Genomic DNA, 103,996 nt, shown 5'->3' with positions numbered 1-103,996 from the left:
ACCGATCCGCAGGGCGGTGCCCAATTGACGCGGCTCGCAGACCGACAGCTCCGTCCCACCGACCCGCAGGGCCGTGCGCAAATGACGCGGCTCGCAGACCGACAGCTCCGTCCCACCGATCCGCACGGCGGTGCCCAATTGACGCGGCTCGCAGACCGACAGCTCCGTCCCACCGACCCGCAGGGCCGTGCGCAAATGACGCGGCTCGCAGAGCAACAGCTCCGTCTCACCGATCTGCAGGGCGGTGCGCGATGACGTGGCTCGCGTGGCGGCAGCTGCGTGCGCAGCTGCTGGTGACGGGGGGTGCGGTCGCAGTGCTCGCCGTGTATCTGATCGTGCTCGGGGTGCAGATCCGCGACGGGCATCACGACGCTGTCGCGGGGTGCGGGGATGCGTGTGGATCGGCGTTGCGGGAGTTTCAGTCGCGGTTCGAGGGGCGGCTGTATCTCGTGGACGCGTTGCTGGTCGTGACGCCTGCGTTGCTCGGCATGTTCTGGGGGGCGCCGCTCGTCGCCCGGGAATTGGAGTCGGGCACGCATCGGCTCGTCTGGAACCAGAGTGTGACCCGTCGCCGTTGGCTGGTCGTGCGCCTGGGCGTGGTGTGCGTCGCGGCGGCGGCAGTGACCGGGGTGTTCAGCCTGCTGTTGACGTGGGCGTCGAGTCCCTACGACGCGGTCGCCGCGGATCGGTTCGACGCGGTCATGTTCGGCACGCGCAACCTGGTGCCGGTAGCGTACACCTGCTGCGGCGTCGTGCTGGGTGCGCTGTGCGGGCTGTTACTGCGGCGCACGGTGCCGGCGATGGCGTTGACGGCGCTGCTGTTCGCGGCGGTGCAGATCGCGATGCCGATCGTGGCACGGCCGCACCTCGCGGCGCCGGTGCACGGGTCGCAGGTCATGTCCGCGGAGGCCATCCGAAACCTGAGCTTCCTCGGCAAGGATGCGGACGTCGAGGGGCTCAGCGTGCCGAACACCTGGATCGTGTCGAACAGCCGGCTGCTGACCGCGGACGGCGAGGTGGTCGGGCTCGATCGGTACAACGGCTGCCTGTCGGGGCAGTTCGACGTCATGGCGCAGTGCCTCGCCGCCCTGGACCTGCATGTCGAGGTCGCCTATCACCCTGGTGAACGCTACTGGCGCTTCCAGTGGCTGGAGTCGCTGCTGTACGTGACGGCGGCGCTCCTGCTCGCCGCGCTCGCGCTGTGGCGGATCAGGGTGGCGTGACGGCGACGTAGGCTGGCGCGATGGACTCCTACCTGCAGAGGATCGGCGTGGCACGGCCAGCCGTCGCCGACCTGGCCGCGCTGCGGGTGTTGCAGCGGGCGCACCTGATGGCGGTGCCGTTCGAGAACCTGAGCGTGCACCTCGGAGAAGAGATCGTGCTGGAGCCCGCCGCGCTCGTCGCGAAGGTCGTCGACCGGCGGCGCGGCGGGTTCTGCTACGAGCTCAACGGTGCGTTCGCGGCGTTGCTGGCGTCGCTCGGGTACGAGGTGACGTTGCACTCGTGCCGGGTGTGGACGGGTGAGCGGTTCGGGGTGCCGTTGGATCACATGGCGCTGCGGGTGCAGCTGGACGCGCCGTATCTGGTGGACGTCGGGTTCGGCAGGTTCGCCCAGCACCCGTTGCGAATGGACGTCGCCGGTCCGCAGGCCGACCCGGCGGGCGTCTTCGAGGTGCTGCCCGACGGGCCTGACCTGGCGGTCCGCGGTGACGGAGGGTGGGAGTACCTGCTGGATCAGCGGCCGTACGAGCTGAGCGACTTCACGCCGCTGAGCTGGTGGCACCGGACGTCGCCGGCGTCGCACTTCACGCGGCAGCTGACCTGCTCGGTCGTGACGGACACCGGCCGGGTCACGCTCAGTGGGCGCACCCTGATCACCACGACCGCTCCCGTCGGCGGGAATGGTGATTACGGTGGCGGTGGTGGACGGACGGAGCGCGTTCTGGAGGACGATGCCGAGGTGCTGGCGGTGTACCGCGACACGTTCGGCATCACGCTGGACACCGTGCCGGTGGTCAACGTGCGCGGCTGAGGCGGCAGGCAGGCTCAGCGGCGAGCCCGTTGCCACGAGCACCTGGTCTCCACTGTGGACAGTGGTGGGGTCGTGATCGATGTCGGCCCGGTCCCGCGACGAGGCGCCTGAATTGACTGCCCGCGGCAATGGCAGCGATTCGGACGGCGGGACCAGGGCGACAGCGGCCAGGGCGGCCGCAGCTAGGGCAGCCGCGGGCCGGGTCAGCGCACGGTGCGGAAGAAGGTGCGGACCTCGTCGACGAACAGGTCGGGCACTTCGAGGGCCGCGAAGTGGCCGCCGCGGTCGTACTCGGCCCAGTGGGTGATGTTGTTCAGCTGCGACGCGAACTGGCGGATCGCGATGTCCTCGGCGAAGTTCGCCACGCCGGTCGGCACGGTGGAAGGGGTCGGCCAGTTGTGGGTGTGCATCGACTCGTAGTACATCTGCGCCGACGACGCACCGGTGTTGGTGAGCCAGTAGAGGGTCGCGTGGGTCAGCACGTGCTCGGCGTCGATCGAGCCGGCCGGGTGGGCCCAGTCGTGGAACTTCTCGCCGATCCAGGCGAGCTGCCCGACGGGTGAGTCGGCGAGGCCGAAGCCGAGCGTGTGCGGCTTGCTGGCCTGGATCTGGAAGTAGCCGTTCCCGGAGTCGAGGAAGCGCTGCATCCGGTCGAGGCGCGCCTGCTCGGCGTCGGTGAGCACGGCGCCCTCGGGCAGGCCGCCGAACGGGATGAAGCCGGCCGTCGCGGCGTTGACGTGCACGCCGACGACGTGCTCGGGTGCGACGCGGCCGAGGTCGGGGGCGATGAACGCGCCGAAGTCGCCGCCCTGCGCGCCGTAACGGTCGTAGCCGAGCCGGGCCATCAGCTCCGAGTACGCGGTGGCGATCCGCCGGGCGTCCCAGCCGGCCCCGGCTGGCCCGGTGAAGCCGAAGTTGGGGTGCGACGGGATCACCAGGTGAAACGCGTCGGCCGGGTCGGCGGGGTTGGTCAGCGGCTCGATGACCTGGAGGAACTCGGCGAACGAACCGGGCCAGCCGTGCGCCAGCAGCACCGGCAGCGCGCCGTCGTGAGGGGACCTGACGTGCAGGAAGTGGATGTCCTGGTCGTCGATGCGGGTGGTGTACTGCGGGTGCCGGTTGATCTGCTCCTCGACCGCGCGCCAGTCGAACTTCGTCCACTGGTCCACGAGCTCCCGCAGGTGCTCGACCGGCACGCCCCGCTCCCAGCCCACCCCCGGCACCTGCGCCGGCAAGCGGACCCCGGCGAGCCGGCGGCCCAGGTCGTCCAGCTCCGCCTGGTCGACATGGATCCGGAACGGGGTGATCTCGTTGCCCATCGCACGCACTCCTCGGTCATCGGCTTCGGGCATCCCTGCCCGCTACGGCACAGCCTGCTCGCAGATACGGCCAGCTTCGGGCCTGATTTATCGGCGCCGAGGGCGAAGCTTCGGGGCCATCATCGCGACGCGGGTCTTCGAGCCGGCGACCGGACGTTCCGTGGTCGGCGACTGGTCGAGCCAGCCGCAGAGCAGGACGGTCAGGAGGAGGAACAGCACGAAGTCCATGACGCCGAGTCCGGTGCTCATGACCGCCGGCGTCCGGCTCGACGCGCCCGTGCAGTGCCGCCGCTGCCGCCCGCCGTCGCCGCGACGCTCGTGCTGTCGGTCGGCACGGTCCGTGACCTCCTGATGTCCGCCGGGACGAAGCTGCACGCGCGCAACCGCGTCGACGCGATCCGCATCGCGACCGAGACCGGCTGGATCTGAGGTCTGAAAGACTCTTTCACATTGCATCGACCTGTGGCATTCTGAAAGTCACTTTCAGAGTTGAAGGAGTTGGAGGACACGGTGGGCAGAGAAGCGCGACGGACGCTCAGCGAGCCGGAGGAGCTGCGGACCCTGGCCCACCCGGTGCGCTACGAGCTGCTGAGCCACCTCATCGCCACCGGTCCGGCGACGGCGTCGCAGTGCGCGCGGGCGGTCGGCGACACCCCGTCCAACTGCAGCTACCACCTGCGCGCCCTCGCCAAGGCGGGCCTCGTCGCGCCGGACGACACGAGCGAGCGGGACGGGCGCGAGCGGCCCTGGCGGGCCCTGGTCACCGGCTTCTCCGTGCAGCCGGACGCCGACGCGGACTCCCCGGAGGGCCGGCAGGCGGCCACCATCGCCGCCCTCAGCGTCCAGCGCGACCAGCGCCTCGTGCGCGACTGGCTGGCCCGCCGCGACAACGCCCCGGCACGGTGGCGGGACGCCGACCACTACGGGCTCTACACGCTGAAGGTCACCCCGGACGAGCTGCGGGTCCTCGGCGACCAGATCGACGCGCTGATCCGCCCGCTCATCGCCGCGACCCGCGACGACGCCCCGGACGGCGCCCAGATGGCCCACCTGGGCTTCCACGGCTTTCCGCTCATGCGCGACGACGAGGAGGGGCCCGATGCGGCCGCTGCGACACCGTGACTTCCGGCGACTCTGGCTCGCCGGCCTGATCTCCGACTCGGGCGACTGGCTGCTGCTGGTCGCGCTGCCGATTCTCGTGTACCAGCTGACCGGCTCGTCCCTGCAGACGTCGTTCGCGTTCCTGATCGAGCTGGCACCCGCGGTCCTGCTCGGCCCCGTCGCCGGGCACCTCGCCGACCGGTGGGACCGCCGCCGGCTGCTGGTCACGGTCGTGACGGTCCAGGCGGCCGCACTGCTGCCGCTCCTGTTCGTCCACGACCGGGGCGACCTGCCGATCCTCTACGCGGTGATCGCCGTCGAGGCGGCCGCGCTCGCGGTGTTCGGCCCGGCCAGGAACGCGCTGCTGCCGACCCTGATCCCCGCCGCGGAGCTGGTGCCGGCCAACGCCCTGCTCGGCTTCGGCCAGAACGCGGGCCGGCTGGTGGGCGGCCCGCTGGGCGGCCTGCTCCTGGCGGTCAGCGGATTGCCCGTGATCGTGGCGGTGGACCTGGTCACGTTCCTCGCGGCCGGCCTGCTGATCGCGGGCGTCGCCGGCGGGGCACGCGAGGCCGCGGATCCGCAAACCCCGGGTGGCGGCGGCCTCGGCGGGCGCCGGGTCTGGTCCGCGCTGGGGGTCGCCGCGCTCTGCGGCACCGCGCAGGGCGTCTTCGTCGTGCTGTTCGTCGTGTGGGTCGCCCGCGAGCTGGGCGGCGGCGCGGCCGAGACCGGCCTGCTGCGCGGAGTCCAGGCGATCGGCGCGATCACGCTGGGCCTGCTGCTCGCCGTGGCCCGCCGCTCGCCGGCGCCCGGCACGCTGATCGCCGTCGGCGCCGGCGCCTTCGGGCTGCTGTCGCTGGCGGTGTGGAACGGGCCGCTCGTGACGACGGCCCTTCCGGTGTACGTCGCGCTGTTCATCCTGGTCGGCGCGCCCGGCGTCGTCATGATCACCGGGCTGGTGAGCCTGTTGCAGCAGGAGACCGCCGACGGCGCCCGGGGCAAGGTGTTCGGGGTGTTCGGCGCGGTCTTCGAGGGCAGCAGCGGCGCCGGCATGCTCGCCGCCGGCCTGCTCGCCGACCGGCTCGGCGTCGTGCCGCTGCTGAACGGCCAGGCCCTGCTGTACCTCACCGCCGCCGCGACCGCGACAGCCCTCCTGCGCCCCGCGAAGCCGCACCCAGCGACCGCGACAGCCCTCCTACGTCCCGCGAAGCCGCACCCCGCGAACGCGACCCCCGACAAGCCGCACGCCGCGAACGCGACCCCCACCAAGCCGAATCCCGCGACCGCGACGGCCCCGCCGCGGCCCGCGGAGCCGCTCCCCGTCGCATCCGGCGACGCAGCTGGCGTGGCGGCAGCTCGTACATCTGCCGAAAACGCGAATTGGTCCGGACCTGTTATCCGGGAGCCCGCCTTGCGGGGGGACGCCGTTCATCCTGATTGATTTCGATGCGTTGCGACGCGACCCCGACTCGGAGGTTTTCGATGCAAAGATCGATCGTGGCCGGCGCCCTCGCCACCGGCCTGGCGCTCACCGGCGCCGCGCTCGTCACCACCGCAACGCCCGCGCACGCGGCCGCGCCCGTCAAGAAGCTGCTGGTGGTCGGCATGGACGGGCTCAACTGGGCGGCCGTCGTGGCCGCGAACGCGCCCAACCTCGACGCCCTCGCCGCCGGCGGCACCCTCGGCGAGAGCCTCGTGTACTGCCCGGGCGTCGCGGCCTCCTCCAGCGGGCCCGGCTGGTCGACGATCGCGACCGGCGTGTTCCCCGACAAGCACGGCGTGAAGGACAACACGTTCGCCGGCAAGCAGTACGGGACCTACCCGGACTTCCTCACCCGCCTGGAGAGCGCGAACCCGGCCTACCGCACCTACTCGGCGGTCGACTGGGCGGTGCTGCACACGCAGGGCACGTTCGGCACCGCGATCGACACCCGCGTCACGTTCGACGGCGACGCCGAGGGCTACGTCAGCGCCGACGCGAAGATCACCTCCGACGCGGTCAACCGGCTGCGCAGCGAGAACCCTGACGCGTCCTTCGTCTACCTGGGCAACACCGACGTCGTCGCGCACGCCAGCGGCACCGGCACCGCGTACCGGACCGCGATCGAGAAGCAGGACCAGCAGCTCGGCCAGCTGCTCGCGGCGATCGCGGCGCGCCCCACGTACAGCGGCGAGGACTGGTTGGTCGTCGTCACCACCGACCACGGCCACGCGAACCCCGGTGGCGGCCACGGCGGCTGCGGCATCGACGAGCGCCGCACGTTCGTCCTCGCCAAGGGCACCGGCGTCGCGGCCGGCGCGCGGCCGGTCGACACCCGCCTCGCCGACGTCGCCTCGACCGCGCTCGGCCACTTCGGCGTGAGCGCCGCCCTGGACGGCAAGCCCGTCTCCGTGCGGTCCACCGACGCGTTCGACACCCTCGCGCCGTCACTGCAGACGCGGGTCGACGAGACCGGCATCCCGGCCACGCTCAAGGGCTGGACGCCGACCGCGCCCACGGGCTGGTCGGTCGACCGCAGCCGCATGCCGTCCGGCGGGGTCACCGAGTGGCGCGGCTGGAGCTTCACCACCGACGAGTTCTGGAGCCGGGCGCAGAGCGGCCAGGAGCGGGAGAACGCGCTGCGCACCCGCGGCGTCTTCGCCGTCGCCGACTCCGACGAGTTCAACGACAAGGCCGGCGGCACCAGCTTCGACTCGACGCTGCTGTCCCCGTCCTACACCGTGACCGCCGGCAGCACGGTCCGGCTCAACTACGTGACGCACTACCGGCAGGAGGGCGCCCAGAAGGCCGACGTCCTCGTGTCGTTCAACGGCGGCGCCGACGTGCTCGTCAAACGCTACAGCGCCGACGCGCGGGCGAAGGTCGAGTCGCTGCCCGTGACGGTCCCGGCCGGGGCGACCCGGATGGTCGTCAAGTTCCGCTACTACGACGCCAACAACAACTGGTACTGGGCGATCGACGACCTGCGCATCGCGTAATCCCTGCCCGCGGGGCCCTCACGACGGCCGTGAGGGTCCCCTGCGCGCCTACCGGGGCGGTGGCACGTTCGTCGCCGCCCCGGAGCTGATCCAGCCGCTGGAGCTGGTGTCGTGCACCGAAGCGCTGCGCGACACGGGCAGCGGCCGGGCCGGCGGGTCGTCACCGCCGAGCGGATCCCCGGGGGCCGGATCGGCTTCGTCACCCGCCTGCGCGCCTCCTGAGCCTGCCGCCGGAGGTTTGAGGCGAGGCCGGCGGCGGGCACATCCGTTCCGGAGCGACGGGTTCGGAGCACAGGATGCACCAGGTGGCGGGGACCGTCTCGTGGCCCATCGCCGCGTAGACGATGGGGTCCGCGTGGTGCGCCAGGTGCGGCACCCGGCCGAAGTGCCGGACCGTCCACAGGTCCTGCCCGCCGCCCCAGGCGTGCAGGGTCGCCTCGACGGCGGTGTCGTCGTCGCGCCACCACAGGTCGGCCGGGCCGCTCGCCTCGGGCACCGCGGGCGGCAGCAGCCGCTCGTCCGCGACCGGTGCGACGAGTGGCGGTGTGCGGCAGGTGTACGTGCGGTGCGGCCATCCCTTGACCTCGACCAGCAGCGCGTGCTTCTCGATGCGCTGCTCGACGGAGCGGTCGATGACGCGGAACGGCCAGCTCCCCAGGTCCAGCGCGGTGCGGCCGTCGAGGAGCACGTCGACGGGCCAGGTCCAGGCGCCGTCCAGGATGCCGGTGAACGCGGGGCCCAGAGGTGTGTCGTGGACCTCGACCTCGCCGTCGAGGCCGTGCTCCATCGGGTTGCCGCCGATGACCCGGTACCACAGGCCGCCGTAGCTCGCCTCGAACCGCACGAGCGCCTCGACGGCGTCGCCGGGCAGGTCTCCCGCGGCGGCCCGGATCGCGGCTTCGGGCATCGGAGGGTGCCGGGTGGCGTGCTCGGCCAGGAACCGCTTGGCGCGGGCGGAGAGCATGTCAGCCCGACGCCAGGGCGGGCTCGGTGCGGCGGGACAGGGCCCAGCGCCAGGCGAGCTGCACCGCCAGGGTCGCGGCGAGCGCGACGGCGAACGTGGCCGGGGTGCCGAGGCGCTCGACGAGGACGGCGACGAGCAGGCAGAAGACGGCGAAGCCGAGCAGGCCGCGGGGGGCGCCGCGCAGGGTCTGGACCGCGCCGTCGGTGCCCTGCTGGGCGAGGACGAAGGCGGCGACGACGCTGGTGGCGATCGGGAACGGGGCGAGGACACCGGTGAACGACGGGCCGACCGTGTCGGCGGCGGTGGTGACGGTGACGACCAGGGCCGCGGTCGCGAAGGCCCGCCCCGGCAGGTCCCACCAGGGCCAGGACGGCGACTGCTCCGCGGACGAGGCCGGGGCCGCCGGGAAGACGCGGAGGGCGAGCCAGGCCGCCGCCAGCACGATGGCGAAACCCGCGAACGGAGGAACGGTCAGGCGGGCGAGGGCCAGGTCCAGGGCGAGCGTCGCGAGCCATGCGGCGGCGAGGGAGCCGACCCAGCCGGTCCGCCGCGAGCACCAGGCGAAGACGACCGTGAACGCCGCGAGGGACACCAGGCCGAGCAGCGCCGACGACGCGGTCCGGGCCCCGAACCGGGGGCCCTGCTCGAGGCAGGTGACGAGCAGGATCGGGCCGGCGACGATCGGCAGCGCGACCAGGGTGCCGGCGACGGGGGCGCCCCAGCGGCGGCCGGCGAGGGACGAGGCGACGACGAGGAGCGGGGCGAGCAGCAGCTTCAGCAGCAGGGTCACTGCTGCCGGTCGCCTTCCTGCTCCGCCTCGACCTGGGTGTTCCAGTCGCGCTTGGAGGCCTGCCAGCCGTCCTCGTCGTGGCCGAGGCGCCAGTACCCGGAGATCGACAGCCGCTCCATGGGCACCCGGCGGTCGAGGCGCAGGTAGCGGCGGAGCTCCTTGACGAAGCCGGCCTCGCCGTGGACGAACGCGTGCACGTCGTCGCCGCGCCACTCGGCGGCCGTGACGGCCTCGACGAGCGCCGCGCCGACGGGCCGGTCGCCGCGGCGCAGCCAGGTGACGCCGGGGATCTTCTGCTCCTCGCGGGCGTCGGCGACCTCGACGAACGCCTCCACGACGGCGTCCGGGGCAAGGCGCTCCAGGGCCGCGGCGATGGCCGGCAGGGCGCTCTCGTCGCCGGCGAGGAGGTGCCAGCCGGCGGCCGGGTCGGGCGCGTACTTGCCGCCGGGTCCGCCGAAGGACACCTCGTCGCCGGGGTGGGCGGCGACCGCCCACTGGGCGGCGAGACCGGTGTCGCCGTGGATGACGAAGTCCAGGGTCAGCTGGCGCGTCACCGGGTCCCAGTCGCGCACCGTGTACGTGCGGGTGACGGGCCACTGCTCGCGGGGCAGTTGCTCGCGGATCGCGGCGAGGTCGAACGGGCTCGGGTAGACGACGCCGGCGGGCGGGAACATCAGCTTCACGTAGTGGTCGGTGTACTGCCCGGCGTCGAACCTGTCGAGACCCTCGCCACCGAGCACGACGCGGTGCATATTCGGGGTGAGCCGCTCGGTGCGGACCACCCGGCCCGTGTGTGCCTGTGGTGCCCGCCGGGCGGGTCGCTCTGCCGTCACCCGTCCACGGTATACGCCCGGCGGATCTTCCCCGCAGGTCAGGTCGGGGTGACGGCGACGGCGCGGGCGACGGCGGTCCTGGGGCTGCTGAGCACCGGCAGGTCCGGCACGAGGTCGGCGGCCGGGGCCATGCTCGCCTGGGCGAGGACGACCACGTCGGCGGTCGCGGCGACGGCCCGGACGTGCCCGGCGACCCGCCGGACGTACGCGTCGAGGTCCCCCGACTCGAACAGCGCCCACGCGTCAAGGCACGGCGCCTCGACGATCTCGACCGTCACACCGGCCAGCGCCGCGCACTCGCGCAACAGGGCGGTCGTGGGCGCGAGGGTCGAGGCGAGCGCGGCGACGACCGCGACCCGGCCTCCCCCGGCGACCGCCGCCTCGGCCATCGGCCGGTCGACCCGCAGCACCGGCACGCCGGCGTCGACGGTCTCGGCGAGCCCGCCGATCGTGGAGCAGGTGCAGACGATGACGTCCGCGCCGTCCGCCGCGAGGCTCCGCAGGCGCGCCGCGACCCGCTCCCCGACGTCGGCACCGGCCCGCGCGTCCTCCAGCAGCGCCGCGTCCACGACGTGCAGCCCCCGCGCGTCGGGTGCGGCGCCGGCGAGGAGCGTGCGGAACGTCGCGACGTGGACGTCGGCCGTGTGCAGGAACCCGATGATCGGCACGCCCCCCAGCATTCCACGATTGCTGTCAAGCTGTGTGCAGCGGAGTCGCCGGAGTCATGCCCGTCTCCGGCGGCTCCGCGCCCGGCTTCCCGCTTGTCCGCGCTCGCCGGACCCGACGACGTAACGGACAGAGGGAGATTCCATGGGATACGGCGTGATGGCCTACCGGGTCGACATCGACAGGCTGGCCGCCCTGTGCGGCAGCGGCGACAACCAGGCACGGCGGGCGATCTGCGGCAGGTTCCGCACCGACATCGCCCGGCTCAACGACGACCTCGACTGCTCCAACGACCGCGGCGCGCCGTCGGTCTTCACCGCGATCGAGCACCTCGTCATGGGCGGCGACAAGACACTGCCCGGCCACCTGTACGGCTACGGCTTCAAGTACATGGTCGAGTTCTCCGGCCGGTTCCTGGACAACTCGCAGTTCTACCCGTGCCCGTCGTCCTATCTGGACAGTACGGTCGACCCGGCCATGAAGGCGACCGGCGCCGCGATCAGCATGTCGGACCTCATCTTCCGCGGCGCGCCGGTCAGCTTCCCGTCGCCGGACGACTTCCCGTCCATCGGCTACTGGACCGCCGCCGAGGTCGCCGCCGCCGCCGAGCCGCTGAAGTCCGGCACGACGGACGAGGTGCGCGCGGTCGCCGCCTGGACCGCCGGCGCCGCCGCCGAGCAGAAGGGCATCGTCGGCTTCTACCACTGATCGGCCCGTCCGTCGTTGAACCCGGCAGGGCGACAGTGACGGAGGGCCGGATGCGGCGACGGGTTGTGCTCGCCGGGGTGGCCGGGATCGGCGTCGCCGCGGCGGTGGCGGCCGGTGGGGTGCGGTTCGTCGACGTGCGGTCGGGTGGCGGGCTGCCGTCCGCGGCCCGCGTCGGGTTCGGTGACCTGGGGCGGCTGCTCGGAGCGGGCGGCGGGGACAAGCCGGTCGTGCCGGACGCGCCCGTCGGCGACGAGCGGCTGGAGCGGCGGGTGTCGGCCGCGCGGGGCAGGAGCGTCGACGTCTACACGTGCGTGCCCGCCGGGCACGGCGACGGGCGCGGGCTGCCCGTGTGCCTGGTCCTGCACGGCGGGTCGAAGACGGTCCGGGACTTCCCGGCCATGGGTCTCGGCCGGTTCCTGACCGCGGCCGTCGCAGGGGGCGCGCCGCCGTTCGTGCTGGCGGGCGCGACCGGTGACCGCCTCGGCTGGCGGCCTTCGGGGGGTGACGACCCGCAGCGGATGGTGCACGACGAGGTGCCGCGGTGGTGCGCCGAGCGGGGGTTCGACACGACGCGGATCGCGGTGTGGGGCTGGTCGATGGGCGGGGCCGGGGCGCTGCTGCTCGCCGAGGCGTTTCCCGGGTTCGTGCGCGCGGTCGCCGCGTTCTCGCCGGCCGTCGCGCCCGGGGACGCCGTGTTCGCCGGCCGCGACCGGTTGCGCGGGACGCCCGTCGGCCTCTGGTGCGGCCGCGACGACCCGCTCCACCCCGACGTCCGTGCGCTGCACCGGCAGCTGCCCGAGGCGCCCGTCGCCGGCTCGTACACCGGCGGCAGGCACAACTTCGGGTACTGGAGCACCGTCGTCCCGGCCGCGTTCGCCTTCGTCGCGGGCACGCTCACCTGACGTTGGTAGGGACAGCCCCACCACGGCGCCTGAGGGAGGCGGGACGCGGAATGAGGGGGTCGGCGGGCATGTGCGGGGCACCCCCGGATTGGGACCGTGGACGCATCATCAGCCCTCTTCGTGGAGTCCACCATGACCGGTCCGCAGCCCGTCCGATGGCACCGTCCGCTGCTGTGGTTCGCGGCGGCGATGGGTGTCCTCGCCCTCGTGTCCCTCGTCGGGATCTTCGTCGACGACCGGCTGGTCGTCGGCAGCCCCACCTGGCTCAAGCCGTTCAAGTTCGCCGTTTCCATGGGTGTGTACGCGGTGACCCTGGCGTGGCTGCTCCGGGCCGCCCGGCGTGGCCGGCGCACCGGCTGGTGGGCCGGGACGGTCGTCGCCGTCGCCGCCACCGTCGAGATGGCCCTGATCGTGCTGCAAGGGGTCCGGGGCCGGCCCAGCCACTTCAACAACTCCACCCCGTTCGACGAGACCGTGTGGTCGCTCATGGGCAACCTGGTCGTGGTGCTGTGGACGGCCAGCCTCGTCGTCGCGATCGTGGTCGCCTTCCAGCGCGGCGGCGACCCGGTGCTGAAGTCCGCGGCCCGGCTCGGTTTCACGCTGTCGCTCGCCGGGATGCTGGTCGCGTTCCTCATGACGCAGCCGACCGCCGAGCAGGACGCGGCCCTGGACCGGGGCGAGACGGTCGGCATCATCGGCGCGCACAGCGTCGGCGTCGCCGACGGCGGCCCGGCGATGCCCGTCACCGGCTGGTCGACGACCGGCGGCGACCTGCGCGTCGCGCACTTCGTCGGCATCCACGCCCTGCAGGCCCTGCCGCTGCTGGCGCTCCTGCTCGCCGCGGCCGCCCGGCGCCGGCCGTCGTCGGTGCCCGGCGAGCAGCAGGCCGCGCGGGGTCGGCTGTCCTCGGTGCTCGGGGAGCAGCGGGTCGCGCGGGGGCTCGTGCGGGCGGCGGCGCTCGGGTACGGCGGCCTCATCGCCCTGCTCACCTGGCAGGCGCTGCGCGGCCAGCCGCTGCTCGACCCGGACGGCAGGACGCTGCTCGCCGCCGGCGTCCTCGCGGTGACCGTGCTCTGCGCCGCCGGGATCGCCCTGCGCGGTCGCGGGAGGACGCCGATCGAGGAGAAGTCCCCGGCTATCGTCGGGGCGTGACGACAGACGATCTCGAACTGGCCATCGCCGCCGCCGAAGCGGGCGCGGCGGTGGTCCGTTCGCGCTTCGGGACCCGCCTGGACCGGTTCGCGAAGGGCGGCGGCGACTTCGCCACCGAGGCCGACATCGAGGCGGAGCGGGCGATCCTGGCGGTGCTGCGGGCCGCCCGGCCCGGCGACGCCGTGCACGGCGAGGAGTCCGGCCGCATCGGCGGCGGCGACCGTACGTGGCTCGTCGACCCCCTGTGCGGCACGCTCAACTACGCGGCCGGCGCGATGCTCGTGGCCGTCAACGTGGCGCTGCGCACGCCCGCGGGCACCACCGTGGCCGTGTCCGTGGACCCGTTCGCCCGGGAGACGTTCTCGGCGGCCGCCGGGGTGGCCCGGGTGCGCCGCGACGGGGTGGAGGCGGACCTCGTACCGACGCCGCGGTCCGCTCTTGTCGACGTGAACCTCGACCCGCCGTTCCCGAACGGTCCCGCCTTCCACCCGGCGCGGCTCCTCGCGGATCCGGGGTTCGGCGAGCTGTTCCGGCCGCGGGTCGTGTCGAGCACCCTCGCCGTCGCGTGGGTCGCCGCGGGCCGGCGGGCGGCGTACGTGACCGACGGCGACCTGCGCGACAGCGTCCACTTCGCGGCCGGGATCGCGCTGTGCGAGGCCGCCGGCTGCGTGGTGACCGGGCTGCGGGGGCAGCCGCTGCACACCGGGGCCGGCGGCCTCGTCGCCGCCGCGGATCAGCGGACCCACGCGGCGCTGCTCGACCTCATCGAGCGGCAGTTCCAGCGCTGACGAGCTCCGGCTCGACCGCCGGCGGCTCCTCGCCGTGCAGCCGGGTGCCCTCGACGTCGACGTCGGGCAGGAGGCGGTCGAGCCAGCGCGGCAGCGCCCAGGCGCGGCGGCCCAGGAGCGTCATGACCGCCGGGACGAGGGTCATCCGCACCACGAACGCGTCGAAGAGGATGGCCGCGGCGAGCGCGAACCCGATCGACTTGATCATGGCCTCGGGCGACAGGATGAAGCCGGAGAACACGCTGATCATGATGATCGCGGCGGCGGTGACGACCCGGGCGCCGTGGCTGAACCCGTTGACGACGGCGTCCTTGGGCGCGGCGCCGTGCACGTGCTCCTCCCGCATGCGGCTGACGAGGAACACCTCGTAGTCCATGGCGAGGCCGAACACGATCCCGATGAGGATGACGGGGAGCAGGCTGACGATCGGGCCGGTCTGCTCGACGCCGATGAGGTCGGCGAGCCAGCCCCACTGGAACACGGCGACGACGGCGCCGAACGTGGCGGCGACGCTCAGCAGGAACCCGACGATCGCCTTCAGCGGCACGAGCACCGAGCGGAACAGCAGCGTCAGCAGCAGGAACGCGAGCACCACGATCACCGCCAGGTACGGCCCGAGCGCCGACCCCATCTTCGCCGAGATGTCGATGTTGACGGCGGTGGTGCCGGTGACGGCGAGCGCGGCACCGCCGGACGGCGGCATCGCCCGGATGGCGTGCACGAGGTCGGTGGTCTGTGCCGCGTCGGGCGCGGTCGCGGGGATCACCTGCAGGATCGCCGTGTCGCCGGCCGGGTTGAGCGCCGGCGGGCTGACGGTGACGACGCCGGGCAGCTCCGCGATGCGCGCGGCGGCGGCGGTCGCGGCGGCCTGCGGGTCGGGGCTGGCGGCGGCGTCGACGACGACCAGCAGCGGGCCGTTGAAGCCAGGGCCGAAGCCCTCGGTGAGCAGGTCGTAGGCCTTGCGCTGGGTCGTGGTGGGGCCGGCCATGTTGTCGCCGGGCAGGCCGAGGCGCATGTCGAGGACGGGCATGGCGACGATCCCGAGGCCGAGGACCGCGGCGACGAGCGTCAGGACCGGCCGCCGGGTGACGAGTGCCGCCCAGCGGCGGCCCATGGTGCCGTTGCCGTGCCTGCGGGCGGCGACGCGGCCCTTGGCCACCCGGTCGCCCGCGAAGCCGAGCAGCGCCGGCAGCAGGGTGAGGGCGATGAGCACCGCGACGATGACCGCACCGGACGCGGCGAGCCCCATCTGGGTCAGGACCGGGATGTTCACGACGGCGAGGGCGGCCAGGGCGATGACGACCGTCAGCCCGGCGAACGTGACCGCGGACCCGGCCGTGCCCACGGCCCGCCCCGCCGCCTCGGCGGGCGACCGGCCGAGCGCGACCTCGTGGCGGAACCGCGAGACGATGAACAGCGCGTAGTCGATGGCGACCGCGATGCCGAGCATCAGCGCGAGGGTCGGCGTGGTGCTGCTGAGGTCCACGAAGCCGGTCACGATCTGGATGCCGGCCATCGCGGCGCCCACGCCGAGCAGCGCGGTCAGCAGCGGCAGGCCGGCCGCGACCAGCGACCCGAGGGTGACCAGCAGGACGAGCGCGGCGATGAGCAGGCCGATCACCTCGCCGATGCCCTGCTCCGCCGGCGCCTGCAGGGCGTCGCCGCCGATCTCGACGGTCAGGCCCGCGTCGCGCCCGGCGCGGGTCGCGTCCACGAGCGCCGCCCGGTCGGCGTCCGTCAGGCCGATCGGCTGCACGGTGTAGGTCACCTGCGCGTAGGCGACGGTCCCGGCCTGGTTGACGGTCCCTTGCAGCGGGTCGGAGACGCCGGCGACCCGCCCGCCGGCCTTCAGCGCGGTGACGGTCCGCTCGACGGCGGCGGCGTTGCCGGGGTCGGTGAGCTTCTGGCCGGCCGGCGCGGCGAACACCACCCGCGCCTGCGCGCCGCCCGCCCCGGCCTGCGGGAAGCGCTGCGCGAGCAGGTCCTGCGCCTCCTGCGCCTGCGTGCCCGGGATCTCGAACGAGCCGGCCGTCGGTCCCGACAGGGTCGCCGCGCCGGCGCCGAGGGCCGCGATCAGCGCCAGCCAGAGCACGAGGACGAGCTTCCGGCGGCGGAAGCTCAGCTTCCCGAGCCGGTACAGGTAGGTTGCCATGCCGACCACGGTCCCGGGCGGCGGCCCGGAAAGCGTCGTCCCGGCGCAGACACCGGGCTACCACGGGCGTGGTAGCCGCCCGGGTGGTGGCTACTGCGGCCAGACGACGCCGCCGTCGCGAAAGGCCGCGTACGGTGCAGAGCATGGACGCCAGCGAGACCGCGCTCACCAGGGTGTGGAGATACGCGGCGGGCAGGCCACTGCTGCTGGACATGCTGCTCGCCCTCGTGCTGGCGTTCGCCGTGCTGCGCGCCGCCGCCGACGACCGGGCCACCAACGGCGACGTGATCGTCGCGGGCGTGGCGTTCGTCGCCGTCCTCATCCGCCGGCTGCGGCCCCTGGCGGCACTCGGCATCGCCACGTCCGCGACCATCGGCGCGATCCTGCAGGGCGTCAGCAACCCGGGGCTGATCGTGGCGCTCGGCGTCATCACGTACTCGATCGCGGCGCACACCGACCGGCGCAAGGGCTGGGTGTGCGCGCTCGCCGCGTCCGGGTTCGTGTACCTGACGGGCCTCATCGTCGCCGCCGAGGACTGGTGGCGGGGCGAGACGCTCGGCATCTTCGCGTGGATCTTCATGGCGGCCGCGGTCGGCGACGCGGCGCGCACCCACCGCGCGTACGTAGCCGAGGTCGAGGAGCGCGCCCGCCGGGCGGAGCAGACCCGCGAGGACGAGGCCCGGCGCCGCGTCATGGACGAGCGGCTGCGGATCGCCAGGGAGCTGCACGACGTCGTCGCGCACCACATCGCGGTCATCAGCGTGCAGGCGGGCGCCGCCGCGCACGTCCTGCAGCGCCGGCCGGACCAGGTGGGCCCGGTCCTGAACCACATCCGCGAGGCGTCCGACACGGTGCTGAAGGAGATCCAGTCGGTGGTCGGGGTGCTGCGCGGCGCCGACGAGCGCGAGACCACCGAGCCCGCCCCCGGCCTCGCGCGGCTGCCGGAGCTGCTCGCCACGCTGGAGACGACCGGGTTCCCGGTGCGGCTCCGGCAGGTCGGGGAGGCGCGGGAGCTGCCCGCGATGGTGGACCTCGCGGCGTACCGCATCGTGCAGGAGGCCCTGACCAACGCCCACCGCTACGGCGACGGCTCGGCGCAGCTCCTCGTCGAGTACACCCCGGACGACGTGGTCCTCCAGGTCAGCAACCGGATGCGGGCGGCCACGCAGAAGGGCGCCGGCTACGGGCTGCTCGGCATGCGCGAGCGCGCCGCGGCCGCCGGTGGGAGCGTGACCGCGTGCCCGGTCGGCGCCTCGGTGTTCCGGGTCCACGCGGTCCTGCCGGCGGAGCACGCATGACGATGGTGTTCCGGATCCACGCGGTCCTGCCGGCGGAGCACGCGTGACGATCCGGGTGCTGCTCGCGGACGACCAGGCGCTGATCCGCGCCGGCTTCAAGATGATCATCGACTCGGAGCCCGGCTTCGAGGTCGTCGGCGAGGCGGCCGACGGGCGGGAGGCCGTGGACCTGGCCCGCACCGCCCGCGCCGACGTCGTCCTCATGGACATCCGCATGCCACGCATGGACGGCCTCGAGGCGACCCGCCGCATCGGCGCCGACGACAACCTGGCCGGCGTGCGGATCCTCGTGCTCACCACGTTCGAGACCGACGACAACGTGGTCCTCGCGCTGCAGGCGGGCGCCAGCGGGTTCCTCGGCAAGGGCGTCGCCCCCGCCGACCTGCTGCACGCGATCCGGGTGGTGGCGGGCGGCGAGCAGCTGCTGTCGCCGCGGGCGACCCGCGGGCTGGTGAGCCGCTTCCTGACCAGCCTCCGGCCGGACGCCGACGGGGCGCTGCCGGCGCTGGACCTGCTCACCGACCGGGAGCGCGAGGTCCTCGTCCTCGTCGCGCACGGCCTGTCCAACGACGACATCGCCGAGCGCCTCTTCGTGTCGCCGCTGACCGCCAAGACGCACGTCAACCGGGCGATGACGAAGCTGAACGTCCGGGACCGGGCGCAGCTGGTGGTCCTCGCGTACCAGAGCGGCCTGGTCCGCCAGGGCGACCCGCTGCCCGACCCGCCCAACCGCTGACGGCCGGGCCGGGTGTCACCAGCCGATGCGGGCGAGGGCGAGGGCCACGAAGCCGCGCAGCGCCCGGTCGTCCCAGCCGGGCACGTCGGGCGGGAGCGGCCCGTCCGGGTCGGCGGCGACGGCGAGCATCGTCAGGGCGGGCTCCGGGGTGGCGGCGCGGTGCCGGTACGCCAGCGCGATCGCCGCCGTCAACGCCACCTGCCGATCCGGATGGTCGAGCCGCCCCCGGAGGTGCGTGTCGACGGCCGGGTCGTCGACCGGCAGGTGGGCGAGGGTCAGGTTGGCCGCGGCGCTCGCCGTCCCCAGCAGCGCCGCCACCGCCGACGGGGTGGGCGGGAGCCACGCCAGGAGCCCGGCGGCCAGCTCCGCGACCGCCGGATCCGCGTCACCCACCCAGCCGGTGACGGTCCCGGCGTGGGCGGCGAGGGCGTCGTACGCGTCCCGGGCCCAGCGGTCGGCTCCCGCGTCGCCGGCCTCGTCGTCACCGGCCTCGTCGCCGGTGAGCCACAGGTTGAGCCGCAGCAGCTGCTCGTCGGTGACCGCGTCCGCCGCCGGGTAGGCGGCGCGCGCGTCGAACGGCAGGGCGTCGTCGCGGTGGTCGCCGATCGCCACCTTCCTGAGCATCCGCAGGAGGTCGGCCCGGTCCGGGGTCGCCGGGTCGTCGGCGAGCGCGACCAGGAACGGCACGACGACGGCGCTGGCCTGCCACCGGGTCCCCTGGTGGTACAGGTGCGCGGACAGCTCGTTCCGGGCCCGGGCACGGGTCTCCGGCTCGGCCGCCGTCAACGCCTCCAGCAGGTCGGGGACGTGCTCGGAGGTGCCGTCGCAGCCGTACACCCGCTCCCAGGCCACCCCGGTCACGCGGTGTAGTAGCCCTCGACGGCCGCCCGGGCCGCGTCGAGCAGGGCCGGCCCCTCCTGCGGGACCCGCGGGAAGCCGCCGGCGGGTTTCAGCGCGTCGAGCTGCCCGGCGGACAGGGCGTACACGACCCGGCCGAGGCCGGAGCGGTCGATGCCGCCGGTGCACATGCCGCAGGGCTGGCAGCTGGTGTACATCGTGGTGGCGGCGGCGTCCTCGGGGGTCAGGTGGCGCGCGGCCCAGCGGGCCAGCTTCAGCTCCGGGTGGGCGCTGATGTCGTCGTCGGACAGGACCGTGTTGTGCTCCTCGGCGAGGACCCGGCCGCCGGCGACGAGCAGCGACCCGAAGGGCGCCTCACCCGCCGCGCGGGCCTCGACGGCGATCGCGATCGCCCGGCGCAGGAACCGCTCGTCGTCCGGGGTCACGACGCCTCCGGCAGGGTCATGGTGCCGCGGGCGACGACCAGGCCGGAGCCGCTCACGCGCACCCGCGGACCGGCGACGGTCACGGTGATCCGGCTGGGCCGGCCCATCGAGTGCCCCTGCTCGACGATGACGGTGACCTCTCCCTGGCCGCCGGGCTCACCGGCCGCCAGCAGCGCGGCGAGGGGGCCGGCGGCGGTCCCGGTCGCCGGGTCCTCCGCGATGCCCATGGCCGGGTTGAAGAATCTCGCGTAGGCCGTGGCGTCCTTGTCGACGGTGTCGCCGGTGTACAGATAGCAGCCCTCACCCCCGACCTGCCGGAGCGCGGCGGTGAGCCGGGCGTCGTCGGGCGCGGCCCGGTCCACGGCGACGCGGTCGCGCACCGGCACGAGCAGGTGCCCCGCGCCGGTGGAGACCACCTGGGCGGGCCGGTCGGCGACGAGGTCCTCCTCGCGCAGCCCGAGCGCGGCGGCCAGCCCGGCCCGGTCGCTGACGACGGCGCCGAAGACGGGCGGCGACTGTTCCATGGTCACCACCACCCGCCCGTCGTCGTGCCGCACGTGGACGGGCAGCACGTCCTCGCCGATCTCCTGCGTGAAGTCGCCACCGCCGTCCAGGCCGCCCGGGCCGGCGAGCCACAGCCAGGCGCCGAGGGCGTTGTGGCCGGCGCCGTACACCTCCTCCCCAGTCGGCGTGAAGGACCGCAGCCGCCGCGTCGCCCCCGGCCGCGTGGGCGACTGGACGAACGTGGTCTCCGACTGGTTGAACTCGCGGGCGATCGCCCGCATCTGGGGGTCGGTGAGCCCGTCGGCGTCGGTCACGAGGGTGAGCGGCGCGCCGGTGAGCGGGGCCGAGGCGAACACGTCGACATAGACGAACGAGGTTTCAGGCACACCTCGACGCTACGGCCCGCCACCCACCGGGTGGAGGCCGTTTGTGCGGCATCGCGGGCGGTTCGCCGCAGGATCTGCGGTAGCCTGCCGCGATGACCGCACCCGGGCTCGACGAGGTGGACCGGCAGCTGCTCGCGGCGGTGCAGCGGGACGCCCGCGCGTCGCTGACGTCCCTCGCGGCCGCGATCCACCTGGGCGTGTCCGCGACGCGGGCCCGCCTGCGCGGCCTGGAGGAGCGGGGCGTCATCACCGGCTACACGGCCAGGGTCGACCCGGTCGCCTGCGGCCTGCCGCTGCGCGCGGTCGTGCGCATGAAGGTGCACGGCGCCCTGTACGACAAGGTCGCCGCCGTCCTGGACCGCGAGCCGCAGATCGTGCGCTGCGTCCGCGTGACCGGCGAGGCGTGCTACGTCGCCGAGATCGTCGCCGCCGACATGCCGGACCTCGCCCGCATCACCTCCGAGCTCGCCCGCGTCGGCTCCATCACCACCGACATGGTCTACGAGGTCGTCGCCGACCGCGCGATCCCCGCCCGGTAGACCTGGCTCAGTCGAGCCGGCGGCGGCCGGCGAAGCCGAGGTCGGCGCGGTGATACCAGGCGAGGTCGCGGTCGCCCTCCAGCCAGCACAGCAGCACCGGCATGCCGTCGAGCTCGGCCGGGAAGTCGAGCAGCAGCGGCGCCACGCCCTTGAGGTGCGCCCCGCTCTGCTGCACCTCGGTGACCAGCTCGTCGAACCTGGCGGACCTGGCCTTCCACTCCGGCAGCCCACCCAGCGCCGTCGCGGCGCCGCCGGGTGCGAGCGCCGCCGCCAGCTCCGCAGCGTCCGCCCGCACGGCGACGAGCTCGTCGAGCAGTGGCCGCAGCCGGCCGAGCGCCGCCCGCGCCTCCGCCACTGTGTACAGACCCATGCACCAAGTCTGGCACCCGTCCACCCGCACCGGGTGATCCGGACCGGGTCAGCCCGAAGCGGTCGTCCCCGGGGTGCCGGAATGGTCCCTGGCCCGGGCGCGGACCACGACGACCGGGCGGTCGGACTTGTGCACGAGGGTGTCGGAGGTGCTGCCCAGCAGCAGCTCGCTGAGCTTGCGGTGCCCGTGCGCGCCGACCACGATGCCGGGGCTGTCGTGCTCCCGGGCCACGCGCAGCAGGGTGTCGGCGGGGGTCAGGTCGTCGGCGACCGCGAGCGCGGTGGCGGTGGTGAAGCCGGCCTCCCGGGCGAGCTGCGCGCCCTGCCGGGCGGTCTGCTTCGCCGACTCGTACGCGGCCTCGTCCATCTCGGCGGCGCTGCGCAGGTCCAGTGCGGCCGGTGGGAGCTCGAAGCCCGGCACGGGCAGCGTCAGGGGTTCGAAGCGCCGCCCGGCCTCCCACACCGTGACGACGAGCGCCGGTTGCGGGCCGAGCAGGGCCGCCGCGTCGCGCACCGCCTGCCGTGCGGCCGCGGAGCCGTCGAAACCGAGGATCACCGGTCCTCCTGTGGTCACCGTTCCCACCGTACCGACGGATCCACCGGCTGCGGGGTGAGCGCAAGGTGGTCCGGCGCCCCGCCCGGGAGGGCTGGCAGAATGGCCGGATGGACTCGGAGCGGCGACACGCACACCGTCGCCGCGCCGCTCACCAGCCGCGACGGGGTGCCGCTGCCGCCGGAGCAGTACGTCGCCCTGGCGGCGGCGTTCGGCGCGAACCCGGCCGCCGCCGACGCGGTCGCATGGCTGCGACGGTCGGCGGCGGCCCGGGTCGCCGCGATCACCCCCGCACTGTCCTGACGGAGAGCTTCGGGTCGGCGGCGATCGACGCCTCCGAGTAGCGGCAGTCGCGCAGCTGCTTGTTGCGGAACAGCAGCGTCTGGTCGGCGTAGTTGGGCGAGCTCGGGTCGGTGGACTCGCTGTAGGTGAGGACGCAGCGCGCCGACGGGCCGGAGGACGTGTACGCGAGCGTCAGCAGGAAGCTGGTGCCGTAGTTCACGACGTACCCGCGGTCGGTGAGGTCGCTGCCCTCGGCGAACGTGCCCGGGTTCATGAACGGCTCACGGGACGAGCCCGGGAACGGTTCGTACTGCGCCATGTTGGCGATGCCGACGTTCTCCGTCGAGCCGGGCACCGGGATCCGCTGGCCGGCCTTCACGGTGTACTGGACGGACTGCAGCTGCACGTTCAGCGGCAGGCCGACGGCGCGCATCCGCAGCATCGCGCGGGCGAGCCCCGTCAGCAGCGGCGCCGGGTCGGCCGGTGCGCCGCGCGGGGTGCGGCCGGGGTCCGCGGGGTTGAACGCCACGCCGAACAGCGGACCCGCGGTCGTGAGCGCGTCGGGGTGCTCGGCGAGGACCGCGCCGATCGTCTCCCGCCACAGCACCGCGCCGCGGCTCGGCAGGTCGAACAGCCGGTCCCAGGCGGCGAGCGCGGCGCAACCGGCGCTGATGTCGACCGGCGTGCCGTCCACGTTCACAGGCCGGGTGCCCTGCGCGCGGCAGGACGCCACCGTATACCCGGCGAGCTCCGCGGCCGTCAGCGAGTCGCCGGAGAGGATGGCGGTGCCGAGGCCGGCGAGGTCGAAGCGGGCCGTGCCGTTGATGAGCCGCAGGTTCTGCCGCGACCGCGCCGACAGCGGCGTGCCCTCCGAGCCCTGCAACGGCGAGAAGCCGGTCAGGAAGGCGTTCTGGTTCGGCACCCAGTGGCTGTCGTTGGAGTTGAAGACGTAGTCGCGCCGCTGCAGCTGCGGCTGCTGGGCGAACGGGATCAGCCCCGGCGAGCGCGCCCCCGGCTGCACGACCCACGCGTTGGCGCTGTCGCTGCCGTTCAGCGCGCCGAGCGGGTGGTTCGCCATCTCCGTCAGCGACGCCACGGACAGGTTCGGCGTCGGCGACGAGTCGGTGTACCAGGCGTTGCCGGCAGAGTCGGTCGCGACCGTGTTCACCCACGGGATGCCCTGGTCGCGGCCGATCGACGCGCGCAGGCCGGCGACGTCGGTGGCGCGGGCCATGTTCATCCACACCCGCAGCAGCCGGTCGTTGTCGATGTTGGCGTCGCGGTACGTGTACGCCGTCGTCGCCGTCCACCCGAACGCGGGGTCGATCGCCGACAGGTCCAGCACCGGCCCGTACCGGGTGAACCACATGGTGCGGGTGACGGTCTGCAGCGCGCCGCCCTGGTTGACCCGGATCGTCACCTGCTTCGACGTCATCGCCTCGGGCCGCCCGTCCACGAGGTACGTGGTCGGCGAGCCGGGGACGAGGTCGACGGAGTAGAACGTGAAGCGCGACCCCTCCGCGACCGTGTGCGTCCACGCGACCTTGTCGGTGAAGCCGATCTGCACCCCGGGGATGCCGCCGAGGCTCGCGCCGTACACGTTGAGACTCCCGGGGACGGTCAGCTGCGACTCCCAGAACTTGAGCTCGCCCTCCCACGGGAAGTGCGGGTTGCCGACCAGCATGCCCCGCCCGGTCTGGGTCTTGTCCGCGCCCAGCGCCCAGCCGTTGCTGGACAGGGCCTTCTGCTGCCGCAGCGCGGCCAGCCCGTCGGTGGTGACCTCCGGCGCGATCGCGAGCGCGGCGCTCGCGCTGCCCGGCGGGGTGGCCGAGGCGATCGGGGCGAGCAGCGCGCCTCCGCTGGCCAGCAGCGCGATGTCGCGCTGGTACGCGAGGACGTCGACCGCGGAGATCGGCGCGATCCACGGCTGGCCGGCGCACCAGCCGGGCACCCTGGCGGGGCCGGCGGCGGCCAGGAACGCGTTGAAGCCGCGCACGTAGCCGTTGAGCACGTCGCGCTCCTCGGGCTGCAGCCTGGTGAGCTGCTCCCGGGCGCGGTCGACGAGGCCCAGCGACTGGTACGCGAAGTCGGTCGCCAGGTTGGCGCCGTCGGGCCCGGGGCCGAACCACCGCGACCGCTCGCTGCGGACCTTGACGACCTGGTCGGCGAGGTCGCAGAACCGGTCCTCGGCGTAGGCCCAGCCCTGCCCGAACGCGGCGCCGCCGACGCTGGTGGCCAGCACGTGCGGCACGCCGTAGCTCGTGCGCCTGATCACCGCGGTGTAGGCGCCGGAGGTGACGGTCTCCGCGGCGGCCGCGCCGGCGGGCACGCCGACGAATGCCGGCGCGAGCAGGCCTGCTGCCGATAACAATGTGAAGATCCGACGGACGCGGTGCACGGCTCCTCCGATGTGACGCAGCTGATTGACGGTGGCTCGAATCTGCGCTTTTCACCATGTGCAAGAAGACGCGTTTCAATGACGAATGCGGCGTTTTCCCCGGTCGCCGGGGTGCGCGACACGTCAGGCCACCATATTGCAATCAGTGACCTTTGTACTACCGTCAATGCCGGATCTATCGAGATTCGCTGATCAACTCGAAGATTGATCGAATTCGCCGGTCCGCCGGTTCATGCTGGGCGGGTGGCCTTGCCGTCCAGCCACAGGGTGTCGCTGCCGTCGCGGTGGGTGCCGGTCGTGCCCACGTGCTTGCCGGGGATCTTCGGGCCGTTCTTGATCACGTGGACGAGCGCCATCGCGTGGCCGCGCCCGAGGTCGAAGTCCGCCTTCAGCCAGTCGACGATCGCGCCGGCCTTGACCCCGGGCGTGTCCAGCCCCCGCGCCGCCGCAAGCCCGAGCAGCTCCCGCGGGGTCTTGCCGGTCTTGGTCTCGATGTTGTCGAGGTACGCCTGGAACGACATGTCGGTCTCCTCTGTCACCGGCACGCTCACCGTGCCGCTACAGACGCGTCGAACGGCTCGCCGCGCTTTCGACATCCGCCCCGGAACTTTTTCGCCCGGCCTTCAGTCGTCGAGGTCGACCCCCTTCGCCACGGCCAGGGCGACCGCCTTCCTGGCCTGCTCGACGTCCGTGACGACGGGGGTCAGCAGCTTCGACAGGGCCTCGAGCGCGCCCCGGTCGGTCCCGTACGCGCAAAACATGCCGGCCTCCGGGTCGTAGGAGAACCGCCGGCCCAGGTCCGGCTCCTCGACGCTCACCAGCAGCCGCGCGATCGCCTCCCAGAAGTAGCCGTGCGGTTCGTGCCCCAGGGACTCGACGGCGGTGTCGACCTGGGTGCTCCCGGCGTTCAGCAGCAGCGAGTACTTGCCCGGCGACGTCTCGATCAAGCGCAGAGGATTCATCCGCACATCCTGACAGGCGCCGCACACCGGGTCAGAAGAGCTCGGCGAGCAGGGCGGCGGCGCGGGCGGCGCCGTCGGCCGGCACGGCGCGGTAGGCGACCGGGCGGTCGATCTCCTCCGCGATCGCCGCCGCGAGCGAGTCGGGGGTGAGGGTGTCGTAGTCCATCCGCCGCCCGGCGCCGTGCCGGCGGAGCCGGTGCGTGACGTGGAACTGCTGCTCGAAGTGGTTGCGCAGCGGCACGTAGATGAACGGCCGCCCCGCCGCCGTCAGCTCCATGCACGTCGTGAGCCCGCCCTGCACCACCGCCAGGTCGCACGCGGCGAGGTGCCGGTCCAGCCCCGGCACGTACGGCAGGACGTCCAGCCCCGGCGGGGCCGCCACCGTGGCCGGGTCGATGCGGGGGCCGGCCACCAGGATCATCCGCAGGCCCGGCACCCGCCTGGCCGCCTCCGGGAACGCCGCGGCGACGAGCCGGAGCAGGTGCCCGCCGACCCCGGACCCGCCGACGGTGACCACGCAGACCCGCTCGCCGGGCCGGTACCCGAGCGACGCCCGCAACGCGCTCCGCTCCTCGTCGGTCGCCGTACCGGCGACGTAGCCGGCGAAGTCGTAGTGCTCCGTGGTCCAGTCCCTGATGCGGGGCAGCCCGGGCCCGAACGGCTCGTCGATGACGTCGTCGGGGTCGCCGACGAAGATGGACCGGTCGCGCAGGCGCGGGTACCGGTCGATGTGGCCGATCATCTCGGCGTTGTAGTCGGCGGCGACGAGGGCCTCGCGCTCGCCGCCGGACGGCATCGGCAGGAAGCCGACGAAGTCGGTGAGCCACGCGTACGCCGAACGCTTCAGCTCGGGGTTCTCGTGCAGGAAGTGGTCGACGTCCCACGCCTCGTCGCCGACGACGAGGTCGTAGCGCTCCGCCTCCAGCAGGTCGTGGAACACCATGAAGTTGGCGACGAGGATCTCGTCCATCCTGCGCAGCGCCTCGAAACAGTGCAGGTCGTGCTCGCCGGACTCGCTCTCCACGTGCGCGGACTCGTTGACCAGGAAGCGGCTCGCGGGGTGGACGCGCTCGCCCGCGTCGGCGAGCATCCGGGTCACGGGGTCCTGGGTGAGCCAGTCGATCTCGACGCCGGGCCGCAGCTCGCGCAGCTTCGCGGCGATGGCGAGGTCGCGCCGGGCGTGACCGAGACCGATCGGCGAGGACAGGTAGAGCACCCGCCGGGGCCGGGACTGCCAGCGGCCCCAGGCGCGGCGGACCGGCGCCGCCGGGCGGAACCGCTCGGCGAACCCGCGCACCAGCAGGTTGACCTGGACGGGGTCGCGGGCGAGCGGGATGTGGCCGCCGCCGTCGATGACCACCAGGTCGCCGCCGGTGAGCTCGGCGAGCGCCTCGCCGCGGGCCGGCGGGGCGACGCGATCGTCGCTGCCGTGCAGCACCAGCACCGGGCCGCGCAGCCGGCCGCACCAGTCCTCGATCTCCTCGCGCCCGGGCCGGTCGGCCTGGCTCTCGACGTCGAGCACGGCCCCGGTGGTTTCGAGGGCCCAGGCGACGCCGTCCTCGACCTGCTTCGTGGAGTGCGGCTCGCTGAAGCACTGCCCCATGAAGAACCAGGCGAAGTCCTCGTACCGCGACTGCCAGTACCGCCGGTTGTACTTGCGCCAGTGGTTCGCCGGGTCGGCGCCGAGCCGGGGCACCGCCGACGGTGGCAGGTCGGGCGAGGTACGGTCGTCCAGCCCGCCGGAGGCCGCGCGGGCCAGCGAGAGCGGCGTGAGCGCGATCGAGGCGCCGATCGCGACCGTGCCGTGCACCCGCCCGGGATGCTCGGCGGCGAGCTCCAGCGCCCAGTTGACCGCGCGGGACAGCCCGACGACGACGGCCTTGTCCGTGCCCGTCGCGTCGAGCACGGCGAGCGCGTAGGCGACCTGTGCCGCCTGCCCGTACGCCCGCGGGGTCACCGGCCGGTCGGACCGCCCGTTGCCGGGCCCGTCGTACGTGACGACGCGGAAGTGCCGGGCCAGATACGGCACCTGCAGCTTCCAGACCCGCTTGTGCACCAGCGTCCACGTCGGCAGCAGCAGGATCGTCGGGCCGCCGGCACCGTGCACCTCATAGTGCATCTTGACGCCGTCGTGCTCGACGAACCCCTCGGCGTCGGCCTGTCGCGCCCGCATCGCCCGTACCCTTCCCTCAGCGCACCGGACGGGGCACGAAGCGCGGCACCCGGCGCAGGTAGTCCTCGTAGGGTTCGCCGAGCCGGCCGCGCAGGTCGCGCTCCTCCAGGCGGACACCCACCATGATGTAGCCGGTCGACGCGAGGGCGAAGACCAGGCGCCCGACGCTCAGGTCCGGCGCCGCCCAGAACGCGATCAGGAAGCCGACCATGAGCGGGTGCCGGACGAGCCGGTAGACGAGCGGCTCGCGGAGGCCCGGCTCGGCGTAGTGCCGGTCACGGGCGCGGGCCAGCACCTGGCGCAGGCCGAAGAGGTCGAAGTGGCCGACGGCGAACGTGCTGAACACCAGGATCGCCCAGCCGAGCGCGTAGCCCGCCCAGAGGACGCCGCGGGCCCAGGCCGGGCCGACGGACCAGACGGTGGCGGGCAGCGGCTGCCACTGCCAGAACAGCAGGACCAGCACCGCGGTCGAGGCGAGGACGAAGGTGCTGCGCTCGATCGCGGCCGGGACGAAGCGGGTCCACCAGCGCTTGAACCACGGGCGGGCCATGACGCTGTGCTGGACGGCGAACAGCGTCAGCAGCGCCGAGTCGACGAGCAGCGCCCGCCAGGCCGGGCCGGCGGTGCCGTCGTCGATGCCCTTGGGCACGCCGACGCCGGCCAGGAACCCGATCGCGTAGAGCAGCGCGGCGACGAAGGCCAGGTAGGCCGCCGCGCCGTAGCCGACCACCGAGATCTTGCGAATCATGGTGCCACCTCCCTTGTTCGGTCGACCGACCGACAATCAGCAAGGTAGCATTCGGTCGACCGACCGAACAAGCACGCATCGATTGGGGACGGTTTGAACACGCAGGGCCGCATCATCGAGGCGGCGAGGACGTGCCTGCTCGCGGACGGATACGCCGCGCTGTCCACCCGCCGGGTCGCCGAGCGGGCGGGCGTGCCGCTCAGCCAGATCCACTACCACTTCGGCGGGAAGCAGGGCGTCATCCTCGCCCTGCTCGACCATGAGAATCAGCAGCTCGTGGCGCGCCAGGTCCGCATGTACGGCGCCGAGACCCCCCTCTGGAAGCGCTACGAGCAGGCGTGCGACTTCCTCGACGACGACCTCGCCTCCGGTTACGTGCGGGTGCTGCAGGAGATGATCGCGGCCGGCTGGTCCGACCCGCAGGTGGCGGCGCGGGTGACCGCGATGCTGGAGGCGTGGTTCGCCGTGCTGGTGCAGGTGTCGACGGAGGCCGAGCAGCGGTTCGGGTCGCTCGGGCCGATGCGCCCGGGCGACGTCGCCGGGCTCATCGGCCTGTCGTTCCTCGGCGGTGAGGCCGTCGTCCTGCTCGGCAGCGAGGACTGGAGCGGGCGCGTCCGCGGCTGGCTGCGCAGCGTCGGCGACCTGATCCGCCACTTCGAGGAGGGCGACGTCAGCGGGCCGTCCCGAAGTTGATGCTGAGGTTCGACGGGTCCGGGGCAGCGTTGTGCCGGGCGGGACGGTAGCCGCGCACGGCGCCCGAGAGGTAGACGAGGAGGGCGCCGACGAGCCACGGGTACAGGACCGAGACGAACATCAGCGGCAGCATCATCCCGGCGGGGAGCCAGACCATCAGGCCGGCCACCGCATAGACGGCCAGGCGCTTCAGGCCCCGGCTGAGCGGCTTGTCGCCCGGCGTGAGCCCCCTGAGCATGTCGATCAGCGACTTCACCAGCAGCACCAGGCCGACGAGGATCGCCAGCAGCGCGGCCTGGAAGGTGCGCGGGTCGAGGATGTCCACCCTCGCGTCGGACGCGTCGGCCTGGATCGCCTCGGCGAAGAGCGTGCGGGCGCCCCGCAGGTCCGCGCCGCCGAGGTCCGCCTGGGTCAGTGACGCGCCGGTGAAGTCGGCGCCGCGCAGGTCCGCCTTCGGCAGGTCGGCCTGGCCGAGGTCGGCGCCGGCGAACGACGCGTCACGGGCATCGACGAGATCCAGGTGCGCCTGGCCGAGGTCGGCGTCGTCGAACGACGCGTCACGGGCGTCGACGCGGTCCAGGTGCGCCTGGGTGAGGTCGGCGTCGTCGAACCGGGCGCCGCGCAGGTTGGCACCGGTCAGCGTGGCCTGCACCAGGTCCGTGCCGCGGAACGAGGCGCCGTGGGCGTCGATGCCGGACAGGTCCTCCTGGCCCAGGTCGAGGCCGTCGAGGACGGCGCCGTGCAGGTCGGCGCAGGTGAGGTCGGGCAGGCCCTCGGTGGTGGTGATGTGCTGCCCGGCGAGCTGCGCCCGGGTCTCGGGGCAGTCGGGCCCGGGAGCCGGCTCCGCGGCGGCGGGGGCGGCACCGACGAGCACGGCGATGATCAGCAGGGCGCCCGCGGCGCGGGCGAGGCGGATGGTTGGCACGCGCAACAGCATCGAGCGTCATGCACTCCCGCCGCCGCACTCCGTCTGGATCGCGACACGGTAGCGCCGGTCACGCCCGCCCGGGCGCCCTTACGACCATGTCAGGGATGCTCGGTGGGCCCAGTAGGCCGCGGGGGTCTCGGCGGGCGGGACTGGGCCGGGGTCGTCGACGTCCAGGGCGCGCAGGTTGGCGGCCAGCTGCGCGGTCGTGGCCGCGCCGGACAGCACCACACCCGCCCACGGCTGGTGCAGCGCCGCGGCGATGGCGGCCGCGTCGCAGCCGGCGAGCCGCCCGTTCGCCAGGGACTCCTTGACGATGACGGTGCGGCCGTCCGCGTGCGCCTCGGCGAGGGCCGGCCCGGCGGACGGCTCCAGCGGGTTCCACGTCGCCTGCACGGTGCGGAACAGCGGCTCGCCGCCCACCTCGACGCGCAGCGCGGCCCGGATCGCGTCGGCCTGGCACGGCCCGCTGGTGGACAGCCCGACGGTGATGCCGGTGGCGGCGAGGTCCGCGAGCCGCCGGTGCAGGGTGGCGTCGGTGAGCGCGGTGCTCTCCGGTGTCACGGAGTGGATCTGGTACAGGTCGAGCCGGTCCCCGAACAGGTCCAGGGTCTCGGCGACCTGCCGGTCGAACGTGGCGACGGAGTGGTCCTTCGCCTCGTGCACGGGCGCGTCGACCCGCCATCCGGCCGTGTACGTGTAGCCCCACTTCGACCCGGCGACGGCGCCCGCCTTCCCGGGCAGCCAGCCGGCGAGGAACTCCTCCGCCAGCCCGTAGGAGCGGGCCACGTCGAAATACCGGACCCCGGCGGCGTACGCGGCGTCGAGCAGCTCGTGGCTGCGGGCCCGCAGCGCCTCGACCGACCGGTCCGCGGGCAGATCCCGCTCCCGGCCGAGGTTGATGTACCCGGGCCGCCCCACGGCGGCGAGCCCGAGGCCGATGCGCATCGCGGGCGGTTCGAACGGCATGACCGATCCTATGCCAGTCCTACGCCGTGCGGCGGCGCCGGATGAGCATGACGACGCCCACCACGCCGGCGGTCAGCGCCACCGCGCCGACGGCGAGGATCGTGGGCCAGATCGAGTAGCCGCCGGTCTTTCCGGTCGCGGGCTGGGCGACCGCCGTCGCGGGCGCGGCGGACGGCGGGGCGGCGTGCAGCTTGGCCGCCTCCTCCGGGGTGACGAGGTGCCCGACGGACGTCCCGGTCGGCAGGGCGAACCCCCAGTCGAGCAGCATCGTGCCCTGCTTCCACGCGCGGGCGGGCACGATCTCGGCGCCCATGACGGTGACGACGAGCCGCCGCCCGTTGCGCTGGGCGGCGCCGACGTACGTGTGCCGGGCCTCGTCGGTGAAGCCGGTCTTGCCGCCGATCGCGCCCTGGTAGCTGGTGAGGAGCTTGTTCTCGTTCTGGATCTGGAAGCCCTTCGGGTCCTTCGGCGGCTGCGCGGGCCACTGGTAGGCGAGGGTGGTGTCGTACGTGATGAAGTCCGGCCGGGCGAAGTCGGCGCGGGCGATGAGGGCCAGGTCGTAGGCGCTGGTGAGCTGGTCGGGGGCGTCGAGCCCGGACGGGGTGACGGCGTGGGTGTCGTCGGCGCCGAGCCGGCGCGCCTCGGCGTTCATCGCGTCGATCGTGGCGGCCACCCCGCCCTCCCCGCCGGCGACGCGGGCGAGGGCGTTGGCGGTGTCGTTGCCGGACTGCAGCAGCAGCCCGAGCCACAGCGTCGACACCGGGTACTTCCCGCCGACGATCATGCCGACGGCGGAGCTGTCCTTGGGCAGGTCGAGGTCCTCGGCGGTCGCCTCGACGACCTGCGCGGGGTCCAGCTTCGGCAGGGCGGTCGCGGCGAGCAGCAGCTTCTGCACGCTCGCCGGCCGGCGGCGCAGGTGCGGCGCGCACGCGCCGAGGACCTCGCCGGTGTCGAGGTCGGCGACGATCCACGACATGGCCGACAGCGTCGGCGGCGCCGCCGTCCCGGCCGCCACGGCCAGCCCGGTCGTGCCGAGCTGGTCCCCGCCGACGGCCTGGGCCGCGGGGTCCAGCACGGGCGACGGCGGCGTCGGCGGGATGGTGGGGATCGAGGCGTACGGGCAGGGCACCACCGCGGGAGGCGCCGCACCGAGCACCGGAGCGGGCCACGCCAACAACCCCGCGCTCACCACGGCCGCCACCAGACCCGTCGCTCTCATGGCGGGCAGACTAACGCTCCGCGGCGAGGTACGCCCCCGCACCACCGCCAACCACGATCGACACCACCCCGGACACCAGCAGGCTGAAGGCCTGGCCGGTCCGGCGCGGCGCCAGGGCGAGCCAGGCGACGATCAGGTGGAGCCCCCATGGCCTGCCACCCATGAGCGATCCGTGTCCATGGCCGCGGCGTGGGCGGCAAGGGCGTCGACGGCGGCGGCGACGGCCGGGCGGGCGGCGGCGCTGTCCCGCCACAGGGCGAACACCCGCCTGGCCGGCTGGGGGTCGATCGGCACCAGCCGGACCCCCGCCGGCACGGGGTCGCGGCCGAGCCGCGGGATCACGGCCGCGCCGAGACCGGCGGCGACGAGCGCCAGCTGCGTCGAGTGCTCCGACGCGGTGTGCCGGATCCGGGCCTGGGCGCCGTGCCGGCGCAGGGTGGCGGCGAGCCAGTCATGGCAGATCTGGCCCGTGCTCCAGCCGATCCAGTCGTCGGCGGCCAGGTCGGTGACGGCGACCGCCGACCGCCCCGCGAGGGGGTGCCCGGCGGGCAGCGCCACGTCGAACGGGTCGTCCAGCAGATGCCGGCGGGACAGGCCGTCCGGGACGCCGAGGACGTCGTCGGACCAGTCCTGCACGACGGCGACGTCCAGGTGGCCGCGGCGCAGCGCGGCGACCGCCGCGTCGGGCTCCCGCTCCGACAGCGACACGTCCAGGTCGGGGAAGCGGCCGGTCAGCTCGGCCAGGACACCCGGCAGCAGCCCCCGGGCCGCGGTCGCGAACGCGGCGACGGCGAGCGGCCCGGCGACGACGCCGCGGTGCTCGGCGAGGCCCGCCTCGACCCGCTCGACCAGGTTGAGCACGTCGGCGGCGCTGCGGGCGAGGACGGCGCCGGCCTCGGTGACCCGGATGCCGCGGCCCTGCCGCTCGACGAGGCGCTGGCCGACCTCCCGCTCCAGCCGGGCCATCTGCTGCGACACGGCCGACGTGGTCACGTGCAGCGCGGCGGCGGCCCCGCCGACCGAGCCGGTCGTCCAGATGGTGTGCAGCACGCGGAGGCGCTCCAGGTTCAACACCGTAGCGATGCTACGCGATTGCCTGAAGAACCTTTCACTTGTCCTTACCAGTCGCGGGCAGCAGGGTGAACCGCATGGACACAACCTTTGCCATCGGCGGCGACATGAAGGTCCACCGGCTCGGGTTCGGCGCGATGCGGCTCACCGGCCCGCCCGCGTCGCCGGAGCGGGAGACCGCCCTGACCGTCGCCCGCCGGGCCGTCGAGCTCGGCGTCACGCTCGTCGACACCGCCGACTCCTACGACCTGGGCGCCAACGAGGAGCTCGTCGCCGAGGCGCTGCGCCCCTACCGGGACGGCGTCGTCGTCGCCACCAAGGGCGGGCAGGTCAACCTCGGCCGGGAGTGGATCCCGCTCGGGAGGCCCGAGTACCTGCGCCAGCAGGCCGAGCTGAGCCTGCGGCGACTGAAGGTCGACCGCATCGACCTGTACCAGCTCCACCGCGTCGACCCCGAGGTGCCCCTCGCGGACCAGATCGGGGCGCTGCGGCGGCTGCGCGACGAGGGGAAGGTCCGGCACGTCGGGCTGTCGGAGGTGACCGTCGAGCAGCTCGTCGAGGCGTCGCGGATCATGCCGATCGCCAGCGTGCAGAACCGCTACAACCTCACCGACCGCGCCTCCGAACCGGTGCTGGAGCACTGCGAGCGGCACGGCATCGCGTTCCTGCCGTGGCTGCCGGTGGCGCCCCTGAGCAGGGGCTCCGACACCAGCGGGGACGCCGTCAGCCGGGTCGCCGCGCGGCTCGGCGCGACCCGGACGCAGGTCGCCCTGGCCTGGCTGCTGCACCGCTCCCCCGTCGTGCTGCCGATCCCCGGCACGTCCCGGCTCGCGCACCTCGAGGAGAACGTCGCCGCCGCCGGCATCACGCTCGACCCGGCCGACCTGGACGAGCTCGAGTAGGCTCCCTGCCGTGGTCAGGGTGGGGATCGCGGTCTTCGTGTGCCGCGGCGGCAGGTTCCTCATGGGGCGCCGCCGCGGCGCGCACGGCGCCGGCACGTGGTCGGTGCCGGGCGGGCACCTCGAGTTCGGCGAGTCGTTCGAGGACACCGCGGTCCGCGAGGTCCTCGAGGAGACCGGCGTCCAGATCACCAACGTCCGGTTCGGCGCCGTCACCAACGACGTCTTCGCCGACGAGGACCGGCACTACGTCACCGTCTGGATGCTCGCCGACCATCTCGCGGGCGAGCCGGCGATCCTCGAGCCCGACAAGTGCGTGAGCCTCGCCTGGCACGACCTCGACGACCTCCCCGAGCCGCTCTTCCTGCCCTGGCGGCAGCTGCGGGAGTCGCCGCTGTTCGACGCGATCCGGCGGGAGTTCAGCGCGACACGGTGAAGGCCACCGGGCCGACCCGCAGGACCCCGTCGTCGAGCGGCTCGCAGCGCACGCCGCCCTTGCCCCGCAACGCCTTCCACGCGCCCGGCCCGATGGTCGCGTCCATCCAGGCGCACGGGTGCGCGGCCCGCCGCACCCGCAGCCGGACCGGCCCGTCGCCGCTGTCGAGGGTCAGCTCCGCGCCGACGAGCTCGTCGACGGCGATCCCGGCGACCATGATGTTGCGCCGCACCTGCGTCAGCCCCGCCCCGTCGGGCAGCGACTCCCGCGCGATGACGGTGACGCTCGCCTCCCGGTGCGCCGGCCTGCCGAAGTACCGGTCGCCGACGACCCCCAGCCCGGCCCGGATCCGGATCTCGCCGACCAGCTCACCGGCGGATGCCGGCAGCGGACCGTCGGCGGGGCGCCCCACGTACCGGTGCGACGGCGACGACAGCAGCTCCACGATCTCCGCCATGACGGCAGTCTGCCACCGCCCGCTTCCCTTGCCGGGCCCGCCGTCGGGTCCACTGTCGGGTCTCAGGGGGCGACCGGGGCCGATCCCTGATGCCGTCCAGGGTCCCGGCGGCGCACGCTTGAGGAACAACGCGATCACGCGACGAAGGAGCGAGACGATGGAAAGCGTGCACCAGTCGATGCGACAACAGGGCCTGGTCCGGCCGGCGCAGGGCCGCGTGCTCGGCGGCGTGTGCGCCGGGCTCGGGCGGCGCTTCGGCATCGACCCCTGGCCGGCGCGGCTGCTGTTCATCCTGATCCTGCTGCTGATCCCGGGCAGCCAGATCCTGATCTACCCGATCCTGTGGATCATCATGCCGGCCGAGCCGGTGACCGCGACGCCGCCCGTCGATGTCTGGGCGAAGACCACTCACTAAGATCAACCGGCATGTCCGACGAATGGCGTGCCAGGCTCACCCCCGCGTTCGAGGCGCTGCTCGGCGCCCCACTGTCCGACCACCCGGAGGACGCGACCTACGCCACCTTCGCGTGGGGCAACTTCCTCGGTGAGACCGGCCTCGACCGGCTGCCGGCGTGGCTCGACCCCGCGGCCCTGCGCGGCGACACCGTCCTGGTGCACCAGCACCTGGCGATGAACGACGAAGGGCCGCTGCGGGTCGACGCGGCCGGTTCACTGTTCGACATTCCATCGGCGGATGGATTGCTGGAGGGTCGCGACCTCCAGCTGCCCCCTGCGGAGGACTGGCGCGTCGCGTACGTGCGGCTCGCCTCCGACGGCACGCTCTTCGACGCGATGCGCGTCGCCACGCAGGTCGGCGACGGACCCGAGGACCTGATCGAGTTCGAGTTCGACGCCGACGAGGAGTGGGAGGCCGCCCTGGCCGAGGCCGGCGTCGACGACGAGCTGCTCGCCCACCTGCGCTGGTGCTGCGCCGACGGCACCGCCGGCATGGTCTTCAACGGCACCGGCCCGTTCAAGGTCCCCCGCGGCACCGTCGTCGCGTCGTGGTCCGACGAGGCCGGCTTCCAGTGGGACATGGCCGTCGTCAGGCTCTAGGGGGCGCCGGCTCAGCTGCCGCCCTCGCCGCGTTCGGTCGCGGTCTGCGCGGAGTGGACCGGGTCGCTGGAGTCGGGCTTGCGGTCGAACGGCAGCCCCGGCGCGTCCGCCTGCCCGCCCGGGCCGAGCGTCGTGCGCGCCCCCACGGCCGACGCGTTCGGGCGGTCCGGGTCGTCGATCGCCTCGGCGCCCGCGGTGCCGGGCGTGCCGGTGGTGCCCATCGTGGCGTTCTCGTCCGTCTTCTCGTCGCTCATACCTCCCGCATACCCACTGGCGGCCCCGCGTCCCATCGCACGGCAGTGCAGGATCGGTGCATGGACACCAGCGCACGGTTCAGCGTCGGCGACGGGTACGCGGTGTACCGGGGACCCGCGGCGGACAGCGCCCCGCACCGCCACGCCGCGTTTCAGGTGGCGATCGCCGCGCGCGGCGAGGTGCGGATGGTGGACGCCGACGGCACCGAGCACCGGGGTGCGGTGCTGGTGGTGGCGCCGATGGTGCGGCACAGGATGCTCGCGACGGCGCACCTCGTCACGTTCTTCGTCGAGCCGCAGTGCGTCTTCGCCGGTCGGTTGCGGCGGCGGTACGGTGGAGGCATCGCGCACGCGGCCGAGCTGCACGCCATGAGCGAGGGCGATCTCGGCCCGGCGAGCGTGTGCCCGGCCGGCGGGATCGACCCGCGGCTGCTGCGGGTCATGGAGACGCTGCGCGGCGACGCGCCGCCGATGGCCGACCTGGCCGACGCGGTGGGCCTCTCCCCGCAGCGGCTGCGCGCCCTCGCCCAGGCGCAGCTGGGCATGCCGCTGGCCCGCTGGCGCGGGTGGGCGCGGCTGCGGCGGGCGGCGGAGGCGCTGCAGCGGGGCCGGTCACCGGCCGACGCGGCAGCCGAGGCGGGCTTCACCGACCAGGCCCACCTGACCCGCCGGATGCGCGAGATGATCGGCCTGACCCCCGCCGTCGCCGTCGCGGCCCTCGCCGGTCCGGTGCCCCGTCAGGGGCGGCGCGCGACGTAGAGCGAGATCGACCCGGTGACCGTGGGCACGACCTCCGCCTCGCGGACGTCGCCGAACCCGGCACCGGCGATCAGCTCGGGCAGGACGCCGTCGGCGTTGGGCTGCGTGTCGGCCCTGCCGTCGGCGAGCTGTACGGTCCGGAACGCCAGACGCATCAGCCTCGTGCGCTGCAACCCGTAGTCGGCGACGACCAGCCGGCCGCCGGGGCGCAGCACCGCGTGCATGGACGCGAGGATCGCCCGCTTGACCGGGACCGGGCACTGGTGGAGCACGAGACTGGACACGGCCGTGTCGACGGATCCGGTGCCCAGCAACGACACCAGAGCGTCACCCATCCCTCGCTCCCACCGCACCGTCGCACCCGGCCGGTCGGCGGCGGCTTTGCGTTCGGCGGCGGCCAGGACGGACGGGTCGGGGTCGACGCCGACGATCGTGGCGCGGGGCTCGGCGCGGGCGAGGAGCAGCGCGAGGGTGCCGGTCCCGCAACCGACGTCGACGATGGTCTCGCCGGGGCGGGGCGACGCGTACATGACGACCGATGACCGCCAGCGTCGCTCGCGGGTCAGTGCGACCACCGGATCGTAGAACCTCGTCGGCGCCAGGCGGCCGAGCGCGGGGGTGAAGTCATCGCTCATGCCGGGCAGTCTGCGCGACCCGGCGGCGGCCCGGCTTGCACAGAACGCTCGCCGCCACCCGAGGGCGCCGGCGCCGCGACGGCACCGGCGCCCCCGGGGCTGCTCGGGGGGCTACTCGCCAGCGGACACCTGGTTCTTGACGTCGTCGTAGCCGGCCTTCGCCGGCGGCTCGCCGGGCGCGTAGATCACCCGGATCACGCCCGTCGGGAAGACCTCCGTCGCCGTCACCTTCAGGTGGTACGGGGCGTCACCCTCGTCGAACAGCCGGCGGCCCTTGCGCGCCGCCACCGGGTGCACCAGCAGGCGCACCTCGTCGACCAGACCGGCGGCGAGCAGCTGCTGCACCACCGAGATCGAGCCCGGAATGAGGATGCCCTTGACGCCGGGGTCGGCCTTGAGCGCCGTGACGGCCTCGACGAGGTCGCCGGCGATCAGCTCGGAGTTGCGCCACGTGAACTCCAGCGGCTGCCGCGACACGACCACCTTGCGCACGTCGCCGAGCTGCTTGGCGAACCCGGCGTCCTCGCCGCCCGCGGCCTCCCGCTCGGGCCACGCCCCGGCGAAGCTGTCGTAGGTCTCGCGGCCGATCAGCAGCACGTCGGAGGTGTCGTAGTCCTCGCCGACGCAGCGGCCCATGTTGTCGTCGAAGTACGGGAAGTGCCAGTCGGGGTCGATCTCAGCCACGCCGTCGGCCGAGATGAACAACGTGGAGATGACCTTCGCCATCGCGGTGATCCCTTCGAGTCGGTGACCGGGCCAGCCTAGTCCGAACCGGAAGTTACCGACGGGTATGTCTGAAGTGTCGGAGTTCGGTGCCGATATGCCGTGATGTGAGTGGGTTCCGGGACATCCGGGTGGGAACGCGGCTCCTCGCCAGCGGCGTGGTCACGATGGTGCTGGTGCTCGGCGTCGCCACGCTCGGCTACATCGTCACACTGAGCCAGCGGGACAAGGCCGCCGCGGCCGCCGACGCCCAGCGGGCGGTCGGCGCGGCGCTGCAGGTCAAGTTCCGCAGCGCGGACCTCAACGGCTGGCAGACGGCCTACGCGTTCGACGTCGCCCGCGAGGGCCCCGCCGCCGCCACCGACTCGTCCGGCAGCCGCAAGGCGTTCCTGGACTCGGCGGCCGCGTTCGAGCGGGAGCTCGGTTCGCTCGACGCGTGGCGTACCGACGCCATCATCAACGAACAGATCACCCTGATGCGTCAGACGTTCGCCGACTTCATGAAGGTCGACCAGCAGATCGTCGCGCTCTACCGGTCGGGCACCGCGCAGGACCGCGCCGCGGCGGACAAGCTCATCCTCGGGGCCGAGATCGACCTCTTCACCCGGATCGCCAAGGCCGGCGACGACGCGGTCGCGGAGGCACGGGCACAGGCGCGGCGCAGCAACGAGCGGCTCGACGACGCCGGAGCGACCGCCCGCCGGTGGATCCTCACCATCAGCGCCCTCGCCCTGGCGCTGACCGCCGCCAGCCTGTGGCTGCTGCGCTCGTCGATCCTGCCGCCGCTGCGGGCCGTCGCGTCGGTCCTCGCCGCGGTGGCCGACGGCGACCTCACCCGCACGGCCGTCGTGCGCGGCCGCGACGAGTTCGGCGAGATGGCCGCCGGGCTCAACCGCGCCAACGAACGCACCCGCGGCGTGGTCACCGCGATCTCCGAGCACTCCCGCGCGGTGGCCGCCAGCGCCGAGGAACTGTCCGCGACGACCCAGCAGATCGCGGCCGCGGCCGTGGAGGCGGGCACCCAGTCCGACCTCGTCGCCGGGTCCGCGGAGGAGGTGTCGCACAACGTGCAGACCGTCGCGGCCGGCGCGGAGCAGATGAACATGTCGGTCCGCGAGATCGCCAGCAACGCCGGCCAGGCCGCGAGCGTCTCCAGCACCGCCGTCGACTCCGCCCGCGCCGCCACCGGCACCGTCAACGCGCTCGGCGCCGCCTCCAACGAGATCAACGCCGTGCTGAAGGTCATCACCGCGATCGCCGAGCAGACCAACCTCCTCGCCCTGAACGCCACGATCGAGGCGGCCCGCGCGGGCGCGGCGGGCAAGGGCTTCGCCGTGGTCGCCGCCGAGGTCAAGGACCTCGCGGAGGAGACGGCACGGGCGACCGGTGACATCGCCGGCCGCATCCAGGCCATCCAGGGCGGCGTCACCGACGCCACCTCGGCGATCGCCGCGATCGCCGAGGTGATCGACCAGGTCAACAGCTACCAGCAGACGATCGCCACCGCCGTCGAGCAGCAGACCAGCACCACCGCCGAGATCGGCCGCAACATCACCGAGGCGGCCGAGGGCGCCAGCGTCATCGCGAGCAACATCAGCAGCATCGCCATCGCCGCCAACGAGACCAGCCGCGGCGTGACGGATGTCCGCACCGCCACCCACGACCTGGCCCGGCTCGCCTCCGAGCTGCAGTCGCTGGCCGGCCAGTTCCGCGTCTGACGGCTCGCGCCTCAGGCGATGGACATCGACCCGGTCGTCCCGGTGACCTGCCAGCCGTCGCCGCTCTGGTACTGCACGACGTAGGTCAGCCAGGTCGCGCCGAGGCAGGCGACGAACCCGTTGACGCCGACCGTCACCCGTCGCGCGTCCCCGACCGGCGGGCCCAGCGTGATCAGGATCGCGTCGTCCTTGACCCGCGCGCAGCTCTCCTTGTGCTCGAGCACGGTCTCGCGGTCGGCGACGAACACGACCTTCGTCGCCGGCGCCAGCGCCTCGGCGATCCGCTGCTGCGTCGCGGCCGGGATCGGCGCGCCGCCGGCCTGCTTCCCGCTCGGGTCGGCGGCGTCGCCGAACGTGTGGTCCATGACGTACACCGTCGGGAACGCCCGCTCGGGGAACGAGTTCTCCGACGGCGTGCCGAGATACCGCCGCAGCACCTGCACCGCGATGTCGCCTGCCGGTGTCCCTGCTTGCGTCGTGGCGGGCGCCCCCGCCACGAGATCCGGCGGCACCTGCCGGGCGCAGCCCGCCGCCACCACCAGAAGTCCGAGCACCGCCCCCATGACCTGCCTGCTGCTCCTCATGCCGTTCTGACGGCTCGTCGCCGTCGGTGGTTCCCGCCGGTTCAGTACGGGTTGCCGGTCCCCGGCAGCCGGCCCCGGAGCAGGCCGCCGGTGCGACCCGGAAGCAGGCGGCCGGCGGACATCGGCGGGCTCTTCGTGTGCGCCCTGGCCGCCATGCCGTCGACGAGCTCGCGCAGCGCCGCGACCGCGTCGACCGACGGGTGCCAGCCGAGCTCGGTGGTGGCCCGCTCGCTCGACATCAGCGGCGCGCTCAACGCCAGCTGCACCCAGCCCGCGTCGACGGGTTGCAGGCGCAGCCACCAGGAGAGCGCGGCGCCGCCCCGCAGCAGCACGCCCGGCACCGGCACCGTCCGGCCGTGGAAGTGCTCGGCGGCGACCCGCGGGGTCAGGACCGGGTCCGTCGCGAGGTTGAACGCGCCGCGCACGTCCGAGGTGAGCGCCCGCGCGTACGCGTCGGCGACGTCGTCGGCGTGGACCGCCTGCAGCCGCAGCCGCGGGTTGTCCGGCACGATCGGCAGCCGGCCGAAGCGCAGCAGGCGGGTCGGTGCGAGCGGGCCGAGGAAGTACCGGGCGATCTCGGTGCCGGCGTCCCGCTGGAAGATCAGGCCGGGCCGCACCCGCACGATCCGCAGCCACGGGTCGGTGCGCTCGACGGTGTCGAGCATGCCTTCGACGACGACCTTGTCCCGGCTGTACGACGATGCCGCCACCCCGGTCTTCGGCCAGTCCTCGCCGACGAGGCGGTCCTTCGGCCCGGGCGCGTAGACGCCGACGGACGAGGCGACGACGAGCGCCGGCACGCCCGCCCGGACGGCGGCGCCGATGACGGCCCGGCTGCCGTCGACGTTGGTGCGGCGCAGCACCTGGCGGTCGTGGCTCGGCTGGATCTGCCAGGCGAGGTGCACGACCGCGTCGGCGTTGGCGAACACCGGCTCGAGCCGGTGGGTGGCGCCCTTCGCGCCGACGTCGCACTGGTACCAGTCGACGCCGGTGTACGGTGCGCCAGCAGCCGGCCCCGGCAGCCGGCGGGCCACGCCAGCGAGGTCGTGCGTGCCGTCCTGGTGCAGGCGGCGCAGCAGCGCGGTCCCGGCGTTGCCGGTGGCGCCGACGATGACGATGCGCATGCCGTGCTCCCCCTGTCGAAGTGCCGCCTCCGTTTACGGCCGGGTCGCCTCCAGCAGGCCGCCGCGGACCCGGGTGCGCAGCAGGACCTGGTCGGAGCCCGCCGGCCCGTGCACGGCGTGCCCGTCGGCGAGCGCGAACACGCTGCCGTGCCACGGGCACTGGACGCACACCTGCCCGTCGACGTCGACGGTGCGACCATCGGTCAACGGGCCGCCCCGGTGCGCGCACTCGCCCACCATCACGCTGAAGCGGTCGCTCTCCCGGTACACGAGCACGGTCGTGTCGCCGAACGCCCTCGTGCCGACCTTCCGGTCCGCGAAGCTGTCGACGGAGTCGACGGTTTGCCAGTCCCGCGGTACACGAGGCAGCGCCGCAGCCGCGTGGTTGACCCCGGCCGCCTGGGCGAACGCCAGGTGCCCGCCGAGATACGCGCTCGTCCCGGCGACGCCCAGCCCCGCGAACGACAGCGCCCGCCCGCGCCGGTGGTCGCCGCGCAGTCGCGCCACGATCGACGCGGTGAACAGGCCGACCGCGACGGTGTTCGCGGCCGCGTGCACCAGCGCGACCCGGCGCTGCTCCCGCGACAGGGTGCCGAAGTCGGCGGCGCCGGTCGCGACCGACGGCAGCGTCCCGGCTGTGCCGGCGACGAGCAGCGCGGTCGCGGCGGGCTCGGTGCCGGGCAGCAGGTCGAGCACGGCCGCGCTCATCCACGCGCCGACCGGGAGCTGCACCATCGCCGGGTGCGCCGGATGCCCCAGCTGCCGCCCGTGCAGTGCCTCGCCGACCCGCCCCTTGCCCACCGTGGCGAGCACGACCCGCCGGACGGCGTCACCGATCCGGTCGAGCCAACGGGCGTTCTCCAGCCTGGCCAGCACACGCATGCGGGTCCCATGCCCGGCACGGGTCCGCCGAAACACCGGGCCCGTGCAAGGATCGACGGATGCCGAAGCTGCCCGGGATGCCCGAGGCGCTGCGGGTGCGGGACTTCAGGCTGCTGTGGACGGGCCGGTTCGTCAGCCTGCTCGGCAGCTGGCTGCTGACCGTCGCTGTCCCCGCGCACGTCCTGCAGATCACCGGCTCGCTCATGGCCACCGGTCTCACCCTCGCCGCGGAATACCTGCCGGTGCTGCTGCTCGGGCCGCTCGCCGGGGTGCTCAGCGACCGCTGGGACCGCCGCCGGGTCATGCTCACCACCGACGTGGTCCGCGCCGCGGCGGTCGCCACGATGCTCCTCGCCGACTCCCCCGGCACCGTGTGGATCGTCTACGCCGCCCTCGCCGCCGAGAGCACCGGCTCGGTCCTGTTCCGCCCGGCCGCACAGGCGTACACACCCGCCGTCGTCGGCACCGGCACCCGCCTCAGCAGCGCCAACGCGCTCACCGCCGGCACCGACGGCGTCGTCCGGCTCGTCGGCGCCCCGCTCGGCGCCGTCCTGCTCCTGGCCTACGGCTTCCCCGTGCTCATCTGGGCCGACGTCGCCACCTACCTGTGCTCGGCCGTGGCCATCTTCCTCACCACCCGCCGCCCCGGCGCGCAGGCGTCCCGGACGACGGTCGCGGCGATCCGCGAGGAGCTGCGGCACGGCCTGCGCACCATCCGCGGCGACCGGATGACCCGGTGGCTGCTGGTCGTCAGCACGCTCTTCACCCTCGCCAACGGCTCCCTCAGCGCCCTGCTCGTCCCGCTCGGTGTCACCGAGCTCGGCGGCCCCCGCCAGGCCGGCCTGGTCGTCTCCGCGCTCGGGGCCGGGTTCCTGCTCGGCGCCCCGCTCATCAGGCTGCTGGTCGACCGGGTCCAGCCGCGGCACCTGTACGCGCTGAGCCTGCTCTGCACCGCCGCCGGATTCCTCGCGCTGTTCACCGCCGACGGCCTGCCCGTCGCGCTGCCCGCCGCCGTCGGCATCGGCGTCTCCGGCTCGATGACCTGGGCGGTGCCACAGACCACGGTGCAGCGCACCCTCCCCAACGCCGTCCTCGGCCGGGTGAGCGCCGTCTTCCTCAGCGGCGAGGCCCTCGCCACGCTGATCGGCGCGGTCGCCGGCCCGGCGCTCGCCCAGGCCGCCGGCCTCACCACGCTGGCCGTCCTCGCCAGCACCGTCACCGTCGCCACCGCCGCGCTCGCCCTGCTGCTCCTGCCGAGGTTGCCCGCCCTGATGCCGGCGTCCTGAAGTTCGGTGCCGGCCTCGTGAGGTTTGGTGCCGGCCTCCTGAGACGGCACGCGCCCCGCTGCCGACCTCGGGCCGGTGCAGGGCGCGGGGGTGTCTTCGCCGTCAGGCGGTCATCGCGTCGAGCGCCTTCTTCAGCGCCTTCGGCTGGGTCGGCTTCTTCGGCGCGCTGGGCCGAAGCTCCTCCATGCGGGCGCCGATCTCCTGCAGCTGGTTGCGACCGAGGCCCGCCCGGACCTTCGGGAACCACTCCTGCTCCTCCTCGTCGATGTGGTGCGTCACGCTCTCGATGAGCACCGTCACCTTCGCGTCGAAGTGCTCGTCGTCCGGGCTCATCGTGGCGAGCTCGAAGCACAGCACGTCCGCGACGTGATGCTCCTCGTACGACTCCAGCACGTCGTCCTCGACGTCCGGCAGCAGCTTGCGGACCTCCGGGTACATGACCTCGTTCTCGAGGTACGTGTGGACGGTCAGCTCCTCCAGGATCTTGCCGACGATCTCGGCCTTGCGCCGCTTCGCCGCGTCCCCCACCGACTGGAACTCCTTGAAGAGCCGCTTGACGGTCTTGTGGTCCTCTTTGAGCACAACGATCGCGTCGGTCGACACGAGTCCCTCCAAACGTGGACATACCTGGTTAACGCTGTTATAGCTACCCTTCTTTGCACTTCCGCAAACGACCCCGGGACCGGCCCACCGACGCCACGAGCAGCTTCCGGACCACGAGGATCGCCGCCGCGGCCGCGAGCGGCTGCCAGTCCGTCCCGACGGAGAGCCGCAGCATCCCGCCCGCGAGCCAGAAGTCCAGCGCCACCCCCAGCGCGCCCCGCAGGTCCCGCCCGAGCGCGAACGTCACCCACCCCGCAACCACCCCCGCCGCGACGCACCCCAGCGCCGCGTACTCCACCAGCACCCGCATCACGGCGCGGCCGCGTCCTTCCCCCGGGCGAGTTCCTCCCGCTCCTCCTTGATCTCGCGGCCGAGGAAGTAGTTCAGCCCCGTCCGGATCGCCGCGACGGCGGCAAGCTCCCCGATCTCCCGCAGCGTCGGAGCGATCGCCGTCCGCAGGATGTCCCCGGCGAGCTGAAACTCCAGCCCCAACGCCAGAAACCTCCCCAGCCCCAGCCTGACCTGCGTGAACCCCTCGACCCGCCGAGTCCGCACGGCCACCACCACGAACCGCGCGAACGCCACCACCGCCCCGACGAAGATGACCACCGCGCCGGCCGCCTCAACCACCCGCACCATCAGGTCGACCACACCCGACAGCCCCGCCTCGCCGAACTCCAGCTCCACCCGCCCCTTCTGCCCACCCCACCGCCACACAACCACCGCCGCCCACCAGCCCACGCCCCAGCGGACACGCCCGACATCTCAACCCAGACAGCGCCCAGCGGACCCGACCACGGGAACACAACCGGACAGCGCCCCCTGCGGACACGGGCAAGGAACACCGCCTGGCAACGCGGCTCGGGCACCGACCCTGCGAACACGACCCACGACCCACGACCCACGGCGGGCGGCGGGCGGCGGGCGGCGGGCGGCGGGCGGCGGGGCAAGGAACACCGCCCGGCAACTCGGCGCGGCACCGACCTGCGGACACGACCCGCGGCACTGTCGGCGGGCGCGGGCCCAAGGCAGGTCCCGGCGGACACGTGCGGACACGGTCCAGCCAGGACACGCCCTGGACGACGCCGCGACGCTGCCCACCGGCACCGGCCGCGGGCACCGGCCGCGGACACCGGCCGCCGACACGGGCCGCCGACACGGGCCGGACGGCGGCGCGGTGGCGGAGGGGGTCAGAGGCGGCGCAGGACGCTGACGACGCGGCCGAGGATGGTGGCCTCGTCGCCCGGGATGATGTCGTACGCAGGGTTGCGGGGCATGAGGTCGACATGACCGTCGTCGCGGCGGCGGTAGACCTTGACGGTGGCCTCGCCGTCGATCATCGCGGCGACGATGTCCCCGTTGTCGGCGACCGGCTGACGGCGGACCACGACGAAGTCGCCGTCGCAGATGGCGGCCTCGATCATCGAGTCGCCCTTGACCCGGAGGGCGAACAGGCTGCCGTGGCCGACGAGCGAGGACGGCAGGGTCAGCTCGTCGTCGGCCTGCTCCTCGGCGAGGATCGGCTGACCGGCGGCGATCGCACCGAGCACCGGCACGCTGACCCCGGCGTCACGGTGGATGGTGCCCGACGCGCCGTGGGCACCGGCCCGCCCGCCGGATCTGGCCCGGATCTGGCTCCCAGTCCGGACGTCGGTCACGTCGTCAACTTGGCCGCCCTCGGCACGATTGTCGCTCCGGGTCCCGGATCGGAGGGCATCCGCCACCCCGGCCCAGGGCCCGAGCCGAACGTCAGCGCCACTACCCCTGCGGCGCCCCCTGGCCCCGTCATCACCACGAGCACCGAACCGCACGTCACCCGCGAGCCCGGCCCAAGGACCGAGCCGGACGTCAGCACCACCGTCACCACGGCCCGCCCCAGCGCGGCCGTCGACACCCGGCCCGACCCCGCCTGCGGCACCGGAGCCAGCGCCAGGCTGAGCGTCGCCCGACTCAGCGCGCACGCCCTCCCTGGCGTCCATCGCCCGGGGCCAGCGGCCGTCGCGGCGCAGATAACCGAGGCGCTCCAGCGACTTGAGATGGTGCGACACCGACGACGTCGAGACCAGGCCGACGGCCGCGCCGATCTCGCGCACCGTAGGCGGATAGCCGTGCTCCTCGACCCAGCCGCGGATCACGGTCAGAACGCGCTGCTGCCGGTCACTGAGTCCACTGTCCACCATGCGATCACCATACGCCAATATTCGATCACCTGTACGAGAATCACCCTACCGGCGGGGTGCGACAAAAAGGCTCTGGACCGATCGGCCGATGGGGCCGTGCTGGTCGTGCAGGGCGGTGTCGGCGAGGCCGATGCCAGCGGGGTCGATGGAGGTGGCCGAGCGCAGGCACACCCACTCCCCGATCGGGTGCCGCAGCAGATGTACGGTCAGGTCGGCGTTGACGAAGAGGAAGCTGCGCAGCTCCAGCTCGTTGCTGATCCCGTTGCCCGAGTCGGCGGCGACCAGGACGCGGGTCAGCGGGCTGGGCTCCTCACCGTCCACAAGGGACTCGTTCATGCGCAGCCAGGCGGTCGCCGGGCCGCGTTCCAGGAACGAGCCCTCGGAGAAGCGGAAGTCCATCGCCGTGTGGTAGCCGACGTCGTGGGTCGTCGGGTAGAGCGGCTTGACGGTGGCGCCGTCGAGGTGGACGGTCGGGGGCGGGACCGCGGCGGGCACCACGTCCGCCCCCGCGCGGATCAGCAGCGCGGTGCAGCGCATGTACGGCTCGATCGCCGCCTCGACGAGCGCGACACTGCGCCCCTGCCTGACGATCCGCGCATCCACGGACAGTTCCGCGATGGGGACCGGCTTGGCGATCTCGAAGGTCAGCCGGGCGACCCGCATGCCGGGCGGCGCAACCTGCTCCACCGCCCGGCCGAGCAGCGCCGCCGGCGGCCCGGCGTGCTGCGATCCCGCGTCCCACGGCCCCCGCGTGTGTGCTGTCGAAGCGAACCGGCCGGAGCCCAGCGGAAGGTAGAACGCCATCGGGACATCGTAGATCGACGCCGGCCGACAGCCCGCCAGCGGCGCGGCCGCACGGGGCTCACTCGCTCCGGGCGGTCTCCGGGCCGGTGATGCGCCGCAGCAGCGGGAACGTCGCGGCGATGATGGCCAGGGACATCAGCAGCGCACCGGCGACGATCGCGGCGTAGGTCGGTGACGGCGGGTGCAGCGTGTAGTCCATCTGCGCCTTCAGGAACAGTTGCGCGCCCAGCAGCCCGGCCCCGATCGCGAGGGCGGCGGCGGCCAGCAACGGCACCGCGCTCTCCAGGGCGACGACCCGTCGCAGCACCGCCAGCGGTACACCCGTGAGCCGCAGCAGGCTGAAGGGCCGTTTGCGATCGGTGAGACCGGCGATGACGGCGACCGCGAGGCTGCACCCGGCGATCGGCAGGCTCGCGAAGATGATGACCGCCGCGAGCTGCTCGAAGCCGGCGAGCTGCGAGTTCTGGTCCTCGGCGCGGTCCCGTTCGGTGATCGGCTGGATCCGCAGGTCGGGGAACGCGCGCTCCAGCGTGGTGCGGGCGCGCTCCAGGGTGGCCGTGGCGCCGTCGGTGCCGGTGACGACTGCCTCCACGGGCAGCTCGGCCAGCTGCGCCTCGGTCAACGGTGCCGCCGGCCAGACGATGCCGGCGCCGTGCGTGGTGCGCCACCCCAGCAGGTCCTCGTAGACCCAGGCGACCGTCGCCCCGTCGGCGCAGCGGCCGTATTCGGGCGCCCGGGCGAGGTCGGCGCACAGGGCCAGGCCGGCGTAGTCGCCGTCGCGCTCGGGGTTGCCCCGCACGACCGTGACGGAACGGACCCCGGGCTGGGCCATCAGGGAGGCGATGACCGGCGCTGGGATGCTCTGCGGTCCACGTTCGAACATCGTGACCAGCGTGGCGGCGGAGAGCGCGTCGACGTGCCGGCCGCGCTCCTCGGTCAGGGTGTGGATGATGCCGACGGACGTGGTGGTGACGAAGAGGCCGATGACGACGCCGCTGATCGCCCGGAAGGCGGCCGACGGGTTGTCGCTCAGGCGACGGGCGGCGATGAGGGTCGCGGGCCGCTGCGCCCGGCGGGCGAGCACCCGGGCGCCGACCATCGTCAGCCACGGCCCGGCGATCACCAGGCCGACCATGATGAGCAGCAGCCCGGGCAGGAAGACCGCGACCTGCTTGTTGGAGCTGTCCGGCACCCGGCCGATGAAGAACGCGAGCTCGCCGATGCCGAGCAGCAGCGGGAGCAGGCGGAACCAGCGGGGCGGCTTCGGCGTGACACGCCGCACGACGCCGAGCGGGGAGATGCGGACCCGGCGCAGCGCCACCCGGGCGGCGACCGCGGCGGCGACGGGCACACCGACCGCGACGGCCACGGCCATCAGCGGGCCGAGGGTCACGTCGTCGGGCTGGAACGGCAGGCCGGTGAACGGGATTCCGGCGACCTGCTCGCGCAGCGCGAGGTACAGCGCGAACCCGGCGGCGGTGCCGAGCAGCGCCGCGACGGTCGACTCGACGGCGGCGACGACGGAGATCTGCCGGGGCGTGCCGCCGATGAGGCGCATCGCGGCGAAGCGCTGCTCCCGCCGGGCGGCGCTGAGCCGGGTCGCGGTGCCGATGAAGATGAGCACCGGGAAGAGCAGCCCGCCGGCGACGACGGACAGGATCAGGTCGAGCGCGGCGACGGGCACGCCCATCGCATCGGTGGGGAACGCGCTGACGCGGCGCGCGTTGTACAGCTGCGAGACGAACTCCGGGGTGCCGCCGACGACGATGCTGAGTGTGTCGGGCGAGGGCAGCGCGGCGTCGCCGATGAACCCCGCCCGGCGGCCCGGGAAACGGTCGCCGAGCTGGTCCGTGGGGGTCGCGTCGATCAGGTCGGCGAGAGCCGGCGAGACGAAGTACTCTCCCGGCCCCGGCAGGCGCGGCAGCCCCCGGGGAACGGGCGCACCGGCGGCGAGCGCGGCGACGTCGATCCTGGTGATGCTCTGCCCGTCGTAGTACTCGCCGTTCCGCTCGGCCCACCACAGCGGGCCGCCGTCGGACGGGGTGTGCGCGCCGAGGGCGGCCAGCCTGGTGACCTGCCCGTTGACCGCGTTGACGCCGGCGAGGGTGCTCAGCAGCAGCCACACGCCGAGCGCGACCGCGCCGGCCATGACGGCGAGCCTGATCGCGGCCTCGCGCCCGCTCGCGAGGGTGAGGCGCAGCCCGAACCGGATCACGACGCGCTCCTGGCGAGGGCGTGGACGCGGCCGTCGCGGACGACGACCTGGCGGTCGGCGTACGCCGCGACGCGGGCCTCGTGGGTGACGAGGACGACGGTCGTGCCCTGCGCCCGGGCGGAGTCGACCATGAGGTCCATGACCTGCTCTCCGGTGAGCGAGTCGAGGGAGCCCGTCGGCTCGTCGGCGAACAGGACGCGGGGCTTGGCGACCAGCGCCCGGGCGAGGGCGATGCGCTGCGCCTGGCCGCCGGACAGCTCGCCGGAGCGGCGCTGCTCGAGGCCGTCCAGGCCGAGCCGGGCGAACCAGGGCCGGGCCTGCGCGACGGCGTCGGCGCGGCGGGCGCCGCCGAGCAGCAGCGGCAGGGCGATGTTGTCCTCGGCGGTCAGCTCCGGCACGAGCTGGCCGAACTGGAACACGAATCCGAACCGGTCGCGGCGCAGGGTGCTGCGGCGGGTCTCGTCGAGCCGGTCGATGCGGGCGCCGTCGAAGTGGATCTCGCCCTCGTCGGGGACGAGGATGCCGGCGAGGCAGTGCAGCAGCGTCGACTTGCCGGAGCCGCTGGGGCCCATCACGGCGACGATCTCGCCCTCCTCGACGGTGAGGGTGGCGCCGCGCAGCGCCGGCGTCTGCCCGAACGACAACCGGACGTCCCTGGCCTCAATCATCGACGGACCTCTTTCGTGAGTGCGTCGAGACGAGCCACCGTCGTCTCGATCCAGTGCAGGTCGGCCTCGAGGTGGTACAGGCCGTGGTCGGCGAGCATCGCGTCGACGAGGTTGCCGGCGCGCTTGATCTCGGTCAGCTGCTGCATGCGGCGCAGGTGGGCGCTGCGCTGCATGTCCAGGTAGTCCTCGGCGGAGCGGCCCAGCATGAGCGACAGCACGACCTTGGCGAACAGCACCGTCTGCAGGTGCGGCTCGGGCTCGACGGGCTCGGCGAGCCACGCGTCGACCTCGGTGGCGCCGGCGTCGGTGATGACATACCGCTTCCGGTCGGGCCCCTCCCCCGGCTCGACGTCGCTGATGACGACCTTGCCGTCGCGGGCGAGGCGGCCGAGGGTCGCGTAGACCTGCCCGAACGACAGCGGCTTGCCGCGGCCGAAGAAGGTGTCGTAGTCGCGCTTGAGGTCATAGCCGTGGCTGGGCTCGCGCTCCAGGAGCCCGAGCAGCGTGAGGGGAACGCTCATGCCGATCACCATACGCCGAGAGTATACGCCGCGTATATACCCTCAGCGTAGGTCTCGAAAGATTGCGGACCGTAGCTGGCCGTATCCGATCCGTCATGGCGCGGTTGGCCTGGGTAGGGCGGCACAACTGAACGGGGATCAGCTTTGGACACGAACTACGCGCGGGTGTTCCAGCACACCGGCGCGGTCGACAAGTACGAGCACGTCACCTACGCACCCGGCAGCTACGCGTCACGGATCAACGAGCGGCAGCGAGCGTACCTGCGGGCCCTCGTCCGGCGGTCGTTCCCGAACCAGCGACCGAACCAGCGACCGAACCAGCGACCGGACCAGCGACCGGTCCAGCACGACTTCGCCTGCGGCACCGGCCGGGCGATCCGCAGCCTGCACGGGCTCGTCCGGGAGGCTCACGGCTACGACACGTCCACCGACATGCTCGCCAAGGCCGCCGAGGTCGGCACCCGGGCGCGGCTGCACGCGATCCCGGCCGACGGCCCCGTGCCGCAGCCCGCACCGGCGGACGGACCGGCGCTCGTCACCGTGTTCCGGCTGCTGCTCAACGTCGACGACACCGTCCGCGACCGGGCCCTCGCGTTCGCGGCCAAGGCCCTGCCCGACCCCGGCGCCGGGCTGCTCGTCATCGAGAACCACGGCAACGCCAACTCGCTGCGGCACCTGCGGGCGCACCGGCTGCGGGGGCAGCGGTGGTTCGCCGAGCTGTCGCACGACGACGTCGACCGGTTGCTGGCCAGGCACGGGTTCGAGACCGTGGAGCGGCGCGGCTTCTCGATGCTGACCCAGGGTTGGTACGAGCGGCGCGGGCTCGACCGGATCGCGCGGGGCGTCGACTCGGCGGCGAGCGTGCTGCCCGGCACCGACCGGTACGCGGTGAACGTCGTCTACGTGGCGCGCCGCCTGCCCCGCTGAGCCGGATTGCCAGGACGGTGGCGGCCGGGGCACCATGGTGCGCGTGCCGCCACCTGCCGCCTCCCGCCCGGCGCCGCAGGTGCTCGAAGCGGTCCTCGAGCGGCTCACGTACGCGAACGAGGAGACCGGCTACACGGTCGCCCGCGTCGCCACCGGGCGCGGCACCGACCTGCTGACCGTCGTCGGGGCACTGCTCGGGGCGCAGCCCGGCGAGAGCCTGCGGATGCGGGGCTGGTGGTCGTCGCATCCGCAGTACGGGCGGCAGTTCGAGGTCGTCTCCTACACCACCGTGCTGCCCGCCACGATCCAGGGCATCCGCCGGTACCTCGGCTCCGGGCTCATCAAGGGGATCGGCCCGGTGTTCGCCGAACGCATCGTCGAGCACTTCGGCCTCGACACGCTCACCGTCATCGAGGAGCACCCCGAGCGCCTCGTCGAGGTGCCCGGCCTGGGACCGAAGCGCACCGCGAAGATCACCGCGGCGTGGCAGGAGCAGAAGGTCATCAAGGAGGTGATGGTCTTCCTCCAGGGCGTCGGCGTGTCGACGTCGATCGCGGTGCGCGTCTACAAGCAGTACGGCGACAAGTCCATCGACGTGGTGAAGACCGAGCCCTACCGGCTGGCCACCGACGTGTGGGGCATCGGGTTCAAGACCGCCGACGCGATCGCCCAGGCCGTCGGCATCCCGCACGACAGCCCGGAGAGGGTGAAGGCCGGGCTCCAGTACACCCTCTCCGAGGCCACCGACAACGGGCACTGCTTCCTGCCCGCCGCGCAGCTGGTCGCCGACGCCACCAAGATCCTCGACGTGCCCGCGGACCTCGCCACCCGCTGCCTCGACGAGCTCGTCACGGAGGAAGGGGTGGTGCGCGAGACGGTCCCCGGCAACGACGGGCCGGCCGTGTACCTGGTGCCGTTCCACCGCGCGGAGCAGTCCCTGGCCAACGCGCTGCTGACCCTGCTGCGGGGGCGGGGCGACCGGATGCCGCACTTCCACGGCGTCGACTGGACCCGCGCGCTCGCCTGGCTTCGCTCGCGCACCGGCGCCGACCTGGCACCCGAGCAGGAGGAGGCGGTCCGGCTGGCGCTCACCTCGAAGGTCGCGGTGCTCACCGGCGGCCCGGGCTGCGGCAAGAGCTTCACCGTCCGGTCGGTCGTCGAGCTCGCCGCCGCGAAGAAGGCGAAGATCCTGCTGGTCGCCCCGACCGGGCGGGCCGCCAAACGCCTGTCCGAGCTGACCGGGCAGCCCGCCGCGACCGTACACCGGCTGCTGAAGCTCCAGCCCGGCGGCGACGCCAGCTTCGACCGGGACAACCCCCTCGACGTCGATCTCCTCGTCGTGGACGAGGTGTCCATGCTCGACCTCATCCTCGCCAACAAGCTGGTCAAGGCGGTGCCGCCCGGCGCGCACCTGCTCCTCGTCGGCGACGTCGACCAGCTGCCGTCCGTCGGCGCCGGCGCGGTGCTGCGCGACGTCCTCGATGCGCAGGCCGTCCCGCGGGTACGCCTCACGCAGGTCTTCCGGCAGGCCGCCGACTCCGGCGTCGTCACCAACGCGCACCGGATCAACGCCGGCCTGCCGCCAGTCGTGCAGGGCATGCGGGACTTCTTCCTCTTCCCGTGCGACGACACCGAGGCCGCGGCGCAGCTCACCGTCGACGTGGTGCACCACCGGATCCCGGCGAAGTTCGGCCTCGACCCGCGCCGCGACGTGCAGGTCCTCGCCCCGATGCACCGCGGCCCGGCGGGCGCCGGCGCGCTCAACGCCCTGCTGCAGGAGCGCCTCACCCCGTCCCGCGACGGGCAGCCGGAGCGCCGCGCCGGCGGCCGGGTGTTCCGCGTCGGCGACAAGGTCACGCAGATCCGCAACAACTACGAGAAGGGCCAGGCCGGCGTCTTCAACGGCACCCTCGGCGTCGTCACCGCCCTCGACCCCGATGAGCAGACCCTCACGGTCCGCACCGACGAGGACGAGTCCATCGACTACGACTTCGACGAGCTCGACGAGCTGCAGCACGCGTACGCGATGACCATCCACCGCTCCCAGGGCTCCGAGTACCCCGCCGTGGTGATCCCGCTGACCACGAGCGCCTGGATGATGCTGCAACGCAACCTGCTCTACACCGCCGTCACCCGCGCCAAGCGCCTCGTCGTGCTGGTCGGCTCGCGCCGCGCCCTCGCCGCCGCGGTCCGCACCGTCGGCAACGGCCGCCACACCGCCCTCACCCACCGCCTCAGCCCCTGACCCCGCCTGGCCCCTCTCCCGGCAACCACTCCGCCGGCGCCGGCGCCACCACGCAGTCCCGCCTCGCCCACACTGCCGCCCCTCCATCACCGCAACGCCCAACCCCGCACCCACCACCCTCATCACAACCCCTGATCGCGCCTCGCCCACACGGTCACTTGAGCGCCGCCGGATCAACTGGCGTCCCCTCCCCTCCCCCCCTCCCACCCACCCGCCCCTCGTCTCACAGACGTTGATCAATGTCAGCGCTCGCACCCTTTGTCCCATCGAGGCTGCGCGATCCACCCACAAAATGATCTCTGATTTGTAGGTTGATCGCGCAACGTCAATGCCCAAATGGAGCATCTCGTGGCATTGGCCAACGTCTTAGCGTGAGCCAGGCAACCAGACGAAGCGATTAGACCGCGCCGACCGCGGAGGTTTCATGATCCGGCTGGGGCCGGGTTGGGTGGACTCTTGAGGTATGGCGAACGCGGTGGCGAAGGCTGAGCGTGAGCAGGCCGAGCGGCGGCGGCTGGTCGCTGCGGAGTTGTTCGAGCGGGAAGTGCCGCAGGCGCAGATCGCTCGCCGGTTGGGGGTGACGCCGCAGGCGGTGTTCAGGTGGCGGCAGTGGTGGCTGACCGGCGGGGTGGACGCGTTACGGATGCGACGGCCGCCGGTTTCCCGGCGTGACTTTCGCCGGGACAGCAGGCAGAGCTGGTCGAGGTGCTCATCGCCGGGCCGCAGGCGTGTGGGTTCCGGGTGGCTGGACCCTGGCCAGGGTGGCCACCGTGATCCGCCGCCGGCTCGGGGTGGTCTACCGCTATCCGTCGTCGGTGTGGAACCTGCTGCACCGGCTCGGGTTCAGCGCTCAGCGCCCGGCGCGCCGCGCGGTGGAACGTGACGAGCAGAAAATCACCGACTGGCGCGAGCACATCTGACGCAGTTCCTCGGCGGGCCACCGGCACCGACGCACCTGCCGATCCGCCGGGCCTGGCCCGCAGATCGCGCGGTCCGGCGTGAAGTCCCAGGAATCGGCAGGGCGGACGCGGACCGGAGAGCACTTCGGCGCCGCGATCGCTCCGGACGGCCGCACGCACGGCTCCGGGCGCGGCGGAACCTGGGCGGTGCAGGCAGCGGCTTCGATGGCACCGACCACGTCCACCCGGCGATCCTGGACAGCGTTGTGCCCCACGAGCCGGGTTACGGTTCCGGGACGACGTGCCGGCGCGGTTACGGTGGTGATGACGGGGCTGAGATGCCGGTCCGGCGTCTCACGCGGCACTCGTGATGGTCGAAGGTGACGTCAATGGGGGATCAGGAGATCCGGGCGGCACTTGACCGGCACTGGGCGGCGTCCGCCACCGGGGACCAGGACGCCGAGCACGAGATCTATCACGACGACGTCGTGGTCGACTATCCCCAGTCAGGCGAGCGTATCCATGGCCGTCGCAACCTGCAGGCGCTCCGCTCGCACCACCCGGCCAAGCTCGGCTTCACCATCCGCCGCGTTCTCGGCGGCGGGGATCTGTGGATCACCGAGTACGTGATCGACTACGACGGGACACCGGCGTTCACCGTCAGCATCATGGAGTTCCGCGACGGCAAGGTCACCCACGAGACCCAGTACTTCGCGGATCCGTTCGACCCGCCCGCCTGGCGCACCCCATGGGTGGAGCCGATGCCCTGACGAGTCCGCCGGCGAGTTGGGCCCTACGGCATCACCGTCAACGTGGTCTCCCCGGGCATGGTGGGCACCGAGGTCGCCGGGCGGTGTCGCCGCAGGTCAGGGCTCGGTTGGTCGCGGCGGCCCCGCGATGGGCTGACGATCTTCGGACGCGTTCACCTTGAAAGTGCCCCCTGTGGCGGGATGGGCAAGACCCTCGACCGGTCCTGTCGTCCCATGTCAGGGGGCACTTTCGCAGTCCCCGAACCATGCTCAATGAAGGCGCGGGGCTAGCACACTACTTCGTACAGAACGGCCGATGTCTTTTCCTTCTGGCCCCACGGATTATTCCGCTCGGCCCAGACGCTTGTCCGGAAGTCATGGGTCCCGGTGCCGGCGCAGTTGTAGTAGACGTACTGGTCGTAACCAGGCCCAGTAATTCGAGCGGACTTCATGGTCTCCCACAAAATGGGCCATGCTCGACTTCTTTGGATGCGGACGTTGACCGTCCAGCCGACACAGCCGGATCCGATGCTCCCGTATCCCTTGACGATCTCGTAGGACTCTGACGTGCCTCCGATGTGGATCTCGCAGGCAAAGGGATCGGCGGCGTTGGCCGCCGGGGAGAAGGCGGCGATACCACTGACGAGCACAATGGTCGCGGTCGCCGCCGAGAAGAACCGGCGCAGGCTCATCGCAAACCCCTTCCGTGTCATCGCTTGAAGGCGGTGACGTAGGAGGTGGCGCTGGACTGCCCCGACGGCCCGCTGATGGTCACCTTGACAGTGGTGTCGATCTTGTCAATGCGGCCACTACCGGCGGCGGTGAACACCACGCCGATGTCGGACATCTGGCAGTAGCTGACGTTGGAGCAGGTGTAGGTGTCCGTGATGGTGGCGGACGTCTTGCTCGGCGTGCAGCTGAACGTCACGTTCCCATCCGTGCCGCCGCCGATGGTGCAGTTGATGTCCGATCCCTCGACGACATACGTGGTTTGCACTTTCAGCGAGGGGACGGTTTGGGATCGGCCACCCGGTCCGCAGTCGAATGTCCTGCCCGTGCCGTAGACGTCAAGGACCACCCTGGTGGATGTCGCCGAGACCCGGTTGGACTGATTGTCTGCCGTCGCGTACGTCGAATACGTGTTGGTGGTGCTGGTCCTCACGCAGGAGCTGTAACCCGTTCCGCCGGTTGCGGCCGACGCCGGGTTTCCCACCAGCACCGATCCAGCCACGGTGAGTACTGCGGCCGCGACGCCCAACGCTCGGAACAACGCTCGGGATCTTGTGCGCACGGGTCGCCCTTCCTTTGTTCTCATGAGTCCTCCAGACCGATGATCGGGACTATCACGGGGCTGTGATGTCTGCGGCATCGCAGCCCCGGCCATGGTGAGCCTTGGTGATGTCCGAGTTGACCGTGAGCTCTGGGCGCTTTGACCGGTAGTGCGGCAGCCGTCGGACAAACAACGCCGGACAAAAATCGATGCTCGTTCGGTGGTCAGATCGCTTCGTTGCGCCGCTGTTCACATGCCGGGACGCCAGATCAACAGGAACTTCTGGTCGTCGGGACAGCCACAGGCTCCTGTCGATCAACGGGTCCCGGCCTGCGAACTCGGGCGAATACTGGAGATCAGGCAAGGGGGCCGGCGTCGCGAGCGCCCGGCCGTCGAGGTGGCCGCTTCTCGTCGTCGGCATGGACGGGCTCAACCGGGCCGACGTCGTGGCGGCGAACGCGCCCAACCTCGACGCCCTCGCGGCTGGTGGCACGCTCGGTCAGAGCCTGCTGTACTGCCCGCGTGGAGGGCGAGCCTGTCCCGGTCGATACGCCGGCGCCACGGCTGCGTCTCCTGCGTCGAGGGCGCATTGAGGGGCAGACCGAGCGGATAGACCAGGCGGGCAGTTGTGCTGGGTCGGCGGTCGGCGACAGCGGCGGCAGTCAGCGAACACGGCGAACAGGCACACCACTCGGCGTGGGGCAGTGCTGAGTGCCGCCGGGCGTGACGGCAGTGGCGGTCAGCAGACCTCGGCGGCAGGGTGTCGCCTTGCCGTGATCGCGCGGTGCACGGCGGCAGCGGTCATGAGGGCGGCCGCGGTCACGCCGAGGAGGCGCGCGGACACCACCGCTGGTTGGGGCACGGCTGGCAGGAAGCGCACGTACCGGCGGCGGGGCTGCGGTGCGAGCGCGGCTGCCGCAGCGCCTGCCGCGCCGACCGCCGCCGCGGTGCCCCAGAACGCCCCGGGTCGCCGCTGGACGTGCGGCGCCGGGCCGTGCCACGCGGCGATCCTGCGGGTGCGGCCCAGCCTCGCCGACATGGCGAGCCACGCCGCCGCACCAACCGCGCTGGAGGCCAGGTGCAGCGGCACCCACGCCGGCACCCCCGGCAGCACCTCCCGGGCCAGGCGCGGCAGACCGACCCTGGTGCCGGTCACCGTGTCGTGGGTCAGGTGGTCCCACGCGACGTGGCTGGCGGCGCCGATGAGTGCCGAGCCGGCCGTGACCCACCACGGGTGCCGGGCCCGGGTGAGGGCGCCGTAGTCACGGACGGCGAACGGGCCGAGGCCCGGCAGGTGCGCGGCGACCTCCGGTGCCGCCCGGCGGACCAGCAGGGTCGCCGCGGTCGTGACGGGCACCGACGCCAGCACGCCCCACCACGTGTGCCCCTTGGTGAACGGCGGGCGGCAGTGCATCGCGTACGGCAGGTCGGGCGCGGCCGAGCCGATGACCAGGGCGACCCCGTCGAACCACGCGGGCCGCCACAGCTTCAGCGGCAGGACGGCGGCGGCGTGCGAGGGGAAGGTGGCCGGCATGATCGCGACTGTAGCCGGGTCCGCCGCGGTTCAGGTGCCGCAGCGGGCCAGCCCGGCGCGGAGCTTGGCGCGGACCACCCGGGTCGCGGACTCGGTCACCCGGGCGGCGAACGCGGGATCACCCTTCGCGGCGGTCACGAGCGCCTCGGTCCACGGGCCGGCGTCGGACAGCTTCACCGACAGGGCCATGTCGCCGCCGGCCTTGATGAAGCGGACGGCGCGCTGGCCGAGCGGGACCGAGGCGACCGCGGTGGCGGCGCCGAGGTCGTCGGAGAGCACGAGGCCGTCGAAGCCGAGCTTCTGGCGCAGCAGGCCGGTGACGATCGGCTCGGAGAACGCGGCGATGTTGGCCGGGTCGAGCTTCGGGTACGTCGCCGAGGAGATCATGACCGCCGCCGAGCCGGCCGCGATGCCGCTGGTGAAGGGCTGCAGGGCCGGGTCGTCGGCGGTGGTGATGTCGTCGCGGGCGCCGGTGGAGGTGTCGGTGTTGACGCGGACGCGGCCGAGGCCCGGGAAGTGCTTGAGCGTGGCGAGCACGCCGGCGCCCTGCATCGCGGTCACGACGGTGGCGACGTCGGCGGCGGCGGGTTCGGGGGTCGCGCCGTACTGGCGGTCGAAGCCGCCGATCGGGGGGTTGGCCTTGCCGACGGCGGCCGGAACGACGTCCGCGACCGGAGCCAGGTCGATGGTGACGCCGATGGCCTTGAGCCGGCCGACCCACTCGGCGGTGTTGGCCTTCAGCGTCGCGTCGTCCAGTTTGGCCTGGTTGACCGCGGACGGGATGGCCGGGAAGTCGGCGCCCTTCAGCGTCTGGACCTGCCCGCCCTCCTGGTCGACGCCGATCTGCAGGCCGAGCCCCGACTTGGCCGCGGCCGCCTGCAGCTGCTCGATCGACTGGCGCAGCGACGCCGCCGACGCCGTGCTGCGGCCGGCCAGGAAGATGCCGCCCAACTGGTACCGCTGAATCGCCTGGACGGCGTTGAGCGGCGTCCCGATCGGTGTGCCGATCATGAGGAGCTGACCGACCTGCTGCTCCAGGGTGAGCTTGGCGACCAACGCGGCGGCACAGTCACCGCTCGGCGAGGCGGACGGCGACACCGGGGCATGCGTGCCGGCACCGGCGGGTGTGCGTGCGTCGGATGCCGGTGTACCGCGACCGGCCGCGACGAACCACAGCGCCGCCCCGGCCGCGACGAGCACCACGGCAGCCACGGCGACGGTCCACCTGGGGAACGGGCCGATCCGGCCACGATGGCGAGCCATGGGCCGCTCCGTCCGTGGGGTTCGCAGGATGCCCGACCCGATGGACGTTACCCGGCCCGCACCGGCCGCCCCCCGCCAGCCCGCGGCGGACCGGTCCGACCGCCGGAGCGAGGCGGCCCACAGCCAGGCGGCCGGAGGTAGGTCAGCCCGCGGCGGAGCGGGGCAGGCGGTGGTCGGGCAGCTGGTGCAGCCACAGAGCGAGGGCGCGGACGGTCTCCCGCTCGAACGCCGCCTTCGCGCGGGTCACGGCGGCCGCGCCGGCCACGTCGTCGGCGAGCGCGTGCATGCGGGCGCGGGTGACGGCGAGCCCACTGCGGATGAACATGTCGAAGGTCGCCTCGTCGGCGGACTCCACGGCGAGCATGCCCCGCACGTACACGTCCTCGATGCTGACGTCCGGCGGCAGGGCGCACAGCCAGGTCCGCTGGCGCTGCCGCCCGGCGGCGGTGAGCGAGCAGGTGCGCCGGTTGCTGCTGGCCATGCGGGCCGGGACGGCGGTGTCGACCCGCAGGAAGCCGGCCCGCTCCAGCCGCGTCACCGACGCCATCACGCGGACGATGTCCATCCGCCGGGCGCTGCCGAAGATCTCGTCGTGGCGCCGCATGAGCTCCCACGCGCTGCTGTCACGGCCGCCCAGCAGGGCGAGCAGCACGTCGTCGAGCACCAATGCCAGGCACCTCCCGCCGAACTTCTACACGACGTAGAAGTTAGCAGAGGTCACGCCTCGGGGTGCTCCCGCAGCAGCGCGCGGAGGGTCTGCTCGTCGCGGTCGTCCAGGGTGCCGACGAACCGGCGCAGCACCGTCGCCCGGTCGGGCTCCTCGGCGAGCAGGCGGCTCATCCGCTCCGCGACCAGCCCGGCCGCGTCGCGGAGCGCCCCGTAGCGGAACGCCCGGCCGTCGCGGTGCCTGGTGACGGAGCCCTTCTCGTGCAGCCGGGTCAGGGTGGTCACCACGGCGCTGTACGACAGCGCGCCGGCGGGATCGAGCAGGTCGCGGACCTCGCCCGGGGTAAGCGGACCGGCGGCGGCACCGAGGACCGTGATCACCTGCGCCTCGAGCTGTCCGGGCCGGCGCCGGCGGTCTCCCGGAGGCGGTGGTGTACTCATCGCGACGACTCTATCGAGCCGTGGTCGGTCGTCGCTGACCGATCTGGTTAGAGTGCGAGGGGCACGGACTCACCGCGCGGGGGGAGGCACATGTTCGATCATTTCGTGTGGTCGGTGCTCGTGGTGCCACCGCTGATCCTGCTCGTCGTGCGCCTGCTCGCCGACCGGCTCCCGCCCGCCGGCGCGGCCCGTGCCGTCGCCTGGTCCGCGGCCGTGGTCGCCGCCGCCAGCACCGTCAACCTGCTGCTGTTCGCGTTGAAGGCGCTCGCCCAGGTGCCGGCCGTCGCCGGCGTGTTCGGCTGGTCGGCGACGGTCGTCACGGCCGACACCGCCGCGGAGCCGTGGGCGCCGTGGCTCAGCGTCGCGCTGCTGGCCGCCGTCGTCGTCTCCGTCACCCGCCGCTGGCGCCACCATCGCGACGTCCTCGCGCTCGGCCGGTCCGCCGGCGACGGCACGGCGCTCGTCGTGCTGCCCGACGCGGAGGCGAAGGCGTTCGCGGTCCCCGGCCGGCCCGGTTACGTCGTGGTCACCACCGGCATGCGGTCGCTGCTGACCGACCGGCAGTTCGACGCGCTGCTCGCGCACGAGCAGGCGCACCTCGCCGGCCGGCACCACCGGCTGGCCCGCCTGGCGGACACGGCCGCCGCCGCCCACCCGGCGCTGTGGTGGGTCGCGAAGCACGTCGACTACCTCCTCGAGCGGGCCGCCGACGAGCATGCCGCCGTCGAGGTGGGCAGCCGTCGCACGGTCGCGCACGCCATCGGCGCGGCCGCGCTGGCGACCTCCGGTGCCGGCGCGACCCCGGCCGGATCGGGCTGGTCGGTGCTGCACGTCGCGATCCCCCAGGGCATCGTGCCGCGCCGGGTGTCGCTGCTGCTGACCCCGCGCACCTGGCCCGCCGCGGGGCTGCTGAGCCTGCTGCCCGCCGCGCTGGCCGCGTTCAGCGTCGTCTGGTCGGTCGAGGCCGCCATCGACCTGGTCGAGCTGCTCATGGCGGCCAGCAGGCGCTGATCGGGCCCGCGGCCTGGCCCGGGGCGACGCCGAGCGGTCCGCGCCGGCGCCACCACCGACGGCCTCGCAAAACCCGGGTAAGTGATTCCGGGCCCTGAAGCGTTCATGAGGCGTGGGGCACATGGAGTTCACCGAGTTCTACCGGTCGGAGCGCGACCGGTGCCTGCGGGCCGTGCTCGCCGGCGTCGCGGACCGCCAGGTCGCCGAGGACCTGGTGGCCGAGGCGTTCACCCGGGCGTGGATGTCGTGGCACAAGGTGCGGCGGCATCCGGCGCCGCGGGCCTGGGTCGTGCGCACCGCGCTCAACCTGCGGGTGTCGTGGTGGCGCCGGCACCGCCGCGAGGTCGACCTCGGCGACGGGCCCGTGGACGCCGCCGTCGGTACCGGCGAGCCCGGCGGCGGCCTCGACCCGGCGCTGCTGCGGCTGCTGCGTGCCCTGCCGCCCCGGCAGCGGGAGGTCATCGCGTTCCGGGTCTTCCTCGACCTCGACACCGCCGCCACCGCCAAGGCCCTGGGCATGGCCCCGGGCACCGTCACCGCGCACCTGTCCCGGGCGATCGCGACGCTGCGCGGCCATCTCGTCGTCAACCACAGCCAGGAGCAGTCATGAACAGTCAGGAGCAGTCATGAACGACCACGACACCGACGTCCTCGACACCCTGCGGGGCTCGCTCGACGCGGTCACGATGGGCACGCCCGTCGAGGACATCGTGAGCACCGGCCGGGCCCGCCGCAACCGCCGCCGGCTGGCGACCGTCGCCGCCGGCACCGTGGCGGTGGCCGGCGTCGCGCTCGGCGTGGCGAGCCTCGCCAACCCCCCGGCGGGACCCCCGGCCACGGCACCCGGCGCGAACGCGGCCGGCGAGGTGCATGTCCGGACGGTCGCCTACACCGTCGACTCCCGGGCCGACGGCACGGTCCAGGTGACCTGGACCAAGCAACAGTGGTTCGCGGACCCCGCCGGCCTGGAGGCGGCCCTGCGGCAGGCCGGCTTCCCGGTGGTCGTCAAGGTCGGCGAGTTCTGCGCCGGCCCGGGCGACGACCTGACGCTGGTGCACGGCACCGGCCCCGGCGTCACGGACGTCGTGCGGCCCCTGCCGGGCGCCGACGCGACGTTCGTCTTCGACGCCTCGGCCCTGCCGCCCGGCAAGCAGCTGTTCATCGGGTACCTGTCCCCCACCCAGCTGGAGGTCACGGGCGGTTCCCCCGGCTCGGTCGAGCGCCTGGTGCCCATCGACACGCCGCTGACCTGCACCACCGTGGCGCCGCCGCGGGAGGGCCCCCGGGCCGGCAGCGAGGAGATCCCGTCGGCCAAGCCGGTCAAGCCGGCCAAGTAACCCCACTCAGCGACTGCCCCGGCGCCGGTTGGCGCCGGGGCAGTCGTGCGTCCTTGACACCTTCGGCCCGCCACGACCATCATTGTACTAAGCACTTAGTGGATTGAGGCTCTGGTGATCGACTTCCAGCTCGACGACCGGTCCGGCGTCGCCACCTACTTGCAGCTGGCGCAGCAGGTGCGGCACGCGCTGCGGCTGGGGCTGCTGGAGCCCGGGGACAAGCTGCCGACCGCGAAAGAGGTCGTGGCGAAGCTCGCGATCAACCCCAACACGGTCCTGAAGGCCTACCGCGAGCTGGAGCGCGAAGGCCTGCTGGTGGTCCGGCAGGGGCTCGGCACGTTCGTCCGCACGACGCTCGGCCCGAAGGACCGGGCCGAGCAGGCGGAGCAGGCCGAGCTGCAGGAGCGCCTCGCCGACTGGGTGCGCGCGGCCAGGCAGGCCGGGCTGGTCGACGACGACATCGAAGCCATGTACCGCGCGGTGATGCGGCACGACACGGAGGGACTGCATGACACCCGCACTGGAAGCTGAGGGGCTCGGCCGCCGCTACGGGCGGAAGTGGGCGCTGCGCGACTGCACGCTGTCGCTGCCCGCCGGCCAGGTGATCGGCCTCGTCGGCCCCAACGGCGCCGGCAAGACCACGCTGCTGAGCCTGGCCGTCGGCCTGCTCCGCCCGACCGAGGGGTCGGTGCGGATCCTGGGCCGCCCGCCGCGCTCGCCGGGCACGGTCGCCGAGGTCGGGTTCGTCGCGCAGGACAAGCCGCTGTACCGCAATCTGACCGTCGCCGAGACGCTGCGCATGGGCGCCTGGCTCAACCCGGGCTGGGACCCGCGGGCGGCGACAGAGCGGATCGAGCGCATCGGCATCCCGCCCGGGCAGAAGGTCGGCCGGCTCTCCGGCGGGCAGCGCTCGCAGCTCGCCCTCGCGGTCGCGCTGGGCAAGCGGCCCCGGCTGCTGCTGCTCGACGAGCCGGTCGCCGACCTCGACCCGATCGCCCGGCGCGACTTCCTGCGGACACTGATGGCGGAGGTCGCCGAGTCCGGCGTGACCGTCGTGCTGTCCTCGCACCTGCTCGCCGACGTCGAGCGGACCTGCGAGTTCCTGGTGCTGCTGAGCACCTCGCACGTCCAGCTCGCCGACGACACCGAGACGCTGCTGGCGCAGCACCGGATGGTCACCGGCCCGCGGGCCGCGGCACCGGCGCTGACCGCGGCGCACACCGCCGTGCAGGCCGACTACACCGACCGCCAGGCCAGCCTCATCGTGCGCGCCCACGGGCCGATCGACGAGCGGGTCTGGACGGTGCGACCGGTCTCCCTCGAGGAGCTGGCGCTGGCCTACATGACGGCGGTGGCGGCATGACGAGACTCGCGTGGCGGCTGGCCCGGCCCAACATCCTGTCCTCCGCGCTGCTGCTCGCCGCCGTCGCCGTGTTCGCGGTGCTGACGCGGCGGGCGATGACCGGGTTCATGCACGACTCCGGGCTCGGCGCGTGCCTCGCCGGCGGCGGGGACTGCGGCGACCTCGTGCAGGCGTTCGACCTGCGGTTCGACGCGGTGACCACCGCGGTCAAGCTGCTCAACGTCGTGCCGATGCTCATCGGGGTCTTCTGGGGCGGGCCACTCATCGCCCGGGAGCTGGAGCAGGGCACGCACCGCCTGGTGTGGACGCAGTCGCACGGGCGCGGCCGGTGGCTCGCCGCGCGGCTCGGGCTGCACCTGGCCGGCGCCGCCGCCGTCGCCGCGGCCTTCACCGAGCTGATGACGTGGTGGTTCGAGCCGATCGAGCGGATCCGGGTGCAGGGCACCGTCATGTACGGCCGGCTCGACCCCAACGTGTTCGACTTCCGGGGCATCGTCCCCATCGCGTATGCCGTCTTCGCGTTCGCCGTCGGCGCCGCGGCCGGGGCGCTCCTGCGCCGGACCGTCCCCGCGATGGCGGTCACCCTGGTCACGTACCTGGTGACGACCCTGCTCGTGCGGGTGTGGCGGGAGCACTTCATGGCGCCGCTGCGGTCCCGGTACGCGTTCGGCGCCGCCGACCCGCGGGCCGGCAAGGGCGACTGGGTGCTGGGGCACGACACCGTGAACGCCGCCGGCGTCCTGAGCCCGCTGTCGGAGGTGCCCGCGGCGTGCGCGGCGCAGGCCGACCGTGCCGCGACCGACGTGTGCCTCGGCGGTCTCGGGTACGAGTGGGCCGACACGTACCAGCCGATCGAACGCTTCTGGACGTTCCAGCTCATCGAGTCGGGCATCTTCGCCGGGCTGGCCGCCGCGGCGCTCGGCCTGGCCGTCTGGTGGGTGGTCCGCAGGCTCGCGTAAACGTTCGATCTGTCCTACCATCCAAATGTCCTACATTTGGAGGTCGGAGTGCTGTCGAGCCCGCAACGGGCCGTGCCCCTCGCCACGCAGGTCGCCGGTCAGTTCAAGCAGCTGATCGCGGCCGGTGACTGGCCGGTCGGCTCCCGGATCCCACCCGAGCACCGGCTCACCGAGCAGCTCGGCGTCAGTCGCAACACCGTCCGGGAGGCGTTGAGCGCGCTCGTACACCTCGGACTCCTCGAAGCGCGTCCCGGCGACGGCACCTACGTGCGCGCCGACAGCGAGCTGCAGGTGTCCCTCGGCCGGCGGGTCGCGGAGGCCGACCCCGACGACGCCTTCGAGGTGCGGGCGCTGCTGGAGCACCGCGGGTCGCGCCGGGCCGCGCTGCACGCCACCGCCGAGGACGTCGCCCACCTGCGCGAGCTGCTCGACCGGCGGGACGCCGCCCGGACCGGCGACCTGGCGGGCTTCGTCGAGGCCGACTTCGCGTTCCACCGCGCGGTCGTCATCGCCGGCGGCAACCCGCTGCTCGCTGAGCTCTACCAGCACCTGAGCCCCGTCATCACGCAGACGATCAGTGACAGCGCCGGGCTGGACCACGACAGCGCCGTGCACGACCTGCACCACCACCTGGTCGACGCGATCGAGGCCGGCGACCCCGACGCCGCCGAGGCGTGCAGCGTCGCGCTGGTCGCCGAGGGCCGCGACATCCTGCGCGGGAGCGCGTCGTGACCGCCACCCTCGCGCCCGTGCGGGCCCGCACCGGGCTGCTCGTGGTCGGCATCCTGCTGATCGCCACCAACCTGCGGGCGGCGCTGACGTCGGTCGGGCCGGTGCTCGACGACGTGCGCGCCGACCTCGGCCTGACCGCGACCGCCGCCGGTGTGCTGACCGCGCTGCCGCTGCTCGCGTTCGCGGGCTTCTCGCCGGTCGCGCCGCTGGTGGCGCGGCGGCTCGGGCTGGAGCGCACCCTCGGCCTGGGCCTCGCGGTGCTCGCCGCCGGCATCGTGCTGCGGTCGGTGCCGGTCGCGGGCGGGATCTGGGCCGGCACGGTCGCCATCGGCGCGGCGATCGCGTTCTTCAACGTGCTGCTGCCCAGCCTGGTCAAGCGCGACTTCCCGGACCGGGTCGCACAGCTGTCCGGCGGCTACTCCGCGACGCAGAGCATCGTCGCGGCCATCGCGTCCGGCGTCGCCGTGCCCATCGCCGGCCAGGCAGACGCCGGCTGGCGGATCGCGCTCGGCTGCTGGGTCGGGCTCACGGTCATCGCCGCCGCGGTCTGGCTGCCCCGGCTGCGCACCCGTCCGGCGGGCCCCGACGGCGGCACCGGCGCGGCGGCCGCGCACCGCTCGCCGTGGCGCAGCCCGATCGGCTGGCAGGTGACGCTGTTCATGGGCCTGCAGTCGCTGGTCTTCTACGTGATGGTCGCCTGGCTGCCGAGCATCGAGCAGGACCACGGGGTCAGCGCGACGACGGCCGGCTGGCACCTGTTCGTGTACCTGATCGCCGCGGTCGTGGCGAACCTCGCCGCCCCGCACCTCATGCGCCGCCTGCCCGATCAGCGGCTCGTCGCGCTGCTGTGCGCCGGGATGATCCTGCTCGGGGTGGGCGGGCTGCTGCTCGCGCCCGGCCTGTCCGTCGTGTGGCTGGTGAGCGCCGGCCTCGGTGCGGGCCTGTCGCTCGTGCTGTGCCTGTCGCTGTTCAGCCTGCGTGCCGTCGACCACCGCCAGGCCGCGGCACTGTCGGGGATGGCGCAGTCGGTCGGCTACCTCCTGGCCGCGTGCGGCCCCGTCCTCATCGGCGCGCTGCGCGACGCGAGCGGCTCGTGGACGTTGCCCTTGGCGACGATGTGCGCACTGATCGTAGTGATGGGCGGCTTCGCCGTCCTCGCCGGCCGGGACAGGGTGATCGGCTGACCCCGTGGGCGGCCCGCCGACCGAGACGGGCCGCCCGCAACAGAACCGGCTGACCTGGCAACCGAGACGGGCCACCCGCGACAGGATCGGCCGACCCGGCGGGCGGCCCGCCACGGACGGCCGGGGACCGCTGCACCTCGTTGAAGGCCCGCCGGAGTGGCCGAGTTCGTCGATGGACACGGCGCCCGGCGGCTGTCCCACCCGGCGCCGATCGGATACGGTCGTGCGGGTGTCCGTGAAGCGTCTGACGCTGCCCGCCCGGGTCAAGGCCCTCACCGTGCCGCTGCCCCCGGGCAAGACCATCCGGCCCGACCTCGACGACGACGAGCCGGCGGTGCTCTGGCTGAGCAAGACGTCCCCGCCGCCGGGGCTGTGGGAGGAGCTGCGCGCCGCGCACCCCGCCACCGGCCTGTGGCCCCTGCTGCTGACGCACCTCGACGGCGACCCGTGCCGGCCGTGGATCGAGGGCGCGCTCGTCCCCGACGACATGTCCGACCCCGCGGACCACGACCCGGCGGCGCTGCTGCCGAAGTGGTGGGCGGAGACCGGCGACGAACGCGGCCCGTGGCCGGGGCTGGCACCCGCGGCGGGCGTCGACCCAGCCGACGCCGACGCGACCGCCGACCGGGAGGCGGCCGCGCTCGTCGCGTCCCGCCGGCCGTGGCGGCTCGGCCTGGTCGCCGCCGGCCGCGGCGCCGACGCGCTCACCGTCGTCGGCTGGGACGGCCCCGCCAACCACACCGACGACACCGCCCACATCAGCGCGGTCCTGCGCAGCTGGGAGGAGCGCTTCGGGGTCCGGGTCGTCGGGGTCGGCTTCGCCGAGCTGTTCCTGAGCGTCGCCGCGCCACCGTCCACGGTGGACGAGGCATTGACGGTCGCCGCGGAGCACGTCGCGTTCTGCCCCGACACCGCATGGACCGACGACGATCTGCAGGGATACGCGGCGGGCCTCGTCGGCGCGCCCGCCTGGCACTTCTGGTGGGACTGACCGCCCGCTGTGCGGGTCGGCGACGCGCATCGTTCGCCTTGTATTTCCCCACGGTTCACCGGCGTCTCCGAGGCTGCGAAGGAATCAAGCAGACTTCTTTGGAGCGTGCCAGCGTGACTGTTTCTCGCCGTCAAGTTCTCAGTGGTACGGCCGCGGCGGGCGTCGGCCTGACCGTCGCCGGTGCCCTGCCGACCCTCGCCGAGCCCGCCCTCGCGCACGAGGAGCACCGGCCGTCCTCCGGCGGGCGCCCGTTCCCGCCGCTGAAGGACGACCCGAACGGCATCCTCGCGCTGCCCGAGGGCTTCTCCTACACGATCGTCACCCGCGAGGGCAGCACGGAGATGTCCGGCAACCAGGGCAAGACGCCCGGTTACCACGACGGCACGGGTGTCGTCGCCGACGGCCACAACAAGCTCACGATCATCCAGAACCACGAGCTCAACCCGCACACGATCGTGTACGGCGTGCCGCACATCGAGGGCACCGTGTACGACCCGGGCGCCCCGAACGCGGGCGGCTGCACGGTCATCACCACCGACGGGCAGGGCCGGCGCACCGGCGAGTGGGTCGGCATCTCCGGCACGCTGCGCAACTGCGCGGGCGGCGTGACCCCGTGGGGCACCTGGCTGACCTGCGAGGAGACCACCGCCAACGCCGGCGCCACCTGGACCGCCGGCGGCCAGACCGGCACCTACGAGAAGGCCCACGGCTACGTCTTCGAGGTCTTCCCGGCCGAGTCCAAGAAGCAGCTGCCCAAGGCGATCAAGGCGTTCGGCCGGTACGACCACGAGGCCCTCGCCGTCGACCCGGACCTCAAGCACGTCTACCTGTCCGAGGACGCCAGCAGCCCCAACGGCCTGTTCTACCGCTGGCGCTCGACCGACGGCAAGCGCCTCGGCGCGGGCATCGCCAACTCGCTGGCCGACGACGCCGGCAAGCTCGAGGCGATGCAGATCCGCCTCGACGACGGCAGCATCCTGCCCGACGTCGCGTACCTCACCTCCGCCCAGATCGGCCGCCCGTTCAAGGTGACCTGGCTCGAGGTGCCGGACCGCGACGCGACCACCAAGCCGGTCCGCACCCAGTTCGCCGACGGCACCGTCACCCGGGGCAAGAAGTTCGAGGGCGTCTGGAGCACCCGCAAGGGCTGCTACATCGTCAACAGCTTCGCCTTCGGCGCCAACGACCTGCCCGCCGACGCGACCAAGCACGACGGCATGGTGTGGTTCTACGACTACTCCGACCAGACCATCACCCTGGTCACGTACTTCCCGCACAACGCCGCCGCCGAGGGCGAGGGCCCGGCGCCGAAGTACGCCGACATGACCTTCGACGGGCCCGACAACGTCACGGTCACCCCGTGGGGCACCCTCGTCCTCGCCGAGGACGGCGTCCGCGCCTCGCACGTGCTGAGCTCCGTCCCCGGCGGCCCGACCTACGCCATCGCCCGCAACATGCTCAGCAACGGCACCTCCAACGGCGCCCCGACCTACTCCGAGTTCACCGGCCCGACGTTCTCCCCTGACGGCAAGGTCCTGTTCGTCAACATCCAGGTCCCCGGCATCACCCTGGCCATCACCGGCCCGTGGGGCCGTTACCTCGGCTGACCAGCGCTCCGGGCCCCGGCGGAATCCGGGGCCCCGGAGTGAATTTCCACCGTCGCGTGGCGGGCGGTGCCGGCGGTCGCGCAAGCTGGGGGCCGACGGAAGGGGCCGGCGTGCGGCGGATCGTGGACGGCGTGTGGGAGCTGCGGTTCGGTTACGTGCACGCGCACCTCGTCGAGGCCGGCGACGGCCTGGTGCTCATCGACACCGGGCTGCCGCGCCGGGCCGGCCGGCTGGCGCTCGCGGTCCGGGCGACCGGGCACGACCTCGCCGACCTGCACACCATCCTGACCACGCACCAGCACCCCGACCACACCGGCTCGCTCGCCGACCTGCGGCAGCGGACCGGGGCGCGGGTCGTCGCGCACCGGCAGGACGTGCCGGTCATCACCGGCGAGCAGGCGCCGCCCGTGCACCACTGGATGACGCGACTGTCGGCGCGGATGCTGAAGGCCGACCCCGCGCCGGTCGACCTGGTCCTCGACGGGGACGGCCCGACCGGGGTCCCCGGCATCACCGCCGTGCACACGCCCGGGCACACGCCGGGACACGTGTCGTTCCTGCTTGACCGCGCCGGCGGGGTCCTGTTCGCCGGCGATGCGGCGAGCGCGATGTTCGGCCGGGTCCGGGCGGCGCCGCGGCTGACCAACGCCGACCAGGCCCTTGCGGTGCGCAGCGCCGCCCGCCTCGCCGAGCTCGACTTCCAGGTCGCGGTCTTCGGCCACGGCGCCGCGGTCCGGGGCGACGCGGTGTCCCGGTTCCGGGACTTCGCCGCCCGGCTGCGCTGAACGCCGGTCAGACGAACGAGTCGAGGGCCTCGCGGATCAGGGTCCGCATCGTGTCGCTGCCGGTGTGGCCGGAGTCCTCGACGACCGTCAGCGTGGCGTCCGGCCAGCGCTCGGCGAGCAGCCAGGCCGTCTCCAGGGGGCTGCTGATGTCGAACCGGCCGTGCAGCAGCACGCCGCGGATCCCGGCGAGCCGGCCGGCGTCGCGGATCAGGACGCCCTCCTCCAGCCAGGCGGCGTTGGCGAAATAGTGGGTGCAGATGCGCACCATGGCGAGCTTCGCGTCGTCGGGACGGCCGCTGTACGCGTCCGGCACGCCGTTCGGTTCGAGCGAGACGGCGGTGTCCTCCCAGGCGCACCACGCCTCCGCGGCGGCGGCCCGCACGGCCGGGTCGGGCGAGCTCATCAGCCGCGCGTACGCCGCGACCAGGTCCTCCGCGGTGGCGGGGGCCGGCGCCACGTGGTCGCGGAACGCCGCCCACTGCGCGGGGAAGAAGCGGCCGACGCCCTCGTAGAGCCAGTCGCGCTCGCGGCGGCGGGTGGAGGTCACGCCGTCGATGACGATGCCGGCGACCCGGTCCGGGTGGCGTTCGGCGTACGCGAGGATCAGCGTCGACCCCCACGACCCGCCGAACAGCAGCCACCGGTCGATCCCGAGGTGCTCGCGCAGCCGCTCCATGTCGGCGACGAGGTGGCCGGTCGTGTTGTGCCGCAGGTCGGCGTCCGATGTGGACGCGTGCGGCGTACTGCGGCCGCAGTTGCGCTGGTCGAACTGCACGATCCGGTAGCGCTCCGGGTCGAAGTAGCGCCGGGTCCGCGGGCTGCTGCCGGAGCCCGGCCCGCCGTGGACGACGGCGGCGGGCAGCCCGGCCGGGTCGCCGCTGACGGACCAGTGCACGAGGTTGCCGTCGCCGACGTCGAGCATGCCCTCGTCGTGCGGCTCGATGGGTGGGTACATGCCGAGCAGAATACAACAGCGCTGTTATATTAGTGCTGTGACATTCCTCGGCAGCCGGCTGCGGCACCTGCTCGAACTGCTCGACGGCGACGTCGCGGGCGTCTACGCGGACCTCGGCCTGCCCGACATCCGGCCCAGGTTCGCCCCGGTCGTGCGCACCCTGGCCCGGCAGGGGCCGGGCACGATCCGCGACCTGGCCGCCGCGATCGGCGTCACCCACTCGGCGGCGAGCCAGACCGTCGCGGAGATGGCCCGGCAGGACCTGGTGCGCCTGGAGCCCGGCGCCGACGCCAGGCAGCGCATCGTCCACCTCACCGACCGGGCGGCCCGTCTCATGCCGGCGATCGAGGCGGAGATGGCGGCGACGGACGCGGCGGCCGAGGCGTTCGACGCGCAGCTGCCGTTCCCGCTGAGCCGCCTCGTCGAGGAGGCCATCGCCCTGCTCGAGCAGCGCCCGATGCGCGACCGGATCGGCGAGGTGGTGGTGGACGGGAAGCCGTGACCGCCGCGGCTCAGGCCGAGGCGGACGCGGCGGCCGCGGACTGGGCCTCCCACATGGTGACGACGACACCGAGGACGAAGACCTGCACCGGCAGTGGGAGGCCCGGCAGGTCGACCTCGACGTCACTGCCCCAGAAGCTGGTCTTGCGGACCGAGCCGACCTTGCGGCCACCCGCGTACAGGTCCTGGGCCTGGCTCCACACCGAGGCGCGCTGGAACTGGTACGTGACGCCGCCCGCGGTGACCGTCCACTGCTTGCGGCCGACCCGGTCGGCGGCTGCGACGGACTCGCCGGCCTTGTCCTGCATCACGAAGCGGCTGCCCCACGCGTTGCCGCGGACGAGGAACGACTGGCCGGCGACGGTCAGCTGGCCGCCGCTGCGCCAGACCCCGCCCTCCCACGCGGCGACGGCGTGGCCCTGTTGCGTGACTGTATAGCGCGCCCGCCAGACGCTGGTCCGCTTCGCGATCAGCATGTATCGAGCGTAGCCACTCAGCCGTCGTACGAGCCCGCGGTGCGCAGGTCTTGAGCGTCTCTTGAGCGCGCGCGCTGCTCGACCACGAGCGGCTCCCCGGCACCGGAGGGCGGCGGGTCGACGGTCGGGGCCACCGTCGACCCCAGGACGCTCAGCAGCGCCGGCGCGAGCAGCGACCGGACGATGAACGCGTCGATGAACACGCCGACCGCGAGGGCGAAGGCGAGCTCCCGGAAGGGGCGCAGCGGCACGATCAGCAGCAGGCCGAAGCTCACCGCGAGCGTGAAGGCGGCGGTGCGGATGGCCTTCGCCGAGTGCGGCAGGGTAATCGCGAGCGCCTCGCGCAGCGGCCTGGTCCGGGCCTCGCGCCAGGCGGGGCCGATGCCGAAGATGTTGTAGTCGGAGCCGAGCGCGACGAGCAGCACCGCCGCCGCGAACGGGACGTAGAACGTGAGGCCGTCGCCGCCGAGGCGGTCCTGGAAGACGTACGTGGTCAGGCCGAGGGTGGCGCCGATGGCGAGGACGCTGCAGACCAGCAGGCCGACCGGGGCGACCAGGGCCCGCAGGAACAGCACCAGGAAGAGCAGGTTGGCCAGCAGCGCCGCGATCGCGATGCGGCCCAGGTCGTGCACGGTCTGGTCGACGATGACGTGGGCGACGGCGGTGTCGCCGCCGAGGCTCGCCGTCGCGCCGTCGAGGCCCGCGGCGCGCAGCAGGCCCGGCAGGTCGCGGTCGAGCCGGCCGGCGGTGTCGACGGCCCGGGCGCCGAGCGGCTCGTCGGCGAGGACGAGCAGGAAGCGCGCGGCGGAGCCGTCGCCGGCCTGGAAGACGCTGAGCCCTTCCGGCAGGCCCTGGGTGCCGGGGCCGAGGACGGCGGCGACGCCCGGCTCGCGGGACAGCGCCTGCTGCAGCTTCGCGAGCTCCGCCTGGCGGCCCGCGACGCCGGCGCCCTCGACGAGCACCTCGGTCGGCGACAGGATGCCGTCGGCGAAGCCGGTCTCCGCGGCGTCGGCCGCGACCCGGGTCGGATGCCCCGGCGGCAGCGCCTCGACGAACGACACCCCGAGCCGGATGTGCTGCAGCGGCAGCGCGGCCGCGACCAGCCCGCCGACGCACAGCAGCAGCACCGGCAGCGCGAACCAGCGACGGGTCAGCAGCCTGGCCCACCAGCGCCCGCCGACCGGGGCCGGCTCGGCGCCGCGGGTGCCGAGCGGGCGGCGCAGCGGCGACCAGAAAACGAACCGGCCGAAGATCGCCAGCAGCGCCGGGACCAGGGTCACCGACACCAGCACGCCGATGAGGATGGCGAGCGCCATCCCGGGGCCGAACGCCCGGAAGGTCGGTGCGTCGGCGACGATGAGCGCGCCGGTGCCGGCGGCGGCGGTCGCCCCGGCGACCGCGATGATCGGGGTGTAGCGCGCGGTCGCGTGCCGCGCGGCGTCCAGCCGCGACTCCCCGGCGGCCAGCTGCCGGCGCGCCGCCGACAGGTAGAACACGACGTAGTCGGTGACGACGCCGAGCAGCAGCGCGACCAGCAGCGGCTGGGTCTCCTGCGGCACCGGCACCCCGAGCCGCTCGGCGAGCGCGCCGCCGACATGCAGGGTCAGCAGCGTCGCGACCCCGGCGGCGCCGAGCGCGAGCAGCGCGGCGATCAGCGACCGGAACGCGAACGCCACGATGAGGAACACCGCGCCGACGGTGATCAGCTCCAGGGTCGGCACCTTCGACTGCAGGATGCGGGTCTGCTCGACCCGCGCCGGCACCGAGCCGGTGATCCCGACGACGGCGTCGTCCGCGCTGTAGTGCGCGGCCACGAACTTCTCCGCGGCGGCGACCTGGTCGGCGAAGGTGACGTCCGGGTCCGTGAAGAGCAGCGTCACGATCGTGGTGCCGTCCTCGGCGGAGCCCGGGAAGAGGCCGAGGGTGTTCATGACCGGGACCGCCGCGCGGATCGGCGCGACGTCGGAGTACGTGCCGTCGCTGACCGCCCGCGCGCGGGCGACCGCCTCGGTCTGGGTGGCCTGCGGCAGCCCGTCGGCCTTGCGCTGCACCACGGCGACGCGGCTCAGCAGCGGGAAGCCGAACTTCTCGAACGAGCGGACCTCGCTGGCGACGGCCGGGTTGCCGGCGGACACCAGCTGCTCCAGGTCGCTGCCGCCCTGGTTGGTGGCCGGCAGGTACTGCACGGACAGTACGACCGCGACGGCCCACCCGCCGACGATCAGCCAGCGCAGCGCGACCACGAGCGCCGCGTATCCACGCATCAGCACGTTGGGCCGCCACCGGCTGCGAGGCTCCACGACGTCGGTCACGGTCCGGCCCCCCTCTTCCAGGAGTTCGTTGTGTGGATCGGGCAGTACCCCGGCGCCGGGAGAGGAAAACGGTGCGCCCCGATCGGGCGACGTCGTGGCGGGATCAGCCGGGCCAGCGGCCGGTGGCCCGGTGGACGGCGACCGCGCCCGCCCGGTCCACGGTCGCCTTCACCACGGCGAAGATCGCGCCCTGCAGCGCGGCGGCGACGAGGATCTCGCCCCAGCCGCGGTCCTCGTCGGTGGCGTTCGGCGCGTCGTCGTCGTTGCCGAGCACCTTCCAGACCTGCTTGAAGACCAGCCCGGCGACCAGGCCGGAGCCGACGCCCAGGGCGAGCCCGACCGGCTTGTACGCGAGCTTCGCGCCCCAGCCGCTCATCATCGCCCCCGGCGGCGGGCGACGACGGCGACGAGCACCGCGACGAGCACGGCGGCGCCGATCGCGGCGAGGGGCAGCGGCCGCCGCACGGCGACCGCCTTGTCCGAGACGGTCCCGGCGAGGTTCCTGGCGGCGTCGGCGGCGGCACCCTTGGCGCGCTCGGCGGCCTGCGCCGCGGCGTCCTTGGCGCGCGCCTTCACGTCGGCCTTCGCGGCGAGGGCCTCGACCGTGCTGCCGAGCTCGGCGCGGGTCCGCGCGATCTGCTCCCGCAGCAGCCGCGGGTCGTCGCCGTCGGATCGTGGCATGGCCATGCGGCACCTCCGTTCATGTGCACGCGTGGTTCCCTTGCCGTCCGGCAATCAAACACCCGCAGGGAGCGTTCGAGGGTCACTCCATCCCTGTGGAAGGCCCGGCGAGGGACAGATCGGCCTCGAGACCGTAGTGGTCGGACAGGAACAGCTCGCGCCCGTCGGGGACGCGGACGGCGTCCCGCAGCACGGTCCGGGCGCTCGCCACGACCGGCCGGCCCGCGCCGTCGCGGGCGAGGACCTGGTCCAGGGCGGGCGGCGCCGGCCAGCGCGGCGTCGGCCGGAACGTCGTCGTCGGGTCGCCGGCGAGGACGTCGCGCAGGCCGGCCGCCGCGGCGAACCCGGTGAACGCCGCCGAGTCGCGGGGCACGTTGAAGTCGCCGACGACCACCGCCGGCAGCTCCGGCTCGAACCCGCGGACCAGCCGCGCCAGGTGGTCGAGCTCCTGGCGGATGACGCGGGTGAACCGGTTGCCGTCCGACCAGTCGTCGTCGCGGTTCGCGGACAGGTGGGTGTTGACGACCGCGAGGGGTCCGGCCGGCGTCTCGACGACCGCGAGCTGCGCCCCCTTGCGCATGAGCTGCTCGGTGCGCAACGGCCCGGCCATCCGGAACCGCGCGAACCGGTACCGCAGGATCGGCCACCGCGACATGAGCATCAGCCCGCCCGACGGCAGCGCCGCCCGCGTGACCGCCACGTGCCGGTAGCCGGCGCCCCGCCGCAGCAGGCGCACGCTGCCGCCGTGCAGCACCTCCTGCAGGCACACCACGTCGTACGCGGCCCGCTCCAGCACCGGGCCGAGCGCCCGCAGCCGGGCCGGGACGTCGTCGCGCATGAGCGTGTTGAACGTCAGCAGCCGCACGTCGATCATCGGCCGATTTCACCACCCGCACCGCGCGGGGCGCCACGGGGTATCTCGCCGGGGGCGTGAAAGTTTCCGCCGCCGGCCGGGGACCCGCGCCGCCGCCGCGAACTTTCCGTAATCCGGGCGCCGGGCGAGGCATCTATCGCATCGACGAGATCACACCCCGCTCAGGAGGTTCCCGTGCATCCACAACCATCGGCGCGGTGGCGCCGGCTCACCGTCCGGGTCGCCGGAGTCGCGGCGGCGGCGCTGGCCGTGCCGATCGCCGTGCTCGCGGTGTCGGTGTGGCCGTCGGAGGCGGCCGCCAGCCCGGCGGCCGGCGGCGTCTACACCCTGGCCAGCGGCGCGAGCGGCAAGTGCGTCGACGTCGCCGGCGCCGCGACCGGAAACAGCGCCCTGCTGGTCCAGATCGCGTGCAACAGCGCCGCGGCCGACCAGCGGTTCACCGTGATCGTCCAGGGCGGCGCGTTCAACCTGGTCAACGCCAACAGCGGCAAGTGCGTCGACGTGCCGTACGCGTCCACGACCTCGGGCACCCAGCTGTGGCAGTACACCTGCGGCGTCTCCACCAACCAGCAGTGGACCTTCACGGCGTCCTCGGCGGCCGCGGGCAAATACGTCGTGAAGAGCGTCTCCTCCGGGCTCTGCCTCAGCGACAAGGACGGCTCCACCGCCGGCGGCAACCCGATCGTGCAGGAGACGTGCGCCGACATCGCGCGCATGCAGTGGTCGTTCAACCACGTCGGCGGCGCGACCGCGACCGCCGGCCCGCCCCCGACCAGCGGCAAGCCCACGGTCGCGGCGGACGGCACCGGCACGTTCCGGACGGTGCAGGCGGCCATCGACGCGGTGCCGGCGAACAACAGCGGCCGGGTCACCATCACCATCAAGCCGGGGACCTACCGCGAGATCGTCACCATCCCGGCGAACAAGCCGTACATCACGCTGCAGGGCCTCGGCTCCGCCCCGGCCGGCACGGTCATCGTGAACAACCACTGGGCCGGCGGCGGCTTCCCCGGCGGCAGCGCCACCATGTTCGTCAACGGCCACGACAGCGTGCTGACGAACCTGACCGTCAGCAACGACTTCGACGAGAGCACGCAGACGAGCGGCCAGCAGGCGGTCGCCCTGCAGCTGGACGCCGACCGGTCGATCCTGAGGAACGTCCGGCTGCTCGGCGACCAGGACACGTTCCAGATCAACGACCACGCCCGGCTGTACGTGGTGGGCTCCTACATCGAGGGCACCGTCGACTTCATCTACAGCGGCGGCACGGCCGTCTTCAACGCCTGCTCGATCTTCGAGAAGCGCAGCACCGGCGGCCCGATCACGGCCGCCAGCACCGACCCCGCCAAGACCTACGGGTTCCTGTTCTACAGGTCGACCATCACCGGCGCCTCGAACAACGTCACTCAGCTGGGCCGGCCGTGGCGGCAGGGCGCGCAGGTGCTCTACCGCGAGTCGAGCCTCAGCGCCACCATCAAGCTCGCCCAGCCGTGGAACGACATGGGCGACGCCACCTGGAAGCAGGCGCGGTTCTTCGAGTACAAGAACACCGGCGCCGGTGCCACGGTCAACGGCAACCGGCCCCAGCTGAGCGACTCGCAGGCCGCCAACTACACCCCGCAGAAGTACCTGGCCGGCACCGACGGCTGGAACCCCATGTAACCGTCGCACCGACGCCGGCCACCAGTGCGGTGGCCGGCGTCTGGGGCGGTGCGGGTCAGGCGCAGGTGGTGCCGTTGACGGTGAAGACCGTCGGGTTGGTGTTGCCGCCGGTGTACGAGCCGTTGAAGCCCAGGCTGACGGTGCCTCCGGCGGGCACCGCGCCGTTCCAGGACTCGTTCGTGGCGGTGACGGCGGCGCCGGTCTGCGACCAGCGGCCGGACCAGCCCTGGGTGACGCGCTGGTCGCCGGGGAACGTGAAGCCCAGCGTCCACGAGGTCCACGCCGTGGTGCCGGTGTTCGTGATCGTGACGCTGCCGGTGAAGCCGGCGCCCCAGCTGTTCGCCGAGTAGGCCACCGTGCAGCCGCCGGTCGGTGCGGCCGCCGTCCGTACCGTGACGGGCGACGACAACAGGGAGAACTGTCCCGCGGTGTCCTTGGCGCGGACCATGAGGATGTACTCGGTGTTGGGGGTGAGGCCGGTCAGCGTGACCGACGGCCCGGTGCTGGTGGCGAGGATCGACAGCGCGTCGCCCTGCCGGCGGTGGATCTCGTAGCCGGTGACGCCGTTGTCGTCGGTGGAGGCGGCCCAGGTGAGCGTGAAGCCGGTGGCCGTCACCGCGGAGGCGACGGGCAGGCCGGGCGTGGAGGGCCGGGCGTCCGCGGGCGGGTCCGCCGTGGTCACGGTGACGGGCGCCGACGCGGCGGAGGTGAGGCCGGCGCCGTTGCGGGCGGCGACCACGAACGTGTAGGCGGTGGCGGGCGTCAGGCCCGTGATCGAGGCGGACGCGGTGGTGGTGGTCGCCACGACCGTCGAGGTGGAGCCGGACACGCGGCGCACCTCGTAGCCGGTGACGCCGCTCTCCGGGTCGCTGGACGGGGCCCAGGTGAGGCGCAGCCAGGTCGAGGTGACGTCGGAGGCGACCGGCGTGCCGGGCGCGGACGGCGGGGTCGTGTCCTGCGGCGGGACGGTGCCGGTGTGCTCGGCGGCCCAGCTGGCCAGGGACGCGAGCCCCGAGTTCCAGTTGATCGCGACCTCGTTGACGGAGTACGCGCCGATGTCGTCGACGAAGCACTTCTGCGCCTTGCAGCCGGCGAGCTGCGCCTGCGCGACCGGGTCCTGCAGGCCGCTGTTGGGGCCGCCGGACAGCGCGCCGGGCGGCGCGGTCGGCAGCGACGCGTCGGCCTGGTTGGCCCAGAACCGATGGTGCACGTTGCGGACGGCCTTCTCGCCGTACCCGGCGATGTAGGACTGGTTGAGCGGGTTGCGGCCGAGGAGGTAGTCGAGGGCCTGGAACGCACCGGTGCGGTACTTCGCGAGGCCGGTGAAGTCGTAGGCGAGGCCGAGGACGGCGGCGTTGTTGGCGATCTGCCCGGAGGAGCCCCAGTTGTAGGTAGTGCCGCCGTTCGGCGCCGGGTAGCCCTGCGTCGCCATCTGACTCAGCAGCCCGTCCGCGAACGTCGCCATCCTGGCGCGGGTCGCCGTGACGTCGGCGGCGGGCAGGCCGTTGGGGACGATCGCGAGGGTCGTGTCGCCGAGGCCGGCGACCCAGCCCCAGTAAAAGCCGCCCTGGTTGAAGCCGGCGCCCTTGTAGAGCGGCGAGCCGGTCACGTCGGTGCGGTAGGACGCGCCGCCGGTCGTGGTAAACAGCTCCGCCGCGGCCCAGTAGAACTCGTCGCTGACGGTGCTGTCGTCGTACGCGCCGCCGCCCGTGCTGTCGGAGCCGCTGGCAATCCGTCCGGGGTTGGATTTCGCGGCGGCGTACGCCTTCTCGGCGGCGGTCAGGGCGCGGGCGGAGAACGCCGGGTCGATCGTGCGCCAGATCCGGGCCGCCTGCGCCGCGACGGCGGCGAGGTTGAGGGTGGCGGCGGTGCTCACCGGCGACAGCAGGCGCCGTTGCGGGTCGGCCTCCGGGCGCATCGGCAGCCCGGTCCAGTTCTCGTCATGGATCTTGTGGTGGACCATGCCGGCGTCGGTACGGCCGTCCGGCACCTGCATCCGCAGCAGGAACTCGACCTCCCAGCGGGCCTCGTCCAGGACGTCCGGGACGCCGTTGGCCCGCTCCGGGATGGCGAGGGTACCGTCGCCGAGCGCGGCCCGGTCGGTGCTCCGCTCGTAGATGTTGAGCAGCTGCCACGCGGCGATGCCGCCGTTGACGACGTACTTGCCCTGGTCGCCGGCGTCGTACCAGCCGCCGCGCACGTCGAGGGAGTAGCCGCAGCTCGTCCGGCACGGCACGGACGTGTCGCCCTGGTTCGGCGCGACGCCCACGTGCCCGGCGGGGCGGGCGTAGCGGCTGCCGACGTACTGCGACTCGATCGCGATGCCGCTGCGCTGGTGGTAGAAGAAGGCGAGCGAGTCCTTCCGCAGCTGCTGCACCGGCGCGGCGGAGATGTCGAACGGGTAGCTGTCCGACCCGCCGGCCGACAGCACGTAGCCGCTGCCCGGGGTGTCGTAGGCGGAGAAGTCGGCGATGTGGACGTTGTCGCCGGACAGGGTGTCGGCGCCCTTCACGGTCGTCTGTCCACTCGCGACAGTCACGCCGGCGGCGTTGCGCAACGTCCAGCCGATCGGCGTCGTGGCGGAGCTGACGATCGTGGCCTGCTTCGGCAGGCCCGGCACGTAGGCGACCTGGTTCACCTTGACCGGCGACCCGGGGTCCGGCGCGGCGGTGGCGGGCGGCGCGCACACGGACAGTGCGAACAGTGCGCCCGCGGCGGCGATCGCCACGGTACGGCGTCTCATGTCGGGAGTCCTCCTGCGGCAAAGGGTGCCGGCACTGGCGGGCGCCGGCGTGCCGGACCGTAGGCGGACCTTCGACACGCTGTAAAGCATCCGTCGCGTCGATGCCGTCCGGCCGGTGCCGCGGGCATGTAACTTACGGCCCATGCGGCTCGCCAGCTACAACGTCGAGAACCTGTTCAACCGGGCCAAGGCGCTGGACCAGCGCACGTGGGCGGCCGGGCGCCCGATCCTCGAGGCGTTCCAGCGGGCCTGCGAGCTGCTGGAGGAGCCCGTCTACACCGACGAGGTCAAGCACGACATCCTGCGCGAGCTGGGCCGGCTCGGGCTGCGCAACGGCGACACGGCGAAGTTCGCCCGCCTGCGGCAGAACCGCGGGCGGCTGCTGGTGCGGCGGCGCACCGGCGTGGTCGAGGTCGTCGCCGGCGGCCGGGCCGACTGGATCGGCTGGGTGGAGCTGACCACCGACCGGGTGGACGAGCTGGCGCTGCTCAACACGGCGCGGGTGATCCTCGACGTCGGCGCCGACATCCTCGGCGTGATCGAGGCGGAGAGCCGCCTCGCGCTGAAACGGTTCGCCGAGGGCGGCCTCGGCGGCATGTACGAGCACTTCATGGTCGTCGACGGCAACGACGAGCGCGGCATCGACGTCGGCGTCATGTCCACTGCGGCATACCCGCCGGTCGGCCAGCGCACCCACGTCGACGACACCGACGAGCACGGCCGCGTCTTCAGCCGCGACTGCGCCGAGTACCACTTCCGGCTGCCGGACGGCCAGCGCCTCGCGGTCCTCGTCAACCACCTCAAGAGCAAGGGCTACGGCGGGAAGGTCGCCTCCGACGCCCGGCGCCGCCGGCAGGCCACCCGGGTCGCGGAAATCTACCGCGCGTTGGATTTCCCGCTCGTCGCCGTCGTGGGCGACCTCAACGACACCCCGGCCAGCGACCACCTCGCGCCGCTGCTGCGCGACACCGACCTGCGCGACGTCAGCACCCACCCCGGCTTCGACGACGCCGGCCGCCCCGGCACGTACGGCTACTGCACCGCCCCCAACAAGCTCGACTACGTCCTGCTGTCCCCGGCCCTGTTCGCCGCGACGACCGGCGGCGGCATCCTCCGCAAGGGCGTGTGGGGCGGCCGCCGCGGCGCCCTGTGGCCGATCTACGACACGATGACCCAACCGGTCCACGCCGGCTCCGACCACGCCGCCATCTACGCCGACATCGACCTGTCTCGCCTCCCCCAGCCCTGAACGGCGCTCGTGTCACCGGTTCGAGCGACAAACGAACGGTGAAAAATGCACAAACACTGCGCACTGGGTAGCGGATCTATTGCATTGCGTGACAGTCTGAAAGTCGCGAAGATCAATGGGGGTCAGGGCGCGAGTGGGAGGAGCGGGGATGACCGCTACCGCGGCCGCGATGAGTCTTGCCTCCGGAGAGCCCCCGATCAACTTCGCCGCGCACCAGCTGCGGGCGGGCAACCTCGCGGGCGCCCGCGACGACTTCGAGCAGATGCTGGCGATGCTGCTCGCGGCGATCTACCCCGGTGCCCGGGCGATCACCGCCAACCCCGGCGACTGGGGCATCGACATCCTCCTCGGCGAGCTGTCCGGGCTCGTCATCATCTGGCAGTCGAAGTACTTCTGGCCGGTCGTCGGCCGGTCGCAGCAGGGGCAGATCCGCGAGTCGTTCGACTCGGCGCTCGCCGCGGCCGCCCGCAACGGGTACCGGCTGAGCCAGTGGGTGCTGTGCGTGCCGGCGAGCATGGACGCGCCGACCGCCCAGTGGTGGGACAACTGGCGGGCGCGGCGGCAGCGGGAGACCGGCGTCTCGATCGAGCTGTGGCACGAGAACGTGCTGCGCAACCATCTCGTGCGGCCGGACTGCGCCCACGTGCGCCGGCACTTCTACGACCCGTACGTGCCCGCGCAGACCCAGCGGACCCCCGTGCGGGACCTCGGCGAGGACGACGACACGGCCCTGGACCGGGCGCTGTTCGTGCGGCAGCTGCGGGCGGCGGGGCACGTCGAGGTCGGCGCCGCGAAGCGCGAGTACTTCAACGCCGACCTGCTGGCCCGCGAGGTCCTCGACAAGCGGGTGCCGGCGGAGGTCGCGGCGCTGAGCGAGGCCGACGGGGTCGTGCACAGCATCTGGGAGGCGCGGTTCAACGCGATGGCGTTCGCCGGCGACCCGCGGCTGCCGGGGCTGCACGCCGAGGTGATGCACGACATCCGCGAGTCGGGCGCGTTCCCGGTCCAGCTGCGGGCCGGGCCGGTGCACCGGTGCGGTCTCATGCACCGGGTCGTCGAGGACCGCCGCGCGGGCTGGGTCATCCACTGGCGGGACATCGCATGACCCCAGACGACGTCTCCGTCTTCCGCCAGACCAGGCTGCTCCTGCTCCTGGCCAGCGCCGCCGAGCCCCTCGACGCCGAACGCCTCGGCGTCTACGACTTCCTGGCCGCCCACCCGCTGCTCCTCGCGCGGTCCGACGACGACGCCGACCGGACCACGCTGCGGCTCGCCGGGTTCGACGACCGGGCCGTCGCCTACGCCAGCCCGGGCCAGCGGTTCGTCACCGCCCAGCTGCACCTGTCCCACGACCTCGCCGCACTCGTCGGGCGGGGGCTCGTCGAGGTCACGGCCACCGGACGGGTGACCTACCGGCTCACCCAGGAGGGCGCGAGCATGGCCGATCGATTCACCGCGATGTACGCTCAGGTGTACCGCACAGCGGCGCGCATCGTCATCCGCCGCCTTCGTCGCCTGAGCACGCGGAGGCTGCGCGAAGGCCTGCGGCTGTGGCTCCTTCCGGTCCCTTCGTCCGCGCTGAAGGACCTGACATGATCGGTTTGCGAGCACACGGCATCCGGCTCAGACGGCTGCGCCTGCACAGCGGCGACCGCACCTATGACGTCGACTTCCGGGCGCCCGACGACGCGCCCCGGCCGCTGTCCGTGCTCGCCGGCGCCTTCAGCACCGGCAAGACCACGATCCTGGAGTTCGTCGACTACTGCCTGGGCGCCTCCGACCACCCGCGCCACCCGGAGATCATGCCGAAGGTGCGCGCGGCGACCCTGGAGGTCGAGCTGTCCGGCTCGCCGTACCTCATCGAGCGGACCGTCGGCGAGCCGTCGATGTTCGCGTATGTGCGAGCGGGCCGCCTCGACGAGCCGGGCGCCACTCCCCCGGCACGGCGGCCGCTGCGCCCGGCGAGCCACCCGGAGAGCCTGTCGACCATGCTGCTGTCGCACTGCAAGCTCGAAGGCGTCCGGCTGCGCGACAGCGGCGTCGACACCGACCCGCTGAGCTTCCGCGACCTGATGTGGCTGTGCTTCCTGCCCAACGAGCGCCTCGACGGCAAGGACCTGCTCTTCCGCAGCGTGCCGATGAAGCACCTGAAGCTGCGGCAGGTCGTCGACGTGGTCTTCGACGTGCACGACGACCACTCCGTGGAGATCGGCCGGCGGATCCGCGCGGTCGAGGCGGAGCTGTCCGCGGCCCGGGCGGCGTACCGGGCGGCGGAGCAGATCGTCGACGAGCAGCACGTCGGCGGCCGCGAGGACCTGGAGGCCCTGCACCGCACCGCGAAGGACGAGCTGGCCGCGTGCGCGCAGGCCCTCGCGGCGCTGGACGCGCAGGCCCGCGCCGACACCATGTTCGCCGAGGAGCTGCGCGAGCGGCACGGCGCCGCGGCCGCCGAGGCCCGCCGCACGGCGGCGGAGCTGCGCGACCGGGAGACCCAGCTGCAGCGGATGCAGACCCTGCACGGCACCTACGCCGACGACGTCGCGAAGTGGACGATGCTCACCGAGGCCGACCACCTCTTCGAGCCCATGCGCGTCTCGGCGTGCCCGTCGTGCCTGGAGCCGCTCAGCGGCGGCAGTGGGACAGCTGCCGCCACCGGTGGCAGTGTGACAGCTGCCGCCACCGGCGGCAATGTGACAGCTGCCGCCACCGGCGGCGAGGACCGCTGCCCCGCCTGCCAGCTGCCGATCACCGACGGCGGCTCGGTCGACGTGACCGCCGAGCTGCGCTCCGCGAAGACCCGCCTCGCCGAGCTGAACCGCTACACCGAGGAGCTGCAGGAGCAGCTGCCGCGGCTGCGGGACGCCGCGGAGCGCGCCCAGCGCGACGAGGCCCGCGCCGCCGCGGAGGTCGACGAGGCGACGGCGCACACGATCACGCCGTTCCTCGCCCAGCGCGACGCCCTCGCCCGGCGCCGCGAGGAGGCCGCCGCGACGCTGCAACGGGCGCTGAGCGGGCTGCGGCTGATCCAGAGCCTGGAGCGGCGCGCCGCCGGCATCCTGCACCAGATGGACCAGGTCGCCGCGTACCGCGAGGAGCTCGCCGCCGCCGGCCCGCAGGCGCGGCGCGCGGACCGGACCGCGGTCATCCGGCTCGTCAGCGAACGCTACCGGGAGATCCTGCAGGAGTGGCACTACCCGAAGGTCGCCGACGCCTACCTCGCCGAGGACCTGACCCCGTACATGCGCGGCGAGCCCTACACGGCCGCGTCGTCGGGCGGGCGGACGCTGATCGCGCTCGCCTGGCAGCTCGCCCTGTTCGAGATCGCGTGGGAGAGCCGCTCGTCGCACCCCGGGTTCCTCATGCTGGACAGCCCGCAGAAGAACCTCGGCGTCGCCGGCGATCTCGCCGACACCGTCACGATCGAGCGTATCTACCAGCACCTGGAGCAGTGGCTCGCCGGCCGCGGCGTGGGGGCGCAGATCATCGTCGCCGACAACGCCCCGCCCCCCGCCGCCGCCGACGACGTCATCGTCCGCTTCACCCGCCGGCCGGACCAGCCGCCCTACGGCCTCATCGACGACGAGACCGGCTGATCACCAGCTGCCGCGTCGCCCTCGTCATGGCGACGTACCGGTCGACCGCGCTCTCGAACGCCTCCGGATCCACGAGCACGACCAGGTCGAACTCGAGCCCCTTGGACAGCTCCGGCGTCAGCGACCGCACGCGCTCCGTCGCGGCGAACTCCGGGTCGCCGATGACGCACACCGTGCCCTCCTCGTGCGCCGCGAGCCACTCGCCGATGATGGTCTTGATGTCCGTTTTCTTCGCGTGTACGACGGGAAGGCCGCTCTTCCGGATCGACACCGGCACGTTGGCGTCCGGCAACGCTTCCCGGATCACCGGCGCTGCCTCGGCCATGACCTCTTCCGGCGTGCGGTAGTTGATGCTCAGCGACGCCATGGTGACCCGGTCGAGCCCGACCCGCCCGAGCCGCTCCTGCCACGACTCGGCGAACCCGTGCCGCGCCTGGGCCCGGTCCCCGACGATCGTGAAGCTCCGCGACGGGCAGCGCAGCAGCAGCATCTGCCACTCCGCGTCGGTCAGCTCCTGCGCCTCGTCCACCACGATGTGCGCGAACGGCCCCGCCAGCCGGTCCGGGTCGCGCTCCGCCAGGCCGGCCTCGTCGACCAGCGCCTCCTGGAAGTCCTCGCCGCGCAGCATCGTCACCAGGCCCGTGCCGTACTCGTCGTCGGCGGCCTCGATCAGGTCGTCCACGACCCGGTCCATGCCCGCCCGCCGCGCCTTCACGTCCGCCGCCCGACGCCGCCGTCGCGCCGCTGCCGCCGGGTCGCCGAGCCGCTGCCTGGCCGCATCCAGCAGCGGCAGGTCACTGACCGTCCACGCCTGCGGGTCCGCCCGCTGCAGCCGGCGCACCTCCTCCACCGACAGCCACGGCGCGCACCTGCGCAGGTACGCCGGCACCGACCACAGGTCACCGACGAGGTCCTTCGCGTCGATCAGCGGCCACGCCCGGTTGAGCGCCGTCACCAGCTCGCGGTTCGCCCGCAGCTGCGCCTCGGGGACGTCCTCCTTCTCCCGCAGGATCCGCACCAGCTCCTCCCACACCAGGTCCCGCGCGTCGTTGTGCGGGATCCCGGGCTCCGCCGCCTCGAACGCCTCCGCCCAGTCCTCGGCGCCGATCCAGAGATCCGCCCAGTGGGTCTCGACGGTCGTCCCCTTCGCCGGCGGCCGCTCGTAGAACCGGACGGCCTCCTCGACCGCCCCCACCATCCGCGCCGACGCCTTCAGCCGGGCCACCTCCGGATCGGTCTCGGCCGTGGCCGCCGCCCCCTCCGGCACGAGGTCCCGCAGCGTGCACGTCTGCACGCCCTCCTCACCGAGGCTCGGCAGCACGTCCGCCACGTACGCCAGGTACGGCTGGTGCGGCCCCACGAACAGCGCGCCGCCCCGCCTGTGCCCGAGCCGCGGATCGGCGTAGAGCAGGTACGCCGTCCGGTGCAGCGCGACAACGGTCTTCCCCGTCCCGGGACCGCCGTCCACCACCAGCGCACCGCTGGACCCCGCCCGGATGATCGCGTCCTGGTCCGCCTGGATGGTCCCGAGCACGTCCCGCATCCGCGCCGACCGGCTGCTCCCGAGCGTGGCGATGAACGCCGACTGGTCGTCCAGCGCGGCGTGCCCCTCGAGCCCCTCCGGCGTGAACACCTCGTCCCAGTAGTCGGTGATCCTGCCGCGCGTCCACCGGTACCGGCGCCGGCTGACCAGCCCCATCGGGTTCGCGTGCGTCGCCCCGAAGAACGGCTCCGCCGCCGGCGACCGCCAGTCGAGCAGCAACCGCCGCCCGCCGCCGTCGGTCAGCCCGAGCCGCCCGACGTACACCGGCTCGCCCGACTCCGGCACCATCCTGCCCAGGCACAGGTCCATCCCGAACCGCCGCAACGCCCGCAACCGCCCCGACAGCCGCCGCACCTCGTCGTCGCGGTCCATCGCCGCCTGCCCGATCCCCCCGGGCGCTCTCCGCTCCGCGTCCAGCCGCTCCCGCAGCTCCGCGATCGTCCCGTCCAGGCTCTCCGCGATCACCGCGAAGTGCCGCTCGTCCCTGTCGATCAGCCCCGGCTCGCCCTTGACGGCAAGCCGCCCCCCAAGCTCGAACACACTGGTCCGCAACGGTTGCATGGTCAGGCACATCCTCTGCTTCCGGCTCCGGCCAGCGATTCTGCGCCCTGACCCACCTCTTGCCGCAAGCCCCGGGGTCCGCTATACCTTAGAAAGGGAACAGTGCGTGCTCTGTGCGGCGCCCTTCCCCAACTCCTCCACCGCTCCCCTTGCTCCCGCTGCGCCCGGCCGCGTGATCAGCGAGCGGTCGCCTCACCCGTACGCCCCGGCGTCCACCCGAGACGCACGGACAGGCGCGCGGTCGCCTCGAGCAACGCATCGCGGCAGGCGTCGAACTCGGCCTCGAACCGCTCCTTGGGTCCGCAGACGCTGATGACGGCCGCGACCTTGCCGTTGTGGTCGAAGACCGGGGCGGCGACCGATGCCGCACCGCTGCGGCGCTCCCCGATGGATCGCGCCCAGCCCTGCTCACGGACGGCCTTGAGCTCCTTGAGCAGGGCCGCCGTGTCGGTGATCGTGCCGTCGGTCACCGCCTCGAGCGTGCTGTCGAGGTAGCGGTCGACCTCGTCCTCAGTGAAGAACGCGAGGAACGCCTTCGACGACGCACCCGCGTGCAGCGGGTAGGGGATGCCCAGGCTCACCGACATGATGACCTCGCGTCGTGGCAGCACCTCGTCGACGTAGATGCGCCGGCGCTGATCCACCCGGACGGACAGGGTCGCTGTCTCGTTCGTCCGGTTGGACAGCCGGGCGAGCTCCGGGTGAGCCATGCGACGGATGTCGATCTGGTCCATGTAGGCGAGGCCGAGCTGCATGATGCCGATGCCGAGGGTGTACCTGCGGGTCGTCTCGTCGAGCTCGATCAGGCCGCGCACCCGAAGCGACGCGAGCATGCGGTGCGTGGCCGCCTTCGACATGCCGAGCCCGTCGGCGATCTCACTGACGCCGAGGTCACGGGTCGGGGCGTCCTTGAAGTACATCAGCAGATCCACGGCCCGCACGACCGTCGCGATGGTGGCGCTCGAGACCTTCGCCCCCGCTCCGAGTTCGAGCTCGAGGTCGGCCAGCTGGCTGTCCTGCGACAACGTCATTCCCTTTCCAAGTCGTGCCCCTCGGCCGCCGTCAGTGGCATCGAGCACGGTGCCGGTAAAGCCCGTCGTGGTGGGTAGCGAGATTACAGCCTGACCCATCCGCCGGTCCGCGCGGAGGCATACCAGAGATCCACGAGACGAACGGCGTCCAGTCCTTCGTCCCCCCGCACCGGGAACGGTTCCCTCAGCCCGACGGCCCGGTCGGCTGCCCGAAAATACTCTAGATGACCTGAGCCGTAAAAGAGGTCCACACCATCGGCCTCAGGTGCCGGCGGGATCATCCCCTCGGGTGAGGAGACCACCCGCGAACCATCGATGACGACGTTTCCCTGATCGGCGAACAGGGTCATCCGCACCCCGGCACCGCGTGCCGCGACGGCCGCCACCGACACGGCCGCGCTGACGTCGCCGGGCAGCGCGATCAGCGCCGTCGCGACCTCGTCGTTCGGTCCGGTCACCTGGCCCACGAGTCGCTCCGGCACGCCGAGCCACCACACGAGCAGGTCGAGGTAATGGACCCCGACCGTGCGCAGGAGGCCACCTCCGGCCCGCGCCCTGTCCGTCTGCCAGCCGGGCACCTGGACGGGCGCCGGCAGGTTGACCTCGACGGTGACGCTGCGCACCCGGAGCGTGCCGCCGGCGATGAGGTCCCTGACCCAACGCAGTTGGGCGTAGGCCCGGTAGTTCATCAGGCACCCGAGCTCGACACCGGCGGCTCTGGCGGTGGACACCATCCGCTCCGCCTCCTCGGCGTCACGGGCGAGCGGCTTCTCCACGAGGACGGCGAGCCCGTGGGCCGCCGCCACATCGACCGTCCACTCGTGCAGGTCGTGCGGCAGCGCCACCGAGAGCGCGTCGGGACGGGTCCGCTCGATCGCCGCCTCGAGATCGCTGTGGACGGCGTAGCCGGCGGCGGAGGCCTTCTCGCGGGCCTCCGGCACGGAGTCGACGACACCGGCGACGACGGCCGACGGGACGCGCGAGAGCGCGGCCGCGTGCACCTCGCCGGCCCGGCCGTAACCGACGATCAGCCAGCGACTCATCGCACACCTCCGGCCCGCGTCCGGAACCACTCCGCGACGGACGCCCAGTCCTGCTCGGCCGCCGTACCCGCGACCCCCTCGCCGAGCGCGCCGGCGATGACGTCACCGAGGGGCAGGTGCCCCCCGTGATGCTGTGCCTCCGCCCGGGCGAGGTCGATGTCCTTCTTCCCGAGTCGCATCGTGAACGCGACCGGCTCATACCGTTGTTCGGCGACCATCTGACCGTAGGCCCGATGGATCAGCCCGGAGAACAGCCGCTCGGTGAGGACGTCGAGCAGCTGGTCCGCCTTGAGCCCGCCACGTTCGGCGATCCCGGCCACCTCGCCGAGCGAGCCGGCCGTCACCGCGATCAGGTAGTTGCCCAGGATCTTGACGAGGTTGGCCTGCGCCGGCTCGGGGAAGGTGTGGACGCTGACCGCGAGTTCGTCGAGGACCGGACGGATCAGGCCCACCGGCTCGGCGTCGCCACCCGCGACGATCGTGAGCTGACCTCCGGCCGCGGCCGCGGACCGGCCGAAGGCCGGCGCCGAGACGTAGTGGGCGCGCCGGGAGCGGTACAGCCCGTCGAGCTCGCGCGAAAGACCGGGAGAGATGGTCGCGCAGTTGACGTGGACACTGCCCGGCTTGACGGCCGCGAGGACCGTGGCGCCGCCGAGCACCTCCCGCACGACCTCGTCGTCCGGCAGCATGCTCACGACGATGTCGCGCGAGGCCGCCTCGGCGATGTCGGACGTGACGGTGACCCCGCGCGCGGCGGCGTCGGCCGCGCGCGCCGCGCCGCGGTTCCATCCGAGGACGGGACGGCCCCGGTCGACCAGCCTCGCGGCCATGGCCGCGCCCATGGCACCCAGCCCGATCCACCCGATGGCCGGCTCCGCGTGGGCTCCCGGTGTCGCGCCGCTCATGGTCACGACCACTGCCAGGTCGAGCCGCGCCGGAGGAAGCTGTCGCAGCCGGTCTCCTGGAACAGCTCGCGCTGGACCTCGTTCGCGCGGCGCACGGCCTCCTTGAGATCGACCTGGACCGGCTGACCCCGGCGCATCACGGTGCGGCCGCGCACGACGACCCGGTCGATGGAGTCGGGGGCGGGCCCGCCGGACCAGACGAGGTTGGCCAGCAGCGCCCCATCGGGAGCGGCGGTCGGCTCGGTCGACAGGTCGATGACGAGCAGGTCGGCCTCCTTGCCCACCTCGAGCGACCCGATCCGGTCGCCGAGGCCGAGCGCCCGGGCACCGCCGATGGTGCCGAGCTCGAGCGCCTCCTCCGCGCTGCCGAACAGCAGTTCGTCGCCGAAGTGGCCCTTGTCGCCCCGGACGAGCTTGCGCGCGCTGTCACCGATGCGCTGGGCCATGAGGTAGGACCGCATCCCGAGCCAGAAGTTGTGGCCGTAGGAGACCACCGGGCCGTCGAGACCGAGACCGACGGTGACCCCCGCGTCCAGGTACTGACGCGAGTCGAAGGTGACCATGCCGAGGATGAGCTCCATGTCCGGCACGAGGGAGACACTGGCGCCGGCGCGAGCCAGCAGCTCGGCCTCGCCCGGCCGGATGTTCTGGGCGTGGATGCCGATGACGTGCTTGTCGAGCATGCCCTCCGAGTGCAGCCACTCGAAGGAGCCGCCGGCCCAGCCACGCACGTCCTTGAGGTAGGCGCCGTCCATCATCGAGGGTGCGTGGATGTCGAACTGCTTGTCGTTGTCGAGGGTCCACTTGTACAGCGCACGCAGGTCGGACTCGCTGACGTAGGTGATGCCGATGGTGCTCGCCGTCACCGACATCGTGTCCGAGTCGTAGGCCGCGGCGAGCCGGTCGGTTTCGCTGAGCGCGGTCTCGATGTCCTCGCGCAACTCCTCCGGCACCGCGAGCGGGTCGTTGACGAGCAGGCGCGCGGCGCGGGCGCGGATGCCCGCGTCGGTCAGGGCGCGCAGCACGCCGTCCATCGAGCGCTTGTTCGCGTGGGTGAAGTGGTCGTCGGTCGTCGTGGTCACGCCCGAGCGCAGCAGGTCGAGCGTCGGCGTCATCGCCGACCAGTAGGACCGCTCCTCGTCGCAGGCACCGGTCATCGGGTAGTAGAACCCGAAGAGCCGCTCCTGGAATCTCGTCCCCTCGGCCATGCTGCGGATGCAGCCCTGGACGAGGTGCGTGTGCGTGTTGACGAGCCCGGGCATGACGAGGTGGTCGTCCCCGCCCCAGGTCTCGCGCGGCTGATAGGGGGCCGGCCCGGTGCCGACACCGACGATGGCGCCGTCGGTGACGGCGACCCAGCCGTCGGAGAGGACGCGCCGGTTGGTGTCCATGGTGATGATCCGGCCCCGGATCAGGACGTCACACGGTGATGGCTCGTTCATGTGGGGACCTTCCTCTGGCGCCACGGCGGCGCCGTCCGGTGACGGACGACGCGATCCGCGGTCGCAGGACGGGAATCAGGCTTGGTCGAACTGTCCTGGGTAGTGGCACGCGACGAGCAGGCCGTCCCGCCGAGGCGTCAGGCGCAGCTCGTCGGTGCGGCAGTCGGGGCGCGCGATCGGGCAACGCGGCGCGAAGCCGCAGGCGGACGCCGGGTCGACGTCGCCGGCATCCCCGCGCAGCGGGATCTCGGGGCGGCGCTCTTCGGTTTCCAGTTGCGGGACGGCACTGAGCAGGGCCGCCGTGTAGGGGTGCAGGGGGTCGGTGAGCAGGCTGCTCGCCGGCCCGGCCTCGACGACGCGGCCGAGGTACATCACGGCGACGCGGTCGCAGAGGTGCCGGATGACGCTGATGTCGTGGGAGACGAGCACGGCCGTCAGCCCGAGATCCTTCTTCAGGTCCTGCAGCAGGTTGATGATCTGCGCCTGGACCGACAGGTCGAGACCGGACATCGGCTCGTCCATGACGACGACCTTGGGCTGGACGACGAGCGCCCGGCAGATGCCGACGCGCTGGCGCTGGCCGCCGGAGAGCTCGTGCGGGTAGCGGGACTCGATGCTCGGCATGAGGCCGCACTCGGCCATGTACTCCCGGATCCGCTTGGCGCGCTGCGCTTTCGAAAGGCCGGTGAGCCGCTTGAGCGGCTCCTCGATGATCTGCCAGACGGTGCGCCGGGGGTTGAGCGAGCCGAAGGTGTCCTGGAAGACGTACTGGACGAAGGTGTGGTCGACGCCGCCGCGCCGGTGCGTGAGCTCCCTGCCGTCGGCGTAGCGGATGAGGCCGTCGGACGGCTGGTCGAGCCCGGCGAGAATCCGTGCCGTCGTCGACTTGCCGCAGCCGGACTCGCCGACGATGCCGAGGGTCTCGCCGAACGCGAGCTGGAGGTCGACGCCGTCGACCGCCTTGGTGACGTGCCCACCGCCGGCGAACACGCGGCGCAGCCCCTCGACGCTGATGGCCGGGACGCCGGGTTCGGCGGGGGCCGGGGGCAGCGAGATCGACACGCCGGACTTCCGGACGGGATCGCTCGGCACGGGCGCGGCGAAGGGGTGGATGCAGCGTACGAGGCGGTCCTCGGACGCGTCCGGCGCCGGCACGAGCACCGGGTTGGCCACGCCGCACTCGGCCGTCGCGACCGCGCAGCGCGGCTGGAACCGGCAGCCGCCGGGGAACTTGAACAGCTCCGGCGGCCCGCCGGAGATGGCGTTGAGCTTCATGCCGGGACGGCCGTTCTCCGGTCGCGCGTCGAGCAGGGCCCGGGTGTACGGGTGGGCCGGCGCGGCGAGCACCTCCTCCGTGGGCCCGCTCTCGACGACGTTGCCGGCGTACATGACGACGACGCGGTCGCTGTAACCGGCGACGACACCCAGATCGTGGGTGATCAGCAGCACGCCCATCCCCCAGGACACGGCGGCCTCGCGGACCAGGCGCAGGATCTGGGCCTGGACGGTCACGTCGAGTCCGGTCGTCGGCTCGTCGGCGATGAGCACCTTGGGTTCGTTGGCGAGCGCCATTGCGATCATGACTCGCTGCTGGGTGCCACCGGACAGCTCGTGGGGGTACTGGTCGATCCGCTGTCTGGGGTTGACGATGCCGACGTCGCCGAGCAGGCGCAGGGTCCGCTCGCGAACGGCTTCCCTGGACAGCTTGCGGTGGACGGTCATGGCCTCGCCGATCTGCTGCCCGACCGTGTGGAACGGGTTGAGCGCGGTCATCGGGTCCTGGAAGATCATCCCGATGTCGCCGCCACGCACCCGGCGCAGGTCGGCGGGCTTGAGATCGGTGAGGTCCCGCCCCTCGAGCAGCACGCTGCCGCGGGCGAGCCGCACGGGGTTCCGGATCAGCTGGAGCACCGAGAGCGCGGACAGGGACTTGCCTGACCCCGTCTCGCCGACGATGGCCACGATCTCTCCGGCGGCGACGTCGAAGTCGATGCCCGTGACGGCGTCGGTCTGGCGTTTGCCCTTGGTGATCGTCACGGTGACGTCGCGCACCGCGAGCAGGGGCGCGTTCGGGGTGGCAGTCATCGGGTCCTCGGGTTCAGCGTCGTGCGGAGCGTCCGGCCCAGCACGGTCGCGCAGAGCACCGTGACGGTGATGGCAACGGCGGGCATGAACGCGTACCACGGGTTCTGGATGAGGAAGGCGCGTCCGGAGGCGAACAGCTGGCCCCAGTCGGAGGCCGGGGGCTGCACGCCGAGGCCGAGGAAGCTGAGGCCGCTCACGAGCAGGAGCACCGTCGCGACCGCGAACGTCCACAGGACGAGCACGGACGACATGACGTTGGGCAGGATGTGCTGGAAGGTGATGCTGAGGGTCGACCCGCCGCTGCCGCGCGCCGCGAGGACGAAGTCGGCCTGCCGGAGGGTGAGCACCGCGCTGCGCACGACGCGGGCGAAGTGCACCCACCCGAAGATCGACAGCACGACCAGCAGCGAGCTGATGCTGTTGCCCTGGGACGTGATGACGACGAGGGCGAGGACGATGTTGGGGAACGCGAGCTGCACGTCGCAGAGCCAGTCGACGACCGGCCCGATCCACCGGCGGTTCATGCCGCCGACGAGTCCGAGCACGGTGCCGACGACGGCACTGATCGTGGCCGCACCGAAGGCCAGGGCGAGCGCCGTCCGGGCGCCGAAGATGAGCCGTGAGAGCAGGTCGCGGCCGAGCTCGTCGGTGCCGAGCAGATGGTCGCTGCTACCGCCGGCCCACACCGGCTTGAGCAGCGACTTCGCCGGGTTCAGCTGTCCGGGGTCGTAGGGCGCGACCTGGCCGGCCAGCAGGGACACCACGACGATGCCGAGCAGCACGACGAGGCTGAGCACGCCGGCCTTGGAGCGCAGGAACGAGCGCAGCAGTGTCCGTGACGGGTCGCGGCGCTCGGGAACGGACAGGCCGGCGGGCGTTGCCGCGGCCGTCGGGACCTCGGCCGCGTCGATGCGGTCGGCCGGACCCGGCACGCCGGCCGGTTGCGGTGGCTGAGCCATGGTCAGCGCCCCTTTCGGATCCGCGGGTCGAGCTGGCGGTAGGCGATGTCGATGACGAGGTTGACGAGCACGACGAGGACGGCCGCGACGAAGGTCGCCGCGCCGACGACGGGGTAGTCGCGGTTGGAGACGCCGGAGATGAGCACGTGTCCGAGACCGGGCCAGACGAAGATGAACTCGACGACGACGCCTCCGGAGAGCATCCCGGCGAAGTCGACGCCGAGGACGGTGATGAGGCTGTTGAGCACCGGTCGGATCGCATGACGGGTCACGAGCCGGGCGGGCGGGACGCCCTTGGACAGCGCGGTGCGGACGAAGTCTTCCTGCATGCTGTCGGCCAGGCCCGCCCGGGTCACCTCGAGGATGCGGGAGATGGGGTGGATGGCGAGGACGAGGATCGGCAGGATTATCGCCCGTGGGTCCGAGGCGAAGCCGGCCGTCGCCAGTGTGGGCACCCAGCGCAGCTGGACGCCGAACAGGTAGACGAGCAGGACCGCGACGGCGAAGACGGGGATGGCCTGGCCGCCCACGACGATGACGTCCATCAGCTTGTCGTAGATCCGGCTGCGGGCGAGCGCGGCGATCATGCCGAGCGGTATGCCGATGAGCGGCGCGAGCGCGAGCGCGGCCAGAATGAGGCCGAGGGTGGCGGGCAGCCGGTGCAGCACTTCCGCCATCGCGTCGCTGTTGAGCCGGTACGAGTCGCCGAAGTCGAACAGGAACGCCCGGGAGACGAACTCCCAGTACTGCGTCATGATCGGCCGGTCGAGCCCGAGGCCGGTGCGGATCCGCGCGAGGTCGGCAGGTGTCGCGTCCTGCCCGGCGAGGGCCTTCGCCGGGTCACCGGCGATCCGGAGCAGGACGAACAGGAGCGTGAGGACGCCGACGGCGACCAGGACGAGCCGCACGACACTGCGCACCGCGAAGCGGACGACGCCATGCGAGAGGAGCCGGGACCAGACAGGGGCCTGAGGGGCCCGGTCACCGCCACGGGTCGTCGCGGGGGCGGTGCCCGTGGGCGCGACGTTCAGAGTCATGCGATCAGCCTTTCCGTCGCTACGGGCACGGGCGTCGGGAGTCGTCGATGGGGTTCACGGACAGACGGACGAGCAGCTCCGCGAGCCAGTCCGGCCGCGCGATCATCACGTCGTGAGGGCTGTCGACGACATGCGTGGACCACCCCTCGCCGGACCGGACACGGGAGAGGTACGGACGGTCCGGGGACTCCCCTGGCCGGCCGCACAGGACGTAGTCCTTGGGCAGGTCGAGCGGCCATCCGCCGGGCAGGCGGACCGGGTCGGTCACGCACCGCAGGGGCTGAGGGGTGACGCTGCCGGCGATCCAGGCGTTGTCCGCCGGGGAGAGCCGGTCGTCGGGCCCGCCGGCGATGGGGATGATGTCGGTGTCTCCGTGCCGCCTCGCCCGGGCCCGGATCGCGGCGCCCTTCGGGTGCACGTCCGCCCCGCTCTCGCCGTCCTCGACGACGGGACCGTCGAGGAGGACGACCCGCGCGACATGCTCGGCCCTGGCCCCGACGACGCCCGCGACGACGACCGCGCCGTAGCTGTGGCCGACGAGACATACCGCGGCCGGAGCCTGCCGGGCCACGACGGCGCGGACGTCGTCGACGTGCGTCTGCAGGCCGACCTCGGGACCGAGCAGGTGCGCGCGGTCCGCGAGTCCGGTCAGCGTCGGCGCTTCCCACTCCACCCCCGCCGCGTCGAGCAGCGGGGTCAGGCGCTGCCAGCACCAGGCTCCGCGGCCGGCGCCGTGGACGAGCACGACCCTCAGGCGATTCACGGCACCTCCATCAGTCGGAACGGCGTTCCGCACAACGTAATCCAGAGCTACTGGGCGGTCAATGCTTTTCGTCGCCCCCGGTCGCCGCGATCAGCCGGGCCACCGCGGCCGGACGCTCGACGTGCGGCCAGTGCCCACAGCCCGCCAGATGGGCGCGCCGGACGCCACCCTCCCAGGTGCCAGGCACTCCTGAGCTGCTCACTGCCGCCCATCCGGGGTCGCCGAAGATGCCGAGGGCGTGCAGCGACGAGTCTCGGGAGGGCTCCCTGGACCACTCCAGCACCGAGGACAGCGCCTCGGCCATGGCCGACGGGTCGAGCTGTCCGGTCACCGCGGACAGACCCAGTTGTTCCCGCTTCATGTTCACGCTTTTGGAACGGCGTTCCGCATCAGTGAGATCGATGGGCACTATGGATGCTTCGGCCCAGGCCCACGACGTCTCCACGGTGACGACACGGGTGACGAGCGCCGGTTCGAGCCGGGCCGCGGCGAGCGCGACGGCGCCACCGAGGCTGTGGCCGACGAGGAGGGCCGGCCCGCGGTCCAGTGCGCGCACGAGGTCGAGCACGCACCGCGCCATCGCCTCGACCCCGTAGGCCGGACCGAGCGCCGCCCCCGTGCGCGGGTGGCCCGGCAGCCCGGGGACGACGACGTCGTGCCGGCCCGCGAGCTCGAGGGCGAGCGGCCGCAGGTCCTCTCCGGCGCAGGCCCAGCCGTGGAGCAGTACCGCGAGCGGCCCCTCTCCGGGGTACTGGTCGTACGCGAGTACAGCGGACACGGCGCTCGTCAGTGCCCGGCCGGTTGCGCCGGCGGCAGGTCGACGTAGACCTGCATCGAGGCGTTGACGCGACAGACCATGCAGTAGAACGAGGTGAGGATGATGAGTTCGGCCGTCTCCCTGACCCCGAGGCGCGACTGGCACTCCCGCACGAGCGGCTCCGGGGCCCCACCGCCGACGACCGCCGCGGCGAGGTCGCAGGCGAGGCGCTCGTCGGCGTCGAGCCGATCCGTCTCGCCGGAGGCCGCCGCGCGGAGCACCTGTGCGTCCACCCCGGCAGCGGCGGCCAGCCGCTCGTGCGACGCGGCCACCCGCCCGTTGCCGTGCAGCCGCGCGACGGTGATGATCGCCGGCTCCGTGAGCCGCGGTGCGACCGCGAGCTCACGGCGCAGCCGGCGGAGCAGGTCGATCCAGCCCGACAGGGCCGTCGGCGCGTTCGCGAGGATGGAGAACAGCTCGGAGACGTGCCCGAACAGCTCGCGGGACTTCTCGTAGGCCTCCATCGTCTCCGGGTCCTGTGTGGACTCGGGGACCGCGGTGAACAGCGCCGACGACCCGCCGGAAGGCATCGAGGTCATGCGGTGATGTAGAGCCGGTCGTAGTACTGCTCGGTCTGGACGTCGCACTGGACCAGGCCCTTGAGGTTCTTCGCCGCGGCGTCCACCCAGACGTCGGCGCAGGCGAACAGGAAGCAGGACTCCTCGTGGAAGATCTCGGTCACCTTGGCGAGGATCGCCTGACGCTTGGCCGGGTCCTGCTCACCGAGCTGCTCCTTGTAGAGCTTGTCGAACTCGGGGTTGTTCATGTGGAACGAGCCGCTGTCGGAGACGAACCGGCTGTAGGCCCGCGCGGCGTCCATGTAGGGGCGCGTGAACAGACCGAAGTGGTAGATGTCGGGACGCTGCTTGGTGTTGTAGAAGTACTCGAGCTGCAGCGCGGTGTCGGTCAGCGCGGTGAACTCGACCTTGATGCCGAGCTTGCTGATCGACGACTGCATCCACTCGCCGATGAGACGGCGCACCGAGCCCGTGCCCGCGAAGGCGGAGGCCATCGTGATGGTGAAGCGCGTGCCGTCGGCCTTCACGGGGTAGCCCGCCTCGTCGAGCATGGCCTTGGCCTTCGCGACGTCGTACGGGTAGTCCTTCACGGTTTCCGTGTAGCCCGGCAGGCCCTTGCCGATGAGCTGGCCGTCGTCGGCGACGGTGCGGTCCTGCAGGACGGACTTGACGAGCTCTTCCTTGTTGAGCGCGTACTGGATCGCCTGGCGGACCCGCTTGTCACCCATCGGGCCGGTCTTGGGCTTGCCCTTGTTGTCGACGGAGTCCATGAAGGCACCGAGGTCGTTGCCCTTGGTCAGCTGGACGAGCGTCGCGCCCGCGTTCTTGAGCGTCGGCAGGTTGTTGAGCGGCTGGATGTTGATGTAGTGCACGTCCCCGGCGAGGAGCGAGTTCAGCTGAGTGCCGGCGTCGGTGACCTGCAGGAAGGTGATCTTCTCGAGGGTCGGCTTGCGCCACGTCGTGTCGCCGGCCTTCTTCACGACCGCCTTGTCCGAGGCGTACGACTCGAACTTGTAGGGGCCGGTGCCGATCGGAGCCTTGGCGAACGCGGCATCACGCGCCTTCTGGTCCGTCCCGAGGCCTTCGTAGTACTTCTTCGGCAGGATGGCGACCTGAGCGAGGCGCTTGAGGATGAGCACGTCCGGGGTCTTGGTGACCAGTTCGACGGTCTTGTCGTCGACGATGCGCGCGCTCGCCATCGTCGAGAAGTGCGTGGCGATGCCGTAGCCCTGGGTCGCGGCCCGCTGGAAGCTGAAGACGACGTCCTCGGCCGTCATCGGCGTGCCGTCATGGAACTTGACGCCCTGACGCAGGGTGAACTGCCAGGTCTTGGGGTCGACCTGCTTCCACTCCGTCGCGAGGAACGGGCGGGGCTCGCCGGTGCTGGGGTGGGTGTCGATGAGCGATTCGTAGATGTCGAATCGCCGGGCGCCACCGCTGACGACGACCATCGGGTCGATGGACGAGGGCAGGTTCGACACGGCGATGGTCGCGTTCTGGGTCGCGGCCAGCTTCACGCCGGCCGGGGGCGTGTCGCCCGGCGCACCGTCGGGCGAGAGCGCCTTGATGTCGTCACCGGCGCCGGACGCGGCGTCGTCGACACTGCCGCAAGCGGCGAGGGCGAGGGATGCGGCGCCGGACAGCCCGAGGAGCAACGCGCTCCTTCGGCTGAGCCGAGCCGGGGGGAAGTCGTTCATTCTGTCCTCCGATGAGGAGATGGCCCGGTTCAGCAGCCGGGAAGGAAGGTGGTGTCTCAAAAGGACTGCGAGAGCCGGTCGCGGGAATGGTGTTCCGGTCCGCCGGGCGGGGGATCGACCGCTCGTGTTTCATCTGTCGGAACTGTTTTCCTCTAGATGAGATTATGAAGCCGCCGAAGCGATGTCAACGGCCGTCAAGACCATGGCTTGAAGGGCAGCGGCCACCCCCTCGGGAGGTGCCGTCGACACCTCCCGAGGCGGCCCGTTCGGGCCTCAGCCGGCCGGCCGCACCCCGTTGTGCAGGCGGGCTCGAATGAGGTCAAACGCGTATGTGGTGGGATCGACCACCCAGCTGCCGGACCAGGGCGAAGGCCCGGTCGCGACAGCGCTGCACCCGTTGAGGACGATGGTGACGCCGGCCCGGGCGCGCTCGCGCACGACCCGGTCCAAGGAGTTCGACCATTCCTCTCCGTGGAACACCTTTTCAACTCCGAGGTTGAGGATGTCGGTCCCTCTGAAGCCCTCGGCAAGGCCGTAGCCGCGCAGTCGCGCCTCGAGCTCGGCCGCGATCGTCTCGTTGCGGGTCACCGCCGAGAACGGCCTGCCGAGCCCGTACAGACCCGAGGCGATGAGGCGGAGCAGGCCGAGGACAGGAATTTCACAGTCGGCGCCGGCCTCCACGCCGGGGTCGAGGACGCAGTCCGGCACGACGACGTCGTAGCGCGCCGGGTCCAGACCCGCCGCGACGGCGGTGATGTGCGCCGTCGCGGCCTCGATGTCCTCCGGCCGGTCGAGACCGACCGGCGCCTCGGGAGGCAGACCGACGAGATCCACGTCGAGGTCCGTCCCGCCGAGCTCGCGCAGCCGCTCCGCCCGGGCCGCGGTGACCGGCTCGGAGAGGTGGATCGGCGAGATCATGCAGATGCGCAGCGGCACCGCTTCGACGCCTTCCATCACAGCTCCAGGGCCGACGGGACGCCCGCGACGACGAGGCCGGCGACCTCGGCCCGGTTGATCTTGGCGCTCGAGTTGCGGGGCATCTCGTCGATGAGCAACAGCCGCGTCAGCGCGGCCGGGAACTCGGCGACGGCGGCCCCGATGGCGGCCCGCTGCTCGGCGACATCGCCCTTGAAGTGGACGACGACGGCCATGTAATCCGCGGGAAGCTCGCCGCCGGCGGACTGCCCGTCCGTCCGCAGGCCGATCACGACGGAGTCGAGCACCCCGGGGATCTCACCGAGGATCCCCTCGATCTCATACGGGTAGACGTACGCGCCGTTGAGGACGAAGGCGTCCTTCCAGCGACCGAGGATCTGCAGGTTGCCCCGCTCGTCCCAGCGACCGACATCACCGGTGTAGAACCACCCGTCGACCGCCGCGCCGACGTTGGACGTGGCCGTCTGGTGGAGCTCGGACGCCAGAACGTAGCCGGGCGAGATGCCCGGGCCGCTCGCCCGGACCTCCCCGGCGCCGCGCGTGTCGCCGCGAGCGTCCTGCCGGGGCGCGATGTCGACGGTGCTCAGCGGTGCGGGACGCCCGACGGAGGACGAGTCACCGTACTCCGGCATCGAGGACGTGAGGATCGCGAGCGTGCTGGTCTCGGTGAGGCCGTAACTGTTGACGACCTCGCCCCGTCCCGCGGCGAGCTCGCCGAGGCGGCGCAGCGTCGCGCGCGGCGTCCGCTGGCCCGTCGCGACGAGGACCCGCAGGCCCTTGTCGAGCAGGCGCTCGGCCGCGCCGGAGTCGAGCATCGCCCGCCAGGCGGGCGCCTGCAGCGGCAGGACGGTGACGCCGTCCTGGCTGTTGCGCTCGATCGAGGCGATGGAGACGTCGTCGAGGGCGATCGTCGTGCCACCCATGAGCGTCATGCCCCGCAGGGCACCGACGGAGACGTTGATGTTCGTCGGGCTGGCGGCGAGCCACCGCTCCGAATGCCGCAGCCGCATGCACAGTGAGCGGTTGACGGCGTCCCAGTAGTCCGCCCCGACGGAGCGGACCATCCCCTTGGGCACGCCCGTCGTGCCCGTCGAGTACTGGATCCCGGACACTGTGTCGGGCGCCCGGAGGCCGACCCACTCGGTGTCGCCGTCCTGCCGCGCGACCTCGTCGTAGGTGTCGGTGCCGGGCTCGGTGAACCAGACAGGCGCCGAACCCATCGCCCGCCGGGCCGCCTCCAGCAGCTCCGGGCCGGTGAACAGCTCCTTGAGATCGAGGGCGCGCGCGGCGGCGTCGAGGTGGTTGTTCAGCGTGATGCCGAGCAGCACCGGCTGCAGGCCCGCCGCCTGCGCGGCGAGATAGAGCTCGAGGCCGAACGTGCCCTGGTAGTGGGCGATGCCGATGCGGTCGCCGGGCTTGCGGCCCCGCTCCCGAAAGCCGCCTACGAGACCGTCGAGACGTGTCCCGAGCTCTCCCCACGTCAGGGTGCGGCGCGACGCGGTCGTCACGTCGCCGACGATGGCGGGGCTGCCGGACAGCAGATTGATGTTCTGTCTGACCTTGAGGAGCAGATCGGTCATGGATCGCCTCCTGGATGTGCTGAGTGTGATCGGAAAGGCCCGGGCCGACGGGCTAGGCGAACGGCCGCGTGCGGTTGATGCTCGGGAGGACCTCGGCGATGACGCCCGCGTCGATCGCCGACTCCCAGATCGACGTGAGGGCCGCCTCCGCACGGGCGCGGACGCCGTCGAGGTCGACGTGGAGGAAGGCGCCGTCCTGGATGAGGACCCGGCCGTCGACCATCTCGAACTGGACGTCACGCCCGTTGCCGTAGTAGACGAGCGACTGGAGGACGTCGAGCGCCGGGGCGATCGACGGGTCGGTGATGGCGACGCCGATGAGGTCGGCCCGCGCGCCCTCCTTGATGACGCCGAGGTCGGGCCGGCGCAGGATCGAGGCGGCGCGGCTCGTCGCGAGGTCGAGGACCTCGGCGGCGGTCGGCCGGTGCGACTGGGCGACGGCGATCTTGCCGAGCATCGCGGCGAACTTCAGCTCCTCGACCATGTCGCAGTTGAAGCCGTCGGTGCCGAGCGCGATGGAGATGCCCGAGTCCTGGAAGGACACCGACGGCGAGATGACGGCCTCCTTCGCCTTGCGCGAGGCGCAGTGGACGATGGTGATCCCGGAGTCGGCTGCGAGCTGGCGGTCCCCGTCCGGCAGGTACGTGCCGTGCGCGGCGATGAGCCGCTCGTTGGCCAGCTCGGCCCGCTGCAGGACCCGCAGCGGGGTCGTGCCGAAGCGCTCCTGCGTCGCGGCGAGCTCGCTCGGCGCCTGACACAGGTGGGTCGTGACGAG

At 73.0% G+C, this 103,996-nt stretch carries 107 protein-coding genes and 4 pseudogenes (1 of these 111 only partly in view); 45 read left to right on the top strand and 66 right to left on the bottom strand.

Annotation, left to right across the window (positions count from 1 at the left end; translation table 11 throughout):
* Positions 1-251: 251 nt before the first annotated feature.
* Complete coding sequence (locus ABZ321_RS17370) at positions 252-1,223, top strand: ABC transporter permease subunit (RefSeq protein WP_354892108.1); 972 nt, start codon at positions 252-254, stop codon at positions 1,221-1,223.
* Between the two features lie 20 nt (positions 1,224-1,243).
* Entirely contained in the window at positions 1,244-2,032 is a 789-nt protein-coding gene (locus ABZ321_RS17365; protein ID WP_354892105.1) for an arylamine N-acetyltransferase, read from the top strand.
* 203 nt (positions 2,033-2,235) lie between these two features.
* On the opposite strand, the gene ABZ321_RS17360 is transcribed toward ABZ321_RS17365, so the two are convergent.
* Entirely contained in the window at positions 2,236-3,351 is a 1,116-nt protein-coding gene (locus ABZ321_RS17360; RefSeq protein WP_354892103.1) for an epoxide hydrolase family protein, read from the bottom strand.
* Between the two features lie 87 nt (positions 3,352-3,438).
* Complete coding sequence (locus ABZ321_RS17355; protein ID WP_354892101.1) at positions 3,439-3,600, bottom strand: hypothetical protein; 162 nt, start codon at positions 3,598-3,600, stop codon at positions 3,439-3,441.
* A 33-nt stretch (positions 3,601-3,633) separates the two neighbouring features.
* On the opposite strand from ABZ321_RS17355, the gene ABZ321_RS17350 reads away from it, so the two are divergent.
* From ABZ321_RS17350 to ABZ321_RS17330, 5 genes and pseudogenes are all read left to right on the top strand, one after another.
* Entirely contained in the window at positions 3,634-3,780 is a 147-nt protein-coding gene (locus ABZ321_RS17350) for a hypothetical protein (protein ID WP_354892098.1), read from the top strand.
* 81 nt (positions 3,781-3,861) lie between these two features.
* Positions 3,862-4,473 (top strand): winged helix-turn-helix domain-containing protein, encoded by a 612-nt coding sequence (locus tag ABZ321_RS17345; RefSeq protein ID WP_354892095.1) that lies wholly within the window; start codon positions 3,862-3,864, stop codon positions 4,471-4,473.
* Complete coding sequence (locus ABZ321_RS17340) at positions 4,451-5,890, top strand: MFS transporter (RefSeq protein WP_354892092.1); 1,440 nt, start codon at positions 4,451-4,453, stop codon at positions 5,888-5,890. Before ABZ321_RS17345 ends, ABZ321_RS17340 begins: the two co-directional genes overlap by 23 nt.
* A gap of 41 nt (positions 5,891-5,931) precedes the next feature.
* Positions 5,932-7,428: an alkaline phosphatase family protein gene (locus tag ABZ321_RS17335; protein WP_354892089.1), complete on the top strand. Its 1,497-nt coding sequence runs from the start codon at positions 5,932-5,934 to the stop codon at positions 7,426-7,428.
* Positions 7,429-7,459: 31 nt separating this feature from the next.
* Positions 7,460-7,620 (top strand): annotated as a pseudogene (locus ABZ321_RS17330) (GntR family transcriptional regulator); the annotation flags it as partial.
* Between the two features lie 7 nt (positions 7,621-7,627).
* Here ABZ321_RS17330 and ABZ321_RS17325 read toward each other — a convergent pair.
* From ABZ321_RS17325 to ABZ321_RS17310, 4 genes are read right to left on the bottom strand one after another with little or no spacing between them, the layout of a single operon-like run.
* On the bottom strand, positions 7,628-8,392 hold the full coding sequence (locus ABZ321_RS17325) for a hypothetical protein (protein ID WP_354892086.1): 765 nt from the start codon (positions 8,390-8,392) through the stop codon (positions 7,628-7,630).
* A gap of 1 nt (position 8,393) precedes the next feature.
* Complete coding sequence (locus ABZ321_RS17320) at positions 8,394-9,182, bottom strand: hypothetical protein (protein ID WP_354892083.1); 789 nt, start codon at positions 9,180-9,182, stop codon at positions 8,394-8,396.
* Positions 9,179-10,015 carry a siderophore-interacting protein gene (locus tag ABZ321_RS17315; RefSeq protein WP_344510561.1) on the bottom strand — a complete coding sequence of 279 codons (837 nt, stop codon included), beginning with the start codon at positions 10,013-10,015 and terminating at the stop codon, positions 9,179-9,181. Before ABZ321_RS17315 ends, ABZ321_RS17320 begins: the two co-directional genes overlap by 4 nt.
* A 38-nt stretch (positions 10,016-10,053) precedes the next feature.
* Positions 10,054-10,683: an aspartate/glutamate racemase family protein gene (locus ABZ321_RS17310; RefSeq protein WP_354892080.1), complete on the bottom strand. Its 630-nt coding sequence runs from the start codon at positions 10,681-10,683 to the stop codon at positions 10,054-10,056.
* A 142-nt stretch (positions 10,684-10,825) separates the two neighbouring features.
* Between ABZ321_RS17310 and ABZ321_RS17305 the strand changes: the two genes are divergently transcribed.
* The 4 genes from ABZ321_RS17305 (at position 10,826) to ABZ321_RS17290 (ending at position 14,231) form a co-directional block, all read left to right on the top strand.
* Complete coding sequence (locus ABZ321_RS17305) at positions 10,826-11,389, top strand: hypothetical protein (RefSeq protein WP_344510565.1); 564 nt, start codon at positions 10,826-10,828, stop codon at positions 11,387-11,389.
* Positions 11,390-11,439: 50 nt separating this feature from the next.
* Positions 11,440-12,291 (top strand): alpha/beta hydrolase-fold protein, encoded by an 852-nt coding sequence (locus tag ABZ321_RS17300; RefSeq protein WP_354892077.1) that lies wholly within the window; start codon positions 11,440-11,442, stop codon positions 12,289-12,291.
* A 132-nt stretch (positions 12,292-12,423) separates the two neighbouring features.
* Entirely contained in the window at positions 12,424-13,443 is a 1,020-nt protein-coding gene (locus ABZ321_RS17295; RefSeq protein ID WP_354892075.1) for a hypothetical protein, read from the top strand.
* Positions 13,440-14,231, top strand: coding sequence for an inositol monophosphatase family protein (locus tag ABZ321_RS17290; RefSeq protein ID WP_354892072.1), 792 nt, complete (start codon positions 13,440-13,442; stop codon positions 14,229-14,231). The genes ABZ321_RS17295 and ABZ321_RS17290 overlap by 4 nt, the downstream gene beginning before the upstream one ends.
* Here ABZ321_RS17290 and ABZ321_RS17285 read toward each other — a convergent pair.
* On the bottom strand, positions 14,206-16,383 hold the full coding sequence (locus ABZ321_RS17285) for an MMPL family transporter (protein ID WP_354892069.1): 2,178 nt from the start codon (positions 16,381-16,383) through the stop codon (positions 14,206-14,208). The two genes, ABZ321_RS17290 and ABZ321_RS17285, sit on opposite strands and share 26 nt — an antisense overlap.
* A gap of 143 nt (positions 16,384-16,526) precedes the next feature.
* On the opposite strand from ABZ321_RS17285, the gene ABZ321_RS17280 reads away from it, so the two are divergent.
* Together ABZ321_RS17280 and ABZ321_RS17275 are read left to right on the top strand one after the other, a co-directional pair.
* Entirely contained in the window at positions 16,527-17,681 is a 1,155-nt protein-coding gene (locus ABZ321_RS17280) for a histidine kinase (protein ID WP_354892066.1), read from the top strand.
* Between the two features lie 43 nt (positions 17,682-17,724).
* Positions 17,725-18,417, top strand: coding sequence for a response regulator transcription factor (locus tag ABZ321_RS17275; RefSeq protein WP_344510577.1), 693 nt, complete (start codon positions 17,725-17,727; stop codon positions 18,415-18,417).
* 15 nt (positions 18,418-18,432) lie between these two features.
* On the opposite strand, the gene ABZ321_RS17270 is transcribed toward ABZ321_RS17275, so the two are convergent.
* The 3 genes from ABZ321_RS17270 to ABZ321_RS17260 are packed head-to-tail and all read right to left on the bottom strand — an operon-like array spanning position 18,433 to position 20,590.
* Positions 18,433-19,278 (bottom strand): hypothetical protein, encoded by an 846-nt coding sequence (locus ABZ321_RS17270; protein ID WP_354892063.1) that lies wholly within the window; start codon positions 19,276-19,278, stop codon positions 18,433-18,435.
* A complete protein-coding gene (locus ABZ321_RS17265; protein WP_354892060.1) occupies positions 19,275-19,700 on the bottom strand; it encodes a nucleoside deaminase in 426 nt (141 codons plus the stop codon). The genes ABZ321_RS17270 and ABZ321_RS17265 overlap by 4 nt, the downstream gene beginning before the upstream one ends.
* Entirely contained in the window at positions 19,697-20,590 is an 894-nt protein-coding gene (locus tag ABZ321_RS17260; RefSeq protein WP_354892056.1) for a PhzF family phenazine biosynthesis protein, read from the bottom strand. The genes ABZ321_RS17265 and ABZ321_RS17260 overlap by 4 nt, the downstream gene beginning before the upstream one ends.
* Positions 20,591-20,682: 92 nt before the next feature.
* Here ABZ321_RS17260 and ABZ321_RS17255 point away from each other — a divergent pair, with 92 nt between their 5' ends.
* Complete coding sequence (locus ABZ321_RS17255; RefSeq protein WP_344510585.1) at positions 20,683-21,129, top strand: Lrp/AsnC family transcriptional regulator; 447 nt, start codon at positions 20,683-20,685, stop codon at positions 21,127-21,129.
* Positions 21,130-21,136: 7 nt separating this feature from the next.
* Here ABZ321_RS17255 and ABZ321_RS17250 read toward each other — a convergent pair whose 3' ends face one another.
* The gene (locus ABZ321_RS17250; RefSeq protein ID WP_344510587.1) at positions 21,137-21,499 is read right to left on the bottom strand and encodes a DUF2203 domain-containing protein; all 363 of its coding nucleotides are present in this window, start codon (positions 21,497-21,499) and stop codon (positions 21,137-21,139) included.
* A gap of 48 nt (positions 21,500-21,547) precedes the next feature.
* Entirely contained in the window at positions 21,548-22,072 is a 525-nt protein-coding gene (locus tag ABZ321_RS17245) for a universal stress protein (RefSeq protein WP_354892052.1), read from the bottom strand.
* Between the two features lie 81 nt (positions 22,073-22,153).
* Here ABZ321_RS17245 and ABZ321_RS17240 point away from each other — a divergent pair, with 81 nt between their 5' ends.
* Positions 22,154-22,354: a hypothetical protein gene (locus ABZ321_RS17240; RefSeq protein ID WP_354892049.1), complete on the top strand. Its 201-nt coding sequence runs from the start codon at positions 22,154-22,156 to the stop codon at positions 22,352-22,354.
* Here ABZ321_RS17240 and ABZ321_RS17235 read toward each other — a convergent pair.
* The 5 genes from ABZ321_RS17235 to mddA form a co-directional block, all read right to left on the bottom strand.
* Positions 22,335-24,731, bottom strand: a complete 2,397-nt coding sequence (locus ABZ321_RS17235) for a penicillin acylase family protein (protein ID WP_354892046.1) — start codon at positions 24,729-24,731, stop codon at positions 22,335-22,337. The genes ABZ321_RS17240 and ABZ321_RS17235 overlap by 20 nt on opposite strands.
* Positions 24,732-24,961: 230 nt before the next feature.
* The gene (locus ABZ321_RS17230; RefSeq protein WP_354892043.1) at positions 24,962-25,270 is read right to left on the bottom strand and encodes a DUF4287 domain-containing protein; all 309 of its coding nucleotides are present in this window, start codon (positions 25,268-25,270) and stop codon (positions 24,962-24,964) included.
* A gap of 84 nt (positions 25,271-25,354) precedes the next feature.
* Complete coding sequence (locus ABZ321_RS17225) at positions 25,355-25,693, bottom strand: Imm51 family immunity protein (protein WP_354892040.1); 339 nt, start codon at positions 25,691-25,693, stop codon at positions 25,355-25,357.
* Positions 25,694-25,724: 31 nt separating this feature from the next.
* Complete coding sequence (locus ABZ321_RS17220) at positions 25,725-27,866, bottom strand: alpha/beta fold hydrolase (protein ID WP_354892037.1); 2,142 nt, start codon at positions 27,864-27,866, stop codon at positions 25,725-25,727.
* A 16-nt stretch (positions 27,867-27,882) separates the two neighbouring features.
* Positions 27,883-28,614, bottom strand: a complete 732-nt coding sequence (gene mddA, locus ABZ321_RS17215) for a methanethiol S-methyltransferase (RefSeq protein ID WP_354892034.1) — start codon at positions 28,612-28,614, stop codon at positions 27,883-27,885.
* A 93-nt stretch (positions 28,615-28,707) separates the two neighbouring features.
* Between mddA and ABZ321_RS17210 the strand changes: the two genes are divergently transcribed.
* Positions 28,708-29,307: a TetR/AcrR family transcriptional regulator gene (locus ABZ321_RS17210; protein WP_354892031.1), complete on the top strand. Its 600-nt coding sequence runs from the start codon at positions 28,708-28,710 to the stop codon at positions 29,305-29,307.
* On the opposite strand, the gene ABZ321_RS17205 is transcribed toward ABZ321_RS17210, so the two are convergent.
* The 5 genes from ABZ321_RS17205 to ABZ321_RS17185 form a co-directional block, all read right to left on the bottom strand.
* The gene (locus tag ABZ321_RS17205) at positions 29,285-30,232 is read right to left on the bottom strand and encodes a pentapeptide repeat-containing protein (protein ID WP_354892028.1); all 948 of its coding nucleotides are present in this window, start codon (positions 30,230-30,232) and stop codon (positions 29,285-29,287) included. The genes ABZ321_RS17210 and ABZ321_RS17205 overlap by 23 nt on opposite strands.
* A gap of 90 nt (positions 30,233-30,322) precedes the next feature.
* Positions 30,323-31,201, bottom strand: coding sequence for an aldo/keto reductase (locus ABZ321_RS17200; protein ID WP_354892025.1), 879 nt, complete (start codon positions 31,199-31,201; stop codon positions 30,323-30,325).
* 19 nt (positions 31,202-31,220) lie between these two features.
* A complete protein-coding gene (locus tag ABZ321_RS17195; RefSeq protein ID WP_354892022.1) occupies positions 31,221-32,420 on the bottom strand; it encodes a D-alanyl-D-alanine carboxypeptidase family protein in 1,200 nt (399 codons plus the stop codon).
* A 10-nt stretch (positions 32,421-32,430) separates the two neighbouring features.
* Positions 32,431-32,583 (bottom strand): hypothetical protein, encoded by a 153-nt coding sequence (locus ABZ321_RS17190; protein WP_344510610.1) that lies wholly within the window; start codon positions 32,581-32,583, stop codon positions 32,431-32,433.
* A complete protein-coding gene (locus ABZ321_RS17185; RefSeq protein WP_354892018.1) occupies positions 32,553-33,494 on the bottom strand; it encodes a LysR family transcriptional regulator in 942 nt (313 codons plus the stop codon). Before ABZ321_RS17185 ends, ABZ321_RS17190 begins: the two co-directional genes overlap by 31 nt.
* 74 nt (positions 33,495-33,568) lie before the next feature.
* Between ABZ321_RS17185 and ABZ321_RS17180 the strand changes: the two genes are divergently transcribed.
* Entirely contained in the window at positions 33,569-34,393 is an 825-nt protein-coding gene (locus ABZ321_RS17180; RefSeq protein WP_354892015.1) for an aldo/keto reductase, read from the top strand.
* Positions 34,394-34,403: 10 nt separating this feature from the next.
* Positions 34,404-34,826, top strand: a complete 423-nt coding sequence (locus tag ABZ321_RS17175; RefSeq protein WP_354892012.1) for an NUDIX hydrolase — start codon at positions 34,404-34,406, stop codon at positions 34,824-34,826.
* On the opposite strand, the gene ABZ321_RS17170 is transcribed toward ABZ321_RS17175, so the two are convergent.
* Entirely contained in the window at positions 34,810-35,283 is a 474-nt protein-coding gene (locus ABZ321_RS17170; protein ID WP_344510617.1) for a molybdenum cofactor biosysynthesis protein, read from the bottom strand. The genes ABZ321_RS17175 and ABZ321_RS17170 overlap by 17 nt on opposite strands.
* Before the next feature lie 157 nt (positions 35,284-35,440).
* Between ABZ321_RS17170 and ABZ321_RS17165 the strand changes: the two genes are divergently transcribed.
* Positions 35,441-35,698, top strand: coding sequence for a PspC domain-containing protein (locus tag ABZ321_RS17165; protein ID WP_344510619.1), 258 nt, complete (start codon positions 35,441-35,443; stop codon positions 35,696-35,698).
* Positions 35,699-35,709: 11 nt separating this feature from the next.
* Complete coding sequence (locus ABZ321_RS17160; RefSeq protein WP_354892008.1) at positions 35,710-36,339, top strand: hypothetical protein; 630 nt, start codon at positions 35,710-35,712, stop codon at positions 36,337-36,339.
* Positions 36,340-36,350: 11 nt separating this feature from the next.
* On the opposite strand, the gene ABZ321_RS17155 is transcribed toward ABZ321_RS17160, so the two are convergent.
* Positions 36,351-36,593, bottom strand: a complete 243-nt coding sequence (locus ABZ321_RS17155; protein WP_344510623.1) for a hypothetical protein — start codon at positions 36,591-36,593, stop codon at positions 36,351-36,353.
* Between the two features lie 60 nt (positions 36,594-36,653).
* Between ABZ321_RS17155 and ABZ321_RS17150 the strand changes: the two genes are divergently transcribed.
* Positions 36,654-37,352, top strand: coding sequence for an AraC family transcriptional regulator (locus tag ABZ321_RS17150; RefSeq protein WP_344510625.1), 699 nt, complete (start codon positions 36,654-36,656; stop codon positions 37,350-37,352).
* Here the strand turns inward: ABZ321_RS17150 and ABZ321_RS17145 are convergent.
* Positions 37,331-37,987, bottom strand: coding sequence for a methyltransferase domain-containing protein (locus ABZ321_RS17145; RefSeq protein WP_354892004.1), 657 nt, complete (start codon positions 37,985-37,987; stop codon positions 37,331-37,333). The genes ABZ321_RS17150 and ABZ321_RS17145 overlap by 22 nt on opposite strands.
* A 111-nt stretch (positions 37,988-38,098) precedes the next feature.
* Positions 38,099-38,713 (bottom strand): dihydrofolate reductase family protein, encoded by a 615-nt coding sequence (locus ABZ321_RS17140; RefSeq protein WP_354892001.1) that lies wholly within the window; start codon positions 38,711-38,713, stop codon positions 38,099-38,101.
* A gap of 128 nt (positions 38,714-38,841) precedes the next feature.
* On the opposite strand from ABZ321_RS17140, the gene ABZ321_RS17135 reads away from it, so the two are divergent.
* Positions 38,842-40,428 carry a methyl-accepting chemotaxis protein gene (locus tag ABZ321_RS17135; RefSeq protein WP_354891998.1) on the top strand — a complete coding sequence of 529 codons (1,587 nt, stop codon included), beginning with the start codon at positions 38,842-38,844 and terminating at the stop codon, positions 40,426-40,428.
* 11 nt (positions 40,429-40,439) lie between these two features.
* Here the strand turns inward: ABZ321_RS17135 and ABZ321_RS17130 are convergent, their stop codons facing one another.
* The 3 genes from ABZ321_RS17130 to ABZ321_RS17120 are packed head-to-tail and all read right to left on the bottom strand — an operon-like array spanning position 40,440 to position 43,018.
* Positions 40,440-41,012: a hypothetical protein gene (locus tag ABZ321_RS17130; RefSeq protein WP_344510633.1), complete on the bottom strand. Its 573-nt coding sequence runs from the start codon at positions 41,010-41,012 to the stop codon at positions 40,440-40,442.
* Positions 41,013-41,053: 41 nt separating this feature from the next.
* On the bottom strand, positions 41,054-42,136 hold the full coding sequence (locus ABZ321_RS17125; protein WP_344510636.1) for an NAD-dependent epimerase/dehydratase family protein: 1,083 nt from the start codon (positions 42,134-42,136) through the stop codon (positions 41,054-41,056).
* Between the two features lie 33 nt (positions 42,137-42,169).
* The gene (locus ABZ321_RS17120; protein ID WP_354891994.1) at positions 42,170-43,018 is read right to left on the bottom strand and encodes a Rieske 2Fe-2S domain-containing protein; all 849 of its coding nucleotides are present in this window, start codon (positions 43,016-43,018) and stop codon (positions 42,170-42,172) included.
* 59 nt (positions 43,019-43,077) lie between these two features.
* Here ABZ321_RS17120 and ABZ321_RS17115 point away from each other — a divergent pair, with 59 nt between their 5' ends.
* Entirely contained in the window at positions 43,078-44,304 is a 1,227-nt protein-coding gene (locus tag ABZ321_RS17115; protein WP_354891991.1) for an MFS transporter, read from the top strand.
* Between the two features lie 102 nt (positions 44,305-44,406).
* On the opposite strand, the gene ABZ321_RS17110 is transcribed toward ABZ321_RS17115, so the two are convergent.
* The 9 genes and pseudogenes from ABZ321_RS17110 to ABZ321_RS17070 all read right to left on the bottom strand — a co-directional run bounded on the left by ABZ321_RS17110 (position 44,407) and on the right by ABZ321_RS17070 (position 51,295).
* Entirely contained in the window at positions 44,407-44,907 is a 501-nt protein-coding gene (locus ABZ321_RS17110; protein WP_344510642.1) for a hemerythrin domain-containing protein, read from the bottom strand.
* Between the two features lie 43 nt (positions 44,908-44,950).
* Positions 44,951-45,220, bottom strand: coding sequence for a hypothetical protein (locus tag ABZ321_RS17105; protein WP_344510644.1), 270 nt, complete (start codon positions 45,218-45,220; stop codon positions 44,951-44,953).
* On the bottom strand, positions 45,217-45,546 hold the full coding sequence (locus ABZ321_RS17100) for a DUF1622 domain-containing protein (protein WP_354892202.1): 330 nt from the start codon (positions 45,544-45,546) through the stop codon (positions 45,217-45,219). The genes ABZ321_RS17105 and ABZ321_RS17100 overlap by 4 nt, the downstream gene beginning before the upstream one ends.
* Positions 45,547-46,097: 551 nt before the next feature.
* A pseudogene (gene lexA / locus ABZ321_RS17095) lies at positions 46,098-46,463 on the bottom strand (transcriptional repressor LexA); the annotation flags it as partial.
* Between the two features lie 411 nt (positions 46,464-46,874).
* Positions 46,875-47,087 (bottom strand): annotated as a pseudogene (locus tag ABZ321_RS17090) (helix-turn-helix domain-containing protein); the annotation flags it as partial.
* A gap of 45 nt (positions 47,088-47,132) precedes the next feature.
* Positions 47,133-47,891: a thioesterase family protein gene (locus ABZ321_RS17085; RefSeq protein ID WP_354891988.1), complete on the bottom strand. Its 759-nt coding sequence runs from the start codon at positions 47,889-47,891 to the stop codon at positions 47,133-47,135.
* A 58-nt stretch (positions 47,892-47,949) separates the two neighbouring features.
* Entirely contained in the window at positions 47,950-50,106 is a 2,157-nt protein-coding gene (locus ABZ321_RS17080) for an FtsX-like permease family protein (RefSeq protein ID WP_354891985.1), read from the bottom strand.
* Positions 50,103-50,774 (bottom strand): ABC transporter ATP-binding protein, encoded by a 672-nt coding sequence (locus ABZ321_RS17075; RefSeq protein ID WP_344510647.1) that lies wholly within the window; start codon positions 50,772-50,774, stop codon positions 50,103-50,105. The genes ABZ321_RS17080 and ABZ321_RS17075 overlap by 4 nt, the downstream gene beginning before the upstream one ends.
* A complete protein-coding gene (locus ABZ321_RS17070) occupies positions 50,771-51,295 on the bottom strand; it encodes a PadR family transcriptional regulator (RefSeq protein WP_344510649.1) in 525 nt (174 codons plus the stop codon). The genes ABZ321_RS17075 and ABZ321_RS17070 overlap by 4 nt, the downstream gene beginning before the upstream one ends.
* A gap of 144 nt (positions 51,296-51,439) precedes the next feature.
* Between ABZ321_RS17070 and ABZ321_RS17065 the strand changes: the two genes are divergently transcribed.
* The 5 genes and pseudogenes from ABZ321_RS17065 to ABZ321_RS17045 all read left to right on the top strand — a co-directional run bounded on the left by ABZ321_RS17065 (position 51,440) and on the right by ABZ321_RS17045 (position 56,136).
* Positions 51,440-52,222, top strand: a complete 783-nt coding sequence (locus tag ABZ321_RS17065) for a class I SAM-dependent methyltransferase (protein ID WP_354891982.1) — start codon at positions 51,440-51,442, stop codon at positions 52,220-52,222.
* 43 nt (positions 52,223-52,265) lie between these two features.
* Entirely contained in the window at positions 52,266-54,467 is a 2,202-nt protein-coding gene (locus ABZ321_RS17060) for an ATP-dependent RecD-like DNA helicase (protein ID WP_354891979.1), read from the top strand.
* A gap of 463 nt (positions 54,468-54,930) precedes the next feature.
* Positions 54,931-55,119 (top strand): annotated as a pseudogene (locus tag ABZ321_RS17055) (helix-turn-helix domain-containing protein); the annotation flags it as partial.
* Between the two features lie 16 nt (positions 55,120-55,135).
* Positions 55,136-55,387, top strand: coding sequence for a winged helix-turn-helix domain-containing protein (locus ABZ321_RS17050; protein WP_354891976.1), 252 nt, complete (start codon positions 55,136-55,138; stop codon positions 55,385-55,387).
* A gap of 368 nt (positions 55,388-55,755) precedes the next feature.
* A complete protein-coding gene (locus tag ABZ321_RS17045; RefSeq protein WP_344510654.1) occupies positions 55,756-56,136 on the top strand; it encodes a nuclear transport factor 2 family protein in 381 nt (126 codons plus the stop codon).
* 266 nt (positions 56,137-56,402) lie between these two features.
* On the opposite strand, the gene ABZ321_RS17040 is transcribed toward ABZ321_RS17045, so the two are convergent.
* The 6 genes from ABZ321_RS17040 to ABZ321_RS17015 form a co-directional block, all read right to left on the bottom strand.
* The gene (locus ABZ321_RS17040) at positions 56,403-56,807 is read right to left on the bottom strand and encodes a hypothetical protein (RefSeq protein ID WP_354891973.1); all 405 of its coding nucleotides are present in this window, start codon (positions 56,805-56,807) and stop codon (positions 56,403-56,405) included.
* Between the two features lie 17 nt (positions 56,808-56,824).
* On the bottom strand, positions 56,825-57,277 hold the full coding sequence (locus tag ABZ321_RS17035; protein ID WP_344510656.1) for a hypothetical protein: 453 nt from the start codon (positions 57,275-57,277) through the stop codon (positions 56,825-56,827).
* A gap of 847 nt (positions 57,278-58,124) precedes the next feature.
* Entirely contained in the window at positions 58,125-58,919 is a 795-nt protein-coding gene (locus ABZ321_RS17030) for a DUF4184 family protein (RefSeq protein WP_354891970.1), read from the bottom strand.
* Positions 58,920-58,949: 30 nt separating this feature from the next.
* Positions 58,950-60,182: a glycoside hydrolase family 3 N-terminal domain-containing protein gene (locus tag ABZ321_RS17025; RefSeq protein WP_354891968.1), complete on the bottom strand. Its 1,233-nt coding sequence runs from the start codon at positions 60,180-60,182 to the stop codon at positions 58,950-58,952.
* Positions 60,183-60,324: 142 nt separating this feature from the next.
* Positions 60,325-60,846 (bottom strand): PadR family transcriptional regulator, encoded by a 522-nt coding sequence (locus ABZ321_RS17020; protein WP_354891965.1) that lies wholly within the window; start codon positions 60,844-60,846, stop codon positions 60,325-60,327.
* Positions 60,847-60,899: 53 nt separating this feature from the next.
* Complete coding sequence (locus ABZ321_RS17015) at positions 60,900-61,289, bottom strand: BlaI/MecI/CopY family transcriptional regulator (RefSeq protein ID WP_344510663.1); 390 nt, start codon at positions 61,287-61,289, stop codon at positions 60,900-60,902.
* Positions 61,290-61,379: 90 nt separating this feature from the next.
* On the opposite strand from ABZ321_RS17015, the gene ABZ321_RS17010 reads away from it, so the two are divergent.
* The 11 genes from ABZ321_RS17010 to ABZ321_RS16960 all read left to right on the top strand — a co-directional run bounded on the left by ABZ321_RS17010 (position 61,380) and on the right by ABZ321_RS16960 (position 71,258).
* Positions 61,380-62,300, top strand: a complete 921-nt coding sequence (locus ABZ321_RS17010; protein ID WP_354891962.1) for a M56 family metallopeptidase — start codon at positions 61,380-61,382, stop codon at positions 62,298-62,300.
* A 121-nt stretch (positions 62,301-62,421) separates the two neighbouring features.
* Positions 62,422-62,910, top strand: a complete 489-nt coding sequence (locus tag ABZ321_RS17005; protein ID WP_354891959.1) for a sigma factor-like helix-turn-helix DNA-binding protein — start codon at positions 62,422-62,424, stop codon at positions 62,908-62,910.
* Between the two features lie 16 nt (positions 62,911-62,926).
* Positions 62,927-63,637, top strand: a complete 711-nt coding sequence (locus ABZ321_RS17000; RefSeq protein WP_354891956.1) for a hypothetical protein — start codon at positions 62,927-62,929, stop codon at positions 63,635-63,637.
* 114 nt (positions 63,638-63,751) lie between these two features.
* Positions 63,752-64,168, top strand: a complete 417-nt coding sequence (locus tag ABZ321_RS16995; protein WP_354891953.1) for a GntR family transcriptional regulator — start codon at positions 63,752-63,754, stop codon at positions 64,166-64,168.
* On the top strand, positions 64,146-65,000 hold the full coding sequence (locus tag ABZ321_RS16990) for an ABC transporter ATP-binding protein (protein ID WP_354891950.1): 855 nt from the start codon (positions 64,146-64,148) through the stop codon (positions 64,998-65,000). Before ABZ321_RS16995 ends, ABZ321_RS16990 begins: the two co-directional genes overlap by 23 nt.
* Positions 64,997-65,959: a hypothetical protein gene (locus ABZ321_RS16985; RefSeq protein ID WP_344510676.1), complete on the top strand. Its 963-nt coding sequence runs from the start codon at positions 64,997-64,999 to the stop codon at positions 65,957-65,959. Before ABZ321_RS16990 ends, ABZ321_RS16985 begins: the two co-directional genes overlap by 4 nt.
* A 48-nt stretch (positions 65,960-66,007) precedes the next feature.
* A complete protein-coding gene (locus ABZ321_RS16980; protein WP_344510678.1) occupies positions 66,008-66,691 on the top strand; it encodes a FadR/GntR family transcriptional regulator in 684 nt (227 codons plus the stop codon).
* Positions 66,688-67,875, top strand: a complete 1,188-nt coding sequence (locus tag ABZ321_RS16975; protein ID WP_354891946.1) for an MFS transporter — start codon at positions 66,688-66,690, stop codon at positions 67,873-67,875. The genes ABZ321_RS16980 and ABZ321_RS16975 overlap by 4 nt, the downstream gene beginning before the upstream one ends.
* A 229-nt stretch (positions 67,876-68,104) precedes the next feature.
* Positions 68,105-68,866, top strand: coding sequence for a DUF4253 domain-containing protein (locus ABZ321_RS16970; protein ID WP_354891943.1), 762 nt, complete (start codon positions 68,105-68,107; stop codon positions 68,864-68,866).
* A gap of 113 nt (positions 68,867-68,979) precedes the next feature.
* Complete coding sequence (locus tag ABZ321_RS16965) at positions 68,980-70,473, top strand: alkaline phosphatase PhoX (RefSeq protein ID WP_354891940.1); 1,494 nt, start codon at positions 68,980-68,982, stop codon at positions 70,471-70,473.
* 110 nt (positions 70,474-70,583) lie between these two features.
* On the top strand, positions 70,584-71,258 hold the full coding sequence (locus ABZ321_RS16960) for an MBL fold metallo-hydrolase (protein WP_354891937.1): 675 nt from the start codon (positions 70,584-70,586) through the stop codon (positions 71,256-71,258).
* 7 nt (positions 71,259-71,265) lie between these two features.
* Here the strand turns inward: ABZ321_RS16960 and pip are convergent, their stop codons facing one another.
* Positions 71,266-72,213, bottom strand: coding sequence for a prolyl aminopeptidase (pip, locus tag ABZ321_RS16955; protein ID WP_354891934.1), 948 nt, complete (start codon positions 72,211-72,213; stop codon positions 71,266-71,268).
* A gap of 37 nt (positions 72,214-72,250) precedes the next feature.
* Between pip and ABZ321_RS16950 the strand changes: the two genes are divergently transcribed.
* Positions 72,251-72,715, top strand: a complete 465-nt coding sequence (locus ABZ321_RS16950) for a MarR family transcriptional regulator (RefSeq protein WP_354891931.1) — start codon at positions 72,251-72,253, stop codon at positions 72,713-72,715.
* Positions 72,716-72,725: 10 nt separating this feature from the next.
* Here ABZ321_RS16950 and ABZ321_RS16945 read toward each other — a convergent pair whose 3' ends face one another.
* The 5 genes from ABZ321_RS16945 to ABZ321_RS16925 all read right to left on the bottom strand — a co-directional run bounded on the left by ABZ321_RS16945 (position 72,726) and on the right by ABZ321_RS16925 (position 77,057).
* Positions 72,726-73,190: a hypothetical protein gene (locus ABZ321_RS16945; RefSeq protein ID WP_344510689.1), complete on the bottom strand. Its 465-nt coding sequence runs from the start codon at positions 73,188-73,190 to the stop codon at positions 72,726-72,728.
* 17 nt (positions 73,191-73,207) lie between these two features.
* Positions 73,208-75,502 (bottom strand): MMPL family transporter, encoded by a 2,295-nt coding sequence (locus ABZ321_RS16940; RefSeq protein WP_354891928.1) that lies wholly within the window; start codon positions 75,500-75,502, stop codon positions 73,208-73,210.
* Between the two features lie 103 nt (positions 75,503-75,605).
* The gene (locus tag ABZ321_RS16935) at positions 75,606-75,878 is read right to left on the bottom strand and encodes a DUF4235 domain-containing protein (RefSeq protein ID WP_344510694.1); all 273 of its coding nucleotides are present in this window, start codon (positions 75,876-75,878) and stop codon (positions 75,606-75,608) included.
* The gene (locus ABZ321_RS16930) at positions 75,878-76,189 is read right to left on the bottom strand and encodes a DUF3618 domain-containing protein (protein ID WP_354891925.1); all 312 of its coding nucleotides are present in this window, start codon (positions 76,187-76,189) and stop codon (positions 75,878-75,880) included. Before ABZ321_RS16930 ends, ABZ321_RS16935 begins: the two co-directional genes overlap by 1 nt.
* A gap of 76 nt (positions 76,190-76,265) precedes the next feature.
* Positions 76,266-77,057 carry an endonuclease/exonuclease/phosphatase family protein gene (locus ABZ321_RS16925; protein ID WP_354891922.1) on the bottom strand — a complete coding sequence of 264 codons (792 nt, stop codon included), beginning with the start codon at positions 77,055-77,057 and terminating at the stop codon, positions 76,266-76,268.
* A gap of 174 nt (positions 77,058-77,231) precedes the next feature.
* On the opposite strand from ABZ321_RS16925, the gene ABZ321_RS16920 reads away from it, so the two are divergent.
* Positions 77,232-78,719, top strand: a complete 1,488-nt coding sequence (locus tag ABZ321_RS16920) for a pectinesterase family protein (RefSeq protein ID WP_354891919.1) — start codon at positions 77,232-77,234, stop codon at positions 78,717-78,719.
* 55 nt (positions 78,720-78,774) lie between these two features.
* Here ABZ321_RS16920 and ABZ321_RS16915 read toward each other — a convergent pair whose 3' ends face one another.
* Positions 78,775-81,462: a glycoside hydrolase family 9 protein gene (locus ABZ321_RS16915; protein WP_354891916.1), complete on the bottom strand. Its 2,688-nt coding sequence runs from the start codon at positions 81,460-81,462 to the stop codon at positions 78,775-78,777.
* A 142-nt stretch (positions 81,463-81,604) separates the two neighbouring features.
* Between ABZ321_RS16915 and ABZ321_RS16910 the strand changes: the two genes are divergently transcribed.
* The 4 genes from ABZ321_RS16910 to ABZ321_RS16895 all read left to right on the top strand — a co-directional run bounded on the left by ABZ321_RS16910 (position 81,605) and on the right by ABZ321_RS16895 (position 86,304).
* Entirely contained in the window at positions 81,605-82,711 is a 1,107-nt protein-coding gene (locus ABZ321_RS16910) for an endonuclease/exonuclease/phosphatase family protein (RefSeq protein WP_354891913.1), read from the top strand.
* A 148-nt stretch (positions 82,712-82,859) separates the two neighbouring features.
* Positions 82,860-83,816, top strand: coding sequence for a hypothetical protein (locus tag ABZ321_RS16905; RefSeq protein ID WP_344510706.1), 957 nt, complete (start codon positions 82,860-82,862; stop codon positions 83,814-83,816).
* The gene (locus ABZ321_RS16900) at positions 83,813-84,307 is read left to right on the top strand and encodes a hypothetical protein (protein ID WP_354891910.1); all 495 of its coding nucleotides are present in this window, start codon (positions 83,813-83,815) and stop codon (positions 84,305-84,307) included. Before ABZ321_RS16905 ends, ABZ321_RS16900 begins: the two co-directional genes overlap by 4 nt.
* Positions 84,304-86,304 carry a DNA recombination protein RecN gene (locus ABZ321_RS16895; protein WP_354891907.1) on the top strand — a complete coding sequence of 667 codons (2,001 nt, stop codon included), beginning with the start codon at positions 84,304-84,306 and terminating at the stop codon, positions 86,302-86,304. Before ABZ321_RS16900 ends, ABZ321_RS16895 begins: the two co-directional genes overlap by 4 nt.
* On the opposite strand, the gene helR is transcribed toward ABZ321_RS16895, so the two are convergent.
* The 15 genes from helR to ABZ321_RS16820 all read right to left on the bottom strand — a co-directional run.
* Positions 86,282-88,408 carry an RNA polymerase recycling motor ATPase HelR gene (helR, locus tag ABZ321_RS16890; RefSeq protein WP_354891903.1) on the bottom strand — a complete coding sequence of 709 codons (2,127 nt, stop codon included), beginning with the start codon at positions 88,406-88,408 and terminating at the stop codon, positions 86,282-86,284. The genes ABZ321_RS16895 and helR overlap by 23 nt on opposite strands.
* A 176-nt stretch (positions 88,409-88,584) precedes the next feature.
* Positions 88,585-89,439 carry an IclR family transcriptional regulator gene (locus ABZ321_RS16885; protein WP_344510714.1) on the bottom strand — a complete coding sequence of 285 codons (855 nt, stop codon included), beginning with the start codon at positions 89,437-89,439 and terminating at the stop codon, positions 88,585-88,587.
* Between the two features lie 83 nt (positions 89,440-89,522).
* Positions 89,523-90,482: a Gfo/Idh/MocA family oxidoreductase gene (locus ABZ321_RS16880; protein WP_354891899.1), complete on the bottom strand. Its 960-nt coding sequence runs from the start codon at positions 90,480-90,482 to the stop codon at positions 89,523-89,525.
* Positions 90,479-91,387: an NAD(P)-dependent oxidoreductase gene (locus ABZ321_RS16875; protein WP_354891896.1), complete on the bottom strand. Its 909-nt coding sequence runs from the start codon at positions 91,385-91,387 to the stop codon at positions 90,479-90,481. The genes ABZ321_RS16880 and ABZ321_RS16875 overlap by 4 nt, the downstream gene beginning before the upstream one ends.
* Before the next feature lie 2 nt (positions 91,388-91,389).
* Positions 91,390-92,829 (bottom strand): amidohydrolase family protein, encoded by a 1,440-nt coding sequence (locus tag ABZ321_RS16870; RefSeq protein ID WP_354891894.1) that lies wholly within the window; start codon positions 92,827-92,829, stop codon positions 91,390-91,392.
* 75 nt (positions 92,830-92,904) lie between these two features.
* The gene (locus tag ABZ321_RS16865; RefSeq protein ID WP_354891891.1) at positions 92,905-94,914 is read right to left on the bottom strand and encodes an ABC transporter ATP-binding protein; all 2,010 of its coding nucleotides are present in this window, start codon (positions 94,912-94,914) and stop codon (positions 92,905-92,907) included.
* Complete coding sequence (locus ABZ321_RS16860) at positions 94,911-95,873, bottom strand: ABC transporter permease (RefSeq protein ID WP_344510723.1); 963 nt, start codon at positions 95,871-95,873, stop codon at positions 94,911-94,913. The genes ABZ321_RS16865 and ABZ321_RS16860 overlap by 4 nt, the downstream gene beginning before the upstream one ends.
* Before the next feature lie 2 nt (positions 95,874-95,875).
* On the bottom strand, positions 95,876-96,910 hold the full coding sequence (locus ABZ321_RS16855) for an ABC transporter permease (protein WP_344510725.1): 1,035 nt from the start codon (positions 96,908-96,910) through the stop codon (positions 95,876-95,878).
* Between the two features lie 19 nt (positions 96,911-96,929).
* The gene (locus tag ABZ321_RS16850) at positions 96,930-97,673 is read right to left on the bottom strand and encodes an alpha/beta fold hydrolase (RefSeq protein ID WP_354891888.1); all 744 of its coding nucleotides are present in this window, start codon (positions 97,671-97,673) and stop codon (positions 96,930-96,932) included.
* A gap of 58 nt (positions 97,674-97,731) precedes the next feature.
* Positions 97,732-98,451: an alpha/beta hydrolase gene (locus ABZ321_RS16845; protein WP_354891885.1), complete on the bottom strand. Its 720-nt coding sequence runs from the start codon at positions 98,449-98,451 to the stop codon at positions 97,732-97,734.
* 8 nt (positions 98,452-98,459) lie between these two features.
* On the bottom strand, positions 98,460-99,029 hold the full coding sequence (locus ABZ321_RS16840; RefSeq protein WP_344510730.1) for a hypothetical protein: 570 nt from the start codon (positions 99,027-99,029) through the stop codon (positions 98,460-98,462).
* Entirely contained in the window at positions 99,026-100,705 is a 1,680-nt protein-coding gene (locus ABZ321_RS16835; RefSeq protein WP_344510732.1) for an ABC transporter substrate-binding protein, read from the bottom strand. The genes ABZ321_RS16840 and ABZ321_RS16835 overlap by 4 nt, the downstream gene beginning before the upstream one ends.
* A gap of 273 nt (positions 100,706-100,978) precedes the next feature.
* Positions 100,979-101,659: an aspartate/glutamate racemase family protein gene (locus ABZ321_RS16830; RefSeq protein ID WP_354891880.1), complete on the bottom strand. Its 681-nt coding sequence runs from the start codon at positions 101,657-101,659 to the stop codon at positions 100,979-100,981.
* A complete protein-coding gene (locus ABZ321_RS16825) occupies positions 101,659-103,221 on the bottom strand; it encodes a class I adenylate-forming enzyme family protein (RefSeq protein WP_354891877.1) in 1,563 nt (520 codons plus the stop codon). Before ABZ321_RS16825 ends, ABZ321_RS16830 begins: the two co-directional genes overlap by 1 nt.
* 52 nt (positions 103,222-103,273) lie before the next feature.
* Positions 103,274-103,996: the 3' portion of an amidohydrolase family protein gene (locus tag ABZ321_RS16820; protein ID WP_354891874.1), read on the bottom strand. Its footprint extends 666 nt past the window's final position; 723 of the gene's 1,389 nt are visible here — the last part of the coding sequence; its start codon lies off the right edge, out of view — the gene reads right to left on this strand; its stop codon occupies positions 103,274-103,276.

Source organism: Dactylosporangium sp. NPDC006015, from assembly GCF_040614215.1.
Classification (GTDB): Bacteria; Actinomycetota; Actinomycetes; order Mycobacteriales; family Micromonosporaceae; genus Dactylosporangium; species Dactylosporangium maewongense.
The sequence above is the reverse complement of the archived record's forward strand: the minus strand, read 5'-3'. Positions and strand labels throughout refer to the sequence as shown.

What these genes read in the sequence shown, in the direction of transcription:
- ABZ321_RS17370 (WP_354892108.1), top strand. Translation starts at nt 252, where the DNA reads ATGACGTGGCTCGCGTGGCGGCAGCTGCGTGCGCAGCTGCTGGTGACG.
- ABZ321_RS17365 (WP_354892105.1), top strand. Translation starts at nt 1,244, where the DNA reads ATGGACTCCTACCTGCAGAGGATCGGCGTGGCACGGCCAGCCGTCGCC.
- ABZ321_RS17360 (WP_354892103.1), bottom strand. Translation starts at nt 3,351, where the DNA reads ATGGGCAACGAGATCACCCCGTTCCGGATCCATGTCGACCAGGCGGAG.
- ABZ321_RS17355 (WP_354892101.1), bottom strand. Translation starts at nt 3,600, where the DNA reads ATGAGCACCGGACTCGGCGTCATGGACTTCGTGCTGTTCCTCCTCCTG.
- ABZ321_RS17340 (WP_354892092.1), top strand. Translation starts at nt 4,451, where the DNA reads ATGCGGCCGCTGCGACACCGTGACTTCCGGCGACTCTGGCTCGCCGGC.
- ABZ321_RS17335 (WP_354892089.1), top strand. Translation starts at nt 5,932, where the DNA reads ATGCAAAGATCGATCGTGGCCGGCGCCCTCGCCACCGGCCTGGCGCTC.
- ABZ321_RS17325 (WP_354892086.1), bottom strand. Translation starts at nt 8,392, where the DNA reads ATGCTCTCCGCCCGCGCCAAGCGGTTCCTGGCCGAGCACGCCACCCGG.
- ABZ321_RS17305 (WP_344510565.1), top strand. Translation starts at nt 10,826, where the DNA reads ATGGGATACGGCGTGATGGCCTACCGGGTCGACATCGACAGGCTGGCC.
- ABZ321_RS17300 (WP_354892077.1), top strand. Translation starts at nt 11,440, where the DNA reads ATGCGGCGACGGGTTGTGCTCGCCGGGGTGGCCGGGATCGGCGTCGCC.
- ABZ321_RS17295 (WP_354892075.1), top strand. Translation starts at nt 12,424, where the DNA reads ATGACCGGTCCGCAGCCCGTCCGATGGCACCGTCCGCTGCTGTGGTTC.
- ABZ321_RS17285 (WP_354892069.1), bottom strand. Translation starts at nt 16,383, where the DNA reads ATGGCAACCTACCTGTACCGGCTCGGGAAGCTGAGCTTCCGCCGCCGG.
- ABZ321_RS17280 (WP_354892066.1), top strand. Translation starts at nt 16,527, where the DNA reads ATGGACGCCAGCGAGACCGCGCTCACCAGGGTGTGGAGATACGCGGCG.
- ABZ321_RS17255 (WP_344510585.1), top strand. Translation starts at nt 20,683, where the DNA reads ATGACCGCACCCGGGCTCGACGAGGTGGACCGGCAGCTGCTCGCGGCG.
- ABZ321_RS17250 (WP_344510587.1), bottom strand. Translation starts at nt 21,499, where the DNA reads ATGGGTCTGTACACAGTGGCGGAGGCGCGGGCGGCGCTCGGCCGGCTG.
- ABZ321_RS17240 (WP_354892049.1), top strand. Translation starts at nt 22,154, where the DNA reads ATGGCCGGATGGACTCGGAGCGGCGACACGCACACCGTCGCCGCGCCG.
- ABZ321_RS17225 (WP_354892040.1), bottom strand. Translation starts at nt 25,693, where the DNA reads ATGAATCCTCTGCGCTTGATCGAGACGTCGCCGGGCAAGTACTCGCTG.
- ABZ321_RS17220 (WP_354892037.1), bottom strand. Translation starts at nt 27,866, where the DNA reads ATGCGGGCGCGACAGGCCGACGCCGAGGGGTTCGTCGAGCACGACGGC.
- mddA (WP_354892034.1), bottom strand. Translation starts at nt 28,614, where the DNA reads ATGATTCGCAAGATCTCGGTGGTCGGCTACGGCGCGGCGGCCTACCTG.
- ABZ321_RS17200 (WP_354892025.1), bottom strand. Translation starts at nt 31,201, where the DNA reads ATGCCGTTCGAACCGCCCGCGATGCGCATCGGCCTCGGGCTCGCCGCC.
- ABZ321_RS17195 (WP_354892022.1), bottom strand. Translation starts at nt 32,420, where the DNA reads ATGAGAGCGACGGGTCTGGTGGCGGCCGTGGTGAGCGCGGGGTTGTTG.
- ABZ321_RS17190 (WP_344510610.1), bottom strand. Translation starts at nt 32,583, where the DNA reads ATGGGTGGCAGGCCATGGGGGCTCCACCTGATCGTCGCCTGGCTCGCC.
- ABZ321_RS17180 (WP_354892015.1), top strand. Translation starts at nt 33,569, where the DNA reads ATGGACACAACCTTTGCCATCGGCGGCGACATGAAGGTCCACCGGCTC.
- ABZ321_RS17170 (WP_344510617.1), bottom strand. Translation starts at nt 35,283, where the DNA reads ATGGCGGAGATCGTGGAGCTGCTGTCGTCGCCGTCGCACCGGTACGTG.
- ABZ321_RS17165 (WP_344510619.1), top strand. Translation starts at nt 35,441, where the DNA reads ATGGAAAGCGTGCACCAGTCGATGCGACAACAGGGCCTGGTCCGGCCG.
- ABZ321_RS17160 (WP_354892008.1), top strand. Translation starts at nt 35,710, where the DNA reads ATGTCCGACGAATGGCGTGCCAGGCTCACCCCCGCGTTCGAGGCGCTG.
- ABZ321_RS17155 (WP_344510623.1), bottom strand. Translation starts at nt 36,593, where the DNA reads ATGAGCGACGAGAAGACGGACGAGAACGCCACGATGGGCACCACCGGC.
- ABZ321_RS17150 (WP_344510625.1), top strand. Translation starts at nt 36,654, where the DNA reads ATGGACACCAGCGCACGGTTCAGCGTCGGCGACGGGTACGCGGTGTAC.
- ABZ321_RS17145 (WP_354892004.1), bottom strand. Translation starts at nt 37,987, where the DNA reads ATGAGCGATGACTTCACCCCCGCGCTCGGCCGCCTGGCGCCGACGAGG.
- ABZ321_RS17140 (WP_354892001.1), bottom strand. Translation starts at nt 38,713, where the DNA reads ATGGCGAAGGTCATCTCCACGTTGTTCATCTCGGCCGACGGCGTGGCT.
- ABZ321_RS17130 (WP_344510633.1), bottom strand. Translation starts at nt 41,012, where the DNA reads ATGAGGAGCAGCAGGCAGGTCATGGGGGCGGTGCTCGGACTTCTGGTG.
- ABZ321_RS17125 (WP_344510636.1), bottom strand. Translation starts at nt 42,136, where the DNA reads ATGCGCATCGTCATCGTCGGCGCCACCGGCAACGCCGGGACCGCGCTG.
- ABZ321_RS17120 (WP_354891994.1), bottom strand. Translation starts at nt 43,018, where the DNA reads ATGCGTGTGCTGGCCAGGCTGGAGAACGCCCGTTGGCTCGACCGGATC.
- ABZ321_RS17115 (WP_354891991.1), top strand. Translation starts at nt 43,078, where the DNA reads ATGCCGAAGCTGCCCGGGATGCCCGAGGCGCTGCGGGTGCGGGACTTC.
- ABZ321_RS17100 (WP_354892202.1), bottom strand. Translation starts at nt 45,546, where the DNA reads ATGGTGCGGGTGGTTGAGGCGGCCGGCGCGGTGGTCATCTTCGTCGGG.
- ABZ321_RS17085 (WP_354891988.1), bottom strand. Translation starts at nt 47,891, where the DNA reads ATGGCGTTCTACCTTCCGCTGGGCTCCGGCCGGTTCGCTTCGACAGCA.
- ABZ321_RS17075 (WP_344510647.1), bottom strand. Translation starts at nt 50,774, where the DNA reads ATGATTGAGGCCAGGGACGTCCGGTTGTCGTTCGGGCAGACGCCGGCG.
- ABZ321_RS17070 (WP_344510649.1), bottom strand. Translation starts at nt 51,295, where the DNA reads ATGAGCGTTCCCCTCACGCTGCTCGGGCTCCTGGAGCGCGAGCCCAGC.
- ABZ321_RS17045 (WP_344510654.1), top strand. Translation starts at nt 55,756, where the DNA reads ATGGGGGATCAGGAGATCCGGGCGGCACTTGACCGGCACTGGGCGGCG.
- ABZ321_RS17040 (WP_354891973.1), bottom strand. Translation starts at nt 56,807, where the DNA reads ATGAGCCTGCGCCGGTTCTTCTCGGCGGCGACCGCGACCATTGTGCTC.
- ABZ321_RS17030 (WP_354891970.1), bottom strand. Translation starts at nt 58,919, where the DNA reads ATGCCGGCCACCTTCCCCTCGCACGCCGCCGCCGTCCTGCCGCTGAAG.
- ABZ321_RS17025 (WP_354891968.1), bottom strand. Translation starts at nt 60,182, where the DNA reads ATGGCTCGCCATCGTGGCCGGATCGGCCCGTTCCCCAGGTGGACCGTC.
- ABZ321_RS17015 (WP_344510663.1), bottom strand. Translation starts at nt 61,289, where the DNA reads ATGAGTACACCACCGCCTCCGGGAGACCGCCGGCGCCGGCCCGGACAG.
- ABZ321_RS17010 (WP_354891962.1), top strand. Translation starts at nt 61,380, where the DNA reads ATGTTCGATCATTTCGTGTGGTCGGTGCTCGTGGTGCCACCGCTGATC.
- ABZ321_RS17005 (WP_354891959.1), top strand. Translation starts at nt 62,422, where the DNA reads ATGGAGTTCACCGAGTTCTACCGGTCGGAGCGCGACCGGTGCCTGCGG.
- ABZ321_RS17000 (WP_354891956.1), top strand. Translation starts at nt 62,927, where the DNA reads ATGAACGACCACGACACCGACGTCCTCGACACCCTGCGGGGCTCGCTC.
- ABZ321_RS16990 (WP_354891950.1), top strand. Translation starts at nt 64,146, where the DNA reads ATGACACCCGCACTGGAAGCTGAGGGGCTCGGCCGCCGCTACGGGCGG.
- ABZ321_RS16985 (WP_344510676.1), top strand. Translation starts at nt 64,997, where the DNA reads ATGACGAGACTCGCGTGGCGGCTGGCCCGGCCCAACATCCTGTCCTCC.
- pip (WP_354891934.1), bottom strand. Translation starts at nt 72,213, where the DNA reads ATGTACCCACCCATCGAGCCGCACGACGAGGGCATGCTCGACGTCGGC.
- ABZ321_RS16945 (WP_344510689.1), bottom strand. Translation starts at nt 73,190, where the DNA reads ATGCTGATCGCGAAGCGGACCAGCGTCTGGCGGGCGCGCTATACAGTC.
- ABZ321_RS16935 (WP_344510694.1), bottom strand. Translation starts at nt 75,878, where the DNA reads ATGAGCGGCTGGGGCGCGAAGCTCGCGTACAAGCCGGTCGGGCTCGCC.
- ABZ321_RS16930 (WP_354891925.1), bottom strand. Translation starts at nt 76,189, where the DNA reads ATGGCCATGCCACGATCCGACGGCGACGACCCGCGGCTGCTGCGGGAG.
- ABZ321_RS16925 (WP_354891922.1), bottom strand. Translation starts at nt 77,057, where the DNA reads ATGATCGACGTGCGGCTGCTGACGTTCAACACGCTCATGCGCGACGAC.
- ABZ321_RS16915 (WP_354891916.1), bottom strand. Translation starts at nt 81,462, where the DNA reads ATGAGACGCCGTACCGTGGCGATCGCCGCCGCGGGCGCACTGTTCGCA.
- ABZ321_RS16910 (WP_354891913.1), top strand. Translation starts at nt 81,605, where the DNA reads ATGCGGCTCGCCAGCTACAACGTCGAGAACCTGTTCAACCGGGCCAAG.
- ABZ321_RS16905 (WP_344510706.1), top strand. Translation starts at nt 82,860, where the DNA reads ATGACCGCTACCGCGGCCGCGATGAGTCTTGCCTCCGGAGAGCCCCCG.
- ABZ321_RS16900 (WP_354891910.1), top strand. Translation starts at nt 83,813, where the DNA reads ATGACCCCAGACGACGTCTCCGTCTTCCGCCAGACCAGGCTGCTCCTG.
- ABZ321_RS16895 (WP_354891907.1), top strand. Translation starts at nt 84,304, where the DNA reads ATGATCGGTTTGCGAGCACACGGCATCCGGCTCAGACGGCTGCGCCTG.
- helR (WP_354891903.1), bottom strand. Translation starts at nt 88,408, where the DNA reads ATGCAACCGTTGCGGACCAGTGTGTTCGAGCTTGGGGGGCGGCTTGCC.
- ABZ321_RS16885 (WP_344510714.1), bottom strand. Translation starts at nt 89,439, where the DNA reads ATGACGTTGTCGCAGGACAGCCAGCTGGCCGACCTCGAGCTCGAACTC.
- ABZ321_RS16880 (WP_354891899.1), bottom strand. Translation starts at nt 90,482, where the DNA reads ATGAGTCGCTGGCTGATCGTCGGTTACGGCCGGGCCGGCGAGGTGCAC.
- ABZ321_RS16875 (WP_354891896.1), bottom strand. Translation starts at nt 91,387, where the DNA reads ATGAGCGGCGCGACACCGGGAGCCCACGCGGAGCCGGCCATCGGGTGG.
- ABZ321_RS16870 (WP_354891894.1), bottom strand. Translation starts at nt 92,829, where the DNA reads ATGAACGAGCCATCACCGTGTGACGTCCTGATCCGGGGCCGGATCATC.
- ABZ321_RS16865 (WP_354891891.1), bottom strand. Translation starts at nt 94,914, where the DNA reads ATGACTGCCACCCCGAACGCGCCCCTGCTCGCGGTGCGCGACGTCACC.
- ABZ321_RS16860 (WP_344510723.1), bottom strand. Translation starts at nt 95,873, where the DNA reads ATGGCTCAGCCACCGCAACCGGCCGGCGTGCCGGGTCCGGCCGACCGC.
- ABZ321_RS16855 (WP_344510725.1), bottom strand. Translation starts at nt 96,910, where the DNA reads ATGACTCTGAACGTCGCGCCCACGGGCACCGCCCCCGCGACGACCCGT.
- ABZ321_RS16840 (WP_344510730.1), bottom strand. Translation starts at nt 99,029, where the DNA reads ATGACCTCGATGCCTTCCGGCGGGTCGTCGGCGCTGTTCACCGCGGTC.
- ABZ321_RS16835 (WP_344510732.1), bottom strand. Translation starts at nt 100,705, where the DNA reads ATGAACGACTTCCCCCCGGCTCGGCTCAGCCGAAGGAGCGCGTTGCTC.
- ABZ321_RS16830 (WP_354891880.1), bottom strand. Translation starts at nt 101,659, where the DNA reads ATGGAAGGCGTCGAAGCGGTGCCGCTGCGCATCTGCATGATCTCGCCG.
- ABZ321_RS16825 (WP_354891877.1), bottom strand. Translation starts at nt 103,221, where the DNA reads ATGACCGATCTGCTCCTCAAGGTCAGACAGAACATCAATCTGCTGTCC.